This is a genomic window from Sphingobium sp. R-21 (assembly GCF_049913335.1).
Lineage (GTDB): Bacteria > Pseudomonadota > Alphaproteobacteria > Sphingomonadales > Sphingomonadaceae > Sphingobium.
In genome coordinates this window covers 1280150-1394426 of sequence record NZ_CP184375.1, presented here as the reverse complement: position 1 = coordinate 1394426, position 114277 = coordinate 1280150, and the positions used below count along the sequence as shown (strand labels likewise).

Sequence of the window (114277 nt, the reverse complement as noted above, 5' to 3'; positions counted from 1 at the left end):
TGACCAAGAGCTATTATCGGGTGGGCGTGATCGGCATCTACAATGAGGCCGGTTATATTTCCTCGGTCTATGGCGAACCGCGAACCTATGGCGCGGAATTGTCCTATAAATTTTAAGCCGGGGGATCGGCGCCGGACTTTCGGGTCCGGCGCCGATGACTGTCGGTAGGGGCGAACAGGGCGATTTCGTCTGTCGGTTCCTTCCGCCTCGCCATCAACGGACCGATGCTTGCCGAATAATCTGTCCACCCCGTGCGAGAGGTTCTAACGCGGCGGAATGGACAGCGGCAGACAAGGCTATCACGACAATGCGCGCGGCGCGCTGTGGATGCTGGCCTCTGGCTTCGCCTACAGCATCGCCATGGCTCTGGTGAAGCTGCTGGGCGACGACTATTCATCGGCAACGCAGAATTTCGTGCGGCAGGGGGTCGGCCTGATCGCGCTTTCCCCCTTCATCCTGCGGCAACCCCGCAATGCTTTCACGCTACGTCGACCGATGCTGATGATCCTGCGTTGCGCGGCGACCAGCCTGTCGATCATCCTCGCCTTCAACAGCTTTCACCTTCTGGGACTGGCCGAAGCCAACGCGCTGTCCTTCACCCGCACCCTGTTCCTCGTCCCGCTGGCCGCCCTTTTGCTGGGCGAAAGGCTGGATCGGCAACGGCTCTTCGCCACGCTCGTCGGTTTTGCAGGAGTGCTGATCATCATCGCGCCGGGCTCCGCTCATTCGCTGATCGGCTGGGCGGCCGTTCAGGGCTTGCTTGCCGCATTGCTGGTCTCCTGGTCAGTGATCAGCGTGAAGCAGATGTCGCGGGATCATAGCGACCTGGCGCTGCTGACCTGGTCAACATTGCTGGGCCTGATCTTCACCGCGCCCTTGGCCTTCAGCAGTTGGCGGACCCCGACGGCAGAGGATGCGCTGCTGCTGGTCGCCATGGGCGTACTCGGCGTCGTGACGCAGGCCTGCTATATTCGCGGCATGACTTTGGGAGAGGCGAGCCTGATGGGGCCGCTCGACTATGTCCGCATCCTCTTCACCACGGCGCTGGGCTATCTGATGTTCAGCGAATGGCCGCAGCCCGGAACCTATCTGGGTTCTGCCCTTATCATCGGCACAGCCATCTACATCACCCTGCACGGACGCCGGCGCGCCTGATCTTGCCGCATTCGCAATGCGCAAATGCGGCGTCGAAGGACAGGGCCTTTCCACCCGAGGGGAGAAGGCGCCAGTTCAGCCTCGCTCGACGTCCGGGCCAAAATCAGGTGTGGCGGCCGCCGTCCAGGGCAGGTGGCGGAAATAGCGCGCGCCTGCCTCCGCCTGGTTATGCACGGGGGTAAGCAGGTTTTCGTCCCATATCTCCCCGATCCGCTGGGCGACCCGTTCAGCGCTGATCTCCGGATCGAAAATCTCTGCCGTCTCGGCGAAGATCAGGCTCGACAGGCGGCCGCCGCCGGTCAGCAGGATGCGGCCCGTTGCCGCACAATCGCGGCTCAGGAACCAGGCCATCGCCGCCGCCACCTTTTCCGGCGGCAGATTATCGCGGAACCAGGCGACCGTGGTAGCATCAGGGATCTGCTCCACCAGTCGCGAATAGGATGTCGGCATCACGGCATTCACCAAAATACCGAGCGGCTTGCCCTCGATCGCGGCATCCAGAGTCAGGCCCAGCATGCCTGCTTTGGCCGCGCCATAGGGGGCATTGCCGCCCACGCCCAGTGCGCCGTTGGAACTGACGTTGAGGATCCGGCCATAGCGGTTTTCCGCCATGTGCGGCCATGCTGCGCGCATCAGATGATGGCCGCCAATGAGGTTGGTTGCATAATGGCGCTCGATCGCGTCGTCATCATACGCGGTGAAGGGGCCGGCAATGGCCGTGCCGGCATTGTTGACGAGAATGTCGATCCGTCCGAACGCGTCCAGCGCCGCCTGGGTGATCGCTCGCGCATTGCCCGCCGTACCCACCGCCAGCCCATTGGCAATGGCCTGTCCGCCAGCCGCGATTATTTCATCCACCACGGCCTGGGCCGGCGCGGCACTGCCATTCTGCTCGCCCAAAACGCCTCCGCCATAGTCATTGACGAGGACGGCAGCGCCGCGGCGCGCCAGTTCCAGCGCATAGGCGCGCCCCATGCCGCCACCTGCTCCCGTCACGATGGCCACCTGGCCGGAAAAATCTATGGTCATGCTGTCATCGCCTTCACCAGTTCCGGCATGATCTCCGCGCCGGAAGCAAAAGAGCTGGTCCATTCGGGTTGCGCGGTCAAACCGCGCATCACGCTGTCGATATCGCCCTCGGACAATTGATGAACGGGGCCTTCCAATATCTGCACACGGCGGACATTGCCTGCGCCCGCATGGTAGATGCCGCCCGAAGTGCTGCATCGATCGCTGCACAGCCAGCCGACGACCGGCGCGACATGATCGGGTGAGGCATAGCCGGCCCACTCGGCTGGAATGCTGCCTGCCGACATGGGCGTGTAGGCGGCGGGAGCGATCACATTGACGCATATGTCCGCCCCCGTGGGAACATCGATGGTCAGCGAACGCGCAATTCCGACCATCGCCGCCTTGGACGCCGCGTAATCGGCCGAGCCGACCTGTCCCCACAAGCCCGCGCTGGAACCGGTCAGCACGATACGCCCATATCCCGCCTCCGCCATCGCCGGCCATATGGCCTTCAACCCTACCAGCACGCCGTGAAGGTTGATCTCCAGCAGCGCATTCATTTCGTCCAGTGTGACGCTGCCGAAGTCTCGGAACGCCTGAACGCCGGCATTGCTGATGAAAATGTCGGGCGTGCCGAAATGCTGGATGGCGATCCGCACCATCTCCTCGGCGGCTTCCGGCGTTTGCACCGGTCCGTCATGCGCGACCGCCCGGCCGCCCGCCGCCACGATTTCCTCGCTCACCGTCCGGGCCGATGAGGAGCCGTCCGGCGCCTTGCGGTTGCTCACCACGACGGCGCAACCATGCGCCGCGAGCCAATGCGCATAGGCGCGGCCAAGGCCCTTGGTCGCGCCGGTGACAATCGCGGTGCGGCCCGAGAAATCAAGTGCGCCGCTCATAACATCATCTGTCCGCCGTCGACGTTGATCGTCTGTCCCGTCACATAGCGGCTGTCGTCACTCGCCAGGAACAGCGCGGCGGGTCCGATGTCCTCCATGCAGTCCCCGAGATAGCCGAGCGCGACCAGCTTCATCACCTTCTCCGCCTCTTCCGGGAAATCCTTGACCCATTGCTGGGCAATGGGGCTGAGCGCGGCCGGGCAGATCACGTTGACGCGGATCTTGTACTTGCCCAGTTCCCGGGCTGCGGTACGGGAAAGGCCGCGAATGGCCTCCTTGGTCGCGGCATAGGCGGCAAAGCCGATGCCGCCGTGAATGCCCTCATAGGAACCAAAGTTGATGATCGTGCCGCCCTTCTCCTTCATATGGGGGACGGCCGCCTGCATATGCTGGAAGGTTCCATAGAGACCGGATTCGATCGTCATCGCGAATAGGGCGTCGTCCGTATCCTCGAACAGGGTGCCGGGCTTCGACGTCTGGGCATTGTTCACCAGAATGTCGATCCCGCCGAACAGTTCGACCGCCTTCGCGACGGCGGCCTCCGCATCCGCGCGCACGCCTGCGGTTCCCGCGATCCAGGCCGCCTCTCCGCCATCGGCTGCAAGGCCGGCGACGGCTGCTTCCAGCTTGTCGGGGGTACGGCCGGTGATCAGCACCCTCGCCCCTTCACGCAGGAAAACCTGCGCGATGCCCAGACCCACGCCCTGGCCGCCGCCGGTGACGATCGCGACCCTGCCGCTTAATCTGCCCGCCATATTCTCTCCTTTTGATCTTCATGTTCCGGGGTCGATGAACTCCCGCAGCGCGCGGTGGAAATTCGACACGCTGCGCTCCTGCACCGGATTTGTACGTGAACCCTTGAAGCCCGTGGAACGCATGCCCCGCTGCACTTCGGTCATATTCTCGAAGTCCTGGGTCAGGATCAGGCCCCAGCCGTCATGATCGCGCCAATCCCCGAAGGCCTGCCGCTCCAGCGGCGGCTCCTGCCCTTCGGGATAGAGGATCAGCGAATAGACTTCGAAGATGCATCGTTCAGGATCATTCCGGTCCGGCCGTGCGCGATAGGCCAGCATCGCGTCGGGTGCGGGCAGGAACACCATGTTGGGGAACAGATGCCAGTCGGCTCCCGCGCGCGCGATCTCTTCCGGCGTCAGCGAAGGGAAGGGGATGCCGCGTTCCTGCGCCGCCTCGAAGGCGATCTGCCCATATTTCATCAGAACGTCGAGCAGGGATGCGTTCTCGGGCAACTCATCGACAAGCCTGTCTGCCAGTTCCGACATATGTGGCGGGATGGAGGCTTTCAGATCCTCCTCCAGCATCAGGACGAAATCCCGGACATTGCGGCGATAATCCACCCGCACGCTGGCCAGACGTGGCGATCGTTCGCCCAGGGAAATGCGCCCCGGCGCAAGCTGGTAGCTGCCATGCCGCCCTTCGGCGAAGGACAGTGCCTCATCATCGTGGACCGGCAGCAATTGGCTGTGGGTGGTCTGGACATGATAGCCTTCGTTGAAGGCTTCCAGCGCTGTCTTCCAGTTGCAATCGATTCCGGTGCGCTTGTACCAGCGATACCGCATCTTCTCGAAGGGATAGTTGCGGAATACCTCAGGAATGGGGGCCAGGAAATCAAGCAGGGGCTCGGCATCCCCGTCCATGCAGATGAAGACGAAACCACCCCAGCGATCGACCCTGACCTGCGGCAGGGCGACGTCCTCGTCCTTCAGGCTGCCGTCCCAATTGTCCCGGTCGACGACATGGGCGATCGTTCCATCGAGTTTCCAGGACCAGCCGTGAAAGCGGCAGAACAGACGGGCTGCGTGGCCGCACCCCTCCGTCAGCCGGCGTCCACGATGCTGGCACGCATTATGATAGGCGGCTATCCGGTCAGGCGCGACGCGCACGACGATGATGGATTCATCCAGTATGTCGTAAGTGACATAATCACCGACGCGGGGGATTTCCTCTTCACGACAGGCCATCTGCCATGCGCGGGGCCAGAGCCGCTGCTGCTCCAGACGAGCGAAATCGCGGCTGACATAATCTTCTTTCGGGATGAAATCCTCCGGTCCCGACTTCTTCCTGCATAAGATATTCGGCTGCACCGTGCCGGATGGCTGGTTCACGATTCCCGCCCTCTCCTGTGATTGGACATCAGCTTCCCGCCCCAACATGGTGCAAGTCAATGTCGCCGCCGCCTCGCCCTCGGATCATCGCCAGTCTGATCGCCCGCCGCCGGCGGTCAGGCCTGCGGCGCGACCCTGCACCGCTGTTCACATGGGCCCTGGCGTGTCTCCATGGGCGGCGATGGAGGCCATGATCTCCTCCGTCGTGGGATTGCGGCGCAGCGTCAGACCGCCGGTCACATGGAAAGTCTGGCCCGTCATGAAACATTCGTCGCTGGCCATGAACAGGGCCGCATTGGCGATGTCCTCCACCGTCGTGATCCGCCCCAGCGGGTATTCCTTTGCATAGGCTTCCACCATGCCCGGCACGTTGAAGCCGCCCAGCATCGGCGTGATGGTGAGGCCCGGCGCAAGGATGTTGGCGCGGATGCCATGCCTGCCATATTCATATGCGACAAAGCGCGTCATATGGTTGAGCGCGGCCTTGGCGCCCATATAGCTGCAATGATCGTCGGACATGATGTCGGCCACGGCCGAGGAGATATTGATGATCGCGCCGCCTCGTCCGTTCCGGCGTTCGCGCTTCATGGCCCCGACCATCACCTGCATGAAGAACATTCCGCCCTTGAAGATGATGGAGAGCATCGAATCGATCTGCTCCTCCGTCTCCTCCTCGAAGGGCGCGAGAAAGCCGATCGCGGCTGCATTGACGGCTATGTCGATCGCGCCATGCTGCGTCAGCACGGCATCCGCCAGCGACTGGATCTGATCGCGGCTGCGTATGTCGCACGTTATGGCGGTTGCTCCGGTCGCGGCGGCGAACGCGTCCAGTCCCTCCCTGCCGCGTCCTGACACGACGACATGCGCGCCTTCCTCAAGAAAGCGTTTGGCGATCGCCTGCCCCATATTGCCTTCGCGGGTCGCGCCCATGATCACTGCGACCTTGCCTGTCAGACGGCTCATGATGCTCTCCTCATTCCATATCGTTCGATGAATGCGCGATCAGCGACTCAAAGTCGGAATAGGCCAGGGATTTGCGGCGGAAGATCGCATTGGCGCGCAGCGCTGTCTCACCGTCCGCGCTGAAGCGGCATTGCGCGAAGGCAAGGTTGGGCGTCCAGCGCAGGATTTCCGCCCGCCCTTCGACCCACTGTCCCTCGACGGCGGCGCCCAGGAAATCGATGCTGAGCGAAACGGTCGGTCCGCTCAGCCCGGTGATGAAGCCGACATTCAGGCCCATGACGACATCGGCCATTGTCGCCCAGGTGCCGCCATGGCAATTGCCGCGTGGATTGCAGTGCTGGGGTCCGACGCGAAAGCCCAGGGTGACATAGTCTTCCGCTTCCTGGCGCACGTAGACGGGATCGAAGGCCCGCATGACTTCGTCCAATTGCTTCAGCCGATGGAAGCCCGCCACCATCCTCGCCTGTTCTCCTCCGATGTTCTGCATGATCCGGCAGGACTGCCCCGGACACCCGTCGGGGGCAAGACGGGCGGAGGGCAAGGATCACATGACCGATAGACCGGCCGGAAGGCATCGCCAGCGCGGTACATGGCGCGCTATGCTGGGCCATGATGACCTCGGAGAGCGGAATATGGGCATGAAATGGCTGAAATCGACGGACTGCATCAGCTTTGCGGTGCGCGACAACGTGGCCCGCATCACCCTGAATCGCCCTGAAAAGCGCAATGCCCTGTCGGGTCAGACGCTCGAGGAACTGCATCAGGCGCTGCTGGAAGCGGACGACCGGCGCGACGCCAACGTCATCATGCTTTCGGGGGAAGGGCGCGATTTTTGCGCCGGCTATGATCTGACGGACAGCTATGGCGGTGCAGCCGACGCGTCCACGGAATATGATCCGGCGGATTACCGCAGCCGTGCAGGAACGATCGATGACGATATCTGGAACCTGGAACGGCAACAGGAACTGACCTCCATCATGCTGGACCTGCACAAGCCGATCGTGGCGAAGGTTCAGGGCAATTGCCTGGCTGGTGGCACGGACCTGGCCTTCTCCTGCGACATCGTGCTGGCCGCGGATGATGCGAAGATCGGCTTTCCCGCCGCCCGCGCGAATGGCACGCCGCCCACGAACCTGTGGTTCTACCATTGCGGACCGCAGTGGACCAAGCGCATGCTGTTCACGGGCGACACGATCAGCGGCATCGACGCGGCGCGCATCGGCCTGGTGCTGGAGGCCTATCCGGCGGCGGAACTGGATTTCGAGGCCGATGAAATGGTGCGCCGCATCGGCAGCGTCGACGCCGAGATACTCGCCACGCACAAGCGCGTCGTCAATGCGCAGATGGAACTGGCCGGCGCGAAGCAGTCCCTGCGTTACGCCGCCGAACTGGACGCCCGCGCGCATCTCAGCACTGGTCCACGCCGCAGCCAGTTCCGCAAGGACATGGCGGAAAAAGGGCTGAAGGAGGCGCTGACCAATCGCGATGCGCCATTCGGCAAGGGGCGGATCGAACTGCGCGCGCGGCGCCCCCAATCGGAATGACGGCCGCGCCGCATCCTTCACAATTGCGATATGGATCGGCCGGGGCTTTCATGCCGGGCAAAACATGGCAGATGCTGGACGCCGTATAGCAAGAATCCGGCCTTTCGAAAGGACGTCTGAAAATGACCAACAGGGCAACCCCCGATGCGGCGACCCAGATAGAAATCTACCGCCGCATGGCGCTGATCAAGGCGAATGACGAACGGTCGCGGAAGGTCATCATGAACGGGCGGCTGGTCATGCCCTATTACAGCCCGCGCGGTCAGGAGGTGATCCCCAGCGCCATTTCGGTCAATCTGACCGACCAGGATTATATCTGCACCATCTATCGCGGCAGCCATGACCAGCTTGCCAAGGGCCTGCCGCTCAAGGATCTGTGGGCGGAAGTCGCCGGTCGCACGACCGGCACCTGCAAGGGCAAGGGCGGTCCGATGCACGTCACCTATCCCACCAAGGGCATCATGGTGACGACCGGCATCGTCGGATCCACCATGCCGATCGCCAATGGCCTGGCCTGGGGCTCCCAATTGCGCGGCGATGGCCGCGTGACGGTCGCTTCCTTCGGCGATGGCGCCGCCAATATCGGCGCATTCCACGAATCGCTCAATCTGGCCGCCGTCTGGAAATTGCCGGTGATCTTCGTTTGCCAGAACAATGAATGGGGCGAGCACACGGCCTACGACAAGACCAGCAACGTCAAGGTAGCCGATCGTGCCGCCGCCTATGGCATGCCGGGCGTGCGGGTGGACGGCAACGACCCCTTCGAAATGTACGCCGTCGCCAACGAGGCGATCGCCCGCGCCCGCGCCGGCGAGGGGCCGACCTTGATCGAGGCGATGACCTATCGCTTCTTTGGCCACGTCTTCGGCGATGCCGACGCCTATATGGACAAGGCGCGCAAGGCCGATGCAATGGCGAACGATCCCGTTCCCCGCTTCCGCGCGTCGCTGATCGAAAGAGGCGTCGCGAGCGAGGAGCAACTGGCCGAGATGGAAGCGGCCATCGAGAAGGAGATCGACGAGGCGGTCGAATTCGCTCTGGCGAGCGACTTCCCCGGCGTGGAGGAACTGAAGCGCGACGTGTTCGCGGAGGAGATGGCCTGATGAACGCCGAGACCACAATGGCCCCTGAAAATGCCGTGAAGGCCGCCAAGGCAAATATCCTCCAGGGCATCAACGCCGCCATTGCCGACGCGATGGAAGAGGATGACAATGTCATCGCGCTTGGCGAGGATCTGGCCGACCCCGAGGAGGGCGGCGTGTGCGGCGTCACCAGGGGGCTTTCCTCGCGCTTTGGCGAACATCGGGTGCGCTCCACGCCCATTTCCGAACAGGCGATCATCGGCGCGGCCATCGGCGCGAGCCTGGTGGGCTTCAAGCCCATTGCCGAGATCATGCTGATGAACTTCACGACCGTGGCAATGGACATGATCGTGAACCATGCCGCGAAGCTGCGTTTCATGTCGGGTGGCCAGACCCATGTGCCGATCGTCATCCGCACCATGACGGGGACGGGATTCGCCAGCGGCGGGCAGCATTGCGATTATCTGGAAGCCTGGTTCGCGCATACCGCGGGCATCAAGGTCGTCGCGCCCTCCAGCCCGAAGGATGCCTATGGCCTGATGCGCAGCGCCATCGATGATCCTGATCCGGTCCTGTTCATCGAGAATCTGCCGACCTACTGGACACCTGCCGAAGCGCCGGAAAAGGGCCATCGCGTACCCATCGGCAAGGCCAATGTGTTGAGCGAAGGCAGCGACGTCACCATCATCGCCTATGCGCGCATGATCCAGGAGGCGATGCCCGCCGTCGCGAAGCTGAAGGAGGCAGGCATTTCCGCCGAGCTGATCGACCTGCGCACCATCGCGCCCTGGGACAAGGAAACGGTGGTGAACTCCGTCGCCCGGACCGGCCGCGCCATCATCGTGCATGAGGCGGTGACGCCCTTTGGCGCCGGCGCGGAAATCGCGGCCGTGCTGAACGAGGAACTGTTCGGCAAGCTCAAAGCTCCGGTCAAGCGGCTGGGCGGCGCATTTTGCCCCGTTCCGTTCTCCAAGCCGCTGGAAACCGCATTTGCCCCGCAGACCGCGGACATCGTCGCGGCTGCTGAAGCCATCATCAAGTCCTAATATCGCGCAGGGAGTTTTCCATGGCTGTTGAAGTATTGCTGCCCAAGATCGGTTTTTCGATGAATGAAGGCACGCTGGCCGAATGGCTGGTGGAAGATGGCGGCCAGGCCGTCGAGGGCCAGCCGCTCTATGCGCTGGAATCGGAAAAATCCACGCAGGAAGTGGAAAGCCCCGCCAGCGGCACCCTCAAGATCGTTGCCCAGATCGGGGAAACCTACGAAGTCGGCACCCTACTGGCGACGATCGAGTAATCGGCATGCGTTATATCCTGCATGTGACCTCGCGCGCGGTATCCGGGCGCGAGGCGGAATATGACCGCTGGTACGACGATGTTCACTCCGCCGAGATGTGCCGGTTGCCGGGCATATTGTCCTGCACCCGGTACAGGGAACTGGACATGAGCGGAGCCGAAACCGGCCTGTTCGTTGCCGATTACGAGGTCGAGACGAATGATCCTGCGGCCTTGCTGGAAAGCGTCTTCGCGGCGGCCCCGACCATGCAGTTGACCGACTCCATAGATTTGGAAAGCCCCCGCTTCACATTTCTCAAGCCGACGGGATCCCAGCACATATGAGCGATTTGCTCGCAGGCCTTGCGCCCTGGCCGACGGGCGATTTCTCGGTCTTCGGTGAGGTCGAGCAGCGGCCTCTCAGCAAGATCCAGAAGTTCGTCGCGGCGTTCCTGGGTCGTAACTGGGTCGCCATTCCGCACGTCACTCATCAGGATGAGGCGGACATCACGGCCCTGGAGGAAAGGCGCAAGACCCATAATGCCGGTGGCGGCACAAAGCTGACGGCAGTGCCGCTGCTGGTCAAGGCGCTGGCCGATGGCCTGGCTGCCTTTCCGCAGTTCAACGCCTCGCTCGATCCGGCGAGCGCCACGCTGACGCTCAAGAAATATGTGCATGTCGGCGTGGCGGTCGATACGCCCGGCGGTCTGCTGGTGCCTGTCATCCGCGACTGCGACCGCAAGTCCGTGACGCAGATTGCGGAGGAAATCGTAGCCTTGTCGGAGAAGGCACGAACGAAGGGCCTGTCCATGGCGGAAATGTCGGGCGGCTGTATCACCCTGACCTCACTGGGGCATATCGGCGGCACCGGTTTCACGCCTATCGTCAATGCGCCGGAAGTCGCGATCCTGGGCGTCACCCGCGCGCGGCCCGTTCCGGTTCCGGCTGACGACGGCGGGATTGCCTGGCGGCAAATGCTGCCTTTGTCTCTCAGCTACGATCATCGCGTCATCAACGGCGCCGATGCGGCGCGCTTCTGCCGCTTCATTGCCGACAGGCTGTCTTCCGCCGAACTTTTCGCCTGAAGCCTGATCGCGATTTTCGATGACTGCCCGCTTTTTGGCGGATCGACCTGGGGCGCGACTGCCTCATGTCGATCCGCCAAATATCACCGGCCTGCTCTCATGGCCGCGAGCGCGGCCGCCGTCTCGTTCCAGATCGTTCCCATATCCGGGTGCTGGCGCGCCTTTTCCTGGTAGCCGGCAAGATTGGGACAGTCCGCAAGTGGATCGTCCAGTTCAAAGATGTTGGCAACGACCTCGCAGAGCAAAAGGCTGGGCAGCAGGATGCAGTCCGCCTTGCTGATGGCGCCGCCTACGGCGAACATGGCGTCGGTCACGAATTGATCGCAAAGCCCCAGGCCGCTGCGCCAGCTGGCGATCTCGGCCGCGGTCACCGCTTCGTTCCTGGTTGCTGGATCCATCTGTTTGAACAGGCGGGACATGGCCGGCGTCGCATAGAGTTCGAAACTGCGGATGATGTTTCGCATCCTCACCCGTTCAGCCGGGTCCGAGGGCATCAGGGAGGGCGCCGGGAACTGTTCGTCCAGATAGTCCAGGATGGTTTCGGATTCGGCGATCGCCAGCCCTTCGTCCGTCACCAGCACCGGCAATTTGCCGATGGGATTGATCGCAAGATATTCGGGCGACCGCGTGCTGCCGCCCGGTGGCGGTTGCATGTCATAGTCCAGCTTCTTGACGCGCAGGGCCAGCCGGACGCGGGCCGCGAAGGGCGAAAGAGTGACGGCGTAGAGGATCATGCGTCGTCTCCTTCGCGATAGAGGCGCGCCAGCGTTCCGGCGAGCGGCGTCGGCACGAAGCCATCGCCAAAGGGCCATTCGATCATGCCCGCCGCCGCCATGGTGCCGCCGTCGACGTGCATTGTCATGCCCGACACGAAAGTCGACAGGTCCGAACCCAGAAACAGAACGGCGTTCGCCAGAGCGTCGACCGGCGGTTGCTCTCCCCTGGGGATGTACATCTCCATCCCCTTGCCCCTGACATGGGCAGGCAATCTCGCAAAGCCTTCCGCGAAAGAGGGAGGCATGGCAGCCACATTGCCCTGGCTCAGGGTAGTGTCCGGCGCGATGCAACTGACGCGGATCCTGTCCTTGCCCAGTTCGACCGCCATCGAGCGGGTGAAGTTTGTGGTCGCCGCCTTGGCGCCTGCATAGACAGAGAAGCTGGCGGCGCCGCGATGCGCCTCTATCGTGGTGAAATTGATGATGCTGCCCCCGTCGCCGGAACGCTTGATCAGCGGCACTGCGCGCTGCACCGACTGGACCACATAGCCGTAGTTGCGGTGGATATCCCGCGCGATGTCAGCCCGACTCGCTTCGGAAAGCAATTGCCTTCTGGTCCCGCCCGCCACGTTCACCACTATGTCGAGGCGTGGGTAAGCGCTTTCGACATTGTCGTAAAAGGCGTCGAGCGCCGCTTCGTCAGTGGCATCCGCGGTCATGGCCGTGACCCGACGGCCCTCCGCCCTGATCGCGCGCTCTGTTTCGGTCAGCGCCGCCGCATCGATGTCGCAGATCGCCAGGTCAACGCCCGCCTTGGCCAATGCCAGCGAAATGCCGGCGCCAATGCCCCCGCCGCCGCCGATAATCGCGGCCACTTTCCCTGCCAGATTCGCGCGCTCATCCAGAAAACCGCTCATTCCAGGCTCCTCTCGCTGCACGGTTGTTGCAAGGTTGCATGCAAAACGGCAAGGCCGGCGCCGCAGGCATCAAAAGGCCGATGGGGCGGCAGGATGACTGTGTCGGGGGCGATTTCGATGTAGGATGCGCGTGAAGCGGGAGCTGAAGATGGATCGACTGACGGCGATGGAGGCCTTTGTGGCGGTGGCCGAGGCGGGCTCCTTCACGCGTGCCGCGCTGCGCCTCAACATCTCCACGCCCATGGTCACCCTGCATGTGAGGAGGCTGGAGGAACATCTGGGCGTGCGCCTGTTCAACCGGTCGACCCGCCGGGTTGATCTGACCGTGGAGGGCGGCCACTATCTGACCTATGCGCACGCCGCGCTGGACGCGGTGGCCACGGCGGACATGGCGGTGCGGCCGGGGGCCGGCATAGCGGGGCGCGTGCGACTGGATGCTCCAGCCTCCATGGGACAGGCGTTCATCATGCCGGCGCTCGCGGAATTTCAGCGGCTCCATCCCCGGTTGATCCTGGACCTGACGCTGGGCGACCGGGGGACGCTCTTTCGCGTCGACGGTTTTGATCTGGTCATACGGGCGGGCGAGGTGCCGCCGACGGGATGGAAGACCGTGAAGCTGGGCACGACGCGGCTGGTCTGCCTTGCGTCGCCCGACTATATCGCGGAGCATGGACAGCCGGCGAAAGCCGACGATCTGGCCCATCATCGGACGATCCTCTATGCCAGCGTGGAGACGCCGGGCGGCAATCCGCTGCAACTGCGGCAGGGTGATCGCACGATAAGGGTGCGGTCGCCCACGGCTTTCACCTTCAACGATGGCGCGGCGATACTTTCGGCCACTCTGGCGGGCTTGGGGATCGGCCAGACATTGGAGATGCTGGCGCGCGATCATATCCATGCCGGTCGCCTCATCCCCCTGCTGCCCGAAGCGAACTGGCCCCGGCTGCCCGTCGTGCTGATGGGCGCGCCGGATCGTATCGCCCTGCCGCATGTTCAGGCCGCGCTTGCCTTCCTGACCAACCGGATCGACTGGAACATCGATCCGGATTGATGCACCCCTCAGGCGGCGAGGTCGGCCGCCTTGCACAATGCGGGCACACCCTTTGTGCTGATCCGGTAGAGCAGTCGACGCTTGCCGATTTCGTCGGAATATTCGATCGGCGTGGCGCTGTGCAGGACCTGGAAATTGTCCCACAGGAAGATGTCGCCCGTTTCCACCTTGTAGCGCGTCACGAACTGGGGCTGGGTGCAATGGGCACGCAGTTCATTGATCAGCGCGCGTCCCTCGTCGGTTTCCAGTCCCTCGGCCCCGAAGGCCGAACCGGACGTGTAGAGCGCCTTTCGCCCCGTGACCGGATGGCGCATCACCAGCGGATGCGAAACAATGCCGTGGCGGGCCGTATTTTCGGGAATGAACGGGATCTTCTCACCTGGCAGGGCAGGCGATCCGCCCAGGCAATGCAAGCCGGTAAGACCGTCGATCCGGGCCTTCATGTCTTCGTCCAGCGCATCATAGGCCAGAGCGGTGCTGGCGATCAGCGTTTCGCCGCCCTCGACGGGTGTTTCCACGCCATAGAGCATCGTCACGCTCGCAGGCACAGCCTCATAACTGCTGTCCTGGTGCCAGAATTTGGCGCCGTCGCGATAGCGTTCAGGCGTGGCGGCAGCATTGGTGATCCGGATCATCTCAGGAAAATCATCTTTCCTGTGGGTCGGCAGGTGGAACATCAGCGGTTGGCCCCATTGATGGCCAAAGGCGACATAGTCCGCATCCGCCAGCTGCTGGCCGCGTATCGCAAGGATCTGATGTTCATGTAGCGCCCCGATCAATGCCCGCAGGGTTTCCTCGCCCTGAGGCTTGGAGAGGTCGACGCCTTCAACGATGGCGCCGAAGGGACCGGGCATGGCGGTGATGATCACGAGAATACTCCTCTCAACATTCTTTCCAGCCATTATAGCTTTGCTTTAAAATAAAGCAAATGATTTAATTGAGGGGCTGGTCATAAGAGACGCGCAGGCTACAAGGCCTTCCATGACCTCTACTCCCCGCAGCGAGAGCACCAAAAGGCAGCTCTGCCTTGCCGCGGAAACGCTGGTGGCCGAAGCAGGGATCGGGGTGGCGACTCTGCGGGCGATCGCGCTTGCCGCCGGGCAGAAAAATACTGCCGCCGTCAGCTATCATTTCGGCAGCGTGGAAGAGTTGCTGCGCGCCGTCGTGGATATGCGGCTGCGGGATACGGAGGTGGACCGCGCCCGGATGATCGGTGAAAGCGGGCCGTCGCTGGAGCATCTCGACGCCTTTACCGCCTGGCGCTGCATGATGCGGCCCTATTTCCTGCTCCGCGACGAACAGGCGCCCCATGCCCATATCCGCTTCATGATGCACATGAGCGCGGCCGGCCTGCTCAGCGATCCGTTTGACGCGGCCGTCCCGCGGCCCGGCGCGCCCAGCATAGCGGCCCTGCTGGAACGGCTTCACGCTGCGCTGGCATGGCTGCCGCCGCAACTGGGTCGGGCGCGGATAGCATTGGCCGGGACGATGATGTGGAATGCCGTCGCGCTGTTCGACAAGAACAGCTTTGGCGAGGAACAGCCCGCCCTGGAGATGGAGGCGTTGCTTGCAGATGTAGAGAATCTGATCAGCCTGGTCCTGAGCGCGCCCGCCTGAAGGAGGGCAGGCGCGGGCTCCCCTTACAGGGTTTCGGCTGTTCCCAGCACGACCGTCGCTTCACTGGACAGCACCCCGCCATTGCCATGGGCGAGGGCCAGCCGGGCATTTTCGACCTGCCGCTCGCCGCATTCGCCGCGAAGTTGCCGCGTGGCCTCCACCAGCAGGAACAGGCCATACATGCCCGGATGCACGCAGGACAGGCCGCCGCCATTGGTGTTGAGCGCCAAACCGCCGCCCGGCGCGACATGCCCGTTTGAGACAAACCGCCCGCCTTCGCCCTTGGGACAGAAGCCAAGATCCTCCAGGAACAGGATGGGTGTGATCGTGAACGCGTCGTAGAGCATTACCACATCCATGTCCGCGGGTCCGACGCCGGCCTGGGCGAAGGCCTGCGGGCCTGAAATTGCGGCTCCCGTCACGGTGAGATCGGGCATGGAGCTGATTTCGCGATGGGTGACGGCATGGGCGGCGCCCAGCACATGGACCGGCGCCCTGGCGCAATCCCTTGCCCGGTCGGCGCGGACCATCACCACGGCCGCCGCGCCGTCGTTGAACAGGCAGCAATCACGCACCGTCAGGGGATCGGACACCATGCGCGCCTTCAGCACATCCTCCACGCTCAACGGATCCCGTACCGCGGCCTCAGGATTCAGTTGCGCCCATTGCCGCGCCGCGACCGCCACTTCGGCCAGTTGCTCGCGGGCGGTGCCGTAAAGATGCATGTGCCGGCTTGCAACCAGCGCATAGGAGGAGAGGGGAGCCAGCGGCTTATAAGGCGCTTCCCACGGGCTTTGGCGCGTCATGCCGACGCCCGGGGGCGGATTGCTGGCGGGATTGGACCCATAGGCGATCAGCGCGCAATCGATCAGACCGGCCTCAAGTGCCAGTGCCGCCTGCTGGACATAGACCTCGAAAGCGGAACCGCCCGTGCGGTTGCAGTCGGTGACCTTGGGCGTCAAGCCCAGATATTCGGCCAGCTCCATGCCGCCCAGCGCCTCATAGGGCGCGGAGGTGTAAACGGCATCCACTTCCGCCAGGGAAATGCCCGCGTCGGCCAGCGCCAGCAGCGCGGCCCTGGCCGCCATGTCCACGGCCGAAACGCCAGGACACAGGCCAATGCCATAGGTGGACGCGCCGACGATCGCGGCGCGACCGCGCGGGAAACCATTTCTCATGTTCATGCGGGCACGAAGACGAGCAAAGGCTTGTCCCCCTCGTTGATGATGCTGGCCTTCACGGCCATGCCGATATGAATGTCGTCGACCGGTACGCCGTCGACCCGGCTCATCAGCCGCGGCCCTTCGGCGAGGTCGACCAGCACGACGCTGTAGCTGTCGGCCGGATCCTTCTTGCGCACGATGGTGACCGCATGCACCGTTCCTGCCCCCGACGCGCGCACCCACTCCAGATCTTCGGCGCCCGTGCCGGGCTCCGCCACGCGGGGATAGAAGACATGGCCCCCGGTCGACCGGCTGCGCTGTATCATGAAACGCCCCTCTGCCAGGTGCGCGCGCCATTCCGCTTCGGGCTGGAGCATCTGGGTCACTCGCCCCTGAACTGCGGCTTGCGCTTTTCGCGGAAGGCGAGCAGCCCTTCCTCATGGTCTTCCGTCCGGCTCATCAGAGGCTGGATCGAAGCTTCCAGTTCCAGATATTGCTCAAAGCCGGTGTTCCAGCTCAGTTCGAACTGCCGCTTGGCCATCCCCATGGCGATGGTAGGGCCGGATGCGAAGCTTTGCGCCAGTTCCATGGCCCGGTCCATCAGCGAATCCTGGGCGACCTTTTCATAGGCGATGCCCGCCGCCACCGCTTCGTCGGCGCGGACGATACGGCCGGAATAGACCAGTTCCTTGGCCTTCTGCACGCCCAGCAACTGGCGGAGGTGCCAGACAAGACCACCATCGGGCGCCAGCGCGATGTTGCGGAATATCGCGGCGAAGCGGGCCTGTTCACCGGCGAGCACGATGTCGCAGGCAAGCGCATAGGAGAAGCCGACGCCCACGCACACGCCCGGCACCGCAGCGATCGTGGGCTTCTTGAGCGAATAAATGGCCTTGGCGATCCGATTGAGGGTGTACATCCGGTCCATCGAGCCGGTGACGCCGCCCTTGCCCATGCCGGTCACGTCCATGCCCGAACAGAAGTCGCCGCCGGCGCCCGTCAGGATTACGGCGCGGACGTCATGGTCCATGGCGATATCTTCGAACGCGCCATATAGCTGTCCGCGCATCTCCTGGGTGATGGCATTTTTCGTCTCTGGGCGGTTCAGCGTGACGATCGCGACCGGACCCTGCTTTTCGACGGTAATGGTCATTGTGAAGCGCTCCCTGCTTCGGAATCAACCCTGCTTTGTGAACCTGAGCGGGCTGGGTCAAGCACGTTGGTCTGCTTCATCAAAGACGTGATGAGGCCGACGCGTTATGGAAAGCGGCCGGCCCAAACCCTATCTGCTCGTCAGCTTCTGACGGGAGATTTCGGGCATGAAAGATGCAGCGATCGTCGCGACGGCGCGTACGCCGATCGGCAAGGCGCACCGGGGCGCGCTCAACAATATCCATGGCGCGACGCTGGCGGCGCACTCGATCCGCGCGGCTGTGGAACGTGCCGGGATCGACCCGGCGGAAATCGATGACGTGCTGCTGGGTTCCGCCCGATGCGAAGGCGCTGTGGGATCGAACATCGCACGGCAGGCCGCGTTGCGCGCAGGGCTGCCGATCAGCGTGTGCGGCATGACGCTTGACCGCAAATGCTCGTCGGGCCTCCAGACCATCGCAATCGCCGCGCAACGGATCCGTGGCGGGGAAGGAGGCGTCTATGTGGCAGGAGGCGTCGAAACGGTCAGCCTGGTCGACCCGCACCGCAATGTCTTCCGCAACAAGGACGAGTGGCTGCTCGAACACAAGCCCGAAATCTATATGGCAATGAACCTGACGGGCGATATCGTGGCCCGGCGCTATGGCGTCAGCCGCGAAGCGCAGGATTCATTCGCCGTGACGAGCCAGGCGCGCACGGCGACGGCCCAGGAAAAGGGCTGGTTCGATGATGAGATCGTGCCGATCACCGCGACGAAGAATGTCGTGGACAAGGCTCTTGCCGTCACGGGCCAGGAAGAGGTCACGCTGGCGCAGGACGAATGCAACCGGCCCGGCACGGATATGGACGGGCTTGCACGCCTCAAGCCTCTGTTCGAAGGGGGATCGGTGACGGCGGGCAATTGCAGCCAGTTGTCCGACGGTTCCAGTGCGTGCGTCATCATGGACGCGGATGAGGCGGCTCGGCGCGGCCTTCCGATACTGGGCCTTTACAAGGGCATGCAGGTCGCAGGTTGCGAGCCGGACGAAATGGGCATCGGCCCGGTCTTCGCAGTGCCGAAGCTGCTCGACCGGATGGGACTTTCCGTGTCGGACGTGGACATTTGGGAACTGAATGAGGCCTATGCCAGCCAGGCGCTCTATTGCATCGACCGGCTGGGCATCGATCCCGCCAGGGTCAATGTCGACGGGGGTGCCATTTCGATTGGGCATCCGTTCGGCATGACCGGATCGCGCATGACCGGTCATGCCCTGCTGGCAGGCAAGCGGCTGGGGGCGAAGAACGCCGTCGTCACCATGTGCATCGGCGGCGGCATGGGCGCGGCGGCGTTGTTCGAGATCGTCTGACGGACCAGCGTGCAGCCTGCCCGCTGGCCGCCAAATGGGGCGTTTCAGCCGCCCTTTGCCACGGGGATCAACGCGCCGCTGATGGATCGCGCGGCCGGGGAAGCCAGGAACTGGATGACCTCGGCGATGGCGGCCGGTTGCACCCATTGGCTGAAGTTCGCGTCGGGCATGTCCGCCCGGTTGGTCGGCGTATCGATGATGCTGGGCAGGATCGCGTTCACCGTGATGTCCTTGCCGGACAGTTCAGCCGCCAAGCTCTCGGTCAGCTTGTGCACGGCCATTTTCGACGCGGCATAGCCGCCCATGCCTGCCGCTGCGACCACGGCGCCGCCCGCGCCGATATTGATGATGCGGGCTTGCCGCGCCTTCTCCAGTTCCGGTAGAGCAGCCTTGGTCATGTTGACGCAGGTCGCTGCGTTCATCGCGAACATGCGGTTCCACGTCGCGCTGCCTCCATCGGCCAGCGTCTCCCATATGAATCCGCCCGCGACATTGACCAGGACGTCGATCGACCCCATCGCGCCCACGATTTCCGCCACCAGCTTCTGCGTCGCGGCATAATCGGTCAGATCGACGCCGCCGAAATCGCGGCAGCCCGTCGGAGTTTCGGCGGGAGCGGGGGCATAATCGACCCGCGCCACCCGGTCGCCAGCGGCCGTGAAGGCGGCAGCGACGGCGCCGCCCAATATCCCGAAAGCGCCGGTGACGACGACGGTCCGTGATGTCATGCAATATCCCTCGATCTGATGTTGAACTTGTCCTGCCTATATCCTCAGAGGAGCCGGAACGACAATCATTCGTCCCTTGCCTTGCGGACCAGTGGCCGGACATAGGAAATGTCCCCTTTGTCGCGCCGGTTCGGCCCCGTGCTGAAAATACGGGCTTTCCATTCGTCCGGAATCTCGGCGGCCGTCAGCGTCGCCGTCATTTCATTGACGCAGACTCTGTCGGCGATGCGCCATTCGCCGTTGCGCTTTTCGAACCGATCCACATAGCGGCCGAAACTGAGTTGTGGCGGCGCACCCTTATTCTCGCCCCAGAAAGTGTAATAGGTTTCGCCATGCGCCGTGTCGCCGTCGATCTCGACCGTGTGGTTGCTGATCGCATGGTGATGCTTCGTCTGGAATTCACCATGCCATCCGATTGCCCAGTCGACGAAATCGGCGGCATAGCCCTCCGCAACGCCATGGTCGTCGAAGGCGTCCGGCCAATAGGCGGAAAGCATCAGTTCGCGGTCATGCCGGTCGACACCCCGCGTATAGCGCAGCAGGCAGTCCTGGATGGCGGTGCGATCCTTCATTTCCTGAAGGAAGGCGATCATGTCGGGCGTAAGTTCTGTCATGGCGATTCCCTCTGCGCTGGCGGTTCATGGCGGGCGAGACGGTTGATCCGCACCGCCCGCCAGCCCGTCAGGCGGGTTCCAGTGTCTGTGCGGAAGCGATCTTCGGCGCTTCCTTGCCCCCGCGCACGAGGCGGCCGGGCAGGGCGCCTGTGGAACGGCCGTTGCGATAGGTCACTACCCCGCTCACGATGGTCGCATCATAGCCGTCTGCCCGCTGTTGCAGGCGGCGGCCGCCGGTCGGCAGGTTGTAGACCACATGGGGCGCGTAGAGGTGGAGCCTTTCCATGTCGATGACATTGAGGTCCGCCTTGTATCCCGGCCTGATCAGGCCGCGGTCATGCAGCCCGACGGCATAGGAGGGTTCGTAGGTCAGCTTTCGCACGGCGTAGGGCAATTCGATCTTCTTGTCGTCCTTCGCGTCGCGCACCCAATAGGTTAGGAAATAGGTCGTATAGGCCGCGTCGCAGATCATGCTGTAATGCGCACCGCCATCGCCCAGCGCCGGGAAGGTCCGGTCGTTCCTCACGAGATTGCGGCCGGAACTTTCGAACTTATCCCCCTCCGAATTGCCGAGAGGTCGATAAAGCACCTCCCGCCCGTCGCGCTGGAGCAAGGCGTCATAGATCAGCTCCCTGGGGTCGACGCCCATGGCACGGGCGCGGGCGCCGATGCTCTCGTCGCTGCGGGGATTATAGTTCGGCGGATTGCCCAGAACGAACATGGAATCCAGATCGGAGATGACATAGACGAAAAAGGCCTGCGGGTCGGTCGGTTCCTCGGCGATCAGCTTCTTGCGGAAGGCGGGATCGCGCATCCGCTCTACCTTTTCCTCCAGTGGCAGATGTTCGATCTCGCGGAAGCTGGGGTTGAAGGAGAAGGGGTGCATGGACAGCTCAAGGCCCAGCAGGGCACCGGTCGGACGCGGGATGATCTGGCCGCGCACCTCCAGCCCCTGTTCCTTGGAACGCTCCAGCCGGGACACCATTTCCTGCCAGTCGCCCTCGCCCACGGGTGTCTGCATGAAGGTGAAGGAAACAGGCCGTCCCGACGTCCGCGCAATGTCGTCCAGCAGATCCATGCGTTCGCCCGCCGTCACGTCATAGCTGGGCACCATCTGGAAAACGCCCTTGCCGGCGTCGCGCAGCCCCTGGGCAAGCGCCAGCACTTCCTGATCCTCGCTCTTGACCGAAGGGGCCGGGCGACCGTCGCGGAACTGGTGCGCATAGCTGCGCGAGGTGGTGACGCCAAGGGCGCCCGCCTCGATCGCTTCTGCCGTCAGGCGACGCATTTCCGCCAGATCCTCTTGCGTCGGCGGCTCCAGATTGGCGCCGCGCTCGCCCATGACGTAAACGCGGAGCGGGCTGTGCGGCAATTGCGCGGCGAAGTCGATGTCGCTTTCGCGTTGTTCGAGCGCGTCCAGATATTCCGGGAAGGTTTCCCAGTTGAACGGCACGCCCTCGGCCATGACGACTTCGGGAATGTCCTCAACGCCTTCCATCAGCTTGATCATCAGCTGGCGATGTTCAGGGCGGGAGGGGGCAAAGCCGACGCCGCAATTGCCCATGACCACCGTTGTCACGCCATGATCGGATGACGGGGCCAACCTGTTTTCCCAGGTGATCTGCCCGTCATAATGGGTGTGCACGTCGACAAAGCCCGGAGTGACAATGCGGTCCGACGCGTCGATCTCCTCCCTTCCGCTGCCCTCCACGTCGCCGACCGCGACGATCACCCCGTCATTGATGGCGATGTCGGCGAGGAAGGGCTCTCCACCGCTGCCATCATATATCTTACCCCCCCGGATGATCAGGTCATAATCGGGCATAGCGATTCCTCTCAACTTGGTCTCGGCGGTGCGTGATTGGGCAATATGGTCGCAACGCCTGCTTCGCGCAGTCGTTGCATCCTTTCACCTGCCGGAAAGTGACTCATGGCAGTTCCTGTGCCAAGCGAACTCCTCCCATTTCATAGCACATTTCAGATAAGCGATGCTTCATCTTCCGCATCGCGTGGCAATGTCGGACTGCCCTCTTGGTTTGGCCGCTCCGCCGGGCTATCCGCACAGGATGAGCGAGGAAACCATGGCGGCAGGGCAGGGGGCAGGCGGGCGCTGGCAGGGCGGGAGGCTGCCGCGTGCCGAAGTGGACCGGCGCATCGACCATCTGCTTGACATCGCGTTGGAGGAATTTGCGCTGACCGGCTTCGGCGGAACCAGCCTCGACCGGCTGGTGGAGCGCTCCGGCGTCAGCAAGACAACCATTTACCGGCGCTTCGGCAGCAAGGAGGGGCTGTTCACGGCCCTGATCCACCGCAGCATGGAGTCGGTGCGTTCCGGCCTGTGGGCGCTGGAACTCGACCTCGACGATCCGCTGGGTACGATAGAGCGGTTCGTTACCACCTATACGGATGTGGCGGTGAGTCATCCACTGGGCAGAACGCTGCTCCAGATCGCCGTGGCGGAGGGGCGCGATTTCCCCCATCTCGGCGCGCAGCTTCTGGCCAATGCCTATATGGGTTTCCGGCCGATCAGCGATTATTTCGAGGAGTTGATGGCAAGGGGAATCTTGCGCCCGGGCGATCCGCAGGACGCCGCTTTCGACCTGCAGGGCCTCATCACCCACGGCTTCCGCGTGATGGTGGACGATATCGCCTTTGTCCGCCGTCCGGGCCGCGCCCGCGAAATTGCCGAACGGTTCCTGCGCGGCTGGGCCTGAGACGCCCGCGCGGCTTCGGCCGCACCGTCAATCATACCCATGATGCATGCAGAGTTCATGTGATTTCTGCATGCAAAACCATTCCCTGCGGCATAGGCATTGCGCGAGCTTTCGGGGCGTTCGCCCCTGTGTCGACAATCAAGTCGACAATCAGATGAGCGGGGAACCCATGACCAGATCCAGCCAGATCCTGCAATTGCTTGGCACCGGAACGGCCGTCATTGGCATCATCGGCGCCGCGTCCGCTCAAACCGACACAACGCCCCAGACGGGGCAGGGGAGCGACGACATCATCGTTACGGCGCAGCGCCGGGCTGAACGGTTGCAGGATGTGCCCGTGGCGGTGACGGCGCAAAGCGCGGAACAGTTGCAGAGCGCCAATATCAGCAACGCGCGCGACCTGACGCTGGTGACGCCGGGCCTGCGGGTCGAGGCAAACGGCATCAACGCACAGCCCGCGTTGCGCGGCGTTTCGTCCACCCTGGGTTCCTCCAATGCGGAAAACAATGTCGCGACCTATGTCGACGGCGTCTACCAACCCAATATCACCGGCGCGTTCTTCTCCCTGCCGGATGTCGAGAATGTCCAGGTGCTCAAGGGGCCTCAGGGCTCGCTTTACGGCCGTAACGCAACCGGCGGCGTCATCCTGATCAACAGCAAATCGCCGTCCTTCACGCCGCATATGGATCTGGGCCTGTCCTGGGCTCATTATGGCCATGGCAGTGAAGGCGAGCTCAATGCCCAGGCGTTCGTCACGGGCCCGATCATCGACGATGTCCTCGCCGCCAGCCTGACGCTCAGCAGCCGGGAACTGGGCAGCTATGTCCGCAATGTCGCGACGGGCCGGAACACGCCGGACAATCACAACCGCTTCCTGCGCGCGAAACTGCTGTTTCAGCCGACCGACCGGATACGTCTGGAGGGCAGCTTCAGCTATAATCGCGAAAAGAACGCCATCGACCTTGCCTATACCAGTTACAGGGGCGTGAACGCGCTTGCCGGGCTGCCGGGCGTGGTAATCGCTGACCAGCCGTGGCAGACCTCATCGGATATCGACAGCTATATCGATATCGACATGAAGACCTATTCCCTCAAGGCAGACTTTGAAACGGACCTGGGCACTTTCACCAGCATGACGGGCTATATCGACTACAGCACGCCGATCCTGCAGGAGGCCGACTACAGCAACTTCGCGGGCGGCGTGTACGATATCTTCAGCTATTCGAAGTCCTTCTCGCAGGACGTCTATTTTACGTCCAAGCCGATCGGCCCCGTTTCGTTCATCGTCGGACTCAACTATTATCGGCGGAAGGTGGGTGACGACCCTGCCTTCATCAACATTCCTGCCTTCGGCTATATCGACCGAATTTACGATCACAGCGTCAACAAGTCGCTCTCGGGCTTTTTCGAAGTGACCTGGAAACTGTCCGACAGGCTGAAGCTCATCGGCGGCGGCCGTTATACCAGGGACAAGAATAATGGCTTCGCGAACGGCTTCAACAATGTGACGCCGCAAGCCCTTCTGGGCGAGGTGAAGTCGCGGAAGTTCACGCCTCGCGCCGCCGTCATGTTCGACGTGACGGACAGCCTCAATCTCTATTACAACTATGCGCAGGGCTTCAAGGCGGGCCTGTTCAACGCCATCGCCCGCCAGGCGACGCCGGTTCGCCCGGAACTGTTGAAGTCGCATGAGGTGGGCGCAAAATTCAAGTCGGGCGCCATGGCGCTTAACGTTGCGGGCTTCCATTATGATTACAAGAACCTGCAGGCGACGACGACCGTCGGCGGCGTCAGCACCCTGCAAAATGCCGGATCGGCGGAGATATACGGCATTGACGCCGATGCGAGTTTGCGAGCCAGCGAAGACCTGACCCTGACTCTGGGCGCGGCCTGGCTGCACGCGAAATATAAGAGCTTTCCCAATGCCAGCCTGGTGGAAATGGCGACGGATCCCGATTTCGACGGCATTTTGGACGGCCGGGCAGACGTCAGTGGCCAGCGAATGATCCGCGCGCCCAGCTTCACGCTGAATGGCCTTGTCGATTATCATCATGACTTCGACGCCGGGCGCCTGGCCCTGTCGCTCAACGGCTATTATTCGACGAAGGTGCGCATGGCGCTGGAAAGCCGGGTGAGCCAGAAGGCCTATTTCACCGGCAATGCCCGTCTGGCCTTCACTCCCGCCGGTACCGGGCTGACATTGTCGGTGTTCACGCGCAACTTCACCAATGCGAAGGTAATCGGATCGACCTTCGTCAATCCCAGTGCGGACGCGGTCATCTTTTCGCCGCCACGGCAGATCGGCGTCGGCCTGAACTACAGCTTCTGATGGGCGCAAGGGGGCGCGCCTGCGGCAGGCGCGCTTTCCCCGGCCGGGATATTGCTCCGGTGAGCGCCGGCTGCGATCAAAGTGTCTGGACGTCGCTCACGGGCCTCGCGGATTGCAGCGGCAATATCTGGACGGGAATGCCGCCCATGCGGGGCAGGCCGGTCACGGGATCGTAGCCGTCTTCCACCGAAATAAGGCGCCCGGTGTTCGCGCCAAGTGTCAACGGATCGTCGGATCCGGGATTGGCGCCGAAGCCGTGCGCCATGGATATGGTGCCGCGTCGCAGGTTTGCCTCAGCCGCCACGATGCCCTGGATTTCGCCATGCGGGGACCGGATCGTCACGCAATCACCCTCGCCAAGGGCCAGATCGGTCAGATCGTCGGGGTGCATATAGGCGGGGTTCACCCCGCTACCGGCCAACCTGCCGATCCGCCGGCCGAAGCTGTTGAGGATATTGTTCGTGCGCCGGGGCAGCAGCCGGAACGGGTAGTCCGCTTCAATGGCGCGGCTATCCTCCGCCAGCAACTCGGCCAGTTCCTCCACCATGGGCCGGGCGGCCAGTTCAAGGCGGTCGTCATTGCCGGCGGCGCGGGGCAGCACGCGCTGGTCGCTTTCGAAAATCTGCCCGTCGGGATATTGCTTCACCCGGTCGAGCGGAATGCGCGAACCCCGGCATGACAATTCGATCAACTCGTCCGTGGTTGGTTTCGGGCCCGCGGGATCGAGCGTGAAGGTCATGGGCGGCGCCTCGGCCTGCGGACCGTTGCCATAGCGCAGCGTGGCGTCGATGCGCGTGCCCATCCGCTCGGCCAGTCCCCAGAAAAATTCCCAGTCCTCCATGACGTCGCTGCCGGCGGGCGGCTTTATCAGCGCCGGGGTATAGGCTGCGTAGGGGTCGGGGAAGCCGCGCGTCGTTCCATAATATTTGACGCTCTCGGGCATATAGGTCGTCATCGGCGTTTCCAGCGTCAGCTTGGGCGCGATCACATAATGGGAAAGCTCGGCCGTGGCGGTCATCTCCGTATCCATGGTGACCAGCAGATCGAGCGCATTGAGCGCCGCGAAGGCGCGGTTCTGGTCGGGCCAGGCCATCATCGGGTTCCCGCCCGCCACGATCAGCGCCTTCACCTGACCCGGTCCGGGCAGCAGGATCTCATCGGCCAGCGCGGCGGCTGACAGGCCGCTGGCGCAGCCGCCCAGGCCCCGGACGCGCAGGCGCGGTTCGAAACCCCAGGCCTGGAATGGGGCCCAGGGCTGGGCCCGCGCCTCATAGGCGGGCAGCAGCACATTGGGCTTGGCCAGCAAGTCGCCCTCCCGCGCCCAATGTCCGCAAAGGCTGGCAAGGCAAAGCGCGAGATATTCGGTCAGCGTGGAATGGGTCGCGAAACTGGGTCCGGTACCGCAACTCACCCCGGCATTGCGCGCGCCCGCGAATATGCGTGCCGCCGCAATCAGATAGGCTTCTGAAACATCCGCGCGCCGGGCGACATAGTCGGTGGTGAACGGCTCGACCGCTTCCCTCAACGCGGCGACGCCCTGCGTGTTGGCGGCAACGAATTCGCTGTCCTCCAGCCCTTCCGCCAGGATGATGCGGATCATGCCCGCCAATATGGCGGCGTCCTCTCCAGGCCGGGCCTGCATGTGGATGTGGGCGCGCCTGGCCGTTTCGGTGACGCGCGGATCGATGACGATCAGCTTGGCCTGCGCCTTTTCCATGTCCTTCAGCACGCGTCCGGGATTTTGCCCCGGAAAGCCCGGCGATTTGCTGATCACCGGGTTGATGCCGACCAGCAGCCAGGCATCGGCCGTATCGAAATGCGGTTGCCCGGCCTGCCACATGCCATGATGGGCGAGCGCGATCAGTATGCCCGGTTTGTCGATCGAACCCGCGGTGAAGAACATGGGCGATCCGATGCCGTTCAGCCATCCCGCAGCGATGGCCGTGGATGCAACGAAGGGGACCAGTCCCATCCCGACATACATGGCGACCGAACGGGGGCCATGCTCGGCAATGATCGCGTTCAGCCGTTCGGCGATCTCGTCCATCGCCTGTGCGGAAGGGATCGCGCCAAAACCCTCCGGGCCACCCTTCAGGCTGTGGAGCAGGCGCTGCTCGCCATGATGCTGTTCGGGCAGGGCACGCCCCTTGGGACAGCTATAGCCGCCATAGAGAGGAGCGCGCGGATTGCCCGTGACCTTGGTCGCAAGGCCATTTTCAACGGTCACCTGGATCGGGCAATAGGCCGTGCACAGACGGCAGATGCTCGGATGAACCTGTGCGCTCATAACGCCGTTCAGTCCACCAGCCGCTTCACTTCGCGATCCCGGTCTAGGGTTGGGTCGAGATAGCGTCCGACCTTGTAGTCGCCGGCTATGGTCGTGCGCCGGGCGGTCCGCTTGCAATCCAGCGGAACGCCGTTGGCGGAATGCACGATCCGCCAATTGTCCCAGACGACCATGTCGTTTTCCTGCCATTTATGGAAATAGGCATGGGCCGGATCGCCCAGATGCGCCGCAAGTTCCGTCAGCAGCGCATCGCTTTCCGCCTTTTCCATGCCCAGCACATAGCGGGCATGCATGGGCGAGAGCTTCAGCACCTTCCTGCCCGTTTCCATCTGGGTGATCACCAGCGGATGAACGACCGGCGGGAAGTTGTACTTCGCACCGGCCTTGACCGTCGCGCCGACGTTGAGCCGCTCTATGTCCGTGGGGAAGCCGAATTGGCCGGAACAGAAATCCGGGTTGAATTCGTAAACGACCTCCAGCCCCTCAATGCGTTTCTGCATGTCGGGCGACAGCCGGTCATAGGCCTGAATGGCATCGATGAAGCCGGTTTCGCCCATGACGCGCGCCGGTTCGGTCATGCGCAGCACGGCGCCGCGCACGATGGTGGGCATGAAGCTCTGGTCCCAATGCCAGCCGAGCCAGCCCGCGCGATCGATGCCGTTCACGCGATAGAAGGGATTGGGGCGTCCTGACGGATCCTCCGGATCATAGGCCAGCGTCATCATGAACTGATTGACGGGATCGTTCAGATCGGCCGTCGCGGCGGGCTCCATTTCTCCGAAAATGGCGCTGAGGCGCATCTGCGCCATGTCGTCATTGCGCATATCGCGGAAGAGCAGGATGCCGGCATCGATCCAGGCGTCGCGGATCGCCTTTCGCGTGCCTTCGTCAATGTCGCGCGTCAGGTCCGCGCCGACTATTTCCAGGCCGAAGGGCGCGTCCAGCGGGCGGCGTTCGATGGTGGTGGCTAGGCTCAGCATGCGATCGGCTCCGGTTGCAGGATGAGGCGGCGCAGATCCTGCACCGCGCGATAGGCGTCGCGCACCGCTTCGCCGATCCGCGCGACCTGCGCGGAGTCGCCGATGCGGATCATCGGAATGTCGATACCGCCCAGAGTATCGGGCAATTCGCTGTCGGGAACCAGGCCATGGGCCAGCAGCAGCGCCGCCGCCGGCTGATCGGTCAACCCGCCCTGGGCCGAAAGCGTGACATGCTCGCCATCGACGGCATGCAGCGTCGTGTTGTCCAGGATCCGGATGGACGCATTGCCGTGCAGTCTCTGCAACAGCGCAACACGATAGAGCGCCTCGGCATTGCGGGCGAGGAACTTGGCGTCGGACCGGGTCACCAGCAGGACATGATGTCCGCCCTGGGCCAGATATTCCGCTGTTTCCGTGCCCGTTTCACCTCCGCCATAGATGACGATCGGCCGCTCAGGGGTCGATGGCGGGACATCCGTTTCCCCCATCAGCACCTCATAGGCAGGCGCGGTCGGCAGATTGCCCCAGCCGGCGAGGTCGAGCGGCGCCAATCGCGAGCCGTTGGCGAGGATCAGGACGTCGGGCTGGTCCTTTTCAATCACGTCCCTGGTCACCTGCGTCCCGGTGCGCACGTCGATGGTGCTGCGCTCGACCCGGTTCAGCAGGAACTTGTGATACCAGAACAGCTTGTCCTTCCCAGGAGGCACGGCCGAAGTGATCAGATTTCCGCCCAGACGCTGGCGTTTCTCATAGAGAGTGACGGCAAAGCCGGCCTGGTCCAGCAACAGCGCGGCCGCCATGCCGCCTGGTCCCGCGCCGATCACGGCCGCCTTCATGCCATTGGCGAAGCGATCCAGTTCCGGCTCGGTCTCCTTGCCGCAACGCGGGTTTTCCGCGCATGCGACGGACCGGCTTTGCGCCAGTTCGCGAATGCACCAGTTGCATGATGTGCATGGCCGGATGTCGTCGACAAGGCCCCGCTGCGCCTTGATCGGCCACATCGGATCGGCCAGCAGCGCGCGGCCCAGCGACACTATGTCGGTGTCGCCATTGATAACCGCCTGTTCGCATTTGTCGGGCCAGCGCATCACGCCGGCGGTGATGACGGGCCGGCCGGTCGCTTCGCGGATGCGGCGAGCATAGGGCAGGCGATCCCCTTCCTCGACGGACATTGGTTCCAATATGAGATGGGCGCTTTCCAGAAAGCCCCAGCTGATGTCGATCGCATCCACGCCAGCCTCGCAAAGGCGCGGCGCGATCTTCTCGCTGTCCTCGATGGTGATGCCGCCTTCGACGCCGTCGACCACGGACATGCGGTACATCAGCGGCTTGTTTCCGATCTGCGCCTTCACCGCCTTGATGACCTCGGTCGGGAAGTGCAGCCGCCTTTCAAAGTCACCGCCCCATTCATCTTCGCGATGATTCATCAACGGCGAAAGAAATTGCTGGAGCAGATAGCCATGGGCGCCGTGCAGCATCACGCCGTCATAACCCGCGAGCATCGCAAGCCGTGCCGTATTCGCATAGCGCCCGATGAGGTGATGGATCTCCGCATCCTCCAGCGGCCGGGGAACCGCGTTCATATAGATGCTGTTGAGAGGGATCGCGCTGGCTGAGACCGGCTGGCGTCCGATGACGCTTTCCTTGGTCTGCCGGCCGGCATGGGAGATCTGGATGACCGCCTTTGCGCCAGCCGCGTGGATGGCCGCGACCAGCCGGGCGTGCCCAGCCTTGAACCTGTCGTTGTCCAGGCGCAATTGCGGAACGTTGGAGCTGAATCCCGTCTCCGCGTCGACGCAGGTGAATTCAGTGATGATAAGGCCGGCGCCGCCGCGTGCGCGCTCGCTGTAATAGGCGATGATCGCGTCGTTCACGCCGCCGTCGGGCGCGCCCAGATGCGTCTCCATGGGTGCCATGGAAATACGGTTCTTGAGCGTCAGGTTGCCGATGCTGAACGGCTCGAACAAGCGTGGATAAGCCATGCATCCTCTCAATTGATGATTTGAATTGAATCCCTTTTACCATTGCGTTGTGATTGGATAATCACCACATTTCGAGACGCATTATACGATAAGAAGAGATAATCATGGACAGGTTGACTGGCTTCGAGGTGTTCGTGGCAATCGTGGATTCGGGCAGCTTCAGCCGAGCGGCCGAGCGGCTTGCCCTTTCCCCCACCATGGTTTCGACCCATCTGGCACGGCTGGAGGATAGGCTGGGTACGCGACTGATAAACCGGACCACGCGCCGCTTTGGCCTGACGCCCCATGGTCACATGTTCCTGGAGCAGGCGCGCGCCATTCTGGAAGCGGTGGAGCAGGCCGAAAGCCTGGTGCAGATGCGCGACATGGGGCCAAGCGGGCACGTTGCCCTGGATGCGCCCGGCGCGATCGGATTACGATTCGTCGTGCCCGCGCTGCCGCAATTGCGTGCGCTGCATCCTCGCATTGCCCTGGACCTCAGCGTTGGGGACCGCAGCATGATGTTTCGGCCAGAGGGGTTCGACATGCTCATCCGTATCGGCGTGCCGGCGGAAGGAAAGGGGGAGGTCATCAATCTTGGGCACACCCGCTTCGTGCAGGTTGCCTCGCCCGATTATCTTGCGCGGCGCGGAGAGCCGGTCACGCCCGATGATCTGCATGATCATGATTGCGTCCTCTATGCGACGGTTGATCGGCCGGTGGGCCAGTGGCGCTTCGTGCGGGGAAAGGAGCGGCGATCGCTCCGCCCCGCCAGCGTCGCGACCTTCAACCATGGGGATGCGATCGCGGCTGCCGCTGTTGCCGGTGTGGGCATAGGGCAGACGCTGGAAATGCTGGTCGCGCCCGAACTGGCGTCGGGCCGCCTGAAGCCGGTGCTGACGGAATGGAACCGGGAAAGCGTGGATGTTCAGCTTTTCATTCCGCAGGACCGCGTGAAGCGCCAGGCCGTCCGCGCCGTCGCGCAATTCCTGCGGGACCAGGTCGACTGGTTGCATGCTTCCTAAGACTGCCGCCTCCGCAGGGCACCGACGATCAGATCGATGGTCAGCAGTGCCTGGACAGATAATGTCCGCCGCGCAAGGGACGCCACGACCAGTTCCAGCGGTTGCGCGACAGGCAGGCCGTGGACCATTGCATATCGGTCATCCGCGAGGGATTCCGCTGTGATCCATATGGCATCGCTCGCCAGCGTGACCTGGCCTGCGATCTCGAAATTGTCGCAGCTGATCGTCGGCGCGTAGACCGGACTGGCGCCTGTCCCGCCGATGATAGGAAAGGCGGCGATTTCATCCTCATGCACCGTGCGGCCGGCAAGCGGATGGCCACGCCGCACCAATGCACCGAGCCGGATCTGGCCGATTCGACGAAAGCTGAGGTCAGGCCTGTCCTCGACAAGCAGATGCGCCAGAACGGCGAAGTCCAGTTCGCCGTCGTGGAGCAGCGACAGCAATTCCGCCACGTCCCCCAGTTTCGTGCGGACGCGCAGCGCGCCGTGTTCCTGAACGACATGCGACAGCATGTCTTCAAGCATCAGTGCCGCGGCGAGCGGGCCGAAGCCGCAGCGCACCTCCCCGCTCCCATGGTGGGAAAGCAAGGCCATGTTTCGTTCGAGTATCTCCATCTGGCGGAGCAAAGGCGCCGCGTCGGCCAGCAGCGCTTCGCCGGCGCGCGTCGGATGCACCCCGTCGCGTCCGCGGTCGAACAGCCGCACGCCCAGCTCCGCCTCCGCGGCCTGGATGCTCCGCGTCAGAGCCGACTGCGTGAGGCCCAGGCGATCAGCAGCGACGCGATAATGCCGATCCTGCCCCAATGCGACGATATGGCGAAGCTTGCGGATATTCATGCATGATACTCATCAAAATCGCCATATCAATGAACTGGAAGCCCTTTCCGCGCCAGCGTAAAACTGACGGACAAGGAGAGGAACAATGTCCTATTACGGTCCAGTGCTTGCCGTGACGGCGATCATCCTGTTGACGGAAATCCTGACCGGCCGCCACCGCGGCATCTATCGCCGCGACGACATATTGGTGATCGGGCTATGCGCGCTGCTCAATCCGCTGGTCACGCGGTCCCTGGCCGGGCTGCTGATCGCCGGCGCGGCGGCGCTGTTGCTGCCGCAGGGAAAAGGCGCCCTCGCGCATCTTCCGTTGCTGCCATCCTATATCGTCCTGTTCCTGCTCGTGGAGTTCGCCTTTTACTGGGGTCACAGATGGGCGCATGAAGGGCAACGACGTCCCGCGCTTCGCTGGCTCTGGAAGATTCACAGGACGCACCACGCGGGCCGATACATGAATGTGCTCGTGACCCAGCGCGTCAATCTCTTCTGGTCCTTTGTCGTGCCGACCGCCTGGATCACCGGTTTCGCCGTCTATCTGGGGCAGGGGGTTGCGGCCGGGCTCGTCGTCCTCACCATTTTCTGGTGGAACCTCATTACCCACAGTCATTTTCGCTGGGATGACGCGATCCGGCGCCATCCCCGTTTCGGCAGCCTGTTTCGCGCGGTGGAGCATCTGTTGATCAGCCCCGGCATGCATCACACGCATCATGGCTATGGCAAGGACGGCGCTTCCTACCGCAACTATGCCGTGACTTTCGCCTTTCTCGACTGGATGTTCGGGACGCTCCACATTCCGGAGGGGCGCCCCTGGCGCTATGGCATTCCGGGCGCGCAGCCGCACTGGGCCGAGGAAATTTTCTATCCGCTCATATGCATCCCCGGCAAGGCGCAGGATGAGGGGAAAGCCCAGCCCCCTGATCCCACGGAAACGGCAGCGGCCTGAGAGACCGTTCATGATTTGGTGCCAAGCTTGCCAAAATAATTTACTGGGTGCATCATGTCTTCGATAAAAGGCCAATATTCATCAATATAGAGAACAATCGTTCGATTATTGGATGATGGCGAAGGACGCTGCCGGCCTGCTTGGGAGAAGGATGCGATGCCCCTTGATACCGGCGATTATTTCCTGTCAGCGATCAATCCGGTCGCCAATGTCGACCAGCGCGATCTTGAACGATTGGCGATCCGGCTGTTCGAGCGGCCGGACGTAAGGGCCGCACGCGATCGCGCGGAGATCATGTGGCGGCGCGTCACGGACAGGCTCATGCCCGCCGACCAGATGGCGCTGTTCGATGATCATGTCGCAGATTACTGTTTCAAATGTACGTTGGTCGCTGCGAATACCGATGCCAATTACCCCCGCGTGCTCAGGGTGTATAGCGAGGGTGCGCAATGGTTAGGTCATAAGGTGCCGGGCGCCAAATGGGGAGGAGACAATCCCAACAACGCCTATCGCATCATCCCTGTCGCGGCAGGCGGACGCTATGAAGTGACAGGGCAACGACAAGTTGATCCCTCGACTTATGTCACGTTCCAGCTTGTTGGCAACAGCACGACGTCGGCCACCCTGGCATCTCTCGAACAACTCGACATGGAAATCGGCGAAGACGGCCGCTATGTCCTGACTCTCGACGATAATCCGGCGGAGGGGCGGCGGAACCATCTTCAGATAGTGCCGGGAACGCTCTATCTTTTTATCCGCGATTCCATGGGTGACTGGGCGCGACAGCATCCCGACGCGCTGCGGGTGCGCCGGCTCGATCCGCCGACCCGCGTGCCGCTGACGGAGGATGAACTGGCAAGCAGGGCTGTTCACAACATCCTTTCCGACGTCTTCTACGCCTATTACGCCCAGCGCCTCTTCTTCAACGGGCCGCAGATGATGACGCCGCCCGAGGGCGCTGGATCGGTGGGCGGCCTGGTAACCCAGCAAGGCAGTCTGGGCCATTTCACGCTGCGCGACGATGAAGCGGTGATCATCACCGCCAATGCGGCGGGCGCGACCTATCGTGACATCGTGCTGCATGACCTTTGGTTACGCAGCCTGCCCAATCGCGATCGCCAGATCAGCCTGACCAATGCCCAGATGGTGCCGGATGCAGATGGACGCTTCACCTATGTGCTCTCCATCGCGGATCCCGGCGTGCATAATTGGCTCGACCCATGCGGTCTTCACGACGTGCTGATCCTGCATCGCTGGCAAGGTTTTCCTGATCCCGACGCGGAATCGCCGGCAATAGAGAGCCGTAAGGTAGCGCTCGCGGACCTGATGGATGCCTTGCCGCGCGGCGTTGTCAAGATAACGCCAGAGCTGCGGGCGGCGCAGATCGCGCGCCGACAGGCCGCCTTCGATCGCCGATTTGCCGCCGATTGATCAGCCAGCCGTCTTCATCGTCCAGCCTTATCGCAAGCATCACAAATACGATCAAAATTCATTTGCTTGCATGTAATATGCGCAAAGATTAGCTTTGCATTGATCTGGCGGAACATAAGCTAGGCAGGGGACAGAGGCTCGACCGCCGACATCGAAGCCGGGAAAACCGGCGGATGTCCTGTCCGAAGGGGAGGGACGATGCGATTTGCGCGACGCCTGAACATTTTGACGGATTTGATCCGTTTGCGCGGATGCCCTCGGGCTGTGAGCGCATTGCCCTCTGTACATCGTGACGTGATCAGGCCGCCGGCATCGGCCTTGCCATTGCGTGTATCCTGCCGCTCATCGGGAAGAAGGGTCCCATTCGCCTGCGCATAAGACAAAATCTTGGGGAGAGAGACGTAATGAAGAAGCAGATATTTTTCGCGAGTGTGGCACTTTCCGCACTGTCCATGCCGTCGCTGGCTTCCGCGCAGGAACCCGCGCAGCGGCCTGCCGCCGGAGATGCGGATATCGTCGTCACCGCCACCCGGCGTGAGCAGAGGCTCCAGGAAGTCCCGCTGGCGGTTACGGCGCTGAGCGGTGAAACGCTGCGAAGCCGGGGTATCGAAAATCTGAATGATCTCGGCCCCGGCAAGATCGCCGGCCTTACTTCCTATCCCCTCAACGGTACGGAAACCGGCGTGGCGCTTCAGATGCGTGGCTATGGCACGTCCGACGCATCGCAGGGCACGCAGGATAATGCGGTTGCCTTCTACATCGACGGCATCAACATACCTCGCGCCCAGGGCGGCGCTCTCGACCTCATCACGCCCGAACGCATCGAAGTGCTGCGCGGTCCGCAGGGGCAGCTGTTCGGCCGTAATGCGGAGGCGGGCGTGGTGCAGATCGTTTCCCGCCGGCCAAGCGGCGTGCTGGGAGGGGATTTCCGCGCCGGCATCGGCAATTTCGATGCCTATGAGCTCAAGGGCCGGCTGGATCTTCCTGAACTGGCGGGATTCCGTATCCAATTGTCGGGTATGTACCGCAAGAGAGGTGGATATTTCCGGAACGTAAAGAGCAGCCTTCTGGAAAATATCACGCCTGTTTCAAGTCCCTATTCTTCCTTCCATTGGAAGACAGGCGACTATGACAATGATTTTCGTCAACTAAAGACCTATGGCGGCCGCATAGCGGTTGAGAGAGATTTTGGCGATCTCAACCTATTCTATGCCTATGACAATGTCTGGGCAAAGGATGACCAGGCATTCCCGCAGATCCTGGTATCGCCCAATACCGGCACGATAGAGAATCCCAATGGCGGCATCACTGTTCCGCCAAGCGGTCCTGCCACCATATTCACCACCGACGGCAGACGATATCAGCAATTCCCGCTGGATCTGGATAAATACCCTGACAGCGCGCCCTTTGCGATACCCTCTCTCTACTTCATTACCAAGAACCGCGGGCATGTGCTGAACCTGACCTACGGCGCCAGCGATAATCTGACGCTGAAATCAATCACCGGCCTGCGCCGATCCATCAACTACGGCGGCGCAGTCACGTCTCTTGCCACTTCGCCTGTCCAGGCATGGGCCAGCAATTACCTGGATTCCAAGGTTTTCAGCCAGGAACTTCAGGCCATCTACACGACCACAAACTTCAACATCACGGTCGGCGGCATCTATTTCCACGAAGACGTGCGGGATGAACGGGATTCCGGTTTCTCGACCAACTGCCCGGCGGGCATACCCGGCGCACCCTGCACCCCCGGCGGCGGCCCCAGCCGCGCGCCCTATTATAACCCGTTCGCGCCCAATGGGGGCTTTATCCGCCAGTTCTCCAAGACGAACGCCTATGCGGCCTATGGTCAGGCAAGCTGGACTCCCCCGGTTCTGGAGGAGCGGCTGGAGCTCACCGCAGGCCTTCGCTACAGCGACGACACCAAGAGGGCCCGGCGCGATATCTTCAACGGCGTGATCCTGCCGACCGAGCTTCGCAACGAGGCGAAGGAAAAGCGCGTCGATCCGGCATTTACGGCCAAGCTCAAGTTGACCGAGGACATAAACACCTATGTTCGTTATGCTTCGGGCTTCCGCGACGGCGGCGCCAACGTCCGGTCGCAGACATTTACCGCCTATGACACCGAAGTGCTGAAGTCCTGGGAAGTCGGCATCAAGTCGCAATGGTTCGACCGGCGCGTCACGCTCAACATCGCGGCGTTCAAATACAAGGTCGATGATCAGCAACAGTCCATTCAGACCAGCCCCGCCACCAATCCCAGCATATCGGACACGTTCAATGTTTCGGTTCCTTACAAGGCAAAGGGCCTGGAGGTCGAGTTGAGCGCCAGGATCGTGCCGGGCCTCACCATATCGGGCAACTATACCTATGTGGACAGCAACAAGCGTTTGATCGGTATCGATCCGAGGACGCTGACAACGTTCAAGCCCAATGGGACGTCCATCCTGGCATCCGGCCCATGCACGGCGGCGCCGGCGGGCAATTGCGCGGGCGCATTGGTTGTATCGCCCGCGGACATCGCCGCTCATCCCGGCGCGTCCTTCCTTCAGTTGCTGGGTGTAGGCGCGGCGAAACATGCCGGTTCCGTCTCCGTGGACTTCAGCCGGCCGCTCGATCCGGGCGTCTTCAACATCCATTTCGACTGGACGCGCAGTTCCAACATGACCTGCTGCGCGCCCTATAGGTTGCTGACGGTGGTCAACTCGACCGGCACCGCGGCTTCGCCAGCGCCACGCTACAATCCCGGGGTGTTCACGAACCGTATCAACATGCGCGCGGGCATTTCCGAAATCCCGCTCGCAAACGGGGTGAAGGGCGAACTGGCCTTCTGGGTCAAGAACCTGCTGAACCATGTCGATCTGGCCCAGCTGTTCCCGGCGGGCAATGCGCTGAATGCGTCGCAGCCCTATCCGCAGGCGGCGACATATCTGCAGCCACCCCGGACGATGGGCGGCGAATTCCGCGTCCAGTTCTGAAATATCGGGGGAACGGCGATCTGCCGTTCCCCTATTCTCGCGCCGATATCCTCAGTCGATCGACACGATGTCCAACGCAGTCGGTCGGGATCCATCGGCTGTGTCATAGGGTGAGGAAGCCATGTCTGTGCGGTTGCGGACGAGCGCACGATAATGACTTGCGCTCATGCCAGCATGTTGGCGGAATGCCTGTTGGAAGGATTTGAGATCATTATATCCGATCAGTGTTGCGATCTGCGACACGGGTCGATTGGTGTCGCGTAGCTGCGATTGCGCGCTGCGCATGCGGACTAGCCGCAAATAGTTGCTCGGCGTCATGCCGAGTCCGGAGCGGAACCGACGGATCAGGGTCTGCGGGCTGACCGCCAGATGCGCGGCAAGCGCACCGATATGCAGCCCGCGGGACGCTCGTTCGGAAAGCCATAATTGCGCCGCAGCCACCAGTGGATCGTCCGACAGACCGGGCCGATCTGACTCCATGCCCATCGCATCCGCCAGCGTGCCAGCCATGTTTGGTGACAGCAGCCGGCCGATCTGACGCGTGAGCAGACTCATTTCATGCGCCATGCCGCGTGCCATCACGATGCGATCGACTTCTGCAATCGGTTCGGTCGTGTTGACGCGCACATGCGGATAGCGCCGACGAAATTCGGCGGCGGCGCCTCTCGTCACCGGAACAGGGCCGCTTCCAACCAACCCTGCCTCGACCAGCAACTCTATGCCCCGCCCCGTCGCAGAGAGATACGCGCCACCTGCATATTGGCTGCGAAGCCAGTCCATGACCGGCTGGAGCTTGGCGAGATGATCCGGCGTTGTTTCTTCCGAACAATAGAAGTCAGGCACATGGATGTAGAGATGGGGTAATGCGTCCAGCCCATCTTCCACTTGCAGCAGCCCCCCTCCCAATACCTGGATAGGCATTGGACTTGGTCCCAGCAATTTAGCGCGCGTGTGCATGCCGATATCATCACGTGTTCGAAACTGATCGGCGACACGAAGTCGCATTTGCCCGAACAGATCAAGGAAAAGACCGATGCTGGCGAGGCATGCGCCGTCAAATCCGATCACTGCAACATCGCGGGCCATGAGGGATGATAATTTAACCCCCCCATGATGTCAAAATCACCCCTGACGCCACAGCGTGGAGCATCGCATGATGCATGTATACAAAAGCGGCTGCACAGGTGGCTGTCGGGAGAGTTTGGCATGATCTGGCAAATGACCGGGCGCGCAACTGGCGCGCCTGAGACGATATTCGTATATCTTCCATCCAGCGCGCGGTCGGGTCGGGAAGGGGCCTGATCCATGCCGGAGCCCACCGAATTCTACGCTCGCTTGAGGGGGCGTTCGGCCATGGTCACGGGCGCGGGTACACAGGGCGACGGGGTCGGGACCGGGCGCGCCATCGCCATGCTCCTCGCGGCGGAGGGCGCGCATGTGGCGCTGATCGACCGCGACAGGGACAGTGTCGAGGAAACGCGTCGCCGCATCGTTGCGGCCGGCGGCAAGGCGTTCACACTTGCAGGTGACGTCGCCGTCAATGCTGATTGCCGTCGTTTCGTGGAACAGACCGTCGCCGAAACGGGACGGCTGGATATATTGGTCAACAATGTCGGCATTTCCGATCCCGTCGCGCTGGATGCTCCGGATGAGAGCGCCTGGACGCGCGTCATCGACGTAAATCTCAAAAGCGCGATGCTGATGACCCGTCATGCCGTGCCCGCCATGAAGATTGCGGGTGGGGGATCGATCATCAACATTTCCTCGATCGCCGGGATGCGCGCCCATGGTTCGATAGCCTATGGTCCATCGAAGGCGGCCATGGCGCAACTGTCCGCGGAGATCGCGGTCATGCACGGCCGCGACGGCATTCGCGCCAACACGGTCGCGCCAGGCCACATCATGACCCCGCACGCGATGCATGTGTTGCCCCATGGGCTGCGCGCGCTCCGTCGAGCCATAGCGCCGCTCGGCATCGAGGGGGACGCCTGGGACGTCGCCCGGGCCGTCGCTTTCCTTGCCAGCGAGGATGCGCGCTTCATCACCGGGATTCTGCTGCCCGTGGACGGCGGCGTGACCCAGATCGGACCCATCTCCGCCCATTTTCTGGCCGAAGCAGAACTGGCGACGGCGAACCATGAGACTGAAGGACAGCATCAATGAACCAGCTGGATGAAAAGCAGAAATCGGGCGTGGATTTCATAACGGCCGTCATGGGAGATCGCTTTGGCGGCGCCTTCAACGAAGCAGCGACGTCGAACCGTTTCGGATCGGATATAACGCGCATGGCTGCGGCCTGGGCGTTTCACGACGCATGGCGGCATGAAGGCATTACCCGCAAGGAAAAGAGCATCGCCGTCATCTCCGCGCTGATTGCCTCGCGCCAGGCGCTGGAACTGAAAAATCATGTGAAGATCGGTCTGGCCAACGGCCTGACGGTGGAGGAGCTGGAAGGGCTGCTGGTGCAATTGACGCCCTATGTGGGGTTTCCATGCATTGCCTCTGCCCAGACGGCGGTGATCACTGCCATGCGAGAGGCGAATATATTGCCAGAGGATGTGCCGACATCGGAAGAGCGGGGTCTGCTGTGATGAGGCAGCGATCGGGAGCTGCCTATGCCGGGCCGGTTTCACGACGAAAGTGAACATCGATACTACAGGGGAGGTTGTCATGAAAATTTCGAGTTTCTGGATGTCGTCTTGCGCCTGTCTGCTTGCGACGGTGCCATCATTTGCATCGGCTCAGGCCGTACCCGAACAGGAACCGCAACATGCGCAGTCCGCTTTTTCGAGCGACGATATCGTCGTGACCGCGCGGCGGCGTGAGGAAAGGTTGCAGGATGTGCCGCTTTCGGTCAGCGCGGTGTCCGGCGCCGCGCTTGAACGCGCCAATATCACAAATGTCGCCGGCCTGAGCCGCGTAGTTCCCAGTCTGGTGTCCGTCCCTGGCCAGGGAGGCAGCCGGTCGCTGCCCAGTTTCGCGATCCGCGGCCTCAGCCAGCAGGAACTCACTTTGCTCGCGGACCAGTCGGTTTCCACCTATATGGGCGATATCGTGCTCGCCCGTACGCAGGGGGTCAATGGCGCCCTCTTCGACATCGGATCGGTGGAAGTGCTGCGGGGGCCGCAGGGCACGCTGTTCGGCCGCAACACGACCGGCGGCGCGATCATTATCCGGCCGAACCGCCCGACCGACAATTTCGAAGGCCGCGTGGGCGTCACTTACGGCAATCTGGACAGCTTCATCGTGGAAGGCATGCTGAACGTGCCATTGTCGCCCAATATATTGGTGCGCGTCGCCGGGCAGCGCCAGCGGGACGATGGCTTCGTCTATGACGAGATATTGGGACGCAACGTCAACGACACCGCTCAGGAGGGCGCGCGGGCATCCGTGTTGATGAAGAATGACAGCGGCGTTGAATCGCTGACCGTCTATAATTATTTCCATGAAGATGACGGCGGCACGGCGAGCTTCATTGCCAAGGTCCGGCCCACCGGGTCGCTGAATGGCGCTGCTGTCCGCGCGGCGCGCGGCTATCGTCCGCTCGAGCAGTTGCTGGCTGAGCAGCAGGCGCGGGGACCCTATCGGATCGCCAATGGATCAAACACCTTCACCAAGGTGGAAACGCACGACATCGCGAACACCACGACCATTCCGCTCAACGACATGCTGACGGTCAAGAACATTGTCGGTTATCGCCATGTCAATGACAATATCTTCGACGACATGGACGGCACGATGAATTCGCTGCACCCGCAGCAGCGTATAGACCGAACCTCCCAGTTTTCGGAAGAACTGCAGCTGCTGGGCGAAACCGGAAATTTCAACTGGATCACGGGCCTTTATTATTTCTGGGAAAAGGGCCGCAACCAGGGCCTTTCGACCGTAGGCAGCGTCGATCCGGGACTGGTCGAGCCGCAGGATATCTTTGGCTACCCCAGGGCCGCCTTCAGCAATACCGATGTGGCCGCCCGCAACCGCAGTTACGCGGCGTTCGCGCAAGGCACCTATCGCTTCACCGACAGCCTCAGCCTGACGGCCGGCCTGCGCTACAATCGCGACAAGCGGGAAGCGACGATCCGCAACCGCACGGCGACGGCATGCCGTTTCACCCGTGACCTGGACAATAATCCGGCGACGCCGGAAACCGCAGTGCCGCTTTCCCAGTGCGAACTGAACGTGAGCGACAGCTTCTCCGAAGTGACCTATAATCTCAGTCTGGAATATAAGGTCGCGCAGGATAAGCTGATCTATCTCGCGCATCGGCATGGCTACCGCACTGGCGGCTTTGGCGCACGCGCCTCGACCGAGGCCGGCCTGCGCCGGACTTTCCGGCCGGAAACCGTGGATGATGTCGAATTGGGCGTGAAGGCCGACTGGCGCATGGGCGACATGTTCCTGCGTACCAATCTGGCCGCCTATTACGCCAAATATAACGATATCCAGCGGCTGCTGTCCGACCCGACGGTCCTGCCGCCCACCACGGTCACCACCAATGCGGGCAAGGCGCGCATCTGGGGTGTCGAGGCGGACATATTGTTCCGTCCGGTTTCGATGCTGGAGCTGTCGGCCAACTATGCCTATACCAATGCGAAGTTCACCGAATTCATCTATCCTGACGGCAGCGATCACAGCAACGATCCCTTCGCCCGTGCTCCTCGCAATGTCTATACGCTGGGGGCGCGGCTGATCGCGCCGCTGGACAGTTCCCAGGGGGACGCGTCCGTCGGCATCAGCTATTATCATACTGATGATTATATCGGTAACGACACCTACGTACCCGGCTATACGGATGCCGATGGCTATAATCTGGTGAATCTCGACGCAAGCTGGAACCGGGTGATGGGGTCAGGCTTCGATCTCGCGCTTTATGTCAACAATCTGACAAAGACGAAGTACGAGTTCCTGCTTATCAACCTCGACAGCCTGGGTTACACCAGTCACACGCCCGGTCTGCCCAGAACTTATGGGGTGACCCTGCGCTACCATTTCTGACACGGGAGGCGGCTGCCATGCATCGTTCCCGATCAGCGGAACGGATGCGGGCAGCCCCGCCCACCGACTTTGATAGGAAGACCGACATGGCCGACATGATTACTTCCAGCTCTCCGGATACGCAGCCCATGCGTGAGCTGAAAACCGCCAATCATCTGCTGGGGGATCGTGCCGCACTTGATGCCGCTTGGGAAAGGGATGGCTACTGGTTCTTTCGCGATGTGCTGGACAAGGGTGCCGTCGGCCGGTTGCGCGCGGTCTATCTCGACGTCCTGCGCGATCTGGGCGTGGTCGACCCCGATCGCGACGATGCAGCCGTGTATAATGGCGCGCCGCTCGACAATTTCCCGATCCGTAATGACGGGACGCCGGCGACCGATCCGCTGCTCGCGCGCTATCCACGGGATCAGTTCGTCGCTGAACCCGCGATCCGCGCCTTTTTTGAGGAATTGTTCGGTGAAGAGGTCTTCTGGGTGCCTAACACCGAATATCACGCTTTGCCTCCCGGCACAGGCCGTCCCGGCTCGCGCTTCAATTTCGTCCATTGCGACGGACCCAATAACAAGGGGTTGCCGCTGAAGATCTGCTGGATGCCGCTCGCCCCCATCGATGAGGAAACCGGCGGTCTGGCAGTGGCGGAGGGTCTGCATCGGCCGCGGATGAACGATTTTCCCCGGCCCCCGCAGGGCATAGGCGATGATGTGATCCCGACCGATGCCTGGCGCCGCGCCCTTTACCAGCCCGGCGATCTACTGGTTTTCAGTCTGGAAACGCCGCATAGCGGGCTGGCCAATCGGTCGGATCGCTTTTTCCGCCTGTCGATGGACATTCGCGGCATGCCGAAATCGGGCAATATTCCCACTGTGGGCACGATAGCTGCGCTCGATTCCTGCGCCATCACCGTTGAAACGCAAACGGGCGAACAGCGCGTCTTCCGCATCGATGAGGACAGCTTCTGCCGGATCGCCCGTGGCAGGCTGACCGGCATGCCGTTGACGCTGGAGGAAATTCCCCAGCTGATGAAGATCGGTGATCCCGTCTATGTGGCATCCGACCATGGCACCGCCATGTTTGTTCGCCCGCAGCACTGATTGGCCGGCCTACGGGCTTGTGATGCATTGCCAGCCCCGCGGGAAAGCCATTGCCGGAATGGGATCAATCCTCTCTACCTGAGCCTGAACCGGCGACAGGCAGGGAAAGAAGCGCATGGAGGTGATGGCAAGCGATCCTTTGGCGGCAGGCACCAAAGAAGATGCGATCGCGCCGTCCGCCGCGCCGCAGAAGCGGGACAGTTCGACCTCTGACGCGTGCTCCCGCATTCTGGAGGCCGCAGCGCATCTTTTCCGGCGGGACGGATTTTCCCGCACATCGATGGACGCCATCGCTGCCTTGGCGCGCATGTCGAAACGGACCCTTTATGCCAACTTTCCGGACAAGCGCGCCGTGCTGCAGGCGGTGCTTGAGCAGTTCATTGCCGGTCGCTTCGCCATGATCGAGAGGATCGGTCGTACGGCCGGGAACAATGAGGCGATATTGACCAGCATGGTCGGCAGTCTCAATGCGATGGCGACGGATGAGGATGCGTTGACCATGTACCGGCTTCTTCTGGCCGAAGCCGCGAACCTGTCGACCCTCGTCCTTGCTGCACATCGGAACAGCCTGGCGCAGGCAGAGGCGCTGTTGCGCCAGCCGCTCCTCAATTGCGGCGTGCGTGATCCGGACATGGCCGCGCGCGTCCTTTACGATCTTGCCGTGCTGGCGCCGATGCATCGCCGGCTGGTGGGTTCGGGCAATCTGCACATGGACGCGGCCGCCATGACCCGGATGGTTCTTCAGGGCATGAAGGGGATGTGAGACAGACCCTCGCGCAAATTGTCTGCCGCCGGGCGCGCCTGTCGCTGGCGCCTGATGCACCGGCCGATCGTGGGCGCTGGATGGGCGAACATGGTCGGGAAACTATATAAGGAGGAGGCTGCATGAACGAACCCTGGTTGCCGCTCGTCGCGGAGGATGTCACCGCGCAATGGCTGAGCGATGCGTTGGCGCTGGGCTATCCCGGGACGCGGGTGGAGCAGCTCGACGTCAACGAAATTCTGTGGGGCACCGGCACCAAGATGATGGTGACCGCCACCTATAATGACGCGGGCAAGGCGCATGGCCTTCCTCCTGCGCTGTGCATCAAGGCGGGCCTTGCCGAGCATCGGGAACTGGTGAAATTCTGCTATCAGACGGAGGCGCGCTTTTTCGCTGAGTTGGCGCCGCGCTTGACGCTTGGATTGCCCAAAATCCTCTACGCCGCGGCGAACGCTGACCAGGGAATGGTGGTCATGGAGGATCTGAGGCCGGCAGGTGCCCATATCTGCCGCGTCCAGCAGCCGCTGACCCGCGATCAGGCGGCGTCTTTCCTCGACGACATGGCGGCATTGCACGCCCACTGGTGGGACAGTCCGGCGCTGGAGGATGATGGCGAACTGGGCTGGCTGATGCGTCATGATCCATTGCCGGACGAAGCGTGGGGCGATTTCGGCCGTGGCCAGCTCCAGCCGGAGACATGGGCGCATTATATGGGGCTGCCCCGGTCGCTGGGAATTCCGGCGATATGCCGCGATCGGGAGAAGGTCCATGCCGCGCTGTTGGAACTGCGGCGCTTCGGCGACCAGGGGCCGCATTGCGTCATTCATGGCGACGCGCATCTGGGCAATATGTATCTCACCCGCGAACATCGACCGGGCTTTCTCGATTGGCAGACCACCCGTCGGGGTCACTGGGCGCATGATGTGACCTATTTCTACATCTCCGCGCTGGACCCCCTGGATCGACGGGCATGGGAAAGGGATCTGGTGGCGGGCTATCTTGCCGCGCTCGGCCGCTACGGCGTCCCCAATCCGCCGTCGGAGGAGGAGGCCTGGCGCGCCATCCGCGCCCATATCGTCTATGGCCTGTTCTACTGGATGGTGAATCCCGTCGAATGGCAGGCGGAGGAGAACAACGCCGCCACCGCCCCGCGCTTCGGCTGGGCCGCGGTCGACCATGCCGCCCCGCCAGTGGGTCCGCTATAGAGCGATGTCCAAGCGATCGGGACCGATCGCTGGTCAAGAACCCGCTCTGGAACATGGGAGTTCAGTCCGGTTGCGGACTGAACTCCTGCAGGTCAGGACGGATCCTGCGACTTCACGAACCGGTTCTGGATCGACCCGAACAGATAGTCGCGGTTCGCCTGTTCGTCGAATGCATCCAGCGTCCAACCGCCGGGATGGATGCTGGTGCGGATTGCTTCCGGTTCGGGAATCAGCGCCACTTCATCGCCCTGGATGTAGAAGTCCCTTCCGCTGACATGCGCCGCGGCATCGGTGCACAGCCACACGACCAGCGCCGCGACATGGGCAGGCAGGGCGGTCATGCGGGGCTGAGCCATCGGCTTGTTCCACAGCAGCGGAATGCCGAGGCGCGCTGATTCGGCAATGGTCTGATCGATTTCGGGCGTATGTGTGCCCGTCAGGTGCGACACCGGCCGGATCAGGTTCGCGCGAATGCCGAATTCGCCCAGATCGCGCGCAATGGTGCGGGTAAAGCCCAGAAGCCCCTCCTTGGCTGCGGAATAATTGGCCATGCCCCAATGGCCGAAGCCCGACGGCGAGCCGGTATTGACGATCACGCCGGACCGCTGCGCGATCATATGGGCCGCCGCGGCCCGGCAGGTGTAGAAGCTGGACGTCAGGCTGACGTCCATGCAGAGGTTCCAGTCCTGGTCCGTCATCCGATCGATCCGGGCCGGGCGGACGATCCCGGCATTGTTGACGAGAATGTCTATCCTGCCGAAGGCATCGAGCGCCGCCTGCACCGCCGCCTCGCCGCCTTCGCGAGTCGCGACGCTGGAACATTGGCCCACCGCGTCGCCGCCGGCGTCGCGGATCTCCTGCGCCACGGCCTCGGCGAGCGATGCGTCGCCCTTCTCCGTGCCGTAAGGGCCGCCACCCAGATCGTTCACCACCACCTTCGCGCCCTGCTCCGCCAGCAGCATCGCTTCGGCCCGGCCGATATTGCGGCCCGCACCAGTGACGACGGCGACTTTGCCCTTCAGTCTCTCCATATTCCTGCTCCCGTTGAATGTGCCGAAAGATTAGCCGCTCGCTTCCTCGGACCCTAATCACCGACGTGATGATTGCGCCCGGCGCGCTTCCCGACGAAGCTTGGCTTCGCCACAAGATCAACGGCAAGGGAGCGCCTCTATGATCCTTACATGTGCCCCAAATTTCCGCGATCTCGGCGGACAGCCAGCCGCAGAGGGCAGGCGGGTTCGTCATGGCCGGCTGTATCGTTCCGAAGCCATACCGACGCTTGCGCCGCAGGAGGCCGAAAGGCTAGCCACGCTGGGGATCCGGACCGTGTGCGACCTGCGGAGCGAAGCCGAAAGGGCGCATGCGGCCGGCCATTGGCCCAGCAGCAGCGCGACGGTGTTGCCGATGGATGTCGTCGCTGATTTCCGCGCCGATGCCGATCCGCTGGCCGCCATGCGCGAAAATCCGGGGGAAGCGGGCGCCGTCGCCCTGATGATCGATACCTATGAGGCATTGCCGGCCGCATGCGCTCCGCATCTCGCCCTGCTGTTCGATCGCCTCGCCCAAGGGGAGACGCCCCTGCTGGTCCATTGCACGGCGGGCAAGGACCGCACCGGCTTTGTCGTTGCGATGCTGCTGCACGCGCTCGGCGTGCCGGACGATGCGATCATGGCGGACTATCTGCGCAGCGGCGACTGCCCCAATCCGGCTGTCCTGGCGGCGACGCGCCGGATCATGGAAGCGGCGCTGGGCAAGGAGGTTCAGGAAAGCGCGTTGATCGCGCTGGCCGGGGTGCGGCCCGCCTATCTTGTCGCAAGTCACGCCCGGATCAGTCGGGATCATGGGTCTGTCGCTCATTATCTGCGCGAGGCGGCGGGCTTGAATGAAGAAAGGCAGGCGCGGCTGATCGCGACCCTGACCGAGTGAGGAGATGAGAGGGTGAAAGCAATCGTCATCAACCGTCATGGCGGACCGGAAGTCCTGGAACCCGCCGATCTGCCGGTGCCGCAACCCCAACCGGGACAGGTGCTGGTGCGCATCGCGGCGGCTGCCGTCAATCCGGCGGATGGAAAATGGCGGAGCGGCATGTTCAAGGATTTCGCGCCCGTCGGCTTTCCTCATGTTCTGGGTTACGACATTGCGGGCGAAGTCGTGGGCGGAGAGGGCTTTGCACCCGGCGACCGCGTCTTCGGCATGCTCGATCCCTTTCTGAAGGGCGGCTATGCCGAGCAGGTGGCGGTCGCCGCTGACCATCTTGCCCTGGTCCCGGATGCACTCGACCTGCCCACTGCCGCTGCAATTCCAACCGCTGGCCTTACTGGCCTGCAGATGGTCGAGAGGGGTTTGAACCTCCAAGCAGGACAGAGAGTTCTGCTGACCGGAGCACTGGGCTCTGTCGGCCGTTTTGCCCTGTTCGCGGCGAAGGAGCGCGGCGCGGACGTGATCGCTGCCGTCCGTCCGGCCCATGTGAAGCAAGTCCGCGCTTTGGGCGCTGACGACGTCATCGCGCTGGGGGAAGAGGACTGGACCGGCGCGCCCTTCGATCATGTCATAGACACGGTCGGTGGAGCGGCGGTCGGCGCGCTTTGCCGACATCTGAAGGCTGGCGGCCGGATCCTGACCGCCGCGACGACGCCGATCCCTGCCGATGAATTATCCGTCGCGCCCGAATTTTTCGCCGTGCAGCCCGAAGGGGCGGATGCCGCCCGTCTGGCCGCCGCTGTTGCGACAGGCAGGATCGCTGTACCCATCGCCCGTATTTTGCCGCTCGATCAGGCGGTGGAAGCGCATCGGCTGGTGGAGGCGGGCGGATTGAACGGCAAGATCATTCTGGCGAACTGAAAAGCCGGCGGCTGCCGGTCGTCGGCGCGGGATCACCCCTCTGCCAGTGCCGCCAGCGCCGCCGCTTTTTGCGCGAGAGCGCCGCGCATATCCTCGCCCACGGGCAGGCGCAAAGGCAGCGCGTCGCTTTCCAGCGCCGACAAAATCGCCTCCGCTACTTCTTCAGGCGGGCTCGCCGCCTGAGCATAATAGCCGTCGAGCACGGCTTTGCCTTGCCCGGACAGAATTTCATAATCGGCCAGGCGGACCTGCGCCTCGTGGGTGCCGTGGCTGATGAAACGGGTGGCGATCGCGCCCGGTTCTACCAGCATGGCGCGGATGCCGAAAGCCGCAACCTCCAGCGCCAGCGTTTCGGTCAAGCCCTCCAGCGCAAATTTGCTGGCGCAATAAGCGCCAAGGCCCGGCGTACCAATCAGACCGCAGCCCGAAGATATCTGGATGATAACGCCCGATCGACGGGACCGAAAATGCGGTAGCAGCGCCTGGGTCAGCGCCCATGGTCCGAAGAAATTGACCTCGAACAGACCGCGCGCCCCCTCCAGATCGACTTCTTCGACGGCACCGAACAGGCTTTGACCGGCATTGTTGACCAATATGTCAACGGGGCCGGCCGCCAGCGCCTCCTCCGCAAGCCTCGCGACCTGCGCGGCATCGCCCATGTCGGCGATGATAGCAGTGGTCCGGCCCTCGCCCGAACTCTCAAAGGCAGTCAGCGCGTCCCGATTGCGGGCGACGCCGATCACATGGTCGCCCCGCGCCAGCACAGCTTTGGCCAGGGCTGCGCCGATACCGCTTGAAATGCCCGTGATCAGCCAGCGTTTCATGTCCGTCTCCTTGATCGTTCGTATCGCGCGGCGCGCATGCGGCGCTGTCCGGCAGTGGGAAGGCCTGCGTTCCCTGGGCCGTCTTCGCTCCTTTGTCGTCCGGCGTTCCATAAAAAGCCGCGATCGGCAATTGTGGGGGCGAGACGCGGCCGCAAGACAGCATATTCGTGATGCCCGCCCTGGCGGCCAATGCGCCGATGCTCCTTCACGCTTGTATCCCCCGCAGGAACAGGGCGACCACGCCCTTCACCCATTGCCGGCGAAACGCGGCATCCGCAAAGTCGTCGGTCAACAGGAAACGCAGCCCGCCATTGGCAAGGTTGATGAAATGCTGCGCCAATCGCGCGGGATCGTCGATCCTGTATCCGGCATCGCGCAGAGTATCGAGATATTCGGTAATCGGCGCCACCGTATCGGCGATATGACCGTGCAGCCGCCGGGCGATATCAGGAAAGCTGTCCTTTGCCGCGATGGCGAGCCGAAGCACGGCGATCCGTTCCGCATCCGCCACCTCGCTGGTGATGCGCAGGGCAAAATCCGTCAGCACATCGACGGGCTGCCGTCCCTTGGTCGCGATACTCCGTACATCGCTGCGCATGGATGCGACGCTGTGGAGCGCGACGGCTTCGAACAAGGCGGCCTTGTTGCCGAACCGGGCATAGATGGTCGCCTTGCTGACACGGGCGGCGGCGGCGATATGATCCATGCTCGCACCTGCATAGCCGCGCAGCAGAAAGGCGCGGGCGGCCGCATCGATCAGTTCAGCCTCGCGCAGGGGCGCATCCGCATTAGTGGGCCTGCCTCGGCGTGGCTTCTCGATGGCATTTTGCGGCACGCTTGCTCCGGAATAATAAAACTGTACCGTTTATTTCTAATCGGTGCGATTCGTGCGCGCAAGACCAGTTGAGGAGAGGAAAAGATGAAGCGCGTCATTCTTTTGCGCGGTCCGCGGTCGACCATGGCGGCATCCCCGTCCGAATGGGCCGGGGCGCAACCATGGGCCGGAATGGCCGAACGGATCGTGGTTCATGTGGGGCAGCATGCCCCAAGTGAGGAAGGCGGCCCGCCCTCGCCGCCGGTTTATGATGCGGTGATCGAACTTTGGACCGACGCCGCCTTCGATGCGGATAGCCTGCGTTCGGATTGGGAACAGGTGGAGGTGCGTTCGTCGACGCAGGTCGTCGGCAAGGCAGCGACGGAAGCGCCGGCAGTCGGCGTCACGCCGGGCCTTTCGCAGCTTTCCTTCATCCGCGCCCTTGCCGATTTGTCGCGGCAGGAGGTGGAACGGCACTGGGACGAGCATATTCCGCTCGCCTGCGAGATCCATGTCGGCATGAACCGTTATGTGCAGGATCGCCTGTCGCCGGCCGATCCGTGGTTCGGCATGGCGCACCTTCATTTCCCCAGCGAAGCCGCGTTGCGCGGCGGCCTGTTCAGGACGCCGGAGGATATTGCCGTGATCGGGGCTGATGTCGCCGAATTCGTCAGCGATTACGCGACCATGCTCGCCATCGAGCATGTCGTTAAAGCATAGGAGAGACAGGAATGGACCTTGGACTGGCAGGGAAGCGCGCGCTGGTAACGGGCAGCAGTTCGGGAATCGGCGCGGGGATAGCGCGCATGCTGTCGGCGGAAGGCTGCACCGTCGTGGTGCATGGCCGCGATGCCGGAAAGGCGCAGTCGGTAGCGGATTCCATTGGCGGTGACACCCGGGTGGCTGTCGGTGATCTCTCCACCAATGCGGGTGCGGACGCGGTTGTCGAGACCGCGGGGGAGATCGACATTCTGGTCAATAATGCGGGGGGTGCCGTGGGGACATCGGCCATGCATTGGACGGAGGTGGATGAGGCAGGCTGGGAGGGTACCTACCAGCTCAACGCCATTGCCGCGGCCCGCATGATCCGTCGCCTTCTGCCGGGGATGGAGGCGAGGGGATGGGGCCGCATCATCAACGTCGCCAGCGCGGCAGCCACGCAGCCCATAGCGCTTGGCCCAGACTATGGCGCGGCAAAGGCAGCCATGCTGAACATGACGGTCAGCCTGGCGAAATCGCTGGGCCCTTGCGGCGTCACGGCGAACAGCATCAGCCCCGGCATGATCCTCACTCCGGCGGTTGAGGCCTGGCTCGGCAATCTCAAGCGCAACATGGGCTGGGGCGACATATCGCTGGAGGAAGCGGAAGCCCGCGCCGCGCGCGAGTTGACGCCCATACCCGTCGGCCGCATCGGCCGGGTGGAGGAAATCGCGCATGTGGTCTGCATGATCGCCAGCCCGAACGCGGGTTATATGACCGGAGCCAATGTGCGGATGGACGGCGGGCAAGTGCAGAGCGTGAATTGAGCCTGGCTGTCATTTCATCGAATAGCCGATCTTTCGTCCTCGCGCTGGCGCCCTTCGGGCGAATGGATAGGATCGAACCCGCTGCCGCCATGGAGGGATGGCCCGTTTGCGCGGAACGAGTGCGGGGCGAATGAGAGCTGAGGAAGAGGATGAGCATGACCGATTTGCGTTTCGACGGCCGCGTGGCGATCATCACCGGCGCAGGCAATGGCCTGGGCAAGGATTATGCGCTGGAACTTGCCCGGCGCGGTGCGAAGGTCGTCATCAACGATCTGGGAGGCAGCGGGTCGGGGCAGGGGCAATCGCATAATGCCGCGGACCTGGTCGTTCAGGAAATCCGCGACCAGGGCGGGGAAGCCGTCGCCAATTATGACAGCGTATCGACCCGCCAGGGGGGAGCGGCCATTGTCCAGGCCGCTCTGGACGCGTTCGGCAAGGTCGACATCTGCATCAACAATGCCGGGTTCCTGCGCAATGGCCGTTTCGAGGATCTGACCGACGAGCAGATCGACGCCATCATCGACGTGCATCTGAAGGGCGCCATCTATGTGGCCCAGCCCGCCTATCGCGCGATGCGCCAGAACGGCTATGGACGCTTCCTTTTCACCGGTTCCGCCTCGGCGATGTTCGGCCATGCCTGGCAGGCCAACTACGCCGCGGCCAAGGGTGGCCTGATGGGCCTCAGCCATATCGTCGCGATAGAGGGTTCGGCCTATGGCATCACGTCGAACCTCCTGTTGCCTACCGCCCAATCCCGACTGGCAGCGGAAATGGATGCCGGTTTCATGGAAATACCTGCCTTTGCCGATGCGGTTAAGGGCGCTGACTATGCCGTCAGCCAAGGCCGCATCGAAGTGCCGTTCAATACGCCTCTTGCCGTGTATCTCGTCAGCGAAAAATGCACCTCTACCCACGGCATCTATTCGCAGAACAGCGGTCGGTACGCAAAGGTCCGCATCTGCGCTGCTGACGGCTGGGTCGCGCCGATGGGAACCACCCCCCCCAGCGTTGAAGATATTGCAGCGCATTGGGACAGCATCACGGACGGCGCGATCGCTCATGAACCGTTGACCGTCTATGACGAATTCACCGCCGTCGCCAAGGCGGCGCGTCGCCAGGGCCTGATCTGACCCGGTTTTGACGCGCCCCGCAGGGCGCGTCATTCGCCTTGTTCAACTGTTGGAGGGGACGCGCGCGACGAGCGCGCGTCTCTTGTCATCAGGGCATTTTGCGCCATTCGCCAACCAGCATGTGAGCAGTGGATGGCGGGGCAGCTCAGGGCCAGCACAGATCCAGGCGCAGCACGCCGTTCACCAAACCCGTTGCCAGCACGGGCTTCGTTCCCGGCTTGATCCGGAAGTCCGGGACGCGGCTCAACCATTCCTGGAGGAAGATGCGGATTTCCCGCCGCGCCAGCACCGCGCCGGGGCAGGCGTGGGCGCCATTTCCGAACGCCGCATGAACCGGTTTTTCCCGGTTGAAATCAACGACCAGCGGATTTTCGTTGATGCGGTCGTCCAGGCCCACCCAAAGATTGCCAGGCAATATTCGATCACCGGCGTGGAACTGCACACCCTTATAGTCAAAATTCTCGGCGATCACGCGGCATGTATTGGCAAGGCCATGCCGGCGAATCATCTCTTCTATGGCATGCTTGACGAAATCCTCATCACCCAGCCTCTGAACCAATTGCTTTCGGTGTCCCGGATTCATCGCAAGGAAACGCGCAATGAATCCGATCATGCCTGCCACAGTGTCGAGCCCGCCGAACAATACCAATGTCGCATAGCTGACGGCCTCATCCTCCGAAATCCGCCCATCGCCAACATTGACATTGACCAGCTTGCTCAGCAGATCCTCGCCCGGATTGTCGCGGCGGGCACGAATCTTGTCCAGCAGATATCCGCCCATTTCCTGCTGCGCCTGCAGCCTTATCTCGGCCGTGTGGCCGCGCACCGAACGTTCCGCAATCGGCAAAAGCTGATGTTTGTCGGATAATGGCAGCTCGACCAGTTCCAGGAACACGTGGATTGGCAAAACCTTGGCGAAATCCTCGATAAATTCGCATTCGCCCTGCGGCAGGACGCGCTCTATCGCCTGCACTGCCACGTCGCGCACCGTGCTTTCCAGTTCTGAAACAACTGCCGGCATCAATGACTGCATCAGGGGGCGGCGGTATCGGGCGTGTTCCGGTGGGTCCATCTCCAACGGAATCTGACGCGGCGTACCCTCCGGCATGGGAGGCAGGACGATATGCTTGTGCGAAAAATGATGATAGTCGCGCTGCATCGCGACGATGTCGTCACCCCGCGTCGCAACCCAGTGACCGCCATTATAGGGCGTCCAGAAAATATCGGGGTTGGCCTGCTGCACCGCTGCATATGCGGCTTGAACGTCCTCGGCCGAACCAGGGACGTCGTAGATGTTGAAATCGCGTACCAATTCGGGCGGCACATGGTCCGGGCGCGGAGCCAGCTCGATTTCGGGCATGATTGTCACGTCAGCGCTCATAGTCGTCCTCTCTGAAACTGTTTCGACCCTGCGGACGAGCGGAGCAAGGACATGCCCGTAGGCAGATAAGGATTTCACACATGCGATGGAGTTCGCCGTCCATTAACGTCCGCTGCCCTTCAATCCTCCGGCGCTATCGCAACGCGCAGGCCGTCCAGTTCGCTCGTGAGCGGGATCTGGCATGACAACCGCGAATATTCATCGCGATGGTCTGAACTATCGAGGAGGTCGCTCTCATCCTCGCTGATGGGCGGCAGAAGGCCGGTAAAGGCGGGATCGACCTTCACATGGCAGGTGGCGCAGGAACAGCAGCCGCCGCACAGCGCCAACATTTCATCGACGCCGGCGTCCCGGATCGCCTCCATCAGGGAAAGCCCCGCAGCGGCGGCAATTTCCCGTTCCGTGCCATCGCGCGTCGTTACGATCAGATTTGGCATGATAATTCCTTTGGGACGAAGTTCAGTCGCCGAAGCGGACATGGAGATGCCTGGGCACACGCATCATGGTGCCGCGTATTTCCGGTCGCGGCTTGTCGGGATCGAAGCGCAGATTGGGCAGATTGTCGAGCACCGCATGGAGCGCGCGGGTCATCTCCACGCGCGCAAGATGCTGTCCCACGCATATATGCGGCCCGCGGGAAAAGGAAAAATGCGCCTTGCGTTCGCGGAATATGTCGAACCTGTCCGGGTCGGGGAATATCGCAGGGTCGCGATTGGCCGCGCCAGCCACCACGTCGAGCAACGACCCGGCCGGGATTTCCATGCCGCCCAGAACGACGTCCTGCTTCGCCATGCGGAGCTGAACAGCCACTGGACCGTCCCAGCGCAGCGCTTCCTCGATCGCGAAAGGAATGAGTTTGCGATCCGTCCGGATAGCGTCGAGCTGGTCGGGATGTTCCAGCAGCGCGGTCAGCAGCACGCTGGTGCCGCGATAGGTCGTGTCGCCCGCCGCGTTCATCAGCTGCCGCAGGAAGGAAATCAGCACCAGAGGCGGCAGATAATCGCCATCCACTTCGGTATTGGCGAGCAGACTGACGAGATCCTCACCGGGATTGCGCCGCCGCTCCTCAACCAGCGCGGTGAAATATTCCCCCAGCTTGCGCGACGCCTCCTGCGCCTTGTCGATGTGCATGTAATCGGTCTGGCCGATCGCCAGGCGCTGGAAGGTCCGGACGTCGGACGCCGGCAGATCCAGTTGCCGGTAGATCACCTCGAAAGGATAGAGCAGGGTGAATTGTTCGACCAGATCGGCGCGGCCCATGCCCACGAACTTGTCCATCAAATTGTGGACGACGGGATCCACGATGGTTTCGCCCCATAATTTCACATATTGAGGCAGAAAGATCTTCTGGAAGATTTTACGCCAGCGGCCATGTTCGGGATTATCCATGACGCTGATGCTGCCCTGGCCGAAGGTTTCGCCGATGTTGAACCTGTAGCCATGGTTGGAGAAGCGATCCGTGTCGGTGAGAACGGTCAATATCTCGTCGGAACCGACAATGGTGAACATCTTGCGATCGGGATAGGTGGCGGACTGCAGACCCATTTTAGGGCGGTAATCGCCCTCCAGCACCGGCGCCTGTGCGCGCCATTGCGCGATCTGCGGGTAGGGATCGAGCATATCTCCGAAATTGATGTCGTCCGCACTGAACGGATCGTAGCTCGGATCGTCATATTCCTGGATTCTGACGGCGGCTTCCATGATTGGAATCTCTCCTATGTAGTATATGCTACATAATTTGACCCGCATGCGCTGTCAATCAAGTGGTGGTCCTACCAAGGACTGCGCGATCAGCTGCTCCAGCACGTCCAGCACGGCCCCGCGTCCGGGAGGGTCGGGAAACAGGGCGTCTCGCAAGATCACGCTGGCGGCGATCATGCCGAAGCCCAGCCGAACGCCGATGCTGAGGTCGAAGGGCGGATCGATCCCGGCCAGGGCATAGCGCTGCCTGACCTGATCGACCGACTGTTCGAAGAAGGGTGCAAGCCCGCGCAACCCCGGCGGTGCATCCTCGCCACTGGCTGGCGTTCCTGCGAGCAGCGCGCGGAACATTGCCTCGTTCCCCTCGAACAGCTCATAGACCTGCCGAGTGAAACGGCGCGTTTCCGCCTGTTTGGGATAGGGGGCGGTGGGATCGGGATGCAGTTCGACGAAATCCGCCATCAGCGCGTGGAACGGCGCGATGACCACTTCATTGAACAGTCCGGCCTTGTCGCCATAATAGCGGAACAGCAACGTCTCGCTGACGTCTGCCAGGCGGGCGATTTCGCGTGTTGCGGTGCCGCCATAGCCGCGTTCGGCGAATAATTGCCGCGCGGCATCGCAGATGCGCTGGACCACGTCCTCGCGCGTGCGCCGCCGCCGGCGTACCCGCCCCCCATCCTCGGAGGAGGCAGCTTCGTCTGTCAGGATTTTAGCGATTGCGTCCCTCCAGGATAATGTCGGCCGCGTTCCATGCCGCCGCCATGATCGGGCCGTTGGTATTGGCCGAAACCATCGTGGGCATGATCGATCCGTCCATGACGCGCAAGCCGTCCACGCCCTTGACGCGCAGTTTTTCGTCCAGCACCGCATCGTGGAAATCGCCCATGCGGCAGGTTCCGCAGGCATGATAGCCGGCCTGTCCGATCTGACGGAAGGCGGAGAGGATTTCATCGTCGGTCTGAAGCGAACGGGTCGGCTCGCGTTCGCCCGCGATCATCGGAGCAATGGCGGGACGGGACATCCAGTCGCGCAGATAGCGATGCATCGCGACCGTGACGGCGCAATCATAAGGATCGGTCAGATATCCCGCCCGGATCTTCGCCGGAGCCGTCAGGTCGGCCGCTGTGATGCTGACCGACCCCTCGCTCCGCGAGCGCAGGGGATAGCCGAACAGGGTGACGCTGTGCGCCGTATCCGCGACCATATTCCCCTTGGCGTCGGGCGCAGCGACAGCAGGCGACAGCAATATTTCTATATCGGGGGTTGCCGATTCCGGCAGCACGGTCGCGAAGGCCCCGACATTGCCATAGCCCGCCGCCATCGGCCCGGAGCGCGTGAGATAATAGCGCAGCACATTGCCGACGAGTTTCAGGCCGGCCAGGTCCTTGTTGTGGCTGTGCGGAACGGCAAGGTCATAGACCATCGAAAGCAGCCGATGCTCCAGCATATGTTTGCCGACCCCGGGACTATCGGCAACAACCGGGATGCCGAGTCCGCGCAAAAGCTCCGCGGCGCCGACGCCTGACCGCTGAAGGATTTGCGGCGACATCAGCGCGCCAGCGCTGACGATGACCTCACGCCCGCTGGCGAAGTCCTGAACAACCCCGTTCACATTGGCGCGGACGCCGGTCGCGCGCTGCCCCGTGAAGAGGATCTTGTCCACCACCGCGCCCGTGACGATGTGCAGATTCGCCCTGCCGCGGGCTCGCTTGAGGAAAGTCTGGGCGGAGCTCTGTCGTTTTCCCTTCCAGATGGTGCGCGGGGTGTACCCCACGCCAGCGCGGCCCGAACGGTTGAGATCGGCGACCCGCGGTACGCCCATCTGCTCGCCCGCCGCGATAAAGGCTTCGGTCAAGGGATCGCGCATGGGTTCGACCGAGATTTTCAACGGCCCTTCGCCGCCACGCACCCCGTCGCTGCCCAGTTCATGCCCCTCCATTGCCCGGAAGGCGGCGCCGATCCTGTCCCATCCCCAACCTTTTGCGCCCAGCGTCTCCCACCCGTCATAATCTTCGGGCTGGCCGCGAAAATACATCATGCCGTTGACGGAAGAGGAGCCGCCCAGCATCTTGCCGCGTATCCAGGTTTCGGCCGGAACGCTGTCATGTCCTTCGGTCTGGAAATACCAGACATGCCTAGGGTCGGTGTAGAGCTTCGCGGCGCCCCTGGGCATGTGGATGAAGGGGTTTCGATCCTCGGGTCCCGCTTCCAGCAGCAGCACGCTGTTCGCCGGATTTTCCGACAGACGGTCGGCCAGCACGCAGCCGGCGGAGCCACCGCCCACGATAATATAGTCGTGTGTCATCACAGCGCTGCCCGGATGACATCACCAATGATGGTGCGGCTGTCTTCCGCGATATTGATCGTGTCGAACATCCGATTGTGGCAGATGCCGACCGCCAGCTTCAGGTCGGGGTCGGCCCAGCCGATATTGCCGCCCATGCCCGGATGGCAGAGCGCCCGCATGTTCCGAGGGGCCGAGACGGGCGGGTTTTCCGCGCCGCCCAACCAGAATCCGGACCAGGCGATGGGAACGACCATGCCGAAGAAGACGGGGTCCGCATCCTCGAAATGCGGGCGTGGCGCGGCGAAACTGGCGACGCGCTCCTCGGACAGGAGGCGGACGCCGTTGAATTGCCCGCCATTGGCCAACATCGCCCAGAAACGGGCGTTGCTCCGCGCACTGAAAATGCCGCCCACAGCCGGAATGCAGGCGCGGCGCACATAGGGGCGTTCGAAGGGATCGGGCATCAGGTCGACGATCAGCGGTTGCGCCTCCCGCATCATATTATTGTCGGGCGCGACATAGACGGCGGCGGCATCCAGCTTCGCGATGCGCGGTTCGACGGCATCGGCAATGCCCATCCAAAGATCGGCGGCGCCCAACGGGTCCGCTATCTCTTCCTTGATGAACTGACCGAAAGGGCGGCGTTTGGGATCGGTCCGGCGCACCACTTCGCCTACCATCCAGCCAAAGGTCATCGACTGGTAGGAAGAACGGCTACCGGCAGGATAGACACCTTCCATCTCCGCGATGCGGCGGCACATCCAGTCCCAATTGGTCATCAGCTCGGGCGTCACGTCCGGCGGCATGCGCAGCACGCCTGAAACATGGGAAAGGACGTGGCGAATGGTGACGTCGCCCTTTCCGGCCTGCGCGAATTCCGGCCAATAGGTCGCGACGGGCGCGTCATAGTCGACCAGGCCGCGTTCGACCTGGATATGCAGGGCGGTGGCGCTCACCGCCTTGGACACGGAATAGACGTTGAACAGCGTGTCGCCGTCGACGGGCCGGCCGGTGGCGGCATCGGCGAGGCCCGACCAGCAATCGACAATCTGTTCCTCGCCCAGCCACGCGCTGACCTGAATCCCGATTTCCTTGCCTTCCGCGACAAGCCGGTCGAGCGTGTCCTGAACCGCGTCGTTGACCTTCGTCATCCTTCCATTCGCCTTTCCTGCTTGCCACGGCGTCGACGCCAGCTATCAAGTGTGTGCTTGATAGCACGGAAAAGGACGAGGGGAAGAGAGATGGGACAGCAGTTCGACAATATCACGATGACGCAGGATGACGGCATTGTGGAACTGCGTATCCATCACCATGGGGGTCCGGCCAAATGGGCGCTATGGGGTGGATTGCACAAGGAACTGGGTATCGCATTCGCGCAAATCGCGGCTGATCCCGACGCTCGCCTGCTGTTGATCACCGGGACGGGCGACACCTTCTGCGCTGAGTTCGACATGGACTGCGACATGCCGCCGATGAATGGCGCGACATGGGACGTGATCTTCCGGGAGGGCAGGGCGCTGCTCAACAATCTGCTGGCGATCGAGATTCCGGTGGTGGCCGCCGTCAATGGCCCGGCCTTCATCCATGCTGAAATCGCCCTGCTTGCCGATGTCGTGCTGGCGGCCGAGGGCGCTGCCTTCGCCGACAAGCCGCACGCGCTGGCCGGCGTGGTGCCTGGCGATGGCGTGCAGAGCATCTGGCCGATGCTGCTGGGGCCGAACCGTGGACGGTATTTCCTGATGACGGGACAGGAGATCGGCGCAACCGAAGCCCTGGCCCTTGGATTGGTCGGCGAGGTACTGGCACCTGATGCGCTGATGCCGCGTGCGCGCGAGATCGCCCGCACCATAGTCGCGCGTCCCGCCCTGGCCAATCGCTATACCCGCATCCTTCTGACGCGAGATATCAAGGCGCGACTGGCCAGGGAGCTTGATCAGGGGCTGGCCATGGAGGGGCTGGCGATCCTTGCCGGGTTGCAGGAAAAGGCCTGACGGCGTTCGGGCGGTTCCGATGGGTCAGGAGACGCTGTAGCCCCCGTCCACCGCCAGATGATGGCCAGTGATGTAGCTTGCTGCATCGCTGGCGAGGAACAGGATGGCTCGGGCCTGTTCTACTGGATCGGACATTCTGCCGAGTGGAATGCGTCCCGGAGCCGTCATGGGCCCGCGCATCGGCATGTCGCTTTCCATCCTTTTTGCGCCGCCGCTTGCCGTGCCGCCGGGCTGGACCGAATTGACTCGGATCCTGTGTTCGGCGAATTCGACGGCGGCGGCGCGGGTCATCGCGTCGACGCCGGCCTTGGCGGAATCATAATGGGTGTTGTTGAAGATCGTCGGATGATCCGCGCTTACGGATGACACGTTGACGATGGAGCCGCCGCTGCCCTGATCGCGCATGATCCTGATGGCTTCGCGCATCATCAGGAACGTGCCGCGCGTGGTGACCGCATGCATGATATCCCATTCAGAGGCAGGCATCGTCATGGTATCCGCCTTGCGCCGATAGGCTGCGACATTGGCCAATATGTCCAGCCTGCCCAATAGTCTCTTCGCTTCACCGAACGTGGCGATGACCTGTGCTTCGTCCGCAATATCGCAGACCGCATAGGGCGACTGGTTTTCTTTGGCGGCTTCGCGAACGGCTGCCTCGTCGATGTCGACGAACAGGACGCGGGCGCCAACCTGCGTGAACAGCATGGCAGTGGCCTGGCCGATACCGGACCCCGCGCCGGTTACAATCGCGAATTTGCCTTGAAGTCCGAAGGCGGAAAGGGGGGTATGATCGGACATGATGTTCTCCGACAGATGATGATGGGGTGCTACCCGCGGCTGATGCGGCACCGCCGGCCGGCATCAGTCCTTATGCTGAGGATAACGTCCCATCATCAGATAAACGCAGCCTGCCGCCATGAAGCTGGCGGCGATGACAAGCAGGGCTGCGTCATAATTGCCGTGCCGGTCAAATGAAGTTCCCAGCATCGATGCGCCCAGTGCGCCGGAAAAAGCGATGAAGAACACTGCCATTCCATAGATGGTAGAGAAGGAACGGATGCCGAAATAGCGCGCCACCATATAAGCCACCACGTCGATTTCCGCACCCAGGCCGAAGCCGATCAGCAATATGGCCAATCCCGCCATCGGTCCTTCGATCGCGCCGTGCCACGCCAGCAGGCATGTTCCGATCGCCGAACCGCAGGCGAACAGGAAAGCGATGCCCGGCGCCCAGAACCGATCGACCAGGCTGCCGGTGATGATCGCGCCGGCAAAACTGGCAATTCCGGCCATGCCGACCAGCGCGGCGGCGCTGCCTGCCTCCACGCCCTTGCTGATGAGGAGCGGTTGCAGTTGCGTCATGATCGCGGTGGCAGGGGCGTAGCCCAGGCCAGCGCCCAGGCAAAGGAGCCATACGCGCCGTTCCCGCAGCAAATGCAGCCAGGTTGGAAGATCGGCATCCATGTGTCGATGCTGAACTTTTGAGGGCGTGCGCGAACGACCTATCCAGAACCAGGCGGCAGGCAATGCGACCACCAGCACGAGCAGCGCTTCGGTCATATAGCCAGCGCGCCAGCCATAACGCGCGATGATGGCGAAGAGGATGGTCGGTAAAGCCGCGCTGGCGAGCGCCAGGCCGCTGCGCGCAATTGCGAGCGAAACGCCGCGCGAACGTATAAAGGATTGGCTGACCACGCGGGAACAGGTGAGTCCGCTCGCCGACAGGCCAATGACGCCGGCCAGCACGCTGAGCAGGTAGAACAGCGCCAGGGAGCCGTTCATCGATGCCAGGCCCAGATAGATGAGGATGGAAAGGGCCATGCCGCCCAGCATGATCCGGCGTGGTCCGAACCTGTCTATTGCGCGACCCACGAAAGGCGCAGCGAAGGCCACCATCAGCGATGAATAATGCGCGAAGGCGATCTGGCCGCGCGACCAGCCAAATGCTTCCTGCAGGGGCAGGACGAACAGGCTGGACAGCGATTGATAAGCGCCATGAGACAAGCCGATCACCAGGAACGCGGCAAGGCCGACCCGCCAGTTCCGCCGCCATTCGTCCGCAGCAGATTGCCAGCCATGATCAGCGTCTTGCGCGCTGGCCTGACCTGCGTCGGGAAGGTCCTGCGCCTTTTCCATCATGACAGCGCCTCTCTTGCTATGGTTTTGAGGGCTGTGAGTGGCAGCGGCTCCATGATGCGTCAACAAGAGGTCATGGGTCATCACATTCGCAATGCGGAGCATGGGGAAGGCATGGTTCACGCCGCATCCTTTTATCACGCGCGCTGACGGCTGGTCCGTAGGCAGGACGTCAAGAGGCTCGCGCGCCATGAGCTGGAAATCCGGTCAGGAAGCCGAGACATGATCGAGCGATGATGTACGCCGCTGCTTTCGTGCAGAGGATGGCGCGCAACGCAAAATTAGTGCCGTTTTGTCATTCCATTTTACTCAGAGCTCGGCTAATCGCTATATCGCGCGCAAGCGCGTTTTTCTGACCCGCGCTCAACAATGGTCCATGTGAAAATGCCACGTTCCACCAAAGTCGCTCAGGATGTGCTCGACGAGCGTACTGACACGCGAAAAAACATAAAGGTTGCTGCACGCCGGCTGTTTGCCGAGCATGGCCTGGAAGCAGTCACGGTTCGTGAGATCGTCGCGGCGGCGGGTGCGAAGAATGGCGGCTCTCTCAACTATTATTTCAAGTCGAAAGAGGGCCTCGTCCTTGAACTGATCAACGAGATTTTCAATGATCTGAGCGTCGTCTGGTTCGAGCGCATTTCCGAATTGGATCGAAAAGGTGGTCCGACCAGCGTTCGTGAAGTCGTGGATATCATCGTTCGCGCGCCAAATCCCGATATCCACACGGATCCTTCGCCCACCGCGATCCGCTTTCTTGCCAGCGTGATGTTTGTGCGGCGCAAGGACGTCGCCTCCTATCTGGATCGAATGAATATCCTGGTGTACCGGCGGCTGCTGCAACTGATCAGTGGGCTTTGCCAGCACATTCCTGCGCCGGTATTGCGTCAACGGCTGATCTTCTTCGCGTGGTATACCCTCTCGGTCGAGGCAGCGCGTGAGGCCTGGGTGGCCAGCCGTCGGCGTAGCGATTTGTGGACGCAGACCGATCCGCAGCTCAACCTCGTCGAAACCGCGACAGCTCTGATCGAGGCGGGAATACCGCAGGCCGCTCCAGATCCTGCACCGCCAAAAAGAGGCAGGACCAAGCGGAGCGACTAGGCGGGGCGGCCGTGGGCGGCGCCTATATCAAAATGCATGACGCTGATGCATCAACATCCTGGTAACAATCGGGAGGGGGCACGCGGGTGCGCCAACGGCTGATGAGTCAAGCTCCTTGCATCTTGTGCAGGGTCGATCATGACGCAAGGGGCACAGGTTGCTGGTGCTTCAAGAGCAAGTGGCAGCACGTAAGGATTTCAACAGGCGGCGCCTGAAGGCATTTTCACTCAATGGCGGGATTCGACGTAACGCAACGCGTGCAAGCTCGCGCTTGATCGTCGCATTGGGCGCGTGTGTGTCATGCGCAGTTATTGATGATCCATTTATCGCAGCCTGATCCCTGCTGCGGACGGCCCGCCTTGTCATCACAATAAACCAGAGTTCCGCGGCATGCATTCTGTGCCGCGTTGCTATGCGCCATCAGGGCCATGCCATCCCCGCCGACAAGAGTCTGCATCTTGCCAATTAGAACAAATGAACTACCATGGAGCGGCAGGTTTCCCCGCTGGACTCCTTTGCCCTGATCATTGCTTCCCATTATAGAAATCGAGAGGATCGACATGTCCGACTTGTTTACGCTGACAAACAAGCATGTGCTCATCACTGGCGGCGCTCAAGGTCTGGGGCACATGATCGCTCAGGAATTTCTGCGGCGCGGCGCGAGCGTCACGATCACCTCGCGCAAGGCGGAGGTCAGTCAACAGGCTGTAGAGGAGCTCAGCGCATTCGGTCATTGCGCCGGCCTGGTCGCCGATCTGTCTCACTCCGACGGCGCCGTGGCGCTTGCCGATCAGGTCAAGGCGAAGGGTGAGCCTTTGCATGTGCTTATCAACAACGCGGGCAAGAGCGCCGGAGGCCCGATAGAAACACTGGCTGACCAGAGCTGGCCCGACCTCATGTCGATCAACGTCCAGTCGCCTTTCACGCTCATCCGCGAATTGCTGCCGCTGTTGCGCGCCGCAGCGACGCCCGATGACCCGGCCCGGATCGTCAACCTGGGTTCGTTCGCGGGTCATGCCTTGCCATTGCGACCGACCTTTTCCTATTCGGCGAGCAAGGCTGCGATGCATCATCTGACGCGGATGTTGGCTGCCGAACTTGCCCCGTCGCATATCGCGGTCAACGCGATCGCGCCGGGATATTTTTCGACGCGAATGACGGCCGCCATCGACAAGGCGCATATGGCGGAGATGCCCGAACTGATACCTCTGGGCCGATTGGGCCAGCCCGAAGACATTGCCGGCGCCTGCGTCTATCTGTGTTCCAGGGCCGGGGCGTACCTGACTGGCGTTCTCCTTCCGGTCGACGGCGGGCTCAGCCGTGCTCGCAGATAGCGGCAAAAGGGGCGGGGCATGCCAGGCGCAAACTGGTGGCATCAGTCCGTCCCTTTCGCTTGTGCGATACTGCTTGCCAAGAGCGATTACTGTCTTTCAGGAGGGGTAGGGCCTGATGATCATGGATTACCACAGGCTGATGGGCACGGCGCCTATCGTCATGGAGCAGCGCTATGCGGCCAAGGAGAGCTGCATCTACGCCCTAGGCGTTGGCTGCGGCCTGGACCCGTCCGACGATTGGACGCGTCGGCACCTTGGACCGCTTCCCCCGGTACGTGCCCTGCCAGCGATGGCCATCGTGCTTGCCGCTCCACGGCCCCATGCGATGGGACTTGGAGCGACGCTTTCGGGAATGCTGCACGGCAGTCAAGGGATGCTTTTGCATGCGCCGCTGCCGGTCGAAGGGGCGGTAAGGAGCGAAACGCGCGTGAGCGGCGTGTTCGATCGCGGAGAGGGCCGCGGCTGCGTGATCGCCATGACCCGCGAATTATATGATGCGCAGACGCAAACCCATTATGCATCCATGCAGATGACCTTTGTTTGCCGGTCCGATCAGGTTGCCGGTGCCCCGCCCTATGCAAAAGCGGAACCGGCCAGCGTCAAGGAGCGCGCGCCGGATCTGGTCGTCAATGTGCCGACATCGCCGCAGGCCGCCCAGATATTTGCGCTCACCGGGGACCAGAATCCTCTTCACCTGATACCCGAAGCGGCGGTGCAGGCTGGATTTCCGCAGCCGATCCTGCACGGCGTGGCAACATATGGATTGTGCGCGGCCTTTGCGGAAAAGACGTTGTGCAGTGAGGGCGGCCGGCTTGTCGGACTTTCGGGCAGGTTCAGCGCCCCGGTTTTCCCCGGCGACACGATCCAGTTGGCATTCTGGCGAGAGACAGATGGCGCACATATCGAGGCCCGCGTGCCGAAGCGAGACACATGCGTGTTCGCCGATGGCCGCGTTGTGATCCGGGCGGGTGCGTGAGGGGGCCATGGCAGCGCGCTGGGCCAGATGATCCATGGTCCAGCGTTGCCAGCGCAGAGCCGCGTTCGATGCGGACCTGGAACCGTAAGGACCCTTGGCTCCCCCCCCCACGGACCGGGACGTTGATTGAATGGCAAATGGCTTATCGTCGCCGCGCAGCGCGTGTCATGCTGCGGCTTTGGCTTTTTGCGGCAATGGTTCGAAACGGACGGGGACCGACGACATGTGCGGCATCGCGTTGATGCTCTCGAAATGCGTATCGGTGTCTATCAGAGCATTGACGCAGCTTCCGTCAACCATGACGTCTTCTTTTCCTGGCGTGCCGCCCCAGCACTGGCTCAACGCCGCCACTCCAGACCGCATCGTATCATCGCATTTGAGGATTGCCTGGGTTCGGCCATGGGCTGAAATGATCTCGACCAACTGGCCATCCGCCAATCCCAACTGCTCCAGATCTTCGCTGTTGAGATAGGCCGGATTATATTTGTTGCGCTTTCGTACCGTCGGCATGAGGACGCCATAGCTGTTGTAGAGATCGCGCATGCGTCGCGACGACAATAAATGGGTGAATTCGCGATCGGGCCCGGCACGATGCTGCGCTACGGGTTCGGTTTGATAACGATGCAGTTCGTCGAGCACGTCGGCCGGCATGACGTCGAATCTTGCTTCATGACCCTGGCGAGGCGGTTTGACGACGGCATCCGTGATCGGGAACTGATGCCCGTGGGGATAGGCGCGCAACTCGTCGAGCGAAGTCTGGCTGCGTTCGAGCAGGATCTCTATCAGATCCTCCGTGGAAGGGGGCTGATCGCCATCCATGGGGCGGACACCGGCAAAATTGATTGTGACGCCCAGCCGCCTGGCCAGCGCCCAGAACACATACCAGTCATCGACGACCTCGGCGTCTTTCGGAGGCGCGACGATCGCCGGCGTGAACTGGGCCCACGCGCCCGGATAGAATTTGAGCGCCGGATGCCCCGGCGACATATCCGGTCGCTCATATTGAAGCTTTGCTGGCAGGACGTAGTCGGCAAGCTGGGTCGTGGGGGTGTGCCATGTGTCGATCGCGACGAGCATGTCGAGGGAGCGCAACGCGCTATAGGCTTTGTCGCGATCCGGTAGCGATGTCATCGGGTTGGCGCCATCGACGATCAGGGCGCGGATCTGGTCCGGCCCGGCTGTCAATATTTCGTCCGTCAGCGTACCCGATACGCGTTCGCCGAAGAAATTGCCTGCGCCGCGAATGCGGCTGGCGGGATGTTTTTCCCACGGACGCGATGCGGGAACGACTTCCGCGTACATGTCCCTGGCAGGATTGAGCATGTCGACAGAGGTGACCTTTTGACCCGCCCGGGGAAAACGGCCGCAGATCACGTTCAGCAACTGGACCATGTGAACGGCCAGATTCGAATATTGCGACATGTTGGGGCCGGTACCGGTCATGGCGGGGCCGCGCTTATTCCGGCATGCGAACATGTCCGCGATCGCCCACAGGGCCCCCGGTTCCAATCCGGCCCGCGCTTCCACGATGTCCGGTGTAAACGGATCGACCGCATCGCGAAGCGCCGCCAAGCGTTCCTCGCCGACATATTGCCGGCAAAATTCTGCATCATGCCAACCCTCCGCGAGGATCAGTCGGATCAGGCCTGATGCTATGGCGGCGTCCTCACCCGGATAGGGTTGGAAGGAAAGGTCCGATTGCGCAGCCGTTTCCGTGCGCCGTGGATCCACCACGACCAGCTTCAAACCGCGTTGCCGCGCGCGCTTCAGCCGCTTGATCGGATCGACTCCCAATACCGACATGGTGGAATGCGCGATGAACGGGTTCACCCCGAACAGCAACAGCACATCCATGTCATCGAGATCGACCGCACCGGCGCCCCATGTGCCCGTTCGGCCCGCCGCGACCATCTTCCCGGACTGATCGATCGTGATCGTCGTGAAATATTGCTCCGATCCTATTGCGTGCAGGAAATGGCGGTTCATGCCGACTGCGGACTGGTTCATCATGGAACCGTTGCCCGCGAACAGTGCAATCGCATTGGGCCCGGAATGACCCATCAAATCGGCAATACGGACCGCGATCTCGTCGAGCGCCTGCTCGATCCCGATCTCGCGGAAGCTGCCATCTGGTTGCCGTTTTAGCGGGCGTAGGATGCGTTGCGGATCGCGGTGCGCAAGACCGGACTGGAGCCCTTTGAAGCATGCATAGCCGGATGACAGTTCATTCTGGTCGTCACCCACGATACGGATGATATGCCCTTTTTCATTGACCGTCAGGCGGACGCCGCAGCCGGCAGTGCAGATTCGGCAGAACGAGGCATATTCGCCTAGCCCATGCGTCAAGGAGAGCGCTTCCATCGTCGGGCATCCTCTTATTGCGCCGATCCTGCATGGGACTCGGTCTGTGCATAATCTGTCGCGATTTCCGTCATAAAACAAGTGATCTAGTCTTCTGGCCCAACCAATCGTCTTGTTTAACGGATGCTCATCATGCGCGAGTAGTTCGGGCACGCGCCGCGATGAGCGACGCCCGGCGCCGTCGATAGTCGGGGTTCAACCGTCCGTTGGATTCCACGCCCAATAACGGGCGACGGCGCCGCCATCGACCCGCAAATCCGTTCCGGTGATCATCGCTGCATCGTCTGAAGCGAGGAAGACCGCTGCAGCCCCATAATGGCTGGGCTTGGGCAAACGCTTCATGGGAATTCTTCTGGCGAACATCGCTGTGATCTCGGTGTAATCCGGCAGCGGGCCAAGATCCATCTTCCATCGCTCGGCGCGCTCCACCATTTCGCCCGTCTCGGTTGCCGTAGGCGTCAGGCTGACCACCCGGATGCCATGCGCGGCAAGTTCCATCGCGGCCGCCTGCGTGAAGTTCAGCATGCCGGCCTTGGCCGTCGTATAGGCGATGTTGCCTGGCTGGCCTTGATGGCCTGCTGTCGAGATCACGTTGATGACGACACCGGTCCGACGTGGCATCATTTCGGCCGTGGCATATTTCGTAAAGAGGAACGCGCCGTCGAGGATGACCGAGTTCTGCTTGCGCCATTCTGCATAGGGCATGTCGGCAATGGACTTTTGATTGAAAAAGGCGGCGTTATTCACAAGAATGTCGATCTGACCGAAAGCGACTACTGCCCGCTGTACGGCGGCGCGGACTTCGTCCTCGTTCGTCACGTCGGCGGTGATGCCGATCGCGCGACCACCCGCAGCGATGATCGCCGCGGCACAACAGTCCGCATTTTCGCTCTTTGCATCCACGGCCACGATCGCCGCGCCGGCGCCGGCGAGCGCCTCGACGATCCCGCCGCCGATGTTGGGGCTGGTCCCCGTGACGATCGCCACTTTCCCTTCCAGCTTCATGACCTACTCCCGATATTGCCGTCGTTCGATATATAGTAAATCGATCGTATTATGTTCATGCAGACGGGCCGATGTGCGGTTGAGCTTCTGCATGGTGATTGCGCAAGTTGTGGGTCGATCAACACACGACTCCTGCTTCGCGCAGGCGGGCAATGCCTCCATCGTCAAACCCGATTTCACGAAGAACCTGATCTGTGTGCTCGCCCGGACGGGGGGCGGTACCCTTTACGACCGCCGGGCTTTCGGAAAAGTCCACCGGATAAGAGGCGGCGCGAACAGGGCCATATTCGTCGGTGTCATATTCCTTTACGCATTCCAGGTGACGAGCCTGCTCGTCCTCGAGGAATTCATCGACGGATTTGACCCTGGCGATGGGCAAGCCGTGCTCGATCGCCAGCGCTTCCAGTTCGTCGGAAGTGATTTTGATCGAGCCCTTTTCCAATTCCTGCCAGACGGCACCAATATTTCGGACCCGCATGATAGGGTTCGCAAAGCGTTCATCCTCCAGCAGATGCGGAACGCCGAGAACGCGGCAAATCAGTTCGAACTGGGCGTCGGTTTGGAAATAGCCCATGAACGTGCCATCGGCGCTTCTGATAGGCCGCATCGCGTTGATGTGCGGCGATTGCTGGTCGCCATTGACGAAACAGTGATTGTACAAATTGTCCACGAGATTGAGGAAGCCGAAGGTCTTCATCAAAGGTACCGAGACAAACTGGCCTTTGCCTCCGTTTTTCTCGCGACGATACAGGGCTGTCGTTATCGCACTGGCGGCCGCCGTGGCGGCGAACTTGTCGACGAAGAAGGAACGGAGAGGCATAGGTGGCCCCTCCGGATTTTGAAGATACATGGCGCCGGTAATTGCCTGGATCACCTGGTCGTAGGCGGGGCGATCGGCATAGGGGCCGTCCAGACCGAAGCCGCTGATGAGAACGTAGATAATGCCGGGATTCAACGCCCGGAGACTTTCATAATCGAGCTTCAGGCGCTTCATTGCCTCCGGCCGGGAATTCACCAGGAAGACATCGCAATCCTGGGCCAGGGCCCGCGCGATCTCGTGCCCTTCCTCGCTCCTCAGATCGAGCTGTATGCTTCGTTTATGACGATTGACCGCGAAGAAGCGCGAGCACATTCCCTTATATTGCGGTTCCACGTTGCGATAGGGATCCCCGCGGAAATCCTCCATCTTGATGACGGATGCGCCCAAGTCGGCAAGCATGGTTCCCGCCAAAGGGCCGGCCACCATTTGAGAGATCTCCAGGACCTTGATGCCTGAAAGCGGCCCCTCGTCGACTCCGTCAGCCATGTTGCGTGCCTTTCACTTTTATTTTTTCCCTGTCAGGCGACGAGTGGCCCGACGATAATGACGCTGCCATCATCGATCGCCAGATGGCAGCAGATGACGCGCGGACAAGAAAATCCGTTCACCGACCCTCAAACATTCCTGAATGATGGTTTTCGCTTCTCAAGCAGCGCATCCAGGGCCTCTCGATGATCCTCGGTCTCATGGATAATGGACTGGAACGCACCCGCCATCTCCAGATGGTGGTCCAGCGACAACTGACTGCTGTCGCGGATAAGGCGCTTCGTGATGCGCAGTGTTCGACCGGGATTGGCGTCGATACGCGATGCCAGGGCGCGGGCGGCGCTCATCAGTTCGCTATCTTCGACCACGCGCGAGACGAGGCCGATGCGTTCGGCCTCCTGAGCGTCGATCATATCGCCCGTGAAAGCCAGTTCGCTGGCCCTGGAAATGCCGATTATTCTGGGGAGGAACCATGCGCCACCATCGCCGGGGATGATGCCCACCTTGATGAAGGATTCCGCGAATCGTGCAGACTGTGCCGCGATCCGCATGTCGCACATGCATGCCAGGTCGAGGCCCGCACCGATTGCGGGGCCGTTGATCGCCGCAATGACCGGCACCTCCAGCCCATTGAACACCTTTGCGACGAGATGGATGGTGTTGCGATAGCTGTCGCGGGTGTCGATGACCGTTTTCATCGGAGCAAAGCCGGAACGGTCACGCATCTTCTTGATGTCGCCGCCAGCGCAGAAAGCCGGGCCAGCCCCCGTCAGAATGACGACGTTTGCGGACGGGTCACGTTCGATCGCCTTGAGTTGATCGACGAATTCGGCGCAGATCTCGGGCGTCGAGAGTGCGTTGCGTGTTTCGGGTCGATTCATTGTCAGGGTAACGACGCCGCCGCTTTTTTCGTAAAGCAGAAAATCTTCCATTGAAGCCTCTTGGTCTCGGGGCGGCCCATGATCGAAATTGCTTGCCTCCCAACCCGTTGGTTATGCGGTCCAGGGAACGAAAGGCTAAGGAGCCGTTCGCTGACAAGTGGCGATAGCGATTCACGTCCGATGAACCGTGGCAGCGGACGCGTGAAAAGCGCCAAGATTCAAGTCGTTTACGTACGATGTCGCATGAACGGAAGGTCGCACGCGTCATAAGGGAGCCCGCCAGAAGCGCACTCCCTTAAGTAACAGATGGGCGTTAATCGCGGTCGAAGAACCACGCCACCAGCTTGTTGAAATCGTCGGGCTTCTCCCACTGTACCCAGTGGCCGCAATTGGGCAGGAGGTGGAGCGACGCGTTGGGGAATGCCTTGATGATGCCAGGCGCCATGTCGACCGGGCAGACCCGGTCCTCGAGACCCCACATCACCAGGATTTCATTCTTCACGCTGCCCAGATCCTCGCGCCACATTTCCCCGAACGAGCGGGCGAACGGCTTGAACCGATTCGGATTCGACGCGGCCTTGACGCGTTCATCAAGCAATTCGTCGGTGATGAACGAGCTGTCATTCACGAGTAGTTCGATCACGCCGCGCATTTGCTCGCGCGTAGGATTGTCGCTGGCGTTGACGACCCCCATTCGGCGCATGCCCTCTGTCGGCATCGGCGTGAAGACCGGCTGGAAGCCACCCGGCCCCATGAGGACCGCCTTGTTGATGCGGTGCGAGGAATGCAGCAATGCGCCCACGGTCGTCATGCCGCCCAGCGAATTGCCGACGCAATCGACCTTGTCGAGGCCCAGCGCATCCAGGAAATGGATCAGGAATTCTCCAAGAGCCTTGTAGATTTCATGGAAGCCAAGTTTGTCCTCGCTGTCGCCATAGCCCGGCAGATCGGGGACGATCAGCCTGCGGCTCTTCGAAAGTTCGTCGACATTGCGGCGATAGTTGCTGATGCCGCTGGCGCCAGGGCCGCCCCCTTGCAGCAGGATTGTCGGCTTGCCTTCGCCTATGTCCACATAAGCGATGCGGGCACCGTCCACCTGAACGAACTTCTTTTCAAATTCCATGATAAGCTCCTACTTTTATCCCTGTTATCTTGCGCGCTGCAGATTACCGTGCCTGAGCGAACTTTCGTGACTGGCGAATCTGCCGATCGTCGGCAGCTTCCCCAGCGGCAGTGATGCGGAGAGATAGTCGGGACACGGGGTTGCAAATCCCGGTCTCTCGGCATGCCGAGATGCTTCGACTAAGTTGGAATGCCCTTGTGAGCCTTCAAGATCCTCCGCCTCCATTTTATAGGTCGTATGTTTTATCAGAGGCCACTTTCTCTTGTAGGTCGTCAAATGACAAGTGTTTTTTTGAAATCTATTTTCGATGCACAATCGCCTGCCCTGCCGCCTTGCGCGAGTTCTGCCTCCATTAGCATGTGAGAAGCGGCCGATTTCTGGCCGCCCCTGTGCAGAAACTGCTCTCAGAACCGTTTGCTTTGCCTGCGCCCCCGCAGCCAGTGCCTATGGGAGTGCTGTGATCCGATCTTTCGGTTACAGTCCATTATCGGGTCATTTGACGAGCGATCTTTCCGGTGGAGGGATTGACGGACAGTCCAACAGGGTTCAAGAAAGGCATGGAAAGAACAAGCGTTCTAGAATCGACCTCAATCAGGCGGTGTGCGATTGTTCTCGCTGTGCCGCGATGCGTGAGGCCGCGGCGGTGATAGTTGGAGAGGAATATGTCGGGTGTTGTGAAGCCTGATGAGCACAATAGCCGCTGGATCGTGGACGATCCGGCCGCCGGTGTCTTCAAGGTCAACCGGAACGCATTTACAAGCCAGGAAGTGCTGGAACTGGAGCGGGAGCGAATCTTCGATCGTGCCTGGCTCTATCTGGGTCATGCTTCGGAGCTTGCGAAGCCCAACGACTTCCTGACCCGGAGCGTCGCCGGGCGGGAGCTGATTTTCAATCGCAACCGCAAGGGCGAGTTTCAGGCCTTCTTCAATACCTGTCCGCATCGCGGGGCGCAGGTCGTTCGCGAACCAACAGGTAATGCGATCAGCTTCAAATGTTTTTATCACGGCTGGGCGTTCAACAATAACGGGAAGTTCGCGACCAGGTCCACTCCCGGAACCTATCCTGAATCGTTCAACTGCGCAGGCGACGTCGATCTGCCGAAGGTGCCAAGGCTCGAATCCCATCGCGGCTTCTTCTTCGTCAACTATGATGTCGATGCCGAGCCGCTGGCGGATTTCCTGGGCGATGCCATCCAGATCCTCGATATCGTGTCCGACCATTCGCCCAATGGCATGGAGATTGTTGGCGGAACGCATGAATATTCGATCCGGGCCAATTGGAAGCTGCTGCTCGAGAACAGTTATGACGGCTATCACGCGGCAGAGACTCATGAGACCTATTTCGATTATCTGATGGCCGAGCTGGGTCCGGAAACGCTTGCCGACATCAAGACCCTTCAGGAGATCAACCGGGCGCACACTTTCCCGAAAGGCCATGCTTTCACGGAAGCAAGGGCGCCTTGGGGTCGGCCGGTCGCCCGATCGATTCCCACCTGGGGGGAAGAGGGGAAGGCGCAGGAAGCTGCGATGGTGGCCGAGTTGAACGAGCGGGTCGGCCCCGAACTTGCGTTGCGCATCGCGGATCGCGACAGAAATGCGGGGTTTTTCCCCAATCTGGTCATCAACGATATCATGGCGATCACGGTTCGCACCTTTTATCCGGTCCAGCCCGACCTGATGCTGGTCCGTTCCTGGGCGCTCGCGCCAGTCGGGGAAGCGCCCGAGGCGCGCCATCGCCGTCTTAACAATTTTCTCGAATTTCTCGGGCCGGGCGGTTTTGCCACGCCGGACGATGTCGAGGCGCTGGAATGCGCGCAACGTGGCTACGCCTCGGCAAAGTTTGCGCCCTGGAATGATATCTCCCGCGGAATGTTGCGTGATCAACCGCGCGCCGACGACGAATCGCAGATGCGAACCTTCTGGCGCGAGTGGAACCGTCGCATCCAGGGTGGGCGATGATCATGGGGGATGTTATGGCAGATGCGGTTCAGCAGCCGCGCACGCGTGCGGATTACGAGGACTTTCTTTATCGGGAAGCCGCGCTTCTCGACCAATGGCGGCTTGAGGAGTGGTTTGCGCTCTTTGCGCCGAATGCGACATACGAGGTGCCGACATTCGGCAAGGGGCTCGACGCCCGACCGGACAGCAACCTGTTCTATATTGCGGATGATCATGCACGGCTGCGTCACCGGGTCGACCGCCTGCTGAAGATGACCGCGCATGCCGAGTGGCCGCGGTCGACCCATGTTCGGATGATCGGCAACGTCCGGGTGGAAGGGTGCGACGAAAGCGGCACGCAGGTGATGTGCAGCTTTGTCACCTATCGCTCGAAAAACAATATAACCGATACCTATATCGGCCATGCTGCCTACACATTCGTCGATGAAGGGGAGAAGCTTTTGATCCGGGCAAAGCGGATCATGCTCGGCATGAACAGTCTTCAGCCCCACGGCAAGATCAGCATCATTCTTTGACGCGACCGTGGTACATCCTTTCAGTGTGTCGGACGAGTTGTTCCGACACCTGTTCGGACTGGCAGCGGGACGCGATGGAACCGGCCTTATGACGACCATTCTGGACGCCTTTCCGCTAACCGCGGTGCCGCCTGAGGCCGAGGCGCTGCGCGCGCCGATCAAGGAATTTCTTGCCGACGCGCTGGCGGATATGCCCCCGCACCGACGTGCGCGGACATGGACAGGTTTCGATGCGAATTTTAGTCGCGCACTGGCGCAGCGTGGCTGGCTGGGCCTGACCTTGCCGAAGGAATATGGCGGCGGAGGAAAGGATAGCTTCAGCCGCTTCGTCCTGGTCGAGGAGCTGTTGGCGGCAGGCGCGCCGATCGCGGCGCACTGGATCGCCGATCGCCAGAGCGGGCCGCTCCTGATCAAGTTCGGCAGCGAAGTCCAGCGTCGGACTTTTCTGCCGCGGATCTGCCGTGGCGAAATATTCTTCTGCATCGGCATGAGCGAGCCGAATGCGGGGTCGGACCTTGCCAGCGTGCGAACCCGGGCGGTGAAAGAACCCGGTGGATGGCGCCTGAACGGATCGAAGATCTGGACGACCTATGCGCATGAATCGCAGTACATGATCGCGCTGGTACGTACGTCCGGCACGCCGGAAGACCGCCAGAAGGGGCTCTCGCAGTTCATCATCGATCTGTCGCAGCCGGGCGTCTCCGTACGTCCGATCAAGCTGGGGACTGGAGAAAGCGATTTCAGCGAAGTGCATTTCGAGGATGTTCTGCTGTCCGACGACGCGTTGGTCGGTCTCGAAGGAAATGGTTGGACACAGGTCAACGCGGAACTGGCGTTCGAGCGCAGCGGCCCCGAACGCATCTATTCCAGCCTGGTTCTTCTTGACCTGTGGGCATCGATGCTGGGCGCGGATGCAGACCCCGCAGACATAGCCTTGTTGGGCAGTCTGGTTTCCCGGCTGGCGGTGCTCCGCGCCATGTCGGTCGCGATCACGGGTCAGCTGGCGATCGGCGAATCACCGCTTATCGAGGCCGCGCTGTTCAAGGATGCCGGAACAGAGTTGGAGCAGCTTATCCCGAACGTCATCGCCGACGCCATCGCATCGACGCCGGAGCGAACGGTCGATCCGGAATTGCTGCGAACGCTCGCGGTTCTGCTTCAGCTGAATCATGTTTTCTCGCTCCGTGGCGGCACGCGGGAAATTCTGCGGGGAATGATTGCGCGGGGGCTGGGACTGCGATGATGGATATGGACATTCTGGTTGAGCCGTTCCGGCGGATGCTCGCGGACCTTTCCACGCCCTCGCAGGTGCGTGCCGTTCAGGCGACCGGCGACATTTCGCAAATCTGGCAGGAAATCGAGCGATCGGGCTTCCTGGACGCATTGCTGCCGGAAGATGTGGGTGGCAGCGCGCTGACATTGTCGGATATCTTCCCGCTTGTTGTCGAGTCCGGTGCCTTCTGTCTGCCCGTACCCTTTGCGGAGACGGTCGTCGCCCGAGCGCTGCTTCACGCGCGTGGAGCAGCCGCGCCGGAAGGGGCAATAATCGTCTTGGCGCCGCCCTCGCCGATTGTTCCGCTTGCAGCCGTCGCGACACATGTCCTGGCAATGCGGGAGGCCGCGATCATTCTTCTGCCCAGACAAGTGATCCAGCCGGATCCGTTCGACGCGCTGGGCGGACAGGTGAAGACGGACTCTGATCCGATCGCCACGATCGACGCCGACGGAATTGACCTGGAAGTGATTGCTGCCGGTCTCACCGCGGCGAAGATGGCGGGGGCGATGCGCAGGCTGCTCGATCTCTCACTGCAATATGCCGAGCAGCGACAGCAGTTCGGGCGCTCGCTCGGGAAGTTCCAGGCGATCCAGCAACAATTGGCTATAATGGCGGAACAGGTGGTTTCCGCGAAGGTCGCGGCCAATCTGGGAATGAGCGGCGCGCATTTCGATCCGCTCAAGGTGGCTCTTGCCAAGTGCCGCACCAGCGAGGCTTCGCATCAGGTCTGTGCCATCGCTCACGCCGTTCACGGTGCAATCGGGGTGACGGAGGAATATGATCTCCAGTTGCTGACCAGGCGCGTCAAACAGTGGCAGCTTGCGTTCGGCTCTGAAAGATACTGGGCCACGCGGGTCGGTGCGGCGCGGATTTCACAATGCGGCGGCACGAGCGCGGACTTTGTCCGTACGCACTTGCAGGCAGATGGCGCTGCAATGGCTGCGTAGGGAGCGGTTGTTCACCAGCCCTGTGCCTTGCGTCCTGCGTCGAATTTCGTGAGGAGCTTACATGCAGATCAATGAGGTGACGACCCTGACCCGGGAAGGTGACGTGGCTGTCATCACCGTCGACTCGCCTCCGGTCAACGCGCTCGGTGCGCCGGTGCGGGCAGGTATTGCGGCTGCAATGCGCCAGGCTGTCGCTGATGAGGCCGTGGCTGCTATTGTCCTGCTGTGCTCGGGTCGTACCTTTTTCGCGGGCGCCGACATCAGAGAGTTCGGCAAACCTCCGATCCAGCCCCTCTTGCCTGAAGTGCAGTCGATCATCGAGAATGCGACCAAGCCGATCGTGGCCGCGATCCATGGCACCGCACTCGGCGGTGGGCTGGAACTCGCGCTCGTGGCACATTACCGCATCGCAGTGCCGACGGCAAAACTTGGCCTGCCCGAGGTCAAGCTGGGCCTGCTGCCGGGGGCGGGCGGCACGCAGCGGCTGCCAAGAGTGGCTGGGGTCGAACGTGCCCTCCAGATGATCACTTCTGGCGACCCAATTACGGCCGACGTTGCCGCCGAGATCGGACTGGCCGATGCTCTGATACCGGGGGACGACCTGCGCGGTGAAGCGATTGCGTTTGCACGCGGCAAGATTGGCGCGCCGCTGGTGAAAATTCGCGACCGGCCGTTGGAGGCCGAGGCTGGCATTTTTGACGCCTTCCGGAAGGCCAATCATCGGACGTTCCGAAATCTGGAAGCGCCAGAGGCGATCATCCGCGCAATCGAGGCGGCGGCCACCCTTCCGTTCGACGATGCGCTGGCGCGAGAGCGCGAGCTGTTCAATGGATTGGTCAGCGGCCGGCAATCTGCCGCGCTCCGCTACCTATTCTTCGCGGAGCGGCAGGCGGCCAAGATAGACGGACTGACGACCAACGGATCGACGTTGCCGATCAGGAAAGTGGGTGTGGTCGGCGCCGGCACCATGGGCGGTGGCATCGCGATGAACTTCGCCAATGTCGGCATCCCCGTGATCCTCGTTGACTCGCGGCAGGAGTCGCTGGATCGCGGTCTCACCACGGTCCGCCGCAACTATGAGACGAGCGCGAAGAAGGGCCGGCTTACTATTGAGCAGGTGGAAAAGCGGATGGGGCTGCTATCCGGTTCGCTTGATCTACAGGCGCTTGCCGATTGCGACCTCGTGATCGAGGCGGTGTTCGAGCAGATGACGGTCAAACAGGAGGTAATGAGCCAGCTCGACGCGGTCGTGAAGCCTCGCGCAATCCTTGCCACCAATACCTCCTATCTCGACATTGATGCGATCGCGTCCGCTACCAGCCGGCCGGAGTGGGTGGTGGGTCTCCATTTCTTTTCACCCGCCAACGTCATGCGGCTGGTGGAGATTGTGCGCGGCGAAAAGACTGACGCCGAGGTGCTTCTCACCGCCATCGATCTCGCTCGACGGATCGGCAAGGTGGGCGTGGTCGTCAACAATGGATATGGCTTCGTCGGCAACCGGATGCTCGCGGCTCGCCATGTGCAGGCCGACGCGCTCGTCGCGGAAGGGGCCATGCCGTGGGACGTCGATCGGGTCATTCAGGAATTCGGTTTTGCCATGGGGCCTTTTGCGATGCGCGACCTTGCCGGCCTTGATGTCGGCTGGCAACGCGAAACATCGACCTCATCGACGCTGCGCGAAGTGTTGAACGAGGCCGGTCGCCATGGCCAGAAGAGCGGCGGCGGCTATTACGACTATGATGCCGATCGTCGTGCCACACCGTCACCCGCCGCCGAGCGGGCAGCGATCGATTTCTCCCGGAAACAGGGTATAAGCCGCCGCGCGGTCGATGACGCGGAGATATTCGATCGCTGCCTGTTGGCAATGGTGAACGAGGGCGCGAAGATTCTTGACGAAGGCATCGCGCAGCGAGCCTCCGACATCGATACGGTATGGATCAATGGCTATGGCTGGCCGCGATACCGCGGTGGACCAATGTTCTGGGCCGATGAGCAGGGTCTGCCGCAAATCCTCGCCAAGCTGCAGGCATTTGAGGCAAGGCATGGGGCAGCATTTGCACCATCACCGCTGATCGAGCGATTGATCGTCGGGAATAAGGGATTCACCGATGTGCGCTGAAGCTTCTCTTCCGGTTAATCCCGATGTCGACGCTGAGGCGATAGTCAAGCAAATAGCCGCAGATTGGGCAAGGCTTGGCCTGGGAGGAGATCGTGCCGGATTGATCGATCTCTACACGCAGGACGCGATTTTCTTCGGATCGCTGCCGGAGATGTACATCGGCCAGCGGGGCGTGGCAGAATATTTTGAGCTTGCACCGCTGTCGTCGTTGAAAACGATCAGTTTTGACTGGCGGGAATTCAGAGTCATCACGCCATCGGTCATAAGTGCGGGTGGCCTGGCCTATTTCGGCCTGGAGCTAGAAGGGGAGCTGGTTCGCTGGCGCTTCGGCATAAGCTGGGTACTCGTCGGATCCAACGCGAAATGGCAAATCGCCTCACATCATGCGTCGCGCCGGGAGCTGCCCACGCAAGAATGATCGCCTCAACGGCTTGCTCATAACGCTTTGGCGCATGCGGCGCTTGATACGGTATGTGACCTGACCCTCTGTCCAACATTCCCTCAATATAGGACAAATGAACTAGATATTATGATCTGTCTCGGTCATGTCTTCAATGTGGCTTGTTACCTTAAGGCGTGAACCTGCTGGGACGGGAGATGCATGTGGTTTGCCTGATCAGCTGATGGATGAGGAGAAGCCTGACAAGGTCCATGTAGCGGCCGCAGCGGCACTCGCCGAAAGAGGTGCACCTCACTTTCAAAAAGGCCTGTCCGCCTCCGTAGGCATACCGAATCCAGCGCATGCGCCCCTTTTCCACGGAGATGGGAAAACAAAACTCCTTGTCAACGTCTAATACACTTGTTCTTATGATGATGTGTGCGTATTGTGGATTTGACCGGGCGTTATCTTTTGGACCGGCTTGAAGGTTCAAGCCGGCGGTCGCTTTCGATGTGATTCGATCATGATCGCGAACGACAAGTTCGACGACAGGACGATAAATTAATGGGGAGAGGACTTTTGAAAGGAAAGATCGGAACCGTCAGCTTGGAAATATTGGCGCTTTCACTACTCGCGGCGCCTGCCTTTGCAGAGACGGCGGTATCAGATTCTGCCGTGGCAGATTCGCAAGGTTCGAAGCAAAACGAGGTTCAGCAGAACTCACCGGATGCTCGTGATATTGCAGATGCTCACGACATTATTGTCACCGCGCGACGTCGCAGCGAGACATCGCTGCAAACACCAGTCGTGCTCAGCGCTTATTCGGGCGAGCAACTGGCGCGCTTCAACGTGACAAACCTTGTTGATGTCGCCAAGCTTACTCCTCAGCTTTCCATAGGTGCTGCCAATGGGTCCTATGGCGGCATTCTGGCACTTCGCGGTGTTTCCAGTCCGACATCCAATCCTGGTGCTGAGGGTGCCGTTACAATCAATATCGATGGCGTGCCGGTCAGTTACGGGTCGGTGTTGCGCATTTCGGCATTTGACATTGGTCAGGTGGAGATCCTCAAAGGTCCACAAGCCTTGTTTTTCGGCAAAAATTCCAGTGGCGGCATCATATCCATCCGCAGCGCTGAGCCTACCGATGTATTCAAGGCGCAAATCAGCGGAGCTTATGAATTCAACGCCAGGCAGGTGGATCTCGAAGGATATGTCTCCGGTCCCGTCACCGATACTCTCAACATGCGCCTTGCCGGGCGCTTCTCGCGGCAGCGGGGCTATTTCCGCAACACCGATCCTGACCCTTCGTCCAGATATGCACCTGGGACCGACGAGGAAGCGACCCGTCTAAGCCTGAACTGGCAGCCGGACGATCAATTGACGGTCAAGCTTCGCGGCACCTATCATCATGTGCACGAAAATGGTGGCTATGGAACAAACCAGAAGGTTGGCTGTCCCGCCGGGGTTCCCGCCGGCACAGCTTCATTGCCGGGCATTGGTGATTGCGAGGCCGACAACAGGATTTCATTAGCTCGCATTCCTTCTGCCCTTGCCCGGGCCGCAACAGGCAATCCCCGCTGGGATTCGGACACATCCTATTACAAGGCGACCCAATTTCTGGTTTCCGGTGACGTCGAATATAAAATAAATGATTTCGTCACACTGAATTCGGTAACGGGATTCTACAGTATCCGGCAAAGCGCATTGGATTCAACATCGTCGGGTAGGCCGTTTTTCCTGGGTGATCAGGGACGATTTAAAAAGCATACATTCAGCGAGGAGCTTCGGCTTACCTACAATAGCCCCGATTCGCCGATTAACTTGATGCTCGGTGGATTCTATCAGGATGACAGCCTGAATTTCGAGCAGCAGGTTGTAAGGAATGCCGGCACCCGCGCCGCTCCCGTCATCGTTCCACTTACGCCGGTCTGGTATTTCCCGATCGAGGGCAAAACATATTCCGTCTTCGGTCAGATGGGCTGGGATATCATCGATGCGGTCAGCTTGTCGGCGGGTGTGAGATATTCTCAGGACAAGAAGAGTCAGGACATCACGCCTCCCAACGGCCTCCCGAACAAGTTCACAAGACCTTCCCGCACGTTCAGCAACTGGTCGCCAGAGTTGACGCTGGCCTACAAGCCGAGTCCTTTCTTCAACCTCTTCGGATCGTACAAGGAAGGGTTCAAGGCTGGATCCTACAACATCAGCGCGACAGCGTTCAACGCGCCGCTTGCCAATCCCGCAGTGACCTCGATCGACAACAGTTACGCTCCCGAAAAAGCGAAGGGCTTCGAGATTGGGTTGAAAACCTTGCTGCTCGACCGACAACTTCGTGTGAATCTGGCGGCATATTCCTACCTTTATAAGGATCTTCAGCTCAGCCGCCTTGATCCGATCGCCGTCACACTCTCCATACTGAACGCGTCATCTGCGCGTATTAAGGGACTGGAGGGCGATTTCACCTTTTCGCCCAATGCTCTACCCGGGCTTTCATTGACGGGGTCCGTCGCCTATAATTCGGCCCGTTACGCCTCCAGCTTTTTCGGGCCATGCTATACCGGGCAGACCATAGCAGCGGGTTGCGTAGGCGCTGGCAACACGCAGCAGTTCCTGGGACGACCTCTGCCGCGTGCGCCGAAGTTCAGCGGCAGCGTTGGAATGAGCTACGAAATGCCGATCGCGGATGATTGGAATGCAACGTTCAATGCCAACGGCGTCTATACATCCAGTCAATATGTGTCCCAGGAACTGAGCCCGATTGGCATAACCCCGAAGCGTTTTCTCCTGGACTCGAGCCTGACCTTTGCTTCGAAATCGAAGAGCATGGAATTTGCGATCATTGGCCGCAATTTGACCAACAAGCAGTTCCTCAACGTTGGGTTCCAGTCCCCGGGTACTGGCGGCGGCACCGGTACCACAGTGGGCACTTTGGCGGATTATGAGGGGTCGGTTTCCAGGGGACGGGAAATCTGGCTTCGGATAACGCTGAGACCCTCAGAGTTTTGATAGCCATCTTGTAAGGCTGTTTGACCCCGCATCGGCGATGCGGGGTCTTTTCATTGCGACTGGAAAGCGTTCGCGAACCGACGTTACCGGATTGGCCGTCGCACATGCCTGCGGCGGTTTTTCGCGTTGGACAAGCGAAAACAATTGTTTGCAGCATCGAACCTGCGTCTGACTTAATGGCGCGCGCTCAAGGTCGCGTTGCTAACGCGCTATGTCCATCATGACGGGGCGGAGTTGACCTGATGATGGCCAGGGATATTCCTCACCACCAGCAAGCCGTCAGCGGAAAATTTCAATCTATCGCGCTTCGGGCAATATCGACCAATGATGACATGCGAAGGCAAGGCGAAGGTTCAGGGATTGCTAGGATCCCACGCCCAATAGCGGGCAACGGCGCCGCCATCGACGCGCAGGTCGATGCCCGTGATCATCGATGCGTCGTCTGATGCCAGAAAGACGGCTGCGGCACCGTAATCACTCGCGTTCGGCAACCGCTGCAGGGGGATGCGCTTAGCGTATTTCTGGCTCATGGGGCCGACGTGATCCATCGAACCGACATCGACGTTCCAACGCTTGGCTCGGGCAGGCTTCTCTTCAAAACTGGTCGCAGTGGGCGTCAGGCTGACGACCCGGATATTCTGGGCGGCGAACTCCATCGCTGCACTTTGCGTGAAATTCAGCATTCCGGCCTTGGCGGTAGCATAGGCAATATTGCCGGGAGCACCCTGGTGACCCGTGGTCGAGATCACGTTGATGACAACGCCGCCTCGGTCGCCCTCCAGCATCTTGGCGGTGGCATATTTCGTAAAGAGAAATGATCCGTCCAAAATGACGGAGATCACCCTGCGCCAGCCGGGCAATTCCATCTCAGCGACGGTTCGTTCGTGGAAATAGGCCGCGTTGTTGACGAGGATATCGACGCGACCGTAGGTTTCCATTGCCTTGTCAACGGCTGCCTTGACGGCTGCATCGTCCGTGACGTCGCAAACGATCCCGATGGCCGATCCACCGGCTGCCCTGATCGCGTTGGCGCAACCGTCGGCATTCTGTTGCTGGGCGTCGACCGCGACGATGGACGCGCCGGCCGCTGCCAGCGCTTCTGCGATACCTCCGCCGATATTCGGGCTGGTGCCGGTGATGATCGCCACTCTTCCATCGAGCTTCATGAATCTCTCCTCGTCAAAAATTGAGAAAGCAAGTTAGAACGCTTGTGCTAGATTATAAATGCCTTATTGTCGATCTACGAAGATGGCAGGTGACAATCGGCGAGACGTGGTCACGCGGCACTGCCCGACCAAGAACTTGATGGGATAGGGATGCGCAGATGGATCTGAGGCTGGCGGGCAAGAGGGCGCTGATTACCGGAGCGTCGAAGGGAATCGGCCTCGCTGCTGCCTTCTCCCTCGGTAAGGAAGGGTGCGAAGTTGTGATCGCGGCACGGGATGGCGACGTGCTTGATCGGGCCGTTCAGGAACTGAGGTTCGCTGGTATCACGGCCGACGGCATTGCCTGCGATCTCAGCCGTGAGGCCGATCAGGATGCCTTGGTTACGCAATGCGGTGCAGTGGACATCCTGGTGAACAATGCCGGCGCGATTCCTCCGGGGTCCTTGCAAGAGATCGACATGCAGCGTTGGAGGTCGGCGTGGGATCTGAAGGTCTTTGGCTACTTCGCGCTGACTCAGAAGCTTTATAAGAAACTTGCCGAACGCCAGGGCGTCATCATCAACGTCATCGGCGCAGGAGGAGAACGTTTTCCTCCTGAATATATTGCCGGGTCGGCAGGAAATGCGGCGCTCATGGGGTTCGTCAAAGCCATGGGTCGCGCATCTTTCCACGACGGTGTTCGGGTCGTTGGCATCAATCCCGGATTTGTTCAGACCGATCGCGTCAAGATGATGATGCAGGCAAGAGCGGAGCGAGAACTCGGCAGCGCCGATCGATGGGAAGAACTCTTTTCCCACCTGCCGTTCGGTCGGGCCGCGAAGGCGGAGGAAATCGGCGACGCTGTGGCCTTTTTGGCTTCACCTCTATCCGGTTACACTTCCGGAACGATACTGACGATTGACGGGGGCTATGTCTGATCAAGACTGCGCCCATGGAGGGCGGCGCTGAATAGATGACGGACCCCGTCATCAAGCCGCCATGGGATATATGCAGGTTGTGAATTAAATCTGGGATTTGGAGAGTGACTTGGCACGGACTGTATTTACCGCCGAGCACGAGATGTTTCGGGATGCAGTTCGCGCTTTTCTCGAACAACATGTTGTGCCGCATCATCTTGAATGGGAGAAGCAAGGCCTGGTACCGCGCGAAGTGTGGCGCGAAGCCGGCAGGTGGGGATTGCTATGCCCCATGGCTCCCGAAGAATATGGCGGTGCTGGAGGTGACTTCGGCTTTGCCGCTGTGATGATAGAGGAGCTTGCCCGGGAGAACGCGACTGGGCTCGGCTTCTCCATGCACAGCGACGTGGTTACTCCCTATATTACGAAGTTCGGCACGGAAGAACTGAAGCAGGAGTGGATGCCGCGGCTGATCGCGGGAGAAGCTATCGGTGCCCTGGGCATGACGGAGCCCGGAACCGGGAGCGACGTAAAGGCCATAAGGACGACGGCCAGTCGCGAGGGCGACGAATATGTCATCAACGGTTCAAAGACCTTCATTACCAATGGTATAAATTGTGGTCTGATCATTCTTGCTTGCAAGACTGATCCCTCCGCGGGTCGCAAGGGCGTATCGCTGATCGTGGTTCCGGAAGGTACGCCGGGCTTCACGAAGGGCAGGAAACTCGACAAGATCGGTCTCCTTGCGCAGGATACTGCCGAACTGTTCTTTGAAGATGTTCGCGTCCCGGCACATTATCTGCTCGGCCAGGAAAATCTGGGCTTCTCCTACATGATGTCCGAATTGCCGCAGGAAAGGATGATCGTGCCGATCCGCGCGGCTGCCTCGATCGAGGCCATGTTGGAGCGGACGGTCGAATATACGAAGGACCGAAGCGCATTTGGAGCTCCACTGTTTTCGTTTCAGAATACCAAATTCAAGCTGGCCGATGCGCGTGCCCAGCTGGAGATGCTGCGGGCTTTCGTGGATGACTGCCTTGCGGAGTTTTTGCGTGGCGAACTCAGCGCGGATCGCGCAGCCATGGCCAAGTTGATGGGAGCCGAGATGCAAAACCGGATCCTCGATGACCTGGTCCAACTGCACGGCGGCTATGGCTTTATGAACGAATTCGTCGTCAGTCGCGCCTGGCGCGACGCCCGTGTCATGCGCATTTACGCCGGAACGTCAGAAATCATGCGCGAGATCATAGCACGCACGCTTTGACATGCGGGCCTGTTCAAGGTGAAGCTATATGACGGGAATAGTGATAGTTGATGCCATTCGGACCCCGATCGGCCGTTTTCGGGGATCGTTCTCCGGCGTGCGCGCCGATCATCTGGGGGCGAATGTCCTGCGTGCGATCGTTGATCGGAATGGCCTTTCGACGGATCATGTCGACGATGTTGTGTTCGGCTGCGTTACCCAGATTGGGGAACAATGCGGGAATATTGCGCGGACGGCGCTGCTCAGCGCCGGATGGCCAGAGCATATCCCGGGCATGACAGTCGATCGCAAATGTGGAGCGTCCGAGGCCGCGATTCACACGGCAGTAGGCGAAATCGCCAGCGGCCTGGCTGACATCGTCGTTGCGGGCGGCGCGGAGAATATGACGCGGGTTCCCATGGGCAGCAACCGTGCGCTGCATGGAGACGTGTTTGGCTGGAGATTGACAGATCGTTTTAATCTGACATCGCAGGGTGAGGCTGCCGAGAAGATTGCTGACCGTTACGGATTCACGCGCGATCAGATTGATGATTTCGCCATTGAAAGCCACCGGCGCGCGGCCGCCGCAGCTGATCGTGGCGACTTCGATGGCGAAATCAATCCGGTTAATCTTGCCGAATATGTCGAACGGGACTTGGAAGCCACTGACACAGTCTTGGTCGACGAAACCATCCGCCGGGACACGAGCCGGGAAAAGCTGGCAACATTGAAAACCAGCTTCCGTGACGATGGACGGGTGACGGCTGGAAATTCTTCCCAGATTTGCGATGGCGCAGCGGCCGTTCTGCTGGCCTCGCAAGCTGCTGCCGATCGATGGGGATTGAAGGTCCGCGCCCGGATTCGGGCCATCACGGTGGTCGGTTCGGACCCCGAACTCATGTTGACCGGACCTGTCGCCGCGACGAGCAGGATTTTGGAGCGCAGCGGGTTGAGCCTTTCAGATATCGATCTTTTCGAAGTCAATGAGGCGTTTGCGACCGTGCCGATGGCCTGGATGAAGGAACATGACGTCGGTCACGATCGCCTGAATGTGAACGGAGGCGCAATCGCTCTGGGCCATCCTTTGGGAGCTTCGGGCGCGCGGATCATGACAAGCTTGCTCAACGCGCTTGAACGTCGCGGCGGCAGGTTTGGCCTTCAGAGCATCTGTTGCGCCGGCGGGTTGGCGACGGCGACGATTATCGAGCGCTGTGAGGCTTAGCCAGGCCGGCAGTGCGACAAAACGGGAAGAGGGCCGGCCGGTTCCGGGCGCATCTGGCGTCGGATTGCTGGTCCGTTCGAGCGAGTAGGACAGCGCAATGAACGATGATAAAGCAGATGAAGCCGGCAGCTATAGCGATATTCTTTACAATGTTGCGGACAGTGTTGCCACGATCGCCATAAATCGACCGAAAAAGCTGAACGCATTCAACGGGCATACGATCGACGAGCTGCGCGATGCGGTCGCGCGTGCCGGCGAGGATCGCGCGGTCGGGGTCATCGTGCTGACGGGGGCAGGGGACAAGGCGTTCAGCGCTGGTGGGGACATCGAGTGGGAAGTTGAAGGCGGTTTGAAGGGACATGACTGGAAGCTGGGCGAAGATATTATTTCCTGCCTGAAGCCGGTCATCGCGCGGGTGAAGGGATATGCAGTGGGGGGTGGCCATCATCTCCACTATTTCTGCGATTTCACGATCGCTTCGGAAGACTCCATTTTCGGGCAGAACGGCCCCCGCGTGGCGTCGCCTGCGGGAGGATATGTCGTCTCGCATCTCGCCAGCATCATAGGCCATAAGCGTGCAAGAGAGATGTGGATGCTGTGCCGGCGCTATACGGCCGCGCAAATGCTCGAATGGGGACTGGTCAACGCGGTTGTTCCCGCAGAACAACTCGACGCCGAAGTCAGGAAGTGGTGCGATGAATTGCTCGCTCTCAGCCCTACGGCGCTCAAGACAGTCAAGTCATCCTTCAAGGATCACATGCTGCCATATATGGGCAAAAACGTTTCTGACGTGGTGACGGAGGTGGCGCCCAACTTTTTTGAAACCGGAGAACAGGAAGAGGGAGGACGTGCCTTCATTGAAAAGCGCAGGCCAGACTTCTCTCCTTATCGCTAGGAGCCAGACAGATGACTATGGAACTTCCTCTCACGTCCCCGGAAAAGGCCAGGCAATATCGTGCCGCAGGGTTGTGGCAGGACGTCACTCTAAGCGAGCGCTTTCTTGCGCAGGCTGAACGGTTTGCGGACAAGCTGGCGATTGTCGTGGATGGCCGGCGTGCGACTTACCGACAGCTTCAGCGAGACGTACTGAGCGTGGCCAATGGCTTGCTGGCCGAGGGCCTCGAACCCGGCGATGTGATCGCCGGTCAACTGCCCAATAGTTACGAGATTCCCGTTCTGCATCTCGCGTGCAATATGGTGGGTATGTTGTACATGCCGCTGCATGACAGCTGGCGTGCCCTGGAAGTCGGGCACTTGCTGGCGCAGGCCAAGGTGAAGGTGGTTATCTCGCGGCATCTATATCGCGACTTCGATTATGTGCAGATGATCAGGGATCTGAGGCCCGATCTTCCTGACCTGAAGACACATTTTGTTATCGGCGAAAGCGCGGGAGATGGGATAAAACCCTTCGAAATGCTTGTTGCGGCTGAACCGTTAGGCACAAAGCAGATTGCATCGCTCCGGCCTGATCCGGACTATCCCGCGGCGCTGATGCTGTCAGGGGGGACAACAGCAATCTCGAAGATCAGCCGCTATTCGAGCAACGATCTTCAGGCCATGCTGAATGCCGCCAGAGATGGCGCCCGTTTTGTGGAAACCGACGTGGCGGCCGCCCTTGCGCCCGCCGGAACCGGAGCGACCGGATATGTCTATCCTGTCCTCATGCCCCTGCTGAACGGCGGCACGTCGGTAATGCTCCCCCATTGGAGCAATCCTGAAGATGCGGCGGATTTGATGGTCAGGGAAAACTGCACCTACGCGACCGCGATTCCGGCTCAGCTCATCAAGCTGTTGCCCACATTCCGATCCAGGCCAAAGGGTGATTTTCATAACCTGCGAGTGATCACCAATGCCGGCGCTCCGCTTCCCTATGAAGCGGCGCGAGAGGTCGAGGAACTGACGGGCGCTGTGATCCAGAGCATTTATGGAGCGACAGATGCCGGGACGCCCACGCTGACGACTGCCGATGATCCGCGGGAGAAAAGGCTCGGCACTGTCGGTCGCATCGTTGCGGGTTGCGAATGCGAAATTCGCGATTCGGACGGTAACGCACTGCCAGCGGGCACCGTCGGTGAAGTGACCTGGCGTGGTGCTGACAAGTCATGGGGATATTTAGGGGCCGATGATCAGACCAGATCTGTATTTACGCAGGATCATTTCTACAAAAGCGGCGATCTTGGGCAATTTGACGAAGACGGTTACCTGAAGATTGTTGGGCGGATAAAGGACATGATCCTCCGGGGCGGTCGTAATGTTTCGCCCCTTTTGATCGAAGAGGCGTTGATCAAGCATGCCGACGTCCAGGACGTAGCGGTCGCGGCAATGCCGGATCCTGTGCTGGGCGAGCGGGCCTGTGCATTTGTCATAGCAAGGCCGGGAGCGGGACTGGAACTGGCGGGATTGCTGGACTTCCTGCGTGGCGAGGGCCTCGCGACATGGCAATTGCCTGAGCGGCTCGAAATCATGCAGGAGTTTCCGAGATCGGCTGGGGGCAAGACGCTGAAGCGAGAATTGACGGCGCTTGTGACTGAAAAGCTGAAAGCTGAACTGCAGCAGGGGGTATGAGGCGGTCCGCGTCGCCACAAAGGCGACACACTTGGTTCGCGGACGAAAAGGAGCCAGAGCGACGCTGAGGGGAGGCAGCGAGCGGAAGGAGACTTCACGGTCATGGACGGTGCGATGAACGAAAGGGAACAGGGCGATTTTGAAGCACTCGAACGGATTGCGCGAGGCCGCCGGTCGGTGCGCGGCTTCCTATCCGACCCGGTGCCGATGTCGATCCAACGGCGCGCTCTGGAGCTTGCACTTTCAGCGCCGTCAAACTGCAACGTGCAACCATGGTTGGTGCATGTCGTGAGCGGCAAGCCTCTGGCGCGTATCCGCCACGCGTTTGTGGAAGCGGTGTCGGCTGGAATCGCCGCTGAGCCGGATTTTTCGGGGCTGTTGACCTACCCCGGTATTTATCGCGACAGGCAGGTGGATAGCGCCCGCCAACTTTATGCTGCAATGGGCATCGCCCGCGACGACCGGTCAGCACGCAATCATGCCGCGCTGCGTAATTTCGGATTTTTCGACGCGCCGCACGCTGCCTTTCTCTTCGTGCCCGACTGGGCGCTGTCGCGTGAAATCGCTGACTGTGGGCTCTACGCTCAGACGCTGATGCTTGGGTTGACGGCGCTCGGCATTGCGTCCTGTCCTCAGGGAGCCTTGGGCTATTATCCTGATATCGTGCGATCGGAACTGGGAATTGGACCGGACCAGCGACTGCTCTATGGCATATCCTTCGGATTTGAAGACATGTCCGTCCCCGCCAACGCCGCGCGGACAGGGCGTAGTCCCCTCGAGGAAACTACCAGCTTCCATGGCTGATCCAGCGAGATCATGACGATTCAGGCTTCGCGGCCGGTTGACGCCAAGCAGTCGCGTTTCGAAGGCTCGCTGAAGTCTGCAGAGCCTGTAGAATATCTATTGCAACTACATTTCCAAGGCTATGCTGGCGCGGCCAGCGCTGGATCACCCAATTCGGCGCGGCTGATGCCCAGTGCTTTCATTTCGCGCTCCGCCACGAACAAGCGCCCCGTATATTCTTCCGGATCAGCGCATGCGACGAAATAGATGATCATCCGGGACGGGATGACCGTATCGATTGGACGCGGCTCGCCTTCTTTCGGAACAAAACCCCTGGACGCCAATCGTGCCGAAACCACTTCGGATGCTACCCAGCCGGGATGCAGACCGATGACAAACACATTTTGTGCCCGCAATTCGGGCGCAATGACATTGGAAAGTCGATCCAGCGCGCGCTTGCTGGCGAAGTAACTGGGCGTGGTCCCACTGAATCCGAATGACGTGGCCGCCGGTACTTCTTCTTCTACCCGGCGATGCGCTTCGGCGGAACCGGTGGTGATGTTGATGATTCGCCCACCACCGCGAGCGGCCATGATCGGGGTTGCAAGTTGCATCAGGATGAACGGTGCGTGGAGATTGACGTCGAAATCGCGCGACCATTCTTCGAAGCTGATGTCCAGAAATGGCTTCGACCAAACCGAGCCCACCGTGGATGCGGCGTTATTCACCAGGATATCAACCCCGCCAAATCGGGCTACAGTTTCATCGACTATCCGCTTCAGGTCGGCCCGCCGAGCAAGATCGGCCTGCACAATCAGCGCCTCCCCGCCGGCTTTCTCGATCAATCGCGCCGTCGCGCCAAGGCTGCCCGGCAGATCCGGATCGCGATCAATCGTGCGTGCAACCAATGCCACCTTGACGCCGCGCCGTGTCAGATCAAGCGAGACCTGCCGGCCGACCCCGCGGCTCGCACCGGTCACGATTGCGATTTTTCCTGTCAGATCAAGTTCGTGCTGACGTTCCATGTTCCATCCTCTTGTCCTGGCGTTTGCTCAGCGTGTGTCGACATGGCGTGTACCGGCGCGATGATATTTTATTCGATTTGAATCGTCTCCGGATCGAGTAGCCGCTGTTTGGCAGGGACCGGCGCGGGTATACCGGCGAGCCGTGGGTCAAAGTGTTCGCGCTGAAGGATAGTGAGAAGCTATTGGCTTTATCGGCATTGCCTATCACTCTCTCTATAGCATTTGATAGTGCAATTGTTCTAAAATTGTCCGGATTGTGAGTCTAAGAATGTTTGACGAGTCTCGAATGGCCCGAAAATGAGCCAACAGCGATGTTATGCGGCCCGGCCAATGATCCTTGCGCGAGCAGGACGGAGCACCGGTGAGCTGTCAACGCCGCGGCGGAGAAAAAGCGGCCTGCCTGTGACATTCGCTGGCAGGGGCGGGTTCGCCAGCAAATGCCGTAAACCAGTCTGCCGTTGCACGATCGTGCTGCAGTGCGGCTCCGAAATGTTGCGCATGAATCTGCCCCTCCAGCAAATGCCTGAGAGGCACCTCCATGCGCTTGCCGTTCGACGTATAAGGAATGGCAGGCGCATCAAAAATATCATCGGGCACGTGCCGCGGGCTCAGCCGTGCACTGATCCGTGCCGCGATAGCGGCGAGCAAATCGTCGTCCAGCACCCGTCCATCCGTCAGGGTCACGAACAGCATCAGTCGGTCGCGATATCGCCCCGCCTGCGGGAAGACGGCAATCGCATCCGTGATGGCCGGATCATCTTCCAAAGCGCGGTAGAATTCGCTGGTCCCCATACGAACCCCATGCCGGTTTATCGTGGCATCGGATCGACCAAGGATTTTGCATCCTCCGTCGGAGTGGATGATTATCATGTCGCCCTGTTGCCAGCGGCCGCCAAAATGCGACAGGTAACTGGCGGCGAGCCGGATGCCGCCCGGATCTTTCCAGAGGCATCGAGGAGCGTTGGGGAAGGGGGTGCTGATCACAAGCTCGCCAGCGCTGCCGCGAAGCGATCTGCCCTCCGGATCCACGGAGTCCACGTCCATGCCCAGCATCCTTGCCGTTGATTCACCGGCATGGATTGGCAGCAGGCGCACGCCGCCGGCGTAGCCGCCGCAAACTTCGGTCGAGCCGGCCTGCGAGAGGATCCGGCAATGCGGGGGCAAGACATCCGCAAGCCATTCATAGAGCGGGGCTTCGGCTACTGCACCCGAGAGAATGAGCGCTTCGAGCCTTTGAAGGTCATGCTGCGCGGCGGGATTATATGCCCGATCCTTCATTCGTCCGGCAAAGCCTGGGCTCACGCCCATTATGGTCGCGCCGGCGCGTTCGGCGATGGACCAGAGGCTGCCTAGATCCGGATGGAACGGACTACCGTCGTAAAGCACCACATGCGTTCCAAGGGCAAGGCTGGCGAGCACCGTGTTCCAGACGATCCAGCTCGGCGTGGCATAGAATAGCAGGACGGAGCCTTCCCTTGCCTCGAGATGGAAGGTGAGGTCCTTCATCGCGCCGAGAAGTGCACCGACATGCGTGTGAACGATCGCCTTTGGCGCACCGGACGTGCCGGATGTATAGACAACCCACAAGGGGTGGTCGCTGGGTACCGGCTCAAAGGTGAAGTCGTCATATGTCGGCTCCGGCGTCGCAGCAAGAGATGACCAACTCCGCAGCAGAGGTCCGTGATCGATCAGATTCTGGGCATCATCCTGCAAAAGGACCAGATGCTCCAGCGTTGGCAGACCCTTGACGAGGTCACGCACGCTCTCGCTGCGATCGTGCAGCCTGCCGGCATAATCATAGCGGGAGGTCGCGATGAGCAGCTTGGGCTCGATCTGCGCGAAGCGGTCCGTTGCGGCGCCGGCGCCGAATTCGGGGCTGCACGACGACCAGACCGCACCGACCGCCGCTGCGGCGATGAAACCGATCGCGGCTTCCACTACGTTGGGCAGATAGGCGGCGACGCAGTCACCGGGCCCGATCCCCATCGCGCGGAAGCCCGTCGCGACTCGTCGGACCGCTGTGCCCAGCTCTGACCATGTCCAGCGCGCGTAACTGCCATCTTCATGAAAGGCTGAGATCGCCACATGGTCAGCTAGACGCTTTTCGTGCCGCATCACCATGCGCGCGAAATTAAGCCTTGCCCCTGTAAACCATTGCGTATTCTGAAAGCCCGCGCCTTCCATCACGCTGTTGTAGGGGACATCAGCTTCAACAGCGAAATAGTGCCAGATTGCCTCCCAGAATTCGGCCTGGTCTGTAGTTGACCAGCGCCAGAGCTCCTCATATCCCTCGAACGAGAGGTTGCGGCTCTGCTTGAGCCAGGTCATGAACATGGTGAGCGTCGACTGCTGGCGATCGGCCGCCGTCGGCGTCCAGATGACCCGCCCGCGACCAGCGCCGGCCAACGCAGCCTCTGCGGCAACCGACCCGAGTTCGCTATCAGTATCTGTCGTGACCACGCATACTCTCCCATGCGAGGGGGTTCGTTCATCCCCCTTCGATCGATCACTCACCAACTGGTCCGCCGCCACATCAGGCTGGCTTGTGCAGCCTGCCGCCTCTTCGGTCGGCTTCAACGTCGCGCGCGGGTGGTCAATTGGACGCCAGCGTATGAAACGCCTTCTTCATATCCGCGGCGCGCGTGTCAATTCGATCCTCAAGATCCCGATTGGGAAACAGCCAGAAGCGTTCCGTTCCGATCGCATCGGCCACCAGGGTTGCGACCTCAGCGGGATCGATGCCGTTGCGCAGGACTTCCTCCATAGTCTCCATCCGGTCGCCTGTTGAAAGCTGAGCAGGCGCCCGAGCGGCGTTCGCCTCCAGCAGGGATGTCCTGACCGGCCCGGGCATCAGAACCGAAACTCCTATGCCGCTGCCGCTCAGTTCGTCGCGAAGGGCCTCGCACAATGCGACCACGCCGGCCTTCATCGCGGTATAAACGCCCGTCCGTGCCTTGACATTGAGCGTCGCCAGCGACGCGGTCGCCACCACATGGCCATTACGGCCCGACGCGAGGATTCTATGCAGGCCTTGCGTCAGGCCATGGAAGTTGCCGTCAAGATTAACTGAGCGCGACCATTCCCAGGCGGCCTGCGACGTTTGGCTTACGGGATCGGTGCTGCCCGCAACACCGGCATTGCTGAACAGAACGGCCAGGGGTCCGTGACGATCTTCCGCCTCATCCAGCGCGATATTCCAGCTTTCCGCATCGCGGACGTCGAGCAGCACCGCAGATGCGCCTTCGATCTGGGCAGCCACCCTTTCTGCTCCGACAAGATCGATATCGGCGACGGCGACCTTCAGCCCCCGTCGCCCGAATTCCATGGCGGTAGCCCGGCCGATGCCACTTGCTGCCCCGGATATGAAGGCCATTCGGCCGCGGAAGTCCATATCACTCATGGCGGTCGCCTTGCCAAACACTCTCCACTCACCGTTCTCCATAAATGAAAACTAGTGCCCTGCCGGATTCGAGCCCAGCCACATTCGGCCGGGAATTGCCCTTGAAAAGGTTCAAGCGACCGGAGCTGTCACAGGATATCAGCTTCCTTTGAATAGCTCGACATATTCGGCAGTCAACCAGAGACTTGGTAGAAAACTGTGTATCCAAGCCCTTAAATGTGCGGCACGAAGACTTTCAATGTTGAAGCAGCATGCTCTTGCATAAATTGCGGGACCATCACCGCCAAAGCTGCGTAACCAGCTGACTACTCTCGATCACTGCGAACTGTCAACATGGCGGTGTCGGCCCGATTCTTGCTGTTACACTCGTGTCGTCACGCTGCATGAATTTTTATGATGAGTTCATCAGAAGGATGAATGAGACAGACTTTGGCTTTTCGTCTAGCCAGAGCGAACAATCGGTTTGATGGAAGGGAGCGCTGCCAAGCCGCGGCGCTTGCACGCGCACCGGCTTAGGTGGGGCCAGGAACAATAATGGCAGATATTGCGAGAATTCAGCGAGTCCAGCGTTCCGAACTGGCGGTTCCGGCGACATCACCCCATTTTTTTCAAAAGGCAGCACAGGGACCCGCTGACTCCATCTTCCTCGATCTGGAGGATGCCGTCGCGCCGAACCGGCGGGAGGAAGGGCGCGCTAACGCGGTCAAGGCGCTGAACGATGTCGATTGGGGCACCAAGATCGTTTCCGTGCGGGTCAATGGCCTGGATACGCCTTGGGCGATCGCGGACATTATGGCCGTTGCGCGCTGTCCGCGGCTGGACATGATCCTGCTGCCCAAGGTGCAGACGAGCGAAGATGTTCGCTTCGTCGACCGGCTGCTCGGCTGCCTGGAACTCGAAACGCCGCGGGAGAGGCGAGTAGGGATCGAAATCCTGATGGAAACGACGCGCGGACTGGCGGAAGTGGAAGCGATCGCCGCATCGTCGCCGCGGCTGGAAGGCATCATTTTCGGCGTGGGAGATTATTCGATAGAACTTGAGAATTTCGACACGGTGTTCGGAGCGCCCAACCCGGAATATGCGGTTGGTGGCGCGGAAAACGACCAGTGGCACTTCGCGTTGGCGCGGATTGCCAATGCCTGTCGCGCCCACGGTCTGCGTCCCATCGATGGACCCTTCGCCAATTATGGCGATCCCGATGCCTATCGCGCCAGCGCGATCCGCGCGCGGGCACTGGGGTTCGAGGGCAAATGGGCGATCCACCCCTCGCAGGTGGCGATAGCGAATGAGATTTTCTCTCCGACGCCGGCCCAGATCGCCTGGGCGCGGCGCATCGCCGATCGCATGGCGGCGGCGGCATCGGATGGCCAGGGAGCTATCGGCATCGAAGGCGTTCTTATCGATCGCGCGCATGTCAAGCTGGCCGAAAAGATCCTTGCCCGAGCGACCCTGTTCCAGGGGGCCGTCGCTTGAGCGCCGGACCGCTCAGTGACATTCGCGTGCTGGACGTTGCGACCTTCATCGCGGCGCCGTTCTGCGGCACGCTGATGGCAGACTTCGGTGCCGAGGTGATCAAGATCGAGCAGCCGGGGGAGGGCGATTCCCTTCGTCGCTTCGGGACAGCCACCTCCTGCGGTGACACGCTCGTCTGGCTGAGCGAGGCGCGAAACCGCCAGTCCATGACGCTTGACCTGCGGAAGAAGGAAGGGGCGGACATCTTCCGCCAACTCGTCGAGAAATCCGATGTGGTGCTGGAGAATTTTCGGCCGGGAACGATGGAGAAATGGGGCCTCGGCTACGAGGATCTGGCGGCCATCAATCCGAAGCTGGTGATGTTGCGTGTGAGCGCCTATGGCCAGACCGGGCCGATGCGTGACAAGCCCGGCTTCGCGCGTATCGCACACGCGTTCAGCGGCCTGGCGTATCTTTCAGGAGAGCCTGGCCGCCCGCCGGTGGTTCCCGGCTCCACCTCGCTGGCGGATTACATGACCGGACTGTTCGGGGCCTTCGGCGTGATGGTTGCCCTGCGCGTGGCGGAGCAGACCGGACGCGGTCAGGTCGTCGACATCGGCCTCTATGAGAGCATCTTCCGCGTCCTGGATGAATTGGCGCCCGCTTTCGCATCGTCCGGCTACAAGCGCGAACGGATGGGGCCCGATACGGTCAATATCGTGCCCCACAGCCACTATGAAACGGCCGATGGCGCGTGGGTCGCGCTGGCCTGCTCGAACGATCGGATGTGGGAGCGGCTGACCAGGGCGATGGACCGGCCCGAGCTCGCGCAGGATCCGCGCTATGCCACGCTCGTCCAACGGGATCGCCATCGCGTAGAGGTCAACGCGATCGTGGCCGACTGGGTGAAGAGCCTGCCGACCACCGAAATTCTGGCGCGCTGCGAGGCGGCACAGGCGCCGGCGAGCAAGCTGCTCGACATCGCTGACATATTCGCCGATCCGCAATATGCCGCTCGCGAGAATCTGCTCAGGATTCAGGATCCGCGGGTCGGCGAACTCGTTATCCCCGCACCATTGCCCCGATTGTCCGCGACGCCCCCCCGTTTCAGCCATGCCGGTCCTGCGCTCGGCCAATCGACGGAGGCTGTGCTGGGTGAGTTGCTGGGTTTGAATCGGGACCGTATCGATCAACTGATGCGAGAACGCGTGGTGTGACGAGGGCATGGGCGAGGACGACACTTCGCGATCGCGAAGTCTGACGATAGCGTACAGCCGGCATGGCGTCGGAAGGCAATGATAAAGGAGGATGCATCTTGGACAATGAGGCATCAAACGCGACTTCAAACCTCGTGGTGTCGAAGCTTGTGGTTGCGAAGCTGCATGGCGAGGAGGATTTCAAGTCTGACGGGTTGCGACCTTTTGCGAAATATCGCGATCTGGGATTTGCAGAGGCGACCAACGGCATGTTGCATGCTCATGTGATCAAGCTCGTTCCTCCATGCACGGACGAGGTACGCAAACGTCACCGGCACATCACCCAGGTGCAGATGTTCTACATGCTCGAAGGCTGGATGAAACTGGAGTTCGAGGGCCATGGCGAGGTTTTGATGGAGCCGGGCGACTGTTGCCTGATGCCGTCGGGCATAGCGCACACCGTGCTTGATTACTCGCCCGATGCCCGCAACCTTGAGATCACCATTCCCAAGGAATACGACACGATCGATGCATGAGGCGATGACGGCCATGTCCAGGAAGGACCGCTACGCAGGCCGGTGTTGTATCAGACTTTTTCAGGAGGAGATTAGGCGTTGAGGATCTGCCGTTTTGACGACAACCGGCTCGGCCTTGTGCAGGGCGACAGCGTTTTGGATGTGACCGAGGCGCTGCAAATCCTTCCGGAATGCCGTTACCCGCTGCCGATGGCTGATCTGCTCTACAGCAATCTTGATGCTGTTCTTGCCCGCGTGACCGAACTTGCGCCCTCCGCGCCGCGCCGCGGGCTCAAGGAGATCAAGCTGCTGAGCCCTGTCGCCAATCCGTCCAAGATCATCGGCGCGCCGGTCAACTATAATGATCATCTCGCCGAGTCGCGCGCCGATCCCAACCTGTCGCAGGGCAACGTCATCAAGCCCATCGGTGATTGGGGTCTGTTCTTCAAAGCGAACAGTTCGCTGGTCGGTGCCGGAGACGGCGTGAAGTTACGCTTCCCGGATCGCCGCACTGACCATGAGGCGGAGCTGGTCGTCATCATCGGCAAGACCGGAACCAACATTCCGGCTGAAGAAGCGATGTCTTACGTCGCGGGATATTGCGTGGGCCTCGACATGACAGTGCGGGGCGTCCAGCAGAAGACATTCCGTGCCTCTGTGGACAGCTATGCAGTCCTGGGGCCGTGGTTTGTCACCGCCGATGAGATCGCTGAGCCGGGCAAGCTGGACTTCTGGCTCAAGATCAATGGCGAGACGCGGCAGGCTTCGAATACCAGCTATCTTATCTACGACGTCCCCAAGCTCATCGAGTTTGCCTCCAGCTATTACACGCTGTTGCCGGGGGACGTGATCTTCACCGGCACGCCGGCGGGCGTGGGGCCGGTGGCACCCGGAGACATCATCGACGTGCATATCGACCAGGTAGGGACTATGCGGGTCGCAGTTTCGGCTGCCTGATTGTGCGGCGGACTGGATCAGACGAAGCCACAAATGGGGAAGTGCGAGGTCTTTCCGAAGCTTGAGGCATTTGGCAGGCGCGCGCTCAGGCTGGTGGGGCGGGGCGGGCCGACTGTGCGCTCAACATGCTTTTCGTGAAGTCCGCGAAAGCGCGCGCCGCTTCGCGCAAAACAGTGCCGCGGGGAGTAATGATGCAGATCGTGCGGCTCAGCCGCGGGTCCACGATGGGGAGGATCTGGAGATTTTCTCGGTTCCCGCGTGGAATGGCACAGGCTGGCATGATGGCTACCCCAATACCTTCGACGGCCATCGCATATTGCGTCTGCACCTGGCTGACCTCGTAGCGTGTCCGCAGCTTGAGACCGCGCGCTGCCAATTCCGCATCCAATACTCCGCGCAGCGCCGTGGCACTGTCGAGCACAATGGCCGGAAGTTCTGCAAGTTCGGCCAGCGTGATGCTGGTCGCCGAACGGTTCTGGAAGGGCGGGGGGATGAACGCCATGATCTCTTCCTGCAGGAATGGTTCGAAGACGAAGTCGACTGCGCCTTCGACATTCAGGCCGATCCCCATTTCGATCTCCTTGCTGCGCAGTTTTTCGAGCAGGTCCTGCATCGAGCTTTCGCGGACGCTCATGGTGATGCCAGGGAACTCCTGCTCGAAGCTGTAGATAAGGTGCGGGAGCAATGAGGAGGATAGCGTCGGGATGCAGCCAAAAGAGACGAATCCCTTCCGCATCTTGAGTTCTTCTTTCAACGAGCGGAGCCCGAAGTTGAGGTCGGCGAGCGAACGACGCGCAAAGCGCAACAAACGCTCGCCCTCCATTGTCAACTCGACGCGCCGTGTGCTTCGATTGAACAGTCGGGCACCGATCTGGTCCTCCAGTTGACGGATCTGCATGCTGATCGCGGATTGTGTCCGCCCCATCTCTTCCGCCGCACGCCGAAAGCTCTCATGTTCGGCCACGCTGATGAAGGTCTGAAGAAAGTTGAGGTTGATATGCATATGGGGTCTCGCGGCTGGCGGCCGAGCGGTTTCATCGTCCGCATTTATGCATTGATCTGATAGATAAGCGCTTTCAAGTTGTATCTTCAAGGATTTCTTGAGAAAGTCGCAATGGTGGCGGAGCGCTGCGTACGCGTCGCTCCAGCAAGACAAATTGCATCGGATCAGGATGATGCGTGCCGTTCCTGCCGATCCGGCGAGAGTTCAGCACAACAGGCGATTGCCTCCCTGCCCTGTTAAATATTTTGGGGCACTGTCATGTCCCGCGGACGGGACCATCCGCCGTCGCTCCCAAATAGTTTCGCTCAGTCGGGTCGCGAATCGAGAAAGGCCCGCGCCTTTGCCACGAAACCATCCGGGGAGGAGAGGGGAGGGAAATGGCCGGCTGCTTCGACGACGTCGAACGATGCGTTCGGAAGCGCGCGTGTCGTGGCCTCGACCACGGCGGGATCCCACATGAAATCCTGATCCCCCGCCAGACACAGGCAGGGGCATGCGATGCTGGCCAGGCGCGGACCGCCCTGCCAATCGAGCAGCGCTTCGGTCAGCGCTGCATAGGCATCGGGGTCATTTGCCAGGAAGTCGCCTTCATATTCCGATCGGGCAAACGCGAACGGCAGCGCTATTCCTTCGGGAAATGACAGTTCGGCGCTCGTGCGGGAGGCAACACGCATGCCACCCGCGCGAATGTCGCTGGCGCGCTGTCCGGCATAGAGGCGGGTCTTTTCAGGGATGTCGGGCGATACCGAGCAGAGCAACAGTGAGCGCACCAGCGCCGGCGCCTGAAGGGCGACCTCAAGCGCCACGATCGATCCCATCGCGCATCCCATGATGTCGATGCTGTCGATACCCTGCCGGGTGAGGAAGCGCTGCACGTCATTGGCTATGGCGGCCATGCTGTAGGGCTGGCACGGCTTTTCCGAACGTCCGGTTCCGCGGATGTCGAGGAGGAGGAGACGATGGTCCTGGGCCAGGGCGCCAACAACGTGACGCCAGGTTCGTGTGCTGCCGCCCAGTTCCGCCAGGCACAATATGGGACGGCCGACGCCATGCTCTTCATAATGCAGGCAGATATCGCCGAGATCTAAGTGAGGCATCCAGTCTCCATCAAGTCGTTCGATGGCCAAGGGCCGCCGAGCATGAAACGGCTGTACAGTTCGGGCGGCGTGCGAACGGCAAATGCCAACAGCCGTGACATGTCAGTTGCCGGACTTCAACATGTCCAGCGCGACGTCGACGATCATGTCCTCCTGCCCGCCGACCATCTTGCGGCGGCCGACCTCGGCCAGGATGGAACGGGTATCGAGGCCATAGTCGAGCGCGGCCTTTTCCGCATGACGAAGGAAGCTGGAATAGACGCCGGCATAGCCAAGGGTCAGCGTTTCGCGATCGACCCGCACAGGGCGGTCCTGCAGCGGCCTGACAAGATCTTCCGCTGCATCCATCAGCGCATAAAGGTCGCACCCATGATTCCATCCGTAGCGATCGGCAGCGGCGATAAAAACCTCCAGCGGCGCGTTGCCGGCCCCAGCGCCCATGCCGGCGAGGCTCGCATCGACGCGTATTGCGCCATTCTGCACGGCGACGATCGAGTTGGCGACGCCCAGCGAGAGATTGTGGTGCGCGTGGACGCCGCGCTGGGTCTCCGGCTTCAGGACGCGATCATAGGCCTGCAGGCGAGCGGCATATTCGTCCATGTTCATCGCGCCGCCACTGTCGGTGACGTAGACGCAATGCGCGCCATAGGTTTCCATGAGCTTGGCCTGCGTCGCCAGCGCATCCGGCGTGGTCATGTGGCTCATCATCAGGAAGCCGGAGACGTCCATACCCAGAGCGCGGGCCGCCTCGATATGCTGCTTGGAAACGTCGGCTTCGGTGCAGTGCGTGGCGATGCGGACCGAGCGCACGCCCATCTCATAGGCATGTTTGAGGTCATGCACCGTTCCGATACCGGGCAGCAGCAGCGTGGTGAGCACTGAATGTTCCAGAACCTCGGCTACCGCGCCGATCCAGTCCCAATCGGTGAAGGCGCCGAAGCCATAGTTGAAGGAAGAGCCTTGCAGCCCGTCGCCATGCGCCACCTCAATGGCGTCGACTTTTGCTGCATCCAGTGCCTTGGCGATGGCGCGAACATGATCAAGACCATATTGATGGCGGATCGCATGCATCCCGTCACGCAGCGTCACATCCTGGATGTACAATTTGGTCTGATGGGGATCAAAGGTCATAGCGCCATCCTTTTGGCCATCTTCTCGGCGGTCTTCAGAGCTGCGGACGTCATGATGTCGAGATTGCCGGCATAGGCGGGCAGGTAGTGCGCGGCGCCTTCGACCTCCAGGAAGACCGAGACCTTGAGCCCGGTGAAGTCCGAGGTTCCCGTAGAGGCCATTTCGGGAATGTGCAGCGGACGATTGGAACCGATATGCTCGAACTGCACCGACTGCTTCAACCGATAACCTGGAACATAGCTTTGCACTTCGGCTACCATGTCGTCGATAGAGCGACGGATCGCATCCTGGTCCGCCTCATCGCACAGGCAATAGACGGTATCACGCATGATGAGTGGCGGTTCGGCCGGGTTCAGAATGATGATCGCCTTGCCGCGGGTAGCTCCGCCTACGGCGACGATGGCCTGGCTGGTCGTTTCGGTGAATTCATCGATATTGGCACGGGTTCCGGGGCCCGCGCTTTTTGAACTGATGGAAGCGACGATCTCGCCATAATGCACCTTGGCCACTCGATTGACCGCGGCCACGATGGGAATCGTCGCCTGGCCACCACAAGTGACCATGTTGACGTTCGCCGCGTCCAGATTGGCATCGCCGTTCACCGGCGGGATCGTGTATGGGCCAATGGCGGCCGGTGTCAGATCGATCATCCGCTTGCCCGCAGCCAGCACCGCCTGGCTGTGGCGCTGGTGCGCACCGGCGCTGGTGGCGTCGAACACGATCTGGATGTCCTTGAACTGGGACATGGCGAGCAGCCCGTCGAGACCCTCATATGTGGTCGGAACACCCAGCCGGTGCGCCCGCGCGAGCCCGTCCGACGCCGGATCGATGCCGACCATCGCCCCCATCTCCAGCGTATCCGACAGGCGCATTACCTTGATCATCAGATCGGTACCGATATTGCCCGATCCGATGATGGCAACCTTCACCCTGGCCATGAATCAAGCCTCTCCATATCTAAAACTGCATGTCCCGATGCCGCCCACCACGGCACGCACCTGATCGCCCGGATGGATGGCTACCATGGGTCCGAGTGCGCCCGCCAACAGCACGTCGCCAGCCTTCAGCGGCTCGCCGCGCTCCGCCAGCGTCCGCGCAAGCCATGCCGCTGCATTCAAAGGATGTCCAAGCGCCGCCGCGCCCGCGCCCAGGGATGCGATCGTCCCATTGATCTCCATCACCATCCCGGCAGACCACAGGTCCAGGCCGGGCAAGGGGTGCCCTTCTTCCGCCAAAACGAAAAAGGCGGAGGAGCCGTTGTCCGCCACGGTGTCGGCGAAGGTGATTTTCCAGTCGGCGATCCGGCTGTCCACGATCTCGATGGCGGCATGGACCGTCGCCACTGCCGCCGCCGCCTCTTCAGCCGTCGTTTGTGCGGAAGGCAGATCCGTACCCAGCACGAACGCGATCTCCGCTTCCGCCTTCGGCTGAAGGCAGGCGCCGGGGTGGAGCCGGCCGCCGTCGGCGATCCGCATATCATCGAACAGCACGCCAAAGTCGGGCTGATCGACGCCTAGCTGCATCTGAACGGCCTTGGCCGTCAACCCTGCCTTGCGCCCCACGATCCGGCGTCCCTGCGATTCCCAGTAGCGCGTGTTGATCGTCTGTACGGCATAGGCACCCGCCATATCGAGCGGGTCCAGGCCGTCGCGCAGCGGTGGCACAGCACCGGATCGATAAGCCTCGCGCAGGCGGCTGGCGAGTTCGTCGTGAGTAGTCGCAGTCATAGCATCTCCCGCAACTGATCGATGGTTTGAGCCTGAAACGCCACTTCCGTACGGATCGCGCCGGACGCGACAGCGCCTGCCATCGGGGTCGGTCCTTCAGCCACCCTGATGAACGGGAATCCCGATTTCCAGACCATCCAGCTCAGGCTGAACGATGATCTGGCAACTCAGGCGCGAATTGGGCTGACGTTCTGCCGCGAAATCGAGCAGCGCGTCCTCCTCCTCGGATGGGGCTGGCACGAGCCCGACCCAAGCTTCGCCCAGATATACGTGGCAGGTGGCGCAGGAGAGCTGACCGCCGCAATCGGCGTCAATCCCTGCAATTCCTGCCGTTACCGCCCCTTCCATGACAGAGATGCCATCGTCGATCGCGACGTCCGTTTCCTGCCCCGCCGGATCGACAAATCGTACCAGAACCATTTTATCTTCCTTTGCGCCCGCTTCCTCTCAGGCCGCGTGCTTATGCTCGCTTTCCAATATCCGCATGATCTGCTCACGCTGTTCGCGAGGCGTGCCAAGCAACTCGGCGTTGGCGCGCGCCCGCTTGTAGTAGAGGTGGTTCCGCATTTCCCAGGTGAAGCCGATGGCTCCGAACACTTGAATATTGCAGGCGGTGGCAGCGCGATACTGCTCGCTGGCATAGCTTTGTGCAATGGCTGCGGCCTTGCTGGCGTCGGCGGTACCCTCGCTTAACGCCCATGCGGCATATTGCACCCCGGCAGTGGCGCATTCGTTGCCGCCGGCGACTTCGGCCAGGTCATGCTTGATCGACTGGTAAGTGCCGATGGGGCGGCCGAAGGCGATACGCTCCTTTGCGTAGGCCACGGCGTCGTCAAGCACCTGTTCGGCACCTGCGGCGCTTTCCGCAGCGAGTATGAGGTAGAGCCGGTCGCGGATCCACGACCAGCTGTCGCCATCGGCCTGAGGCAGCCGCTCGGCCGGCACGTCCTTGAATGAAATGCGGCTCACATGGCGGGTGATATCGCGCCAGTCGAGGCGTTCCATCGCCAGGCCCTGGGCCTTGGCATCCACGATGAAGAAGCCGGGCGTGCCTTCGATGTCCGCCATGACCACGATCTTGTCTGCATCGGCTGCCTCGACGACGAACGACTTTTCCCCGCTGATCGTCCAGCCGTCCCCCGCCTTCGAAGCGGTGGCGCCATGTGACAGGCCGTTTACGTCGCCATTCGGGTCCGCGACTGCCAGCGCGAGTGAAAGCTCGCCTGCGGCCACCTGCGGCAGCAGAGTCTGCTTCTGCTCTTCGCTGCCGCAACGTTCGACAGCCCAGGCGCCCGCCAGTGTTCCGAAAAGAGCCGACGGCGCGAGGGTGCGGCCCGTTTCACCGACGATCATGACAAGGTCGATATAGGTCAGGCCCAATCCGCCATAAGCTTCCGGGATGACGATGCCGGTCCAGCCAAGCTTCCGGATTTCATCCCAGAGGCCATCACGCGCGACAGGCTGCTCATTTGCCTCTGGTTTGAGATAAGGGTCGAGCCTGACTTCCTTCGAGAGGAAGGCGCGCGCATTATCCCTGAGAGCGATATGCTCTTCGCTGAGGGTGAAATTCATTGGATAAGTTCCCCGGTCGAGGGCCGATGTCCTGGCGTTTGCAGGGGCGCGGACATCGGCGCGATGGATGTTTCAGGCCGCCAGTTGCGGCCGCCCGATTTCACTGAACGGCAATTTTGCCGACGGATCGATGTCGCGCGGCAGGCCAAGGATGCGCTCCGCGACCGTGTTCTTGAGGATTTCCGTCGTGCCGATACCGATCGTGCCAGCCGGTCCGAACCAGTAGCAATAGTCCCAGCTGTTGAACAAGCCATAGTCCTGCTTGGGCAGGGGCAGTTCATCTTCGTCGCGCAGCATCCCGGCTATACCCTCTGTCCGTTTGGCCAGATCCGAGAGGCGCTGGCCGTGAGGCGAGGCAATCATCTTGCCAAGGTTCGCCTCAAGGCCGGGCGGATTGCCGTTGATCCGGTTACTGAGGTTGCGATCGGCCAGCAGACGGAGCAGTTCGCCCTCGACATAGAGTTTCGCGGCTTCGTCCCGAACGAGCGGATCATTGATCTTGCCCGTCTCGATCAGGCCGGAAACAAGCTCCCGCGCGGTTGGACCAAAACCCCATACCGCGCCCGGTTTCACCATGCCCATCCGCTCGGTCTGCAACTGTTCGAGAACAATCCGCCAGCCTTGGCCTTCCTCGCCGAGCCGGTTGCTGACAGGCACCCGGACATCGGTCAGAAACACCTCGTTGAATTCAGGTGCATGACCGGACATGTCGAGAATCGGGCGTACCTCAACGCCCGGGTCCTTCATGTCGATGAGGAAGACAGTCAGGCCGCGATGCTTCGGCACCGTGGGGTCGGTCCTTGCGATAACAACGCCTACCTGCGAAATATGAGCATTCGAATTCCAGATTTTCTGGCCGTTGATGATGTAATGATCACCCTCCAGCCGTGCTGAAGTGCGCAGGCCGCCCAGGTCCGATCCACTGGACGGTTCTGAAAACAGCATGCACCAGATGTCGCGACAGGCAAGCGCTGGCGGTAGGAACTTCTGCTGCATCTCTTCGGTGCCGTATACCAACAGCGACTGGCCACATTGGTTCACGCCAATCGGATTGAGGGTATGAGGATGCGTGATCCCGGCGCGCTTGATCTCCTGTTCGATGATCAGCTGCGTTTCGGGATCCGCCGAGAGGCCCCATGGCGCCGGCCAGTGCGGAACGGTGTAGCCCTTCTGCGCCAGTTCCTCATAGGTTACGTTAGGGTGCGCTTCGAGCCACTTGCGCACCTCCAAGCGGCGCGGATCATCGTCGGCGGGAAGATTGAAGTCCATACTCACTCTCCATAGCAATGGCCGGCGCGATGCCCGGTGCCTTGTAATTCCATAATCCTGGCAATGTGCCATTCGTTTGCCCTGAACCAGTTCGCTCAGAATGAATGGCTACATATAAAGCGTATGTTCTATCTGTTCGAAGCTCGCCCTAGCTGTCAAGCTGAAACTGTGCGAGCTTTGGGGCTTGTGGAGTGGCGCGGTGAAATCGGTTGATCGGACTGGTCGTGCAGGCGGTTTGGAAATGCGCTACAATCAGCCATATTCGCATGGAGCGCTCGATGTGAGCGGACTGTTGATTCCCTACGGACGACTCCAGGAATTCAGCTCTGTTCACGTCCTGGGCCGAGTTCGTGGAAAAGTAGGACCATCGCCAACTTAAATATAGGCCATATGCTTTAATATGGATGCTGAGGCCAGCATGTCGAGCGGTTCATCGTCTTGCAGACTGCAAGGAATCGATTGTCCGGGAAATCTTGACGCGGTGGCGTTTGTCAGCGAACGGAAATCCGACAACCATTCTTGAGACAGCGGAGAAGCGGAACCCCTCGGCGCCTTGGGGATGTGCTCAGCGTCATCGGAAAACGCGGTACGATGGCGCCAACATTTCACAGACGCATGATTTATGCGCAGGATATAAGGTTCTCAGACCCCGCTTCGCGACCGCTTGCGGGGGCTCACGCCTGAGGCGGCCGTGCGCCGGCCGCGGCGGGCGCACGGCGTGCATTCTGGACGGTTCAGGGCCGCGATACGAGGAAGGCTTTGGTCGAGTTGAAAATCCAGGTTTCAACGAAGCCGATCTCGTCGGGCTGGTCGCGACCCAGTTCGTTCAAGGCGCCAACGAGGCAGAACCAGTTGAGGACTTCCTGCTGCCCGCTATCTTCGATTGCGGAGGCTGGATAGTCGCGCCAGGAGGCATAGTCACCGCTCGCCATCGGCTCGAAGAGGGAACGATCAGCTTCGATGTCCGGCCACAGATAGTGATTCTTCTTGGTCAGAAAGGCGTGCGACCAGCTCGACGATGCGATGATGGCGACCCGATATTTGGATTGCGACAGAATGCGCGCCGTCGCGGCTCCCAGATCGAACAACCTGGCCGGGGTGGGGGCCGGCGGATCGAGATCCGCTTCGGTAAGTTCCTTCGTGAAAGAGGGCAGGCCGCCCTTCTGGCAGATGACGTGTCGGCCATAGCAGTTGATGGAGACCGGCAGGATCGGGTAATTGAAGCCTTTGCGGTCATAGTCCAGATAGAAGATCGCGTTCGTGAATGCGTGGCCGAGCGGATGATGCAGCGGCTTGTACGAATAAGCGCTGTCAAAGCCGGCTGAAATCAGTTCGCTGACCAGATGCTTGCCTGCCTCGGTCACGCCGGGCAGCACGAACTCCTTGTCGACGGGCTCTCCCCAGATATTGTTCGGAAAGTTGTGAAAGCGGAATTCGGGGTGTGCATTCACGCAATAGGGCGGGACGACATCTTCGCGGAAATTCTCATATTGATCGTCGCCCCACAAAAGGACGAAATCCGGATTGAAGTCATCCAGAGCCTGTCGCGCTTTGCGGGTCCAGTCGACCATTTTCTCGCGATGGAGGGCCGCTGCTGCCTCGCCGTCGTCGTTGCCCCATTCCTCTTGCATGGCCGCTGGCCATCCGGCCGCGCTCTTGAGCGGCTCAGGCAGCTTTGGATTGGTCATCATTTGCTTGAGCAGTCCTGACATGTTCTTGTCGGGCCACAGCAGCATCGGATAGTGGCTGATGCCCAGCGCCAGAATTTCGGCCATGCGTCTTGTTCCTTCCATAGGTGTGTTCGGTTCAACTGGATAAGCGGATCACGCCTGAATCGCGGGGTGCGTCTTCCAGTTCTGGCCAAGGCCGGTCTCTGCTGGCCCAGCTTCATTGCGCTGGCAGGCGGGCGCCTGTCACCACCCTGGTGCCAAGAAGCTTGGAACGTCCGAGCGGCCCGGCATGTTCGCTCCCATATCCACTCCATGATCGTTTTTGCGGCAGGCATCGCGCAGGGCAATGTGCCTTATTTAGTCAAACGTTTTACATTGTCTAATGGAGAGCGATTTGCTTGCCAACACGATTCTGCATCGGGCCTGTGGGCGCGTCCACCAAAGGAGCGGGCAGAAGATCCGTCCTGCGGATTGCGGCCTTTGATGCAGCGGCATTCGCTCCAATTGGGGCGTGCAGACGCTGTCTCAGGCCGTCGGCAGGGCTGCCATCGCGAGGGTGCGCCGGGCGCCCTCCAGGTGCAACCGTTCAACCATCTGGCCATCAACCTGTATCGCGCCCTTCGCCTGATTTTCAGGGGCGTCGAACGCGGCGATAATATGCTGGGCCCGCGCAATTGCTGCATTGTCGGGCGTGAATGCCCGGTGACAGATGGCGATCTGGCGAGGATGTACCAGGGTCTTGCCGTCGAATCCGAACAGCACCGCCTGTCGCGCCTGGGCTTCAAAACCCGCTTCATCGTCGAGGTGATTATATACGCCATCGAGGATCGACAGGCCATGTGCGCGTGCCGCCGCGACGGCGAGGCCAAGCGCGCCTGTGAATGCCGTGCGCATCGTGTCGAGCGTAGCGCCGGTCTCTCTCGCGAGGTCGTTGGTGCCCATGACGAAGGCGCGCAGGCGCGTGGACTCGGCGGTAGCCGCTATGCTTTCGAGTCGGAACAGCGCCAGCGGTGTCTCGATCATCGCCCACAGGTCGACATCGTGGCCCTCGAGCAGTGTTGCATATCGAACAATGTCCTCGGCCGTGCTGACCTTGGGCACCAGGATAGCGTCAGCGCCGGCTGGTCCGATCGCGCGCAGGTCCGCCTCGCCCCATTCGGTCTGAAGGCCGTTCACGCGCACGATGAGCTCACGCCGCCCGAAGCCGCCTTCCGCAAGTGCAGCGACAGCCTGTTCGCGGGCAAGATGCTTGACATCTGCGGCGACGGCATCCTCAAGATCCAGGATGACCACGTCGCAATCGAGCGTGCGTGCCTTTGCGATGGCCTTGGCATTGGACGCGGGCAGATAAAGGGCGCTTCGACGAGCTATTATGGTCATGCAGACCTCCGTTACTGGGCTGTTTGATTGCGTCGCGCTATTGCAGCGGGTCGGATTCCTAAGGCGCGATTGCGGCGAGGCTCTTGATCAGGGCGGCGCGGGTATGCCGTGAGAAGCGCAGCGCTGAAGAGGACAACGCATGACCCTTTCGCGTAAGAATGCCCAGCGCACGGGTGAGTGGCGGAGAGCCGATCGGCAGGGCTTCAATGTCCCTGTCCAATCGATCGGGCAGTGCGAGCCGGGGGATTACCGCCGCCCCGACCTCGGCCCGCACCATGGCGACGGCCGTATGGATGTGGCGCACCTCCGTCCGCGATTGAAGCTGGAGCTGGTGCGACTGCATGGCCTGTTCCAGCTCCGATTGCAGCAGCACCGATCCTGACAATGTTATGAGCGGCAGCGTAGCCAGATGCATGAGGCTCATAGCTTCGCCAGTGGGCGCGCTCAGCTTGCGCGAGATGACGATGCACAGGGGCTCGGCGACGGCCGGGGCGAAGCTGATTCCTGAAGGCGTGGGCGATGGGCAGGGCGCAATGCCGATATCCACGCGCTGCTCCGATAGGGCTGTAACGACCTCCGGCGAGGTAAGCTCCTCGACATCGATCCGCAGGGTGGGGTCATACTGCCGGAACGAGGCGATGATCGCCGGCAGGCGGCTGCCGGATATCGAAGGTACGCAGCCGATCACCAGCCGTCCGTGCCGCATCGCGGAGATGCTGCGGACCGTCGACAAGCCGTCGGCAATCTCCGCGAAGCCGCTCTCCACGCGCTTCAACAAGGCTGCTCCAGCCTCCGTCAGGGCGACCTTTCGCGTTGTCCGTTCCAGAAGGCTGACCCCGAGCTGCCGTTCGAGTTCGCGCACCTGCATGCTGAGGGTCGCCTGGGATCGGCCGACTTCCGTCGTTGCGCGAGCGAACGAGCAATGCCGCCCCACGGCAAAAAAGGCACGCAAGAGATTGAGGTTCAAACGGGCCAGTTCCTGATCCATGCTTTGATCTTAGAGCGTCAACGGTTCGCTGGGAAGGCGATCAGCCGCCGGATATCGATGGATTCCTGATTCCCAGATTGTCGCGAAGCGTGATGCCTTGATGATCCTTGCGGAACAGGCCACGGCGTTGCAGTTCGGGTACCACGAGCCGGACGAAATCCTCATAGTTGCCGGGAGCATAGCCCGCCGCAAGCACGAAGCCATCACAGGCGGAACCGAACCACTCTTCCATCTGGTCGGCGACCTGCTTTGGCGATCCGACGAAGGTTGGGAACTCGGCGAGCGTGCCGCGCTGCGTAAAGCGCACGAAATCGGCCGGCGTGGGATTGGTGCGCCCGCTCAACCGGACGACGCGGTCGCGGAACGCCTGTATGCCGGATATTGCATCCATCTCCTCGCTCGTGAACGGCTCATCATAGCCCTTCGTCGAGAAATCGAAATTGAGCACCTCGGACAACAACACCAATCCGTCGATAGGCTTGGTGAGGCCGTCGATCAGCGCCTTCTTATCCTCCGCCTGCGCCTGCGTCTCGCCGACGATGGCGTAGACGGCGGGCGTGATCCTGACCGAATCCCTGCCGCGCCCGATCTGGTCCAGCAGATCCTTGAATTCGCCATAGGACCGGCGTCCCACCTCCAGGTTCGGATAGATGACGAAAACGAGCTCGCCCCACTTCGCCGCGAAGGCCCGGCCACGCCCACTCTGCCCTGCCTGGATCAGGACCGGCTCGCCCTGCGGCGAACGGGGGACCGTGAAGGGTCCTCGAGACTTGAACCATTCCCCGGCATGTTCCAGGCGGCGGACCTTGCCCGGATCAGCGAACAGGCCGCGCTCCTTGTCGATCACCAACGCATCGTCATCCCAACTGCGCCAGTGTCCCTGCACCACTTCCAGAAATTCCTCGGCGCGATCGTAGCGCAGATCGTGAGAGAGAGCTGCATCACGGCCGAAATTGGCTGCTTCTGAATCGTTGAGGGACGTAACGACGTTCCAGGCCGCCCTTCCGCCCGTCAGTTGATCGAGCGTGGCAAAGGTCCGCGCCACATGGATGGGCTCGTAATATGTCGTGGAATAGGTAACGCCGATCCCAAGATGGCGCGTTACATGACCCAGCGCGCTGGCGCACAGCATCGGATCGAGCTTCACCGCACGGATACCCTGCTCCACGGTCATGCGATAGTCGTCGCCGAAGACGTCCGGGATCGCGAGCCGGTCATCAAAGAAGGCGAGGTGGAATTTCCCTTCCTCCAGGGTGCGGCCGATGCGCTGATAATATTCTGGCTGCAGGAAGTCGGCCGCCGCCGCCGGATGCCTCCACGACGCGGGAAGATTCGAGCAGTTTTGCGCTTGAAGGAATGCGACAAGCGCCATCTGACGATCTTGGGCCATGAACACCTCTTTCCCTTGAAAATCTGCCGCATGCTCCATGGCCTCCGCCTTGGCCCATGCTCATTGCTGTGCACCGCTTGTCTCTGAACCGAGGGCGCCACGACGCTTCTGAAATCGATCGCCGTCTGACGGCGGCCATCTGACTTTCTGCCGAAAGGCATGGCTACGAAACTGCGAAGTACGGTTTGATTATTAGAAATATTCGATAAATGCACATCAGTGCGCGTTGTCGCGAGAAGTAGGCTGCGGCGGCGCCATGGCGATCAGATAAAACAATCGATCATCAAGAAAATTGAATATGAGTTTTCCCGTGACCGATGATGGAACATCGTCTTATATGCAATATATGAGGTCGGCGCGAGATCATGACATCTCAGATTAGATCGATCGTTCTAGGAGAATAGCTTCGTGTCATTGACTGAAGCCAGCCTGAAGCTGGAGAGCGATATGCCGGCCGCGGGCAGTGAGGAATCCCCCATGAAAGGAGCAGGGATCACTGTCGCCCTGCTGACGCTGCTTTATGCGGTTTCTTACGTCGATCGCAGCATCCTGGCGCTTTTGGCCTTGCCTGTATCCCAGTCGCTAGCCCTGGATGATCGGCAGTTGGCCCTCCTGCTGGGCGTTGGCTTTGCATTGTTCTACGCCGTGGGTGGCCTTGTTCTCGCGCATTTCGTTGATACGCGCAACCGACGCATCGTGGTGACTGCCGGAGTGGTCGTCTGGAGCCTCTCGACGATCCTGTCCGGCTTTGCGAACGGCTTTTGGATGATGTTGATCCTGCGCAGCGGCGTTGCCCTTGGCGAAGCGGTGCTGACGCCCGCGGCGATCTCGCTCATCGCAGATCTCTATCCCCGGCACAGAAGGGGCATGCCCGTGGCGATCTTTTCCTCCGTCGCCGGCGTCATGGCGATCGGTTCATATGCCGTGGGCGCGGCGGCGATGGATCTGGCGGCCCGGATGAGCGGCTATACGGGCCTTGATGCCTGGCGGATGACATTCATCTTCGTGGGCCTGCCTGGGCTGCTGCTTGCGGCGATATTCGTACTGATCGCCACAGTGCCGACGCGGCGCGAGGATCGGAACGTGCCGGTCGCCGATGCCGACATACGCGTTGTGTTCACCTATCTGCGCGCGCGTTTCGGCTTCTTCGGACCGCTGCTGTCGCTCACCGGCCTGAACAGCCTGTACAGTCTCGCGATCATCGCCTGGCTTCCCGCACTGCTGGCGCGTGAGCAGGGGCTGAGCCCATCCAGCGCCGGCTATCTGATCGGCCTCGTCGGCGTGCCAGCCGGCCTCGTCGGCAATTTCTTCTGGCAATGGATTGCCACCCGAAAGCAGTTGGCGGACCCGACGGGCGGCATCGTACGTACCTTCAGGCTTCCTGCCTTGGTCGCGGCGCCCGCCTTTGCCGCGGGGCTGATGATGGATTCGCTTGTACCGCTGCTTTGTGGCTTCGGGGTCGGGATGTTCTTCAGTACCGCCTTCTCGGTGGTTTCGCCGCTGAGCATCCAGCTTTTCGGTCCCCCGCAGATGCGTGGCCGTGTGAGCAGCATATACCTTCTGATCGTGGCTGTGCTCGGCTATGGGCTGGCGCCGCTCGCTGCGGTGGAACTCGGCGCGGCCGTGGCCGGGGAGGGGCATGGGTTGCGGGAGGGATTGGTGATCCTGTCGCTCCTGGTCTGGCCAGTCCTGATCTGGATGTCCTTCCGAGTCGCCGGCAAGACCCACCTCGT

103 protein-coding genes (2 of these 103 cut by a window edge) are annotated in these 114277 nt (G+C 61.3%); 50 read left to right on the top strand and 53 right to left on the bottom strand.

The genetic code is table 11. The features are described from left to right. Both ACN9MX_RS20855 and ACN9MX_RS20850 read left to right on the top strand, forming a co-directional pair. Positions 1 to 116: the final stretch of a TonB-dependent receptor gene (locus ACN9MX_RS20855; protein WP_363828863.1), read on the top strand. 2203 nt of this gene lie to the left of the window's left edge; only the last 116 of its 2319 coding nucleotides appear in the window; its start codon lies off the left edge, out of view; it ends in the stop codon at positions 114 to 116. A 160-nt stretch (positions 117 to 276) separates the two neighbouring features. Continuing rightward, on the top strand, positions 277 to 1155 hold the full coding sequence (locus ACN9MX_RS20850; protein ID WP_133651294.1) for a DMT family transporter: 879 nt from the start codon (positions 277 to 279) through the stop codon (positions 1153 to 1155). A gap of 75 nt (positions 1156 to 1230) precedes the next feature. Here ACN9MX_RS20850 and ACN9MX_RS20845 read toward each other — a convergent pair whose 3' ends face one another. The 6 genes from ACN9MX_RS20845 to ACN9MX_RS20820 all read right to left on the bottom strand — a co-directional run bounded on the left by ACN9MX_RS20845 (position 1231) and on the right by ACN9MX_RS20820 (position 6608). Beyond that, positions 1231 to 2184: an SDR family NAD(P)-dependent oxidoreductase gene (locus tag ACN9MX_RS20845; protein ID WP_363828860.1), complete on the bottom strand. Its 954-nt coding sequence runs from the start codon at positions 2182 to 2184 to the stop codon at positions 1231 to 1233. Next, complete coding sequence (locus tag ACN9MX_RS20840) at positions 2181 to 3065, bottom strand: SDR family NAD(P)-dependent oxidoreductase (RefSeq protein ID WP_363828857.1); 885 nt, start codon at positions 3063 to 3065, stop codon at positions 2181 to 2183. Before ACN9MX_RS20840 ends, ACN9MX_RS20845 begins: the two co-directional genes overlap by 4 nt. Beyond that, entirely contained in the window at positions 3062 to 3820 is a 759-nt protein-coding gene (locus ACN9MX_RS20835; RefSeq protein ID WP_133651291.1) for an SDR family NAD(P)-dependent oxidoreductase, read from the bottom strand. The genes ACN9MX_RS20840 and ACN9MX_RS20835 overlap by 4 nt, the downstream gene beginning before the upstream one ends. A gap of 18 nt (positions 3821 to 3838) precedes the next feature. Then, positions 3839 to 5188 carry an aromatic ring-hydroxylating dioxygenase subunit alpha gene (locus ACN9MX_RS20830; RefSeq protein WP_363828855.1) on the bottom strand — a complete coding sequence of 450 codons (1350 nt, stop codon included), beginning with the start codon at positions 5186 to 5188 and terminating at the stop codon, positions 3839 to 3841. A 147-nt stretch (positions 5189 to 5335) separates the two neighbouring features. After that, positions 5336 to 6151, bottom strand: coding sequence for an SDR family NAD(P)-dependent oxidoreductase (locus ACN9MX_RS20825; protein WP_363828852.1), 816 nt, complete (start codon positions 6149 to 6151; stop codon positions 5336 to 5338). A gap of 10 nt (positions 6152 to 6161) precedes the next feature. Beyond that, positions 6162 to 6608: a PaaI family thioesterase gene (locus ACN9MX_RS20820; RefSeq protein WP_363828850.1), complete on the bottom strand. Its 447-nt coding sequence runs from the start codon at positions 6606 to 6608 to the stop codon at positions 6162 to 6164. Between the two features lie 91 nt (positions 6609 to 6699). Here ACN9MX_RS20820 and ACN9MX_RS20815 point away from each other — a divergent pair, with 91 nt between their 5' ends. The 6 genes from ACN9MX_RS20815 (at position 6700) to ACN9MX_RS20790 (ending at position 11137) form a co-directional block, all read left to right on the top strand. After that, positions 6700 to 7695, top strand: coding sequence for a crotonase/enoyl-CoA hydratase family protein (locus ACN9MX_RS20815; protein ID WP_363828847.1), 996 nt, complete (start codon positions 6700 to 6702; stop codon positions 7693 to 7695). Between the two features lie 122 nt (positions 7696 to 7817). Beyond that, positions 7818 to 8798 carry a thiamine pyrophosphate-dependent dehydrogenase E1 component subunit alpha gene (locus ACN9MX_RS20810; RefSeq protein WP_363828844.1) on the top strand — a complete coding sequence of 327 codons (981 nt, stop codon included), beginning with the start codon at positions 7818 to 7820 and terminating at the stop codon, positions 8796 to 8798. Beyond that, positions 8798 to 9823, top strand: coding sequence for an alpha-ketoacid dehydrogenase subunit beta (locus tag ACN9MX_RS20805; RefSeq protein ID WP_414714641.1), 1026 nt, complete (start codon positions 8798 to 8800; stop codon positions 9821 to 9823). Before ACN9MX_RS20810 ends, ACN9MX_RS20805 begins: the two co-directional genes overlap by 1 nt. Positions 9824 to 9843: 20 nt before the next feature. After that, on the top strand, positions 9844 to 10074 hold the full coding sequence (locus ACN9MX_RS20800; RefSeq protein WP_363828841.1) for a biotin/lipoyl-containing protein: 231 nt from the start codon (positions 9844 to 9846) through the stop codon (positions 10072 to 10074). Between the two features lie 5 nt (positions 10075 to 10079). Then, positions 10080 to 10397, top strand: a complete 318-nt coding sequence (locus tag ACN9MX_RS20795) for a DUF4286 family protein (RefSeq protein WP_208108001.1) — start codon at positions 10080 to 10082, stop codon at positions 10395 to 10397. After that, entirely contained in the window at positions 10394 to 11137 is a 744-nt protein-coding gene (locus ACN9MX_RS20790; protein ID WP_363828837.1) for a 2-oxo acid dehydrogenase subunit E2, read from the top strand. The genes ACN9MX_RS20795 and ACN9MX_RS20790 overlap by 4 nt, the downstream gene beginning before the upstream one ends. Before the next feature lie 83 nt (positions 11138 to 11220). Here ACN9MX_RS20790 and ACN9MX_RS20785 read toward each other — a convergent pair whose 3' ends face one another. Together ACN9MX_RS20785 and ACN9MX_RS20780 are read right to left on the bottom strand one after the other, a co-directional pair. Next, a complete protein-coding gene (locus ACN9MX_RS20785) occupies positions 11221 to 11871 on the bottom strand; it encodes a glutathione S-transferase family protein (RefSeq protein WP_363828834.1) in 651 nt (216 codons plus the stop codon). Next, complete coding sequence (locus ACN9MX_RS20780; RefSeq protein ID WP_363828831.1) at positions 11868 to 12770, bottom strand: SDR family NAD(P)-dependent oxidoreductase; 903 nt, start codon at positions 12768 to 12770, stop codon at positions 11868 to 11870. The genes ACN9MX_RS20785 and ACN9MX_RS20780 overlap by 4 nt, the downstream gene beginning before the upstream one ends. A 130-nt stretch (positions 12771 to 12900) precedes the next feature. Between ACN9MX_RS20780 and ACN9MX_RS20775 the strand changes: the two genes are divergently transcribed. Beyond that, a complete protein-coding gene (locus ACN9MX_RS20775; protein ID WP_363828828.1) occupies positions 12901 to 13821 on the top strand; it encodes a LysR family transcriptional regulator in 921 nt (306 codons plus the stop codon). A gap of 8 nt (positions 13822 to 13829) precedes the next feature. On the opposite strand, the gene ACN9MX_RS20770 is transcribed toward ACN9MX_RS20775, so the two are convergent. Further along, positions 13830 to 14690 carry a TauD/TfdA dioxygenase family protein gene (locus ACN9MX_RS20770; RefSeq protein ID WP_363828825.1) on the bottom strand — a complete coding sequence of 287 codons (861 nt, stop codon included), beginning with the start codon at positions 14688 to 14690 and terminating at the stop codon, positions 13830 to 13832. Between the two features lie 112 nt (positions 14691 to 14802). On the opposite strand from ACN9MX_RS20770, the gene ACN9MX_RS20765 reads away from it, so the two are divergent. Then, entirely contained in the window at positions 14803 to 15438 is a 636-nt protein-coding gene (locus ACN9MX_RS20765) for a TetR family transcriptional regulator (RefSeq protein ID WP_363828822.1), read from the top strand. Positions 15439 to 15461: 23 nt separating this feature from the next. Here the strand turns inward: ACN9MX_RS20765 and ACN9MX_RS20760 are convergent, their stop codons facing one another. From ACN9MX_RS20760 to ACN9MX_RS20750, 3 genes are read right to left on the bottom strand one after another with little or no spacing between them, the layout of a single operon-like run. Then, positions 15462 to 16622 carry a thiolase gene (locus ACN9MX_RS20760; protein WP_363828819.1) on the bottom strand — a complete coding sequence of 387 codons (1161 nt, stop codon included), beginning with the start codon at positions 16620 to 16622 and terminating at the stop codon, positions 15462 to 15464. Further along, a complete protein-coding gene (locus ACN9MX_RS20755) occupies positions 16619 to 16978 on the bottom strand; it encodes a Zn-ribbon domain-containing OB-fold protein (RefSeq protein WP_363829441.1) in 360 nt (119 codons plus the stop codon). The genes ACN9MX_RS20760 and ACN9MX_RS20755 overlap by 4 nt, the downstream gene beginning before the upstream one ends. 5 nt (positions 16979 to 16983) lie before the next feature. Then, positions 16984 to 17754, bottom strand: coding sequence for an enoyl-CoA hydratase/isomerase family protein (locus ACN9MX_RS20750; RefSeq protein WP_363736168.1), 771 nt, complete (start codon positions 17752 to 17754; stop codon positions 16984 to 16986). A gap of 166 nt (positions 17755 to 17920) precedes the next feature. On the opposite strand from ACN9MX_RS20750, the gene ACN9MX_RS20745 reads away from it, so the two are divergent. Then, entirely contained in the window at positions 17921 to 19099 is a 1179-nt protein-coding gene (locus ACN9MX_RS20745; RefSeq protein ID WP_363828815.1) for an acetyl-CoA C-acyltransferase, read from the top strand. Between the two features lie 44 nt (positions 19100 to 19143). On the opposite strand, the gene ACN9MX_RS20740 is transcribed toward ACN9MX_RS20745, so the two are convergent. From ACN9MX_RS20740 to ACN9MX_RS20730, 3 genes are all read right to left on the bottom strand, one after another. After that, on the bottom strand, positions 19144 to 19827 hold the full coding sequence (locus tag ACN9MX_RS20740) for an SDR family NAD(P)-dependent oxidoreductase (RefSeq protein WP_363828812.1): 684 nt from the start codon (positions 19825 to 19827) through the stop codon (positions 19144 to 19146). 65 nt (positions 19828 to 19892) lie between these two features. After that, on the bottom strand, positions 19893 to 20441 hold the full coding sequence (locus ACN9MX_RS20735) for a nuclear transport factor 2 family protein (RefSeq protein ID WP_208108000.1): 549 nt from the start codon (positions 20439 to 20441) through the stop codon (positions 19893 to 19895). A 67-nt stretch (positions 20442 to 20508) separates the two neighbouring features. Next, positions 20509 to 22266, bottom strand: coding sequence for an N-acyl-D-amino-acid deacylase family protein (locus tag ACN9MX_RS20730; RefSeq protein WP_363828810.1), 1758 nt, complete (start codon positions 22264 to 22266; stop codon positions 20509 to 20511). 241 nt (positions 22267 to 22507) lie between these two features. Here ACN9MX_RS20730 and ACN9MX_RS20725 point away from each other — a divergent pair, with 241 nt between their 5' ends. Both ACN9MX_RS20725 and ACN9MX_RS20720 read left to right on the top strand, forming a co-directional pair. Then, entirely contained in the window at positions 22508 to 23155 is a 648-nt protein-coding gene (locus ACN9MX_RS20725) for a TetR/AcrR family transcriptional regulator (RefSeq protein ID WP_363828807.1), read from the top strand. Between the two features lie 169 nt (positions 23156 to 23324). Continuing rightward, complete coding sequence (locus ACN9MX_RS20720; protein ID WP_363828805.1) at positions 23325 to 25484, top strand: TonB-dependent receptor; 2160 nt, start codon at positions 23325 to 23327, stop codon at positions 25482 to 25484. 76 nt (positions 25485 to 25560) lie between these two features. On the opposite strand, the gene ACN9MX_RS20715 is transcribed toward ACN9MX_RS20720, so the two are convergent. The 3 genes from ACN9MX_RS20715 to ACN9MX_RS20705 are packed head-to-tail and all read right to left on the bottom strand — an operon-like array spanning position 25561 to position 30733. Then, positions 25561 to 27771 carry a molybdopterin-containing oxidoreductase family protein gene (locus ACN9MX_RS20715; RefSeq protein ID WP_363828803.1) on the bottom strand — a complete coding sequence of 737 codons (2211 nt, stop codon included), beginning with the start codon at positions 27769 to 27771 and terminating at the stop codon, positions 25561 to 25563. 8 nt (positions 27772 to 27779) lie between these two features. Beyond that, positions 27780 to 28751: a TauD/TfdA dioxygenase family protein gene (locus ACN9MX_RS20710; RefSeq protein WP_363828800.1), complete on the bottom strand. Its 972-nt coding sequence runs from the start codon at positions 28749 to 28751 to the stop codon at positions 27780 to 27782. After that, complete coding sequence (locus tag ACN9MX_RS20705) at positions 28745 to 30733, bottom strand: FAD-dependent oxidoreductase (RefSeq protein WP_363828797.1); 1989 nt, start codon at positions 30731 to 30733, stop codon at positions 28745 to 28747. The genes ACN9MX_RS20710 and ACN9MX_RS20705 overlap by 7 nt, the downstream gene beginning before the upstream one ends. 104 nt (positions 30734 to 30837) lie before the next feature. Between ACN9MX_RS20705 and ACN9MX_RS20700 the strand changes: the two genes are divergently transcribed. Then, positions 30838 to 31737, top strand: a complete 900-nt coding sequence (locus ACN9MX_RS20700; protein WP_363828794.1) for a LysR family transcriptional regulator — start codon at positions 30838 to 30840, stop codon at positions 31735 to 31737. On the opposite strand, the gene ACN9MX_RS20695 is transcribed toward ACN9MX_RS20700, so the two are convergent. Further along, positions 31734 to 32576: a LysR family transcriptional regulator gene (locus ACN9MX_RS20695; protein WP_363828791.1), complete on the bottom strand. Its 843-nt coding sequence runs from the start codon at positions 32574 to 32576 to the stop codon at positions 31734 to 31736. The two genes, ACN9MX_RS20700 and ACN9MX_RS20695, sit on opposite strands and share 4 nt — an antisense overlap. An 85-nt stretch (positions 32577 to 32661) precedes the next feature. On the opposite strand from ACN9MX_RS20695, the gene ACN9MX_RS20690 reads away from it, so the two are divergent. The 3 genes from ACN9MX_RS20690 to ACN9MX_RS20680 all read left to right on the top strand — a co-directional run bounded on the left by ACN9MX_RS20690 (position 32662) and on the right by ACN9MX_RS20680 (position 37925). Continuing rightward, the gene (locus tag ACN9MX_RS20690; protein WP_363828788.1) at positions 32662 to 33516 is read left to right on the top strand and encodes a sterol desaturase family protein; all 855 of its coding nucleotides are present in this window, start codon (positions 32662 to 32664) and stop codon (positions 33514 to 33516) included. A 156-nt stretch (positions 33517 to 33672) separates the two neighbouring features. Beyond that, on the top strand, positions 33673 to 34947 hold the full coding sequence (locus tag ACN9MX_RS20685) for a hypothetical protein (RefSeq protein WP_363828785.1): 1275 nt from the start codon (positions 33673 to 33675) through the stop codon (positions 34945 to 34947). Positions 34948 to 35351: 404 nt separating this feature from the next. After that, positions 35352 to 37925, top strand: a complete 2574-nt coding sequence (locus ACN9MX_RS20680) for a TonB-dependent receptor (RefSeq protein WP_363828783.1) — start codon at positions 35352 to 35354, stop codon at positions 37923 to 37925. Positions 37926 to 37976: 51 nt separating this feature from the next. Here the strand turns inward: ACN9MX_RS20680 and ACN9MX_RS20675 are convergent, their stop codons facing one another. Further along, the gene (locus ACN9MX_RS20675; protein ID WP_363828781.1) at positions 37977 to 39011 is read right to left on the bottom strand and encodes a GlxA family transcriptional regulator; all 1035 of its coding nucleotides are present in this window, start codon (positions 39009 to 39011) and stop codon (positions 37977 to 37979) included. A gap of 219 nt (positions 39012 to 39230) precedes the next feature. Between ACN9MX_RS20675 and ACN9MX_RS20670 the strand changes: the two genes are divergently transcribed. From ACN9MX_RS20670 to ACN9MX_RS20645, 6 genes are all read left to right on the top strand, one after another. Then, a complete protein-coding gene (locus tag ACN9MX_RS20670; protein WP_363828779.1) occupies positions 39231 to 40088 on the top strand; it encodes an SDR family NAD(P)-dependent oxidoreductase in 858 nt (285 codons plus the stop codon). Then, positions 40085 to 40516 carry a carboxymuconolactone decarboxylase family protein gene (locus tag ACN9MX_RS20665; RefSeq protein WP_133651262.1) on the top strand — a complete coding sequence of 144 codons (432 nt, stop codon included), beginning with the start codon at positions 40085 to 40087 and terminating at the stop codon, positions 40514 to 40516. The genes ACN9MX_RS20670 and ACN9MX_RS20665 overlap by 4 nt, the downstream gene beginning before the upstream one ends. 79 nt (positions 40517 to 40595) lie before the next feature. Then, positions 40596 to 42920: a TonB-dependent receptor gene (locus tag ACN9MX_RS20660; RefSeq protein WP_363828776.1), complete on the top strand. Its 2325-nt coding sequence runs from the start codon at positions 40596 to 40598 to the stop codon at positions 42918 to 42920. Positions 42921 to 43006: 86 nt separating this feature from the next. Next, the gene (locus tag ACN9MX_RS20655; RefSeq protein ID WP_363736144.1) at positions 43007 to 44011 is read left to right on the top strand and encodes a phytanoyl-CoA dioxygenase family protein; all 1005 of its coding nucleotides are present in this window, start codon (positions 43007 to 43009) and stop codon (positions 44009 to 44011) included. Between the two features lie 115 nt (positions 44012 to 44126). Next, positions 44127 to 44774, top strand: coding sequence for a TetR/AcrR family transcriptional regulator (locus tag ACN9MX_RS20650; protein WP_363828774.1), 648 nt, complete (start codon positions 44127 to 44129; stop codon positions 44772 to 44774). A 122-nt stretch (positions 44775 to 44896) separates the two neighbouring features. Further along, positions 44897 to 45979 carry a phosphotransferase family protein gene (locus tag ACN9MX_RS20645; protein ID WP_363828772.1) on the top strand — a complete coding sequence of 361 codons (1083 nt, stop codon included), beginning with the start codon at positions 44897 to 44899 and terminating at the stop codon, positions 45977 to 45979. Between the two features lie 92 nt (positions 45980 to 46071). Here the strand turns inward: ACN9MX_RS20645 and ACN9MX_RS20640 are convergent, their stop codons facing one another. Next, positions 46072 to 47010 carry an SDR family NAD(P)-dependent oxidoreductase gene (locus tag ACN9MX_RS20640; protein WP_363828770.1) on the bottom strand — a complete coding sequence of 313 codons (939 nt, stop codon included), beginning with the start codon at positions 47008 to 47010 and terminating at the stop codon, positions 46072 to 46074. 139 nt (positions 47011 to 47149) lie between these two features. Here ACN9MX_RS20640 and ACN9MX_RS20635 point away from each other — a divergent pair, with 139 nt between their 5' ends. Together ACN9MX_RS20635 and ACN9MX_RS20630 are read left to right on the top strand one after the other, a co-directional pair. After that, positions 47150 to 47905, top strand: coding sequence for a tyrosine-protein phosphatase (locus ACN9MX_RS20635; RefSeq protein ID WP_363828767.1), 756 nt, complete (start codon positions 47150 to 47152; stop codon positions 47903 to 47905). A 12-nt stretch (positions 47906 to 47917) separates the two neighbouring features. After that, positions 47918 to 48820, top strand: coding sequence for an NADP-dependent oxidoreductase (locus ACN9MX_RS20630; protein ID WP_363828765.1), 903 nt, complete (start codon positions 47918 to 47920; stop codon positions 48818 to 48820). 32 nt (positions 48821 to 48852) lie between these two features. Here the strand turns inward: ACN9MX_RS20630 and ACN9MX_RS20625 are convergent, their stop codons facing one another. After that, entirely contained in the window at positions 48853 to 49644 is a 792-nt protein-coding gene (locus ACN9MX_RS20625; RefSeq protein ID WP_363828763.1) for an SDR family oxidoreductase, read from the bottom strand. Positions 49645 to 49849: 205 nt separating this feature from the next. Further along, a complete protein-coding gene (locus ACN9MX_RS20620; RefSeq protein ID WP_363828760.1) occupies positions 49850 to 50479 on the bottom strand; it encodes a TetR/AcrR family transcriptional regulator in 630 nt (209 codons plus the stop codon). An 84-nt stretch (positions 50480 to 50563) separates the two neighbouring features. Here ACN9MX_RS20620 and ACN9MX_RS20615 point away from each other — a divergent pair, with 84 nt between their 5' ends. The 3 genes from ACN9MX_RS20615 (at position 50564) to ACN9MX_RS20605 (ending at position 53114) form a co-directional block, all read left to right on the top strand. Beyond that, positions 50564 to 51178, top strand: coding sequence for an EthD family reductase (locus tag ACN9MX_RS20615; RefSeq protein ID WP_363828757.1), 615 nt, complete (start codon positions 50564 to 50566; stop codon positions 51176 to 51178). Positions 51179 to 51189: 11 nt separating this feature from the next. After that, a complete protein-coding gene (locus tag ACN9MX_RS20610; protein ID WP_363828754.1) occupies positions 51190 to 51984 on the top strand; it encodes an SDR family NAD(P)-dependent oxidoreductase in 795 nt (264 codons plus the stop codon). Between the two features lie 155 nt (positions 51985 to 52139). After that, positions 52140 to 53114, top strand: coding sequence for an SDR family NAD(P)-dependent oxidoreductase (locus ACN9MX_RS20605; protein WP_363828751.1), 975 nt, complete (start codon positions 52140 to 52142; stop codon positions 53112 to 53114). Positions 53115 to 53259: 145 nt separating this feature from the next. On the opposite strand, the gene ACN9MX_RS20600 is transcribed toward ACN9MX_RS20605, so the two are convergent. The 6 genes from ACN9MX_RS20600 to ACN9MX_RS20575 form a co-directional block, all read right to left on the bottom strand. Then, on the bottom strand, positions 53260 to 54474 hold the full coding sequence (locus ACN9MX_RS20600; RefSeq protein ID WP_363829438.1) for a cytochrome P450: 1215 nt from the start codon (positions 54472 to 54474) through the stop codon (positions 53260 to 53262). Positions 54475 to 54614: 140 nt separating this feature from the next. Further along, complete coding sequence (locus ACN9MX_RS20595) at positions 54615 to 54932, bottom strand: 2Fe-2S iron-sulfur cluster-binding protein (protein ID WP_363828748.1); 318 nt, start codon at positions 54930 to 54932, stop codon at positions 54615 to 54617. A gap of 22 nt (positions 54933 to 54954) precedes the next feature. Continuing rightward, positions 54955 to 56196 carry a cytochrome P450 gene (locus tag ACN9MX_RS20590; protein WP_363828745.1) on the bottom strand — a complete coding sequence of 414 codons (1242 nt, stop codon included), beginning with the start codon at positions 56194 to 56196 and terminating at the stop codon, positions 54955 to 54957. Between the two features lie 54 nt (positions 56197 to 56250). Beyond that, positions 56251 to 56835 carry a TetR/AcrR family transcriptional regulator gene (locus ACN9MX_RS20585; RefSeq protein WP_363828742.1) on the bottom strand — a complete coding sequence of 195 codons (585 nt, stop codon included), beginning with the start codon at positions 56833 to 56835 and terminating at the stop codon, positions 56251 to 56253. 73 nt (positions 56836 to 56908) lie between these two features. Beyond that, complete coding sequence (locus ACN9MX_RS20580) at positions 56909 to 58504, bottom strand: GMC family oxidoreductase (RefSeq protein WP_363828739.1); 1596 nt, start codon at positions 58502 to 58504, stop codon at positions 56909 to 56911. Continuing rightward, on the bottom strand, positions 58504 to 59637 hold the full coding sequence (locus ACN9MX_RS20575) for a serine hydrolase domain-containing protein (RefSeq protein ID WP_133651245.1): 1134 nt from the start codon (positions 59635 to 59637) through the stop codon (positions 58504 to 58506). Before ACN9MX_RS20575 ends, ACN9MX_RS20580 begins: the two co-directional genes overlap by 1 nt. Positions 59638 to 59727: 90 nt before the next feature. On the opposite strand from ACN9MX_RS20575, the gene ACN9MX_RS20570 reads away from it, so the two are divergent. Beyond that, on the top strand, positions 59728 to 60477 hold the full coding sequence (locus ACN9MX_RS20570) for an enoyl-CoA hydratase/isomerase family protein (RefSeq protein WP_363828735.1): 750 nt from the start codon (positions 59728 to 59730) through the stop codon (positions 60475 to 60477). 24 nt (positions 60478 to 60501) lie between these two features. Here the strand turns inward: ACN9MX_RS20570 and ACN9MX_RS20565 are convergent, their stop codons facing one another. Further along, a complete protein-coding gene (locus ACN9MX_RS20565; RefSeq protein WP_363828732.1) occupies positions 60502 to 61275 on the bottom strand; it encodes an SDR family NAD(P)-dependent oxidoreductase in 774 nt (257 codons plus the stop codon). 63 nt (positions 61276 to 61338) lie between these two features. Continuing rightward, a complete protein-coding gene (locus ACN9MX_RS20560) occupies positions 61339 to 62616 on the bottom strand; it encodes an MFS transporter (RefSeq protein WP_363828729.1) in 1278 nt (425 codons plus the stop codon). Between the two features lie 381 nt (positions 62617 to 62997). Here ACN9MX_RS20560 and ACN9MX_RS20555 point away from each other — a divergent pair, with 381 nt between their 5' ends. Then, positions 62998 to 63711, top strand: coding sequence for a TetR/AcrR family transcriptional regulator (locus ACN9MX_RS20555; RefSeq protein ID WP_363828726.1), 714 nt, complete (start codon positions 62998 to 63000; stop codon positions 63709 to 63711). A 298-nt stretch (positions 63712 to 64009) separates the two neighbouring features. Here ACN9MX_RS20555 and ACN9MX_RS20550 read toward each other — a convergent pair whose 3' ends face one another. Next, entirely contained in the window at positions 64010 to 64273 is a 264-nt protein-coding gene (locus tag ACN9MX_RS20550) for a hypothetical protein (RefSeq protein ID WP_363828723.1), read from the bottom strand. Between ACN9MX_RS20550 and ACN9MX_RS20545 the strand changes: the two genes are divergently transcribed. Together ACN9MX_RS20545 and ACN9MX_RS20540 are read left to right on the top strand one after the other, a co-directional pair. Beyond that, on the top strand, positions 64272 to 65045 hold the full coding sequence (locus ACN9MX_RS20545) for an SDR family oxidoreductase (protein ID WP_363828720.1): 774 nt from the start codon (positions 64272 to 64274) through the stop codon (positions 65043 to 65045). The two genes, ACN9MX_RS20550 and ACN9MX_RS20545, sit on opposite strands and share 2 nt — an antisense overlap. A 115-nt stretch (positions 65046 to 65160) precedes the next feature. Next, the gene (locus tag ACN9MX_RS20540; protein ID WP_363828717.1) at positions 65161 to 66021 is read left to right on the top strand and encodes a MaoC/PaaZ C-terminal domain-containing protein; all 861 of its coding nucleotides are present in this window, start codon (positions 65161 to 65163) and stop codon (positions 66019 to 66021) included. Positions 66022 to 66186: 165 nt separating this feature from the next. Here the strand turns inward: ACN9MX_RS20540 and ACN9MX_RS20535 are convergent, their stop codons facing one another. The 5 genes from ACN9MX_RS20535 to ACN9MX_RS20515 all read right to left on the bottom strand — a co-directional run bounded on the left by ACN9MX_RS20535 (position 66187) and on the right by ACN9MX_RS20515 (position 72697). Next, entirely contained in the window at positions 66187 to 68382 is a 2196-nt protein-coding gene (locus ACN9MX_RS20535; RefSeq protein ID WP_363828714.1) for a molybdopterin-containing oxidoreductase family protein, read from the bottom strand. Positions 68383 to 68577: 195 nt separating this feature from the next. Beyond that, positions 68578 to 69387 carry an SDR family NAD(P)-dependent oxidoreductase gene (locus ACN9MX_RS20530; protein WP_363828712.1) on the bottom strand — a complete coding sequence of 270 codons (810 nt, stop codon included), beginning with the start codon at positions 69385 to 69387 and terminating at the stop codon, positions 68578 to 68580. A gap of 118 nt (positions 69388 to 69505) precedes the next feature. Further along, the gene (locus ACN9MX_RS20525; RefSeq protein ID WP_363828711.1) at positions 69506 to 70693 is read right to left on the bottom strand and encodes a CaiB/BaiF CoA transferase family protein; all 1188 of its coding nucleotides are present in this window, start codon (positions 70691 to 70693) and stop codon (positions 69506 to 69508) included. Positions 70694 to 70821: 128 nt separating this feature from the next. Next, positions 70822 to 71625: a crotonase/enoyl-CoA hydratase family protein gene (locus tag ACN9MX_RS20520; protein WP_133651234.1), complete on the bottom strand. Its 804-nt coding sequence runs from the start codon at positions 71623 to 71625 to the stop codon at positions 70822 to 70824. 262 nt (positions 71626 to 71887) lie between these two features. Continuing rightward, positions 71888 to 72697 carry an alpha/beta fold hydrolase gene (locus ACN9MX_RS20515; protein WP_363828707.1) on the bottom strand — a complete coding sequence of 270 codons (810 nt, stop codon included), beginning with the start codon at positions 72695 to 72697 and terminating at the stop codon, positions 71888 to 71890. A 662-nt stretch (positions 72698 to 73359) separates the two neighbouring features. On the opposite strand from ACN9MX_RS20515, the gene ACN9MX_RS20510 reads away from it, so the two are divergent. From ACN9MX_RS20510 to ACN9MX_RS20480, 7 genes are all read left to right on the top strand, one after another. Continuing rightward, on the top strand, positions 73360 to 74655 hold the full coding sequence (locus ACN9MX_RS20510; RefSeq protein WP_133651232.1) for an aromatic ring-hydroxylating oxygenase subunit alpha: 1296 nt from the start codon (positions 73360 to 73362) through the stop codon (positions 74653 to 74655). Between the two features lie 14 nt (positions 74656 to 74669). After that, positions 74670 to 75170: an aromatic-ring-hydroxylating dioxygenase subunit beta gene (locus ACN9MX_RS20505; protein WP_363828704.1), complete on the top strand. Its 501-nt coding sequence runs from the start codon at positions 74670 to 74672 to the stop codon at positions 75168 to 75170. An 88-nt stretch (positions 75171 to 75258) separates the two neighbouring features. Next, the gene (locus ACN9MX_RS20500) at positions 75259 to 76413 is read left to right on the top strand and encodes an acyl-CoA dehydrogenase family protein (RefSeq protein ID WP_363828701.1); all 1155 of its coding nucleotides are present in this window, start codon (positions 75259 to 75261) and stop codon (positions 76411 to 76413) included. Beyond that, the gene (locus tag ACN9MX_RS20495) at positions 76410 to 77393 is read left to right on the top strand and encodes an acyl-CoA dehydrogenase family protein (protein ID WP_426387704.1); all 984 of its coding nucleotides are present in this window, start codon (positions 76410 to 76412) and stop codon (positions 77391 to 77393) included. The genes ACN9MX_RS20500 and ACN9MX_RS20495 overlap by 4 nt, the downstream gene beginning before the upstream one ends. A 61-nt stretch (positions 77394 to 77454) precedes the next feature. Beyond that, on the top strand, positions 77455 to 79512 hold the full coding sequence (locus ACN9MX_RS20490) for a 3-hydroxyacyl-CoA dehydrogenase NAD-binding domain-containing protein (RefSeq protein WP_363828695.1): 2058 nt from the start codon (positions 77455 to 77457) through the stop codon (positions 79510 to 79512). Continuing rightward, on the top strand, positions 79502 to 79930 hold the full coding sequence (locus ACN9MX_RS20485) for a YybH family protein (protein ID WP_363828692.1): 429 nt from the start codon (positions 79502 to 79504) through the stop codon (positions 79928 to 79930). The genes ACN9MX_RS20490 and ACN9MX_RS20485 overlap by 11 nt, the downstream gene beginning before the upstream one ends. 540 nt (positions 79931 to 80470) lie before the next feature. Next, entirely contained in the window at positions 80471 to 82897 is a 2427-nt protein-coding gene (locus ACN9MX_RS20480; protein WP_363828689.1) for a TonB-dependent receptor, read from the top strand. 353 nt (positions 82898 to 83250) lie between these two features. On the opposite strand, the gene ACN9MX_RS20475 is transcribed toward ACN9MX_RS20480, so the two are convergent. Next, complete coding sequence (locus ACN9MX_RS20475) at positions 83251 to 84045, bottom strand: SDR family NAD(P)-dependent oxidoreductase (protein WP_363828686.1); 795 nt, start codon at positions 84043 to 84045, stop codon at positions 83251 to 83253. A gap of 176 nt (positions 84046 to 84221) precedes the next feature. Between ACN9MX_RS20475 and ACN9MX_RS20470 the strand changes: the two genes are divergently transcribed. The 6 genes from ACN9MX_RS20470 (at position 84222) to ACN9MX_RS20445 (ending at position 90793) form a co-directional block, all read left to right on the top strand. Then, positions 84222 to 84980 (top strand): short-chain dehydrogenase/reductase, encoded by a 759-nt coding sequence (locus ACN9MX_RS20470; RefSeq protein ID WP_363828683.1) that lies wholly within the window; start codon positions 84222 to 84224, stop codon positions 84978 to 84980. A gap of 109 nt (positions 84981 to 85089) precedes the next feature. Next, positions 85090 to 86223 (top strand): acyl-CoA dehydrogenase family protein, encoded by a 1134-nt coding sequence (locus tag ACN9MX_RS20465; protein WP_363828680.1) that lies wholly within the window; start codon positions 85090 to 85092, stop codon positions 86221 to 86223. Between the two features lie 28 nt (positions 86224 to 86251). After that, on the top strand, positions 86252 to 87424 hold the full coding sequence (locus ACN9MX_RS20460) for a thiolase family protein (protein WP_363828677.1): 1173 nt from the start codon (positions 86252 to 86254) through the stop codon (positions 87422 to 87424). Positions 87425 to 87521: 97 nt separating this feature from the next. Continuing rightward, complete coding sequence (locus ACN9MX_RS20455; RefSeq protein ID WP_363828674.1) at positions 87522 to 88319, top strand: enoyl-CoA hydratase-related protein; 798 nt, start codon at positions 87522 to 87524, stop codon at positions 88317 to 88319. A gap of 11 nt (positions 88320 to 88330) precedes the next feature. Then, on the top strand, positions 88331 to 89989 hold the full coding sequence (locus tag ACN9MX_RS20450; RefSeq protein ID WP_363828671.1) for an AMP-binding protein: 1659 nt from the start codon (positions 88331 to 88333) through the stop codon (positions 89987 to 89989). Between the two features lie 102 nt (positions 89990 to 90091). After that, complete coding sequence (locus ACN9MX_RS20445; RefSeq protein ID WP_363828669.1) at positions 90092 to 90793, top strand: nitroreductase; 702 nt, start codon at positions 90092 to 90094, stop codon at positions 90791 to 90793. A 119-nt stretch (positions 90794 to 90912) separates the two neighbouring features. Here ACN9MX_RS20445 and ACN9MX_RS20440 read toward each other — a convergent pair whose 3' ends face one another. From ACN9MX_RS20440 to ACN9MX_RS20430, 3 genes are all read right to left on the bottom strand, one after another. Further along, on the bottom strand, positions 90913 to 91797 hold the full coding sequence (locus ACN9MX_RS20440) for an SDR family NAD(P)-dependent oxidoreductase (protein WP_363828666.1): 885 nt from the start codon (positions 91795 to 91797) through the stop codon (positions 90913 to 90915). 369 nt (positions 91798 to 92166) lie between these two features. Next, positions 92167 to 94257, bottom strand: coding sequence for an acetoacetate--CoA ligase (locus tag ACN9MX_RS20435; RefSeq protein ID WP_363828663.1), 2091 nt, complete (start codon positions 94255 to 94257; stop codon positions 92167 to 92169). Between the two features lie 133 nt (positions 94258 to 94390). Continuing rightward, positions 94391 to 95197 carry an SDR family oxidoreductase gene (locus ACN9MX_RS20430; RefSeq protein WP_363828660.1) on the bottom strand — a complete coding sequence of 269 codons (807 nt, stop codon included), beginning with the start codon at positions 95195 to 95197 and terminating at the stop codon, positions 94391 to 94393. A 534-nt stretch (positions 95198 to 95731) separates the two neighbouring features. Between ACN9MX_RS20430 and ACN9MX_RS20425 the strand changes: the two genes are divergently transcribed. The 4 genes from ACN9MX_RS20425 to ACN9MX_RS20410 all read left to right on the top strand — a co-directional run bounded on the left by ACN9MX_RS20425 (position 95732) and on the right by ACN9MX_RS20410 (position 99317). Further along, the gene (locus ACN9MX_RS20425; RefSeq protein ID WP_426387703.1) at positions 95732 to 96670 is read left to right on the top strand and encodes an HpcH/HpaI aldolase/citrate lyase family protein; all 939 of its coding nucleotides are present in this window, start codon (positions 95732 to 95734) and stop codon (positions 96668 to 96670) included. Beyond that, positions 96667 to 97866, top strand: coding sequence for a CaiB/BaiF CoA transferase family protein (locus tag ACN9MX_RS20420; protein WP_363828654.1), 1200 nt, complete (start codon positions 96667 to 96669; stop codon positions 97864 to 97866). Before ACN9MX_RS20425 ends, ACN9MX_RS20420 begins: the two co-directional genes overlap by 4 nt. Positions 97867 to 97964: 98 nt before the next feature. Next, positions 97965 to 98381, top strand: a complete 417-nt coding sequence (locus ACN9MX_RS20415; protein ID WP_133651214.1) for a cupin domain-containing protein — start codon at positions 97965 to 97967, stop codon at positions 98379 to 98381. Between the two features lie 78 nt (positions 98382 to 98459). Then, positions 98460 to 99317 carry a fumarylacetoacetate hydrolase family protein gene (locus ACN9MX_RS20410; protein WP_363828651.1) on the top strand — a complete coding sequence of 286 codons (858 nt, stop codon included), beginning with the start codon at positions 98460 to 98462 and terminating at the stop codon, positions 99315 to 99317. Positions 99318 to 99402: 85 nt separating this feature from the next. On the opposite strand, the gene ACN9MX_RS20405 is transcribed toward ACN9MX_RS20410, so the two are convergent. From ACN9MX_RS20405 to ACN9MX_RS20350, 12 genes are all read right to left on the bottom strand, one after another. Continuing rightward, positions 99403 to 100320, bottom strand: a complete 918-nt coding sequence (locus ACN9MX_RS20405) for a LysR family transcriptional regulator (protein ID WP_166666249.1) — start codon at positions 100318 to 100320, stop codon at positions 99403 to 99405. A 305-nt stretch (positions 100321 to 100625) separates the two neighbouring features. Continuing rightward, complete coding sequence (locus ACN9MX_RS20400) at positions 100626 to 101417, bottom strand: alpha/beta fold hydrolase (protein WP_363828647.1); 792 nt, start codon at positions 101415 to 101417, stop codon at positions 100626 to 100628. Positions 101418 to 101519: 102 nt separating this feature from the next. Then, the gene (gene dmpG, locus ACN9MX_RS20395; RefSeq protein WP_133651210.1) at positions 101520 to 102548 is read right to left on the bottom strand and encodes a 4-hydroxy-2-oxovalerate aldolase; all 1029 of its coding nucleotides are present in this window, start codon (positions 102546 to 102548) and stop codon (positions 101520 to 101522) included. After that, a complete protein-coding gene (locus ACN9MX_RS20390) occupies positions 102545 to 103486 on the bottom strand; it encodes an acetaldehyde dehydrogenase (acetylating) (protein ID WP_363828644.1) in 942 nt (313 codons plus the stop codon). The genes dmpG and ACN9MX_RS20390 overlap by 4 nt, the downstream gene beginning before the upstream one ends. A gap of 3 nt (positions 103487 to 103489) precedes the next feature. Beyond that, on the bottom strand, positions 103490 to 104275 hold the full coding sequence (locus ACN9MX_RS20385; RefSeq protein ID WP_363828641.1) for a 2-keto-4-pentenoate hydratase: 786 nt from the start codon (positions 104273 to 104275) through the stop codon (positions 103490 to 103492). A gap of 96 nt (positions 104276 to 104371) precedes the next feature. After that, positions 104372 to 104695 (bottom strand): 2Fe-2S iron-sulfur cluster-binding protein, encoded by a 324-nt coding sequence (locus tag ACN9MX_RS20380; RefSeq protein WP_363736070.1) that lies wholly within the window; start codon positions 104693 to 104695, stop codon positions 104372 to 104374. 27 nt (positions 104696 to 104722) lie between these two features. Continuing rightward, entirely contained in the window at positions 104723 to 105847 is a 1125-nt protein-coding gene (locus ACN9MX_RS20375; RefSeq protein ID WP_363828638.1) for an acyl-CoA dehydrogenase family protein, read from the bottom strand. Between the two features lie 72 nt (positions 105848 to 105919). Continuing rightward, positions 105920 to 107116, bottom strand: coding sequence for an acyl-CoA dehydrogenase family protein (locus ACN9MX_RS20370; RefSeq protein WP_363828636.1), 1197 nt, complete (start codon positions 107114 to 107116; stop codon positions 105920 to 105922). A 734-nt stretch (positions 107117 to 107850) separates the two neighbouring features. Further along, a complete protein-coding gene (locus tag ACN9MX_RS20365) occupies positions 107851 to 108891 on the bottom strand; it encodes a hypothetical protein (protein ID WP_426387702.1) in 1041 nt (346 codons plus the stop codon). 420 nt (positions 108892 to 109311) lie between these two features. Next, on the bottom strand, positions 109312 to 110166 hold the full coding sequence (locus tag ACN9MX_RS20360) for an HpcH/HpaI aldolase/citrate lyase family protein (protein WP_363828633.1): 855 nt from the start codon (positions 110164 to 110166) through the stop codon (positions 109312 to 109314). A 58-nt stretch (positions 110167 to 110224) separates the two neighbouring features. Further along, entirely contained in the window at positions 110225 to 111154 is a 930-nt protein-coding gene (locus tag ACN9MX_RS20355) for a LysR family transcriptional regulator (protein WP_363828631.1), read from the bottom strand. Between the two features lie 40 nt (positions 111155 to 111194). Further along, positions 111195 to 112544 (bottom strand): LLM class flavin-dependent oxidoreductase, encoded by a 1350-nt coding sequence (locus tag ACN9MX_RS20350; protein WP_363828629.1) that lies wholly within the window; start codon positions 112542 to 112544, stop codon positions 111195 to 111197. A gap of 408 nt (positions 112545 to 112952) precedes the next feature. Here ACN9MX_RS20350 and ACN9MX_RS20345 point away from each other — a divergent pair, with 408 nt between their 5' ends. Beyond that, a protein-coding gene (locus tag ACN9MX_RS20345; protein WP_363828626.1) for an MFS transporter crosses the window boundary here: on the top strand, positions 112953 to 114277 show its 5' portion. The gene runs 13 nt beyond the window's last position; 1325 of the gene's 1338 nt are visible here — the first part of the coding sequence; its start codon is at positions 112953 to 112955; the stop codon falls past the right edge of the window.

Excerpts from the sequence above, each read along its gene's own strand:
- ACN9MX_RS20850 (WP_133651294.1), top strand. The coding sequence starts at position 277 with ATGGACAGCGGCAGACAAGGCTATCACGACAATGCGCGCGGCGCGCTG.
- ACN9MX_RS20845 (WP_363828860.1), bottom strand. The coding sequence starts at position 2,184 with ATGACCATAGATTTTTCCGGCCAGGTGGCCATCGTGACGGGAGCAGGT.
- ACN9MX_RS20840 (WP_363828857.1), bottom strand. The coding sequence starts at position 3,065 with ATGAGCGGCGCACTTGATTTCTCGGGCCGCACCGCGATTGTCACCGGC.
- ACN9MX_RS20835 (WP_133651291.1), bottom strand. The coding sequence starts at position 3,820 with ATGGCGGGCAGATTAAGCGGCAGGGTCGCGATCGTCACCGGCGGCGGC.
- ACN9MX_RS20825 (WP_363828852.1), bottom strand. The coding sequence starts at position 6,151 with ATGAGCCGTCTGACAGGCAAGGTCGCAGTGATCATGGGCGCGACCCGC.
- ACN9MX_RS20820 (WP_363828850.1), bottom strand. The coding sequence starts at position 6,608 with ATGGTGGCGGGCTTCCATCGGCTGAAGCAATTGGACGAAGTCATGCGG.
- ACN9MX_RS20815 (WP_363828847.1), top strand. The coding sequence starts at position 6,700 with ATGACCGATAGACCGGCCGGAAGGCATCGCCAGCGCGGTACATGGCGC.
- ACN9MX_RS20810 (WP_363828844.1), top strand. The coding sequence starts at position 7,818 with ATGACCAACAGGGCAACCCCCGATGCGGCGACCCAGATAGAAATCTAC.
- ACN9MX_RS20805 (WP_414714641.1), top strand. The coding sequence starts at position 8,798 with ATGAACGCCGAGACCACAATGGCCCCTGAAAATGCCGTGAAGGCCGCC.
- ACN9MX_RS20800 (WP_363828841.1), top strand. The coding sequence starts at position 9,844 with ATGGCTGTTGAAGTATTGCTGCCCAAGATCGGTTTTTCGATGAATGAA.
- ACN9MX_RS20795 (WP_208108001.1), top strand. The coding sequence starts at position 10,080 with ATGCGTTATATCCTGCATGTGACCTCGCGCGCGGTATCCGGGCGCGAG.
- ACN9MX_RS20790 (WP_363828837.1), top strand. The coding sequence starts at position 10,394 with ATGAGCGATTTGCTCGCAGGCCTTGCGCCCTGGCCGACGGGCGATTTC.
- ACN9MX_RS20785 (WP_363828834.1), bottom strand. The coding sequence starts at position 11,871 with ATGATCCTCTACGCCGTCACTCTTTCGCCCTTCGCGGCCCGCGTCCGG.
- ACN9MX_RS20780 (WP_363828831.1), bottom strand. The coding sequence starts at position 12,770 with ATGAGCGGTTTTCTGGATGAGCGCGCGAATCTGGCAGGGAAAGTGGCC.
- ACN9MX_RS20765 (WP_363828822.1), top strand. The coding sequence starts at position 14,803 with ATGACCTCTACTCCCCGCAGCGAGAGCACCAAAAGGCAGCTCTGCCTT.
- ACN9MX_RS20760 (WP_363828819.1), bottom strand. The coding sequence starts at position 16,622 with ATGAACATGAGAAATGGTTTCCCGCGCGGTCGCGCCGCGATCGTCGGC.
- ACN9MX_RS20755 (WP_363829441.1), bottom strand. The coding sequence starts at position 16,978 with ATGCTCCAGCCCGAAGCGGAATGGCGCGCGCACCTGGCAGAGGGGCGT.
- ACN9MX_RS20750 (WP_363736168.1), bottom strand. The coding sequence starts at position 17,754 with ATGACCATTACCGTCGAAAAGCAGGGTCCGGTCGCGATCGTCACGCTG.
- ACN9MX_RS20745 (WP_363828815.1), top strand. The coding sequence starts at position 17,921 with ATGAAAGATGCAGCGATCGTCGCGACGGCGCGTACGCCGATCGGCAAG.
- ACN9MX_RS20740 (WP_363828812.1), bottom strand. The coding sequence starts at position 19,827 with ATGACATCACGGACCGTCGTCGTCACCGGCGCTTTCGGGATATTGGGC.
- ACN9MX_RS20735 (WP_208108000.1), bottom strand. The coding sequence starts at position 20,441 with ATGACAGAACTTACGCCCGACATGATCGCCTTCCTTCAGGAAATGAAG.
- ACN9MX_RS20730 (WP_363828810.1), bottom strand. The coding sequence starts at position 22,266 with ATGCCCGATTATGACCTGATCATCCGGGGGGGTAAGATATATGATGGC.
- ACN9MX_RS20725 (WP_363828807.1), top strand. The coding sequence starts at position 22,508 with ATGAGCGAGGAAACCATGGCGGCAGGGCAGGGGGCAGGCGGGCGCTGG.
- ACN9MX_RS20720 (WP_363828805.1), top strand. The coding sequence starts at position 23,325 with ATGACCAGATCCAGCCAGATCCTGCAATTGCTTGGCACCGGAACGGCC.
- ACN9MX_RS20715 (WP_363828803.1), bottom strand. The coding sequence starts at position 27,771 with ATGAGCGCACAGGTTCATCCGAGCATCTGCCGTCTGTGCACGGCCTAT.
- ACN9MX_RS20710 (WP_363828800.1), bottom strand. The coding sequence starts at position 28,751 with ATGCTGAGCCTAGCCACCACCATCGAACGCCGCCCGCTGGACGCGCCC.
- ACN9MX_RS20705 (WP_363828797.1), bottom strand. The coding sequence starts at position 30,733 with ATGGCTTATCCACGCTTGTTCGAGCCGTTCAGCATCGGCAACCTGACG.
- ACN9MX_RS20700 (WP_363828794.1), top strand. The coding sequence starts at position 30,838 with ATGGACAGGTTGACTGGCTTCGAGGTGTTCGTGGCAATCGTGGATTCG.
- ACN9MX_RS20695 (WP_363828791.1), bottom strand. The coding sequence starts at position 32,576 with ATGAATATCCGCAAGCTTCGCCATATCGTCGCATTGGGGCAGGATCGG.
- ACN9MX_RS20690 (WP_363828788.1), top strand. The coding sequence starts at position 32,662 with ATGTCCTATTACGGTCCAGTGCTTGCCGTGACGGCGATCATCCTGTTG.
- ACN9MX_RS20685 (WP_363828785.1), top strand. The coding sequence starts at position 33,673 with ATGCCCCTTGATACCGGCGATTATTTCCTGTCAGCGATCAATCCGGTC.
- ACN9MX_RS20680 (WP_363828783.1), top strand. The coding sequence starts at position 35,352 with ATGAAGAAGCAGATATTTTTCGCGAGTGTGGCACTTTCCGCACTGTCC.
- ACN9MX_RS20675 (WP_363828781.1), bottom strand. The coding sequence starts at position 39,011 with ATGGCCCGCGATGTTGCAGTGATCGGATTTGACGGCGCATGCCTCGCC.
- ACN9MX_RS20670 (WP_363828779.1), top strand. The coding sequence starts at position 39,231 with ATGCCGGAGCCCACCGAATTCTACGCTCGCTTGAGGGGGCGTTCGGCC.
- ACN9MX_RS20665 (WP_133651262.1), top strand. The coding sequence starts at position 40,085 with ATGAACCAGCTGGATGAAAAGCAGAAATCGGGCGTGGATTTCATAACG.
- ACN9MX_RS20660 (WP_363828776.1), top strand. The coding sequence starts at position 40,596 with ATGAAAATTTCGAGTTTCTGGATGTCGTCTTGCGCCTGTCTGCTTGCG.
- ACN9MX_RS20655 (WP_363736144.1), top strand. The coding sequence starts at position 43,007 with ATGGCCGACATGATTACTTCCAGCTCTCCGGATACGCAGCCCATGCGT.
- ACN9MX_RS20650 (WP_363828774.1), top strand. The coding sequence starts at position 44,127 with ATGGAGGTGATGGCAAGCGATCCTTTGGCGGCAGGCACCAAAGAAGAT.
- ACN9MX_RS20645 (WP_363828772.1), top strand. The coding sequence starts at position 44,897 with ATGAACGAACCCTGGTTGCCGCTCGTCGCGGAGGATGTCACCGCGCAA.
- ACN9MX_RS20640 (WP_363828770.1), bottom strand. The coding sequence starts at position 47,010 with ATGGAGAGACTGAAGGGCAAAGTCGCCGTCGTCACTGGTGCGGGCCGC.
- ACN9MX_RS20635 (WP_363828767.1), top strand. The coding sequence starts at position 47,150 with ATGATCCTTACATGTGCCCCAAATTTCCGCGATCTCGGCGGACAGCCA.
- ACN9MX_RS20625 (WP_363828763.1), bottom strand. The coding sequence starts at position 49,644 with ATGAAACGCTGGCTGATCACGGGCATTTCAAGCGGTATCGGCGCAGCC.
- ACN9MX_RS20615 (WP_363828757.1), top strand. The coding sequence starts at position 50,564 with ATGAAGCGCGTCATTCTTTTGCGCGGTCCGCGGTCGACCATGGCGGCA.
- ACN9MX_RS20610 (WP_363828754.1), top strand. The coding sequence starts at position 51,190 with ATGGACCTTGGACTGGCAGGGAAGCGCGCGCTGGTAACGGGCAGCAGT.
- ACN9MX_RS20605 (WP_363828751.1), top strand. The coding sequence starts at position 52,140 with ATGACCGATTTGCGTTTCGACGGCCGCGTGGCGATCATCACCGGCGCA.
- ACN9MX_RS20600 (WP_363829438.1), bottom strand. The coding sequence starts at position 54,474 with ATGCCCGAAATCGAGCTGGCTCCGCGCCCGGACCATGTGCCGCCCGAA.
- ACN9MX_RS20595 (WP_363828748.1), bottom strand. The coding sequence starts at position 54,932 with ATGCCAAATCTGATCGTAACGACGCGCGATGGCACGGAACGGGAAATT.
- ACN9MX_RS20590 (WP_363828745.1), bottom strand. The coding sequence starts at position 56,196 with ATGGAAGCCGCCGTCAGAATCCAGGAATATGACGATCCGAGCTACGAT.
- ACN9MX_RS20580 (WP_363828739.1), bottom strand. The coding sequence starts at position 58,504 with ATGACACACGACTATATTATCGTGGGCGGTGGCTCCGCCGGCTGCGTG.
- ACN9MX_RS20575 (WP_133651245.1), bottom strand. The coding sequence starts at position 59,637 with ATGACGAAGGTCAACGACGCGGTTCAGGACACGCTCGACCGGCTTGTC.
- ACN9MX_RS20570 (WP_363828735.1), top strand. The coding sequence starts at position 59,728 with ATGGGACAGCAGTTCGACAATATCACGATGACGCAGGATGACGGCATT.
- ACN9MX_RS20565 (WP_363828732.1), bottom strand. The coding sequence starts at position 61,275 with ATGTCCGATCATACCCCCCTTTCCGCCTTCGGACTTCAAGGCAAATTC.
- ACN9MX_RS20560 (WP_363828729.1), bottom strand. The coding sequence starts at position 62,616 with ATGATGGAAAAGGCGCAGGACCTTCCCGACGCAGGTCAGGCCAGCGCG.
- ACN9MX_RS20555 (WP_363828726.1), top strand. The coding sequence starts at position 62,998 with ATGCCACGTTCCACCAAAGTCGCTCAGGATGTGCTCGACGAGCGTACT.
- ACN9MX_RS20545 (WP_363828720.1), top strand. The coding sequence starts at position 64,272 with ATGTCCGACTTGTTTACGCTGACAAACAAGCATGTGCTCATCACTGGC.
- ACN9MX_RS20550 (WP_363828723.1), bottom strand. The coding sequence starts at position 64,273 with ATGTCGATCCTCTCGATTTCTATAATGGGAAGCAATGATCAGGGCAAA.
- ACN9MX_RS20540 (WP_363828717.1), top strand. The coding sequence starts at position 65,161 with ATGATCATGGATTACCACAGGCTGATGGGCACGGCGCCTATCGTCATG.
- ACN9MX_RS20535 (WP_363828714.1), bottom strand. The coding sequence starts at position 68,382 with ATGGAAGCGCTCTCCTTGACGCATGGGCTAGGCGAATATGCCTCGTTC.
- ACN9MX_RS20530 (WP_363828712.1), bottom strand. The coding sequence starts at position 69,387 with ATGAAGCTGGAAGGGAAAGTGGCGATCGTCACGGGGACCAGCCCCAAC.
- ACN9MX_RS20525 (WP_363828711.1), bottom strand. The coding sequence starts at position 70,693 with ATGGCTGACGGAGTCGACGAGGGGCCGCTTTCAGGCATCAAGGTCCTG.
- ACN9MX_RS20520 (WP_133651234.1), bottom strand. The coding sequence starts at position 71,625 with ATGGAAGATTTTCTGCTTTACGAAAAAAGCGGCGGCGTCGTTACCCTG.
- ACN9MX_RS20515 (WP_363828707.1), bottom strand. The coding sequence starts at position 72,697 with ATGGAATTTGAAAAGAAGTTCGTTCAGGTGGACGGTGCCCGCATCGCT.
- ACN9MX_RS20510 (WP_133651232.1), top strand. The coding sequence starts at position 73,360 with ATGTCGGGTGTTGTGAAGCCTGATGAGCACAATAGCCGCTGGATCGTG.
- ACN9MX_RS20505 (WP_363828704.1), top strand. The coding sequence starts at position 74,670 with ATGGCAGATGCGGTTCAGCAGCCGCGCACGCGTGCGGATTACGAGGAC.
- ACN9MX_RS20500 (WP_363828701.1), top strand. The coding sequence starts at position 75,259 with ATGACGACCATTCTGGACGCCTTTCCGCTAACCGCGGTGCCGCCTGAG.
- ACN9MX_RS20495 (WP_426387704.1), top strand. The coding sequence starts at position 76,410 with ATGATGGATATGGACATTCTGGTTGAGCCGTTCCGGCGGATGCTCGCG.
- ACN9MX_RS20490 (WP_363828695.1), top strand. The coding sequence starts at position 77,455 with ATGCAGATCAATGAGGTGACGACCCTGACCCGGGAAGGTGACGTGGCT.
- ACN9MX_RS20485 (WP_363828692.1), top strand. The coding sequence starts at position 79,502 with ATGTGCGCTGAAGCTTCTCTTCCGGTTAATCCCGATGTCGACGCTGAG.
- ACN9MX_RS20470 (WP_363828683.1), top strand. The coding sequence starts at position 84,222 with ATGGATCTGAGGCTGGCGGGCAAGAGGGCGCTGATTACCGGAGCGTCG.
- ACN9MX_RS20460 (WP_363828677.1), top strand. The coding sequence starts at position 86,252 with ATGACGGGAATAGTGATAGTTGATGCCATTCGGACCCCGATCGGCCGT.
- ACN9MX_RS20455 (WP_363828674.1), top strand. The coding sequence starts at position 87,522 with ATGAACGATGATAAAGCAGATGAAGCCGGCAGCTATAGCGATATTCTT.
- ACN9MX_RS20450 (WP_363828671.1), top strand. The coding sequence starts at position 88,331 with ATGACTATGGAACTTCCTCTCACGTCCCCGGAAAAGGCCAGGCAATAT.
- ACN9MX_RS20445 (WP_363828669.1), top strand. The coding sequence starts at position 90,092 with ATGGACGGTGCGATGAACGAAAGGGAACAGGGCGATTTTGAAGCACTC.
- ACN9MX_RS20440 (WP_363828666.1), bottom strand. The coding sequence starts at position 91,797 with ATGGAACGTCAGCACGAACTTGATCTGACAGGAAAAATCGCAATCGTG.
- ACN9MX_RS20430 (WP_363828660.1), bottom strand. The coding sequence starts at position 95,197 with ATGAGTGATATGGACTTCCGCGGCCGAATGGCCTTCATATCCGGGGCA.
- ACN9MX_RS20425 (WP_426387703.1), top strand. The coding sequence starts at position 95,732 with ATGGCAGATATTGCGAGAATTCAGCGAGTCCAGCGTTCCGAACTGGCG.
- ACN9MX_RS20405 (WP_166666249.1), bottom strand. The coding sequence starts at position 100,320 with ATGCATATCAACCTCAACTTTCTTCAGACCTTCATCAGCGTGGCCGAA.
- ACN9MX_RS20400 (WP_363828647.1), bottom strand. The coding sequence starts at position 101,417 with ATGCCTCACTTAGATCTCGGCGATATCTGCCTGCATTATGAAGAGCAT.
- dmpG (WP_133651210.1), bottom strand. The coding sequence starts at position 102,548 with ATGACCTTTGATCCCCATCAGACCAAATTGTACATCCAGGATGTGACG.
- ACN9MX_RS20390 (WP_363828644.1), bottom strand. The coding sequence starts at position 103,486 with ATGGCCAGGGTGAAGGTTGCCATCATCGGATCGGGCAATATCGGTACC.
- ACN9MX_RS20385 (WP_363828641.1), bottom strand. The coding sequence starts at position 104,275 with ATGACTGCGACTACTCACGACGAACTCGCCAGCCGCCTGCGCGAGGCT.
- ACN9MX_RS20380 (WP_363736070.1), bottom strand. The coding sequence starts at position 104,695 with ATGGTTCTGGTACGATTTGTCGATCCGGCGGGGCAGGAAACGGACGTC.
- ACN9MX_RS20375 (WP_363828638.1), bottom strand. The coding sequence starts at position 105,847 with ATGAATTTCACCCTCAGCGAAGAGCATATCGCTCTCAGGGATAATGCG.
- ACN9MX_RS20370 (WP_363828636.1), bottom strand. The coding sequence starts at position 107,116 with ATGGACTTCAATCTTCCCGCCGACGATGATCCGCGCCGCTTGGAGGTG.
- ACN9MX_RS20365 (WP_426387702.1), bottom strand. The coding sequence starts at position 108,891 with ATGGCCGAAATTCTGGCGCTGGGCATCAGCCACTATCCGATGCTGCTG.
- ACN9MX_RS20360 (WP_363828633.1), bottom strand. The coding sequence starts at position 110,166 with ATGACCATAATAGCTCGTCGAAGCGCCCTTTATCTGCCCGCGTCCAAT.
- ACN9MX_RS20355 (WP_363828631.1), bottom strand. The coding sequence starts at position 111,154 with ATGGATCAGGAACTGGCCCGTTTGAACCTCAATCTCTTGCGTGCCTTT.
- ACN9MX_RS20350 (WP_363828629.1), bottom strand. The coding sequence starts at position 112,544 with ATGGCCCAAGATCGTCAGATGGCGCTTGTCGCATTCCTTCAAGCGCAA.